This is a genomic window from Sphingosinicella sp. BN140058 (assembly GCF_004135585.1).
Lineage (GTDB): Bacteria > Pseudomonadota > Alphaproteobacteria > Sphingomonadales > Sphingomonadaceae > Allosphingosinicella.
In genome coordinates this window covers 2231945-2346349 of record NZ_CP035501.1, presented here as the reverse complement: position 1 = coordinate 2346349, position 114405 = coordinate 2231945, and the positions used below count along the sequence as shown (strand labels likewise).

103 protein-coding genes, 1 tRNA gene and 1 riboswitch (1 of these 105 running past the window's edge) are annotated in these 114405 nt (G+C 66.5%); of the genes, 59 read left to right on the top strand and 45 right to left on the bottom strand.

The window, feature by feature from the left end; translation table 11 throughout:
• Both ETR14_RS10555 and ETR14_RS10550 read right to left on the bottom strand, forming a co-directional pair.
• On the bottom strand, nucleotides 1–632 hold the 5' portion of the coding sequence (locus ETR14_RS10555) for a quinone oxidoreductase (protein ID WP_129384566.1). Its footprint begins 349 nt before the window's first position; the window shows 632 of its 981 coding nt (coding positions 1–632); the start codon lies at nucleotides 630–632; its stop codon lies off the left edge, out of view.
• The gene (locus tag ETR14_RS10550) at nucleotides 629–1321 is read right to left on the bottom strand and encodes a dienelactone hydrolase family protein (RefSeq protein WP_129384565.1); all 693 of its coding nucleotides are present in this window, start codon (nucleotides 1319–1321) and stop codon (nucleotides 629–631) included. Before ETR14_RS10550 ends, ETR14_RS10555 begins: the two co-directional genes overlap by 4 nt.
• A gap of 76 nt (nucleotides 1322–1397) precedes the next feature.
• On the opposite strand from ETR14_RS10550, the gene ETR14_RS10545 reads away from it, so the two are divergent.
• From ETR14_RS10545 to ETR14_RS10520, 6 genes are all read left to right on the top strand, one after another.
• A complete protein-coding gene (locus ETR14_RS10545) occupies nucleotides 1398–1634 on the top strand; it encodes a DUF6489 family protein (protein ID WP_129384564.1) in 237 nt (78 codons plus the stop codon).
• A gap of 25 nt (nucleotides 1635–1659) precedes the next feature.
• A complete protein-coding gene (gene mnmE / locus ETR14_RS10540; protein ID WP_243455855.1) occupies nucleotides 1660–2919 on the top strand; it encodes a tRNA uridine-5-carboxymethylaminomethyl(34) synthesis GTPase MnmE in 1260 nt (419 codons plus the stop codon).
• A 68-nt stretch (nucleotides 2920–2987) separates the two neighbouring features.
• Nucleotides 2988–4841, top strand: a complete 1854-nt coding sequence (gene mnmG / locus ETR14_RS10535; protein WP_129384562.1) for a tRNA uridine-5-carboxymethylaminomethyl(34) synthesis enzyme MnmG — start codon at nucleotides 2988–2990, stop codon at nucleotides 4839–4841.
• Nucleotides 4842–5474 carry a 16S rRNA (guanine(527)-N(7))-methyltransferase RsmG gene (rsmG, locus tag ETR14_RS10530; RefSeq protein ID WP_129384561.1) on the top strand — a complete coding sequence of 211 codons (633 nt, stop codon included), beginning with the start codon at nucleotides 4842–4844 and terminating at the stop codon, nucleotides 5472–5474. It begins immediately after the preceding gene.
• Nucleotides 5471–6253, top strand: coding sequence for a ParA family protein (locus tag ETR14_RS10525; protein WP_129384560.1), 783 nt, complete (start codon nucleotides 5471–5473; stop codon nucleotides 6251–6253). The genes rsmG and ETR14_RS10525 overlap by 4 nt, the downstream gene beginning before the upstream one ends.
• Entirely contained in the window at nucleotides 6250–7152 is a 903-nt protein-coding gene (locus ETR14_RS10520) for a ParB/RepB/Spo0J family partition protein (RefSeq protein WP_129384559.1), read from the top strand. The genes ETR14_RS10525 and ETR14_RS10520 overlap by 4 nt, the downstream gene beginning before the upstream one ends.
• Nucleotides 7153–7179: 27 nt before the next feature.
• Here ETR14_RS10520 and holA read toward each other — a convergent pair whose 3' ends face one another.
• From holA to ETR14_RS10500, 4 genes are read right to left on the bottom strand one after another with little or no spacing between them, the layout of a single operon-like run.
• On the bottom strand, nucleotides 7180–8202 hold the full coding sequence (holA, locus tag ETR14_RS10515) for a DNA polymerase III subunit delta (protein WP_129384558.1): 1023 nt from the start codon (nucleotides 8200–8202) through the stop codon (nucleotides 7180–7182).
• Nucleotides 8199–8702 (bottom strand): LPS assembly lipoprotein LptE, encoded by a 504-nt coding sequence (gene lptE, locus ETR14_RS10510; RefSeq protein ID WP_129384557.1) that lies wholly within the window; start codon nucleotides 8700–8702, stop codon nucleotides 8199–8201. Before lptE ends, holA begins: the two co-directional genes overlap by 4 nt.
• Nucleotides 8699–11251: a leucine--tRNA ligase gene (gene leuS / locus ETR14_RS10505; RefSeq protein WP_129384556.1), complete on the bottom strand. Its 2553-nt coding sequence runs from the start codon at nucleotides 11249–11251 to the stop codon at nucleotides 8699–8701. The genes lptE and leuS overlap by 4 nt, the downstream gene beginning before the upstream one ends.
• Before the next feature lie 12 nt (nucleotides 11252–11263).
• Entirely contained in the window at nucleotides 11264–11737 is a 474-nt protein-coding gene (locus ETR14_RS10500) for a DUF3576 domain-containing protein (RefSeq protein WP_129384555.1), read from the bottom strand.
• A gap of 239 nt (nucleotides 11738–11976) precedes the next feature.
• On the opposite strand from ETR14_RS10500, the gene ETR14_RS10495 reads away from it, so the two are divergent.
• A complete protein-coding gene (locus tag ETR14_RS10495) occupies nucleotides 11977–12690 on the top strand; it encodes a hypothetical protein (protein ID WP_243455854.1) in 714 nt (237 codons plus the stop codon).
• On the opposite strand, the gene ETR14_RS10490 is transcribed toward ETR14_RS10495, so the two are convergent.
• Nucleotides 12584–13192: a thiamine phosphate synthase gene (locus ETR14_RS10490; RefSeq protein ID WP_371416813.1), complete on the bottom strand. Its 609-nt coding sequence runs from the start codon at nucleotides 13190–13192 to the stop codon at nucleotides 12584–12586. The genes ETR14_RS10495 and ETR14_RS10490 overlap by 107 nt on opposite strands.
• A gap of 58 nt (nucleotides 13193–13250) precedes the next feature.
• Here ETR14_RS10490 and ETR14_RS10485 point away from each other — a divergent pair, with 58 nt between their 5' ends.
• Together ETR14_RS10485 and ETR14_RS10480 are read left to right on the top strand one after the other, a co-directional pair.
• Complete coding sequence (locus ETR14_RS10485) at nucleotides 13251–13916, top strand: YggS family pyridoxal phosphate-dependent enzyme (protein WP_243455853.1); 666 nt, start codon at nucleotides 13251–13253, stop codon at nucleotides 13914–13916.
• A complete protein-coding gene (locus ETR14_RS10480) occupies nucleotides 13913–14596 on the top strand; it encodes an HAD family phosphatase (protein ID WP_129384552.1) in 684 nt (227 codons plus the stop codon). Before ETR14_RS10485 ends, ETR14_RS10480 begins: the two co-directional genes overlap by 4 nt.
• 98 nt (nucleotides 14597–14694) lie before the next feature.
• On the opposite strand, the gene ribA is transcribed toward ETR14_RS10480, so the two are convergent.
• From ribA to ETR14_RS10460, 4 genes are all read right to left on the bottom strand, one after another.
• Nucleotides 14695–15738: a GTP cyclohydrolase II gene (gene ribA / locus ETR14_RS10475; RefSeq protein ID WP_129384551.1), complete on the bottom strand. Its 1044-nt coding sequence runs from the start codon at nucleotides 15736–15738 to the stop codon at nucleotides 14695–14697.
• Nucleotides 15735–16529 carry an exodeoxyribonuclease III gene (locus ETR14_RS10470; RefSeq protein ID WP_129384550.1) on the bottom strand — a complete coding sequence of 265 codons (795 nt, stop codon included), beginning with the start codon at nucleotides 16527–16529 and terminating at the stop codon, nucleotides 15735–15737. Before ETR14_RS10470 ends, ribA begins: the two co-directional genes overlap by 4 nt.
• Nucleotides 16530–16782: 253 nt before the next feature.
• Nucleotides 16783–17403, bottom strand: coding sequence for an outer membrane lipoprotein carrier protein LolA (locus ETR14_RS10465; RefSeq protein ID WP_371416782.1), 621 nt, complete (start codon nucleotides 17401–17403; stop codon nucleotides 16783–16785).
• Nucleotides 17404–17517: 114 nt separating this feature from the next.
• On the bottom strand, nucleotides 17518–19842 hold the full coding sequence (locus tag ETR14_RS10460) for a DNA translocase FtsK 4TM domain-containing protein (RefSeq protein ID WP_243455852.1): 2325 nt from the start codon (nucleotides 19840–19842) through the stop codon (nucleotides 17518–17520).
• A gap of 300 nt (nucleotides 19843–20142) precedes the next feature.
• Here ETR14_RS10460 and ETR14_RS10455 point away from each other — a divergent pair, with 300 nt between their 5' ends.
• Nucleotides 20143–21351, top strand: a complete 1209-nt coding sequence (locus ETR14_RS10455; RefSeq protein ID WP_206186019.1) for a UbiH/UbiF/VisC/COQ6 family ubiquinone biosynthesis hydroxylase — start codon at nucleotides 20143–20145, stop codon at nucleotides 21349–21351.
• A 40-nt stretch (nucleotides 21352–21391) separates the two neighbouring features.
• Here the strand turns inward: ETR14_RS10455 and ETR14_RS10450 are convergent, their stop codons facing one another.
• The 3 genes from ETR14_RS10450 to ETR14_RS10440 are packed head-to-tail and all read right to left on the bottom strand — an operon-like array spanning nucleotide 21392 to nucleotide 23087.
• Nucleotides 21392–21565: a Trm112 family protein gene (locus tag ETR14_RS10450; protein WP_129384548.1), complete on the bottom strand. Its 174-nt coding sequence runs from the start codon at nucleotides 21563–21565 to the stop codon at nucleotides 21392–21394.
• The gene (locus tag ETR14_RS10445; protein WP_129384547.1) at nucleotides 21562–22191 is read right to left on the bottom strand and encodes an LON peptidase substrate-binding domain-containing protein; all 630 of its coding nucleotides are present in this window, start codon (nucleotides 22189–22191) and stop codon (nucleotides 21562–21564) included. Before ETR14_RS10445 ends, ETR14_RS10450 begins: the two co-directional genes overlap by 4 nt.
• Nucleotides 22191–23087, bottom strand: a complete 897-nt coding sequence (locus ETR14_RS10440; protein ID WP_129391672.1) for a tetratricopeptide repeat protein — start codon at nucleotides 23085–23087, stop codon at nucleotides 22191–22193. The genes ETR14_RS10445 and ETR14_RS10440 overlap by 1 nt, the downstream gene beginning before the upstream one ends.
• 163 nt (nucleotides 23088–23250) lie before the next feature.
• Between ETR14_RS10440 and ETR14_RS10435 the strand changes: the two genes are divergently transcribed.
• Nucleotides 23251–23325 (top strand) — tRNA-Gly (locus ETR14_RS10435).
• An 82-nt stretch (nucleotides 23326–23407) separates the two neighbouring features.
• Here the strand turns inward: ETR14_RS10435 and ETR14_RS10430 are convergent.
• The 5 genes from ETR14_RS10430 to ETR14_RS10410 all read right to left on the bottom strand — a co-directional run bounded on the left by ETR14_RS10430 (nucleotide 23408) and on the right by ETR14_RS10410 (nucleotide 31301).
• Nucleotides 23408–25531, bottom strand: coding sequence for a TonB-dependent siderophore receptor (locus ETR14_RS10430; RefSeq protein ID WP_165356402.1), 2124 nt, complete (start codon nucleotides 25529–25531; stop codon nucleotides 23408–23410).
• Nucleotides 25532–25773: 242 nt separating this feature from the next.
• Entirely contained in the window at nucleotides 25774–26124 is a 351-nt protein-coding gene (locus ETR14_RS10425; protein WP_129384545.1) for a GFA family protein, read from the bottom strand.
• Nucleotides 26125–26339: 215 nt separating this feature from the next.
• Entirely contained in the window at nucleotides 26340–28718 is a 2379-nt protein-coding gene (gene pheT, locus ETR14_RS10420) for a phenylalanine--tRNA ligase subunit beta (RefSeq protein WP_129384544.1), read from the bottom strand.
• A complete protein-coding gene (pheS, locus tag ETR14_RS10415) occupies nucleotides 28715–29800 on the bottom strand; it encodes a phenylalanine--tRNA ligase subunit alpha (RefSeq protein ID WP_129384543.1) in 1086 nt (361 codons plus the stop codon). Before pheS ends, pheT begins: the two co-directional genes overlap by 4 nt.
• A 91-nt stretch (nucleotides 29801–29891) precedes the next feature.
• On the bottom strand, nucleotides 29892–31301 hold the full coding sequence (locus tag ETR14_RS10410; protein ID WP_129384542.1) for a short-chain fatty acyl-CoA regulator family protein: 1410 nt from the start codon (nucleotides 31299–31301) through the stop codon (nucleotides 29892–29894).
• A gap of 118 nt (nucleotides 31302–31419) precedes the next feature.
• Between ETR14_RS10410 and aceA the strand changes: the two genes are divergently transcribed.
• Together aceA and ETR14_RS10400 are read left to right on the top strand one after the other, a co-directional pair.
• Nucleotides 31420–32703, top strand: coding sequence for an isocitrate lyase (aceA, locus tag ETR14_RS10405; RefSeq protein WP_129384541.1), 1284 nt, complete (start codon nucleotides 31420–31422; stop codon nucleotides 32701–32703).
• 29 nt (nucleotides 32704–32732) lie between these two features.
• Entirely contained in the window at nucleotides 32733–32885 is a 153-nt protein-coding gene (locus ETR14_RS10400) for a hypothetical protein (RefSeq protein WP_206186018.1), read from the top strand.
• Between the two features lie 18 nt (nucleotides 32886–32903).
• Here ETR14_RS10400 and ETR14_RS10395 read toward each other — a convergent pair whose 3' ends face one another.
• Together ETR14_RS10395 and ETR14_RS10390 are read right to left on the bottom strand one after the other, a co-directional pair.
• Nucleotides 32904–33908, bottom strand: coding sequence for a histone deacetylase family protein (locus ETR14_RS10395; protein WP_129384539.1), 1005 nt, complete (start codon nucleotides 33906–33908; stop codon nucleotides 32904–32906).
• Complete coding sequence (locus tag ETR14_RS10390; RefSeq protein ID WP_129384538.1) at nucleotides 33908–35212, bottom strand: hypothetical protein; 1305 nt, start codon at nucleotides 35210–35212, stop codon at nucleotides 33908–33910. The genes ETR14_RS10395 and ETR14_RS10390 overlap by 1 nt, the downstream gene beginning before the upstream one ends.
• 134 nt (nucleotides 35213–35346) lie before the next feature.
• On the opposite strand from ETR14_RS10390, the gene ETR14_RS10385 reads away from it, so the two are divergent.
• Entirely contained in the window at nucleotides 35347–35808 is a 462-nt protein-coding gene (locus ETR14_RS10385) for a DUF2721 domain-containing protein (RefSeq protein ID WP_129384537.1), read from the top strand.
• On the opposite strand, the gene ETR14_RS10380 is transcribed toward ETR14_RS10385, so the two are convergent.
• From ETR14_RS10380 to ETR14_RS10370, 3 genes are all read right to left on the bottom strand, one after another.
• The gene (locus ETR14_RS10380) at nucleotides 35809–37137 is read right to left on the bottom strand and encodes a dicarboxylate/amino acid:cation symporter (protein ID WP_129384536.1); all 1329 of its coding nucleotides are present in this window, start codon (nucleotides 37135–37137) and stop codon (nucleotides 35809–35811) included.
• Nucleotides 37138–37147: 10 nt separating this feature from the next.
• Complete coding sequence (locus ETR14_RS10375) at nucleotides 37148–37543, bottom strand: META domain-containing protein (RefSeq protein ID WP_129384535.1); 396 nt, start codon at nucleotides 37541–37543, stop codon at nucleotides 37148–37150.
• 194 nt (nucleotides 37544–37737) lie between these two features.
• A complete protein-coding gene (locus ETR14_RS10370) occupies nucleotides 37738–37920 on the bottom strand; it encodes a PspC domain-containing protein (RefSeq protein WP_129384534.1) in 183 nt (60 codons plus the stop codon).
• Between the two features lie 704 nt (nucleotides 37921–38624).
• On the opposite strand from ETR14_RS10370, the gene ETR14_RS10365 reads away from it, so the two are divergent.
• Together ETR14_RS10365 and ETR14_RS10360 are read left to right on the top strand one after the other, a co-directional pair.
• A complete protein-coding gene (locus ETR14_RS10365) occupies nucleotides 38625–38951 on the top strand; it encodes a zf-TFIIB domain-containing protein (RefSeq protein WP_206186017.1) in 327 nt (108 codons plus the stop codon).
• Between the two features lie 11 nt (nucleotides 38952–38962).
• A complete protein-coding gene (locus ETR14_RS10360) occupies nucleotides 38963–39397 on the top strand; it encodes a DUF488 family protein (protein ID WP_129384533.1) in 435 nt (144 codons plus the stop codon).
• Between the two features lie 18 nt (nucleotides 39398–39415).
• Here the strand turns inward: ETR14_RS10360 and ETR14_RS10355 are convergent, their stop codons facing one another.
• From ETR14_RS10355 to ETR14_RS10335, 5 genes are all read right to left on the bottom strand, one after another.
• Nucleotides 39416–40183: a Crp/Fnr family transcriptional regulator gene (locus ETR14_RS10355; RefSeq protein ID WP_243455851.1), complete on the bottom strand. Its 768-nt coding sequence runs from the start codon at nucleotides 40181–40183 to the stop codon at nucleotides 39416–39418.
• Complete coding sequence (locus ETR14_RS10350; protein ID WP_129384532.1) at nucleotides 40143–40502, bottom strand: DUF962 domain-containing protein; 360 nt, start codon at nucleotides 40500–40502, stop codon at nucleotides 40143–40145. Before ETR14_RS10350 ends, ETR14_RS10355 begins: the two co-directional genes overlap by 41 nt.
• Nucleotides 40499–40924, bottom strand: coding sequence for a hypothetical protein (locus tag ETR14_RS10345; RefSeq protein WP_129384531.1), 426 nt, complete (start codon nucleotides 40922–40924; stop codon nucleotides 40499–40501). Before ETR14_RS10345 ends, ETR14_RS10350 begins: the two co-directional genes overlap by 4 nt.
• 105 nt (nucleotides 40925–41029) lie before the next feature.
• Nucleotides 41030–41887 (bottom strand): SDR family oxidoreductase, encoded by an 858-nt coding sequence (locus ETR14_RS10340; RefSeq protein ID WP_129384530.1) that lies wholly within the window; start codon nucleotides 41885–41887, stop codon nucleotides 41030–41032.
• Nucleotides 41888–41891: 4 nt separating this feature from the next.
• Nucleotides 41892–42107: a hypothetical protein gene (locus tag ETR14_RS10335; protein ID WP_129384529.1), complete on the bottom strand. Its 216-nt coding sequence runs from the start codon at nucleotides 42105–42107 to the stop codon at nucleotides 41892–41894.
• Nucleotides 42108–42239: 132 nt separating this feature from the next.
• Here ETR14_RS10335 and ETR14_RS10330 point away from each other — a divergent pair, with 132 nt between their 5' ends.
• Nucleotides 42240–42623 (top strand): DUF4345 domain-containing protein, encoded by a 384-nt coding sequence (locus tag ETR14_RS10330; protein WP_129384528.1) that lies wholly within the window; start codon nucleotides 42240–42242, stop codon nucleotides 42621–42623.
• Here the strand turns inward: ETR14_RS10330 and ETR14_RS10325 are convergent.
• The 6 genes from ETR14_RS10325 to ETR14_RS10300 all read right to left on the bottom strand — a co-directional run bounded on the left by ETR14_RS10325 (nucleotide 42620) and on the right by ETR14_RS10300 (nucleotide 50243).
• Nucleotides 42620–42844, bottom strand: a complete 225-nt coding sequence (locus tag ETR14_RS10325; protein WP_371416781.1) for a hypothetical protein — start codon at nucleotides 42842–42844, stop codon at nucleotides 42620–42622. The two genes, ETR14_RS10330 and ETR14_RS10325, sit on opposite strands and share 4 nt — an antisense overlap.
• Nucleotides 42845–42897: 53 nt before the next feature.
• Entirely contained in the window at nucleotides 42898–45576 is a 2679-nt protein-coding gene (acnA, locus tag ETR14_RS10320; RefSeq protein WP_129384526.1) for an aconitate hydratase AcnA, read from the bottom strand.
• Between the two features lie 145 nt (nucleotides 45577–45721).
• A complete protein-coding gene (locus tag ETR14_RS10315; protein ID WP_129384525.1) occupies nucleotides 45722–46891 on the bottom strand; it encodes an MFS transporter in 1170 nt (389 codons plus the stop codon).
• A gap of 261 nt (nucleotides 46892–47152) precedes the next feature.
• Nucleotides 47153–48298: a PLP-dependent aspartate aminotransferase family protein gene (locus tag ETR14_RS10310; protein ID WP_129384524.1), complete on the bottom strand. Its 1146-nt coding sequence runs from the start codon at nucleotides 48296–48298 to the stop codon at nucleotides 47153–47155.
• Between the two features lie 2 nt (nucleotides 48299–48300).
• Complete coding sequence (locus tag ETR14_RS10305) at nucleotides 48301–49359, bottom strand: alpha/beta fold hydrolase (RefSeq protein WP_129384523.1); 1059 nt, start codon at nucleotides 49357–49359, stop codon at nucleotides 48301–48303.
• Nucleotides 49360–49391: 32 nt separating this feature from the next.
• Nucleotides 49392–49506, bottom strand: a riboswitch (SAM-I-IV-variant riboswitch).
• A gap of 50 nt (nucleotides 49507–49556) precedes the next feature.
• The gene (locus tag ETR14_RS10300; protein ID WP_165356401.1) at nucleotides 49557–50243 is read right to left on the bottom strand and encodes a GntR family transcriptional regulator; all 687 of its coding nucleotides are present in this window, start codon (nucleotides 50241–50243) and stop codon (nucleotides 49557–49559) included.
• Between the two features lie 126 nt (nucleotides 50244–50369).
• Here ETR14_RS10300 and proB point away from each other — a divergent pair, with 126 nt between their 5' ends.
• From proB to ETR14_RS10205, 20 genes are all read left to right on the top strand, one after another.
• Entirely contained in the window at nucleotides 50370–51518 is a 1149-nt protein-coding gene (proB, locus tag ETR14_RS10295) for a glutamate 5-kinase (RefSeq protein WP_129384521.1), read from the top strand.
• Complete coding sequence (locus ETR14_RS10290; RefSeq protein WP_206186016.1) at nucleotides 51518–52744, top strand: glutamate-5-semialdehyde dehydrogenase; 1227 nt, start codon at nucleotides 51518–51520, stop codon at nucleotides 52742–52744. Before proB ends, ETR14_RS10290 begins: the two co-directional genes overlap by 1 nt.
• Before the next feature lie 131 nt (nucleotides 52745–52875).
• Nucleotides 52876–53004: a hypothetical protein gene (locus ETR14_RS29535; protein ID WP_256370201.1), complete on the top strand. Its 129-nt coding sequence runs from the start codon at nucleotides 52876–52878 to the stop codon at nucleotides 53002–53004.
• 90 nt (nucleotides 53005–53094) lie between these two features.
• Complete coding sequence (locus ETR14_RS10285) at nucleotides 53095–54837, top strand: homoserine dehydrogenase (protein ID WP_129384520.1); 1743 nt, start codon at nucleotides 53095–53097, stop codon at nucleotides 54835–54837.
• Between the two features lie 11 nt (nucleotides 54838–54848).
• Nucleotides 54849–55793 carry a homoserine kinase gene (locus tag ETR14_RS10280; protein WP_129384519.1) on the top strand — a complete coding sequence of 315 codons (945 nt, stop codon included), beginning with the start codon at nucleotides 54849–54851 and terminating at the stop codon, nucleotides 55791–55793.
• A 4-nt stretch (nucleotides 55794–55797) separates the two neighbouring features.
• Entirely contained in the window at nucleotides 55798–57102 is a 1305-nt protein-coding gene (thrC, locus tag ETR14_RS10275; protein ID WP_129384518.1) for a threonine synthase, read from the top strand.
• Between the two features lie 372 nt (nucleotides 57103–57474).
• Nucleotides 57475–58485 carry a ketol-acid reductoisomerase gene (ilvC, locus tag ETR14_RS10270; protein ID WP_129384517.1) on the top strand — a complete coding sequence of 337 codons (1011 nt, stop codon included), beginning with the start codon at nucleotides 57475–57477 and terminating at the stop codon, nucleotides 58483–58485.
• Nucleotides 58486–58487: 2 nt separating this feature from the next.
• Nucleotides 58488–60185 carry an acetolactate synthase 2 catalytic subunit gene (gene ilvG, locus ETR14_RS10265; RefSeq protein WP_129384516.1) on the top strand — a complete coding sequence of 566 codons (1698 nt, stop codon included), beginning with the start codon at nucleotides 58488–58490 and terminating at the stop codon, nucleotides 60183–60185.
• Entirely contained in the window at nucleotides 60182–60445 is a 264-nt protein-coding gene (locus tag ETR14_RS10260; RefSeq protein WP_129384515.1) for an ACT domain-containing protein, read from the top strand. The genes ilvG and ETR14_RS10260 overlap by 4 nt, the downstream gene beginning before the upstream one ends.
• Nucleotides 60442–62025, top strand: coding sequence for a 2-isopropylmalate synthase (locus ETR14_RS10255; protein WP_129384514.1), 1584 nt, complete (start codon nucleotides 60442–60444; stop codon nucleotides 62023–62025). Before ETR14_RS10260 ends, ETR14_RS10255 begins: the two co-directional genes overlap by 4 nt.
• A gap of 17 nt (nucleotides 62026–62042) precedes the next feature.
• Entirely contained in the window at nucleotides 62043–63143 is a 1101-nt protein-coding gene (leuB, locus tag ETR14_RS10250; RefSeq protein WP_129384513.1) for a 3-isopropylmalate dehydrogenase, read from the top strand.
• Nucleotides 63140–64570: a 3-isopropylmalate dehydratase large subunit gene (gene leuC, locus ETR14_RS10245; RefSeq protein WP_129384512.1), complete on the top strand. Its 1431-nt coding sequence runs from the start codon at nucleotides 63140–63142 to the stop codon at nucleotides 64568–64570. The genes leuB and leuC overlap by 4 nt, the downstream gene beginning before the upstream one ends.
• Nucleotides 64567–65130 carry a 3-isopropylmalate dehydratase small subunit gene (gene leuD / locus ETR14_RS10240; RefSeq protein ID WP_129384511.1) on the top strand — a complete coding sequence of 188 codons (564 nt, stop codon included), beginning with the start codon at nucleotides 64567–64569 and terminating at the stop codon, nucleotides 65128–65130. Before leuC ends, leuD begins: the two co-directional genes overlap by 4 nt.
• Nucleotides 65131–65133: 3 nt before the next feature.
• Nucleotides 65134–69750, top strand: a complete 4617-nt coding sequence (gene gltB / locus ETR14_RS10235; RefSeq protein WP_129391660.1) for a glutamate synthase large subunit — start codon at nucleotides 65134–65136, stop codon at nucleotides 69748–69750.
• A gap of 16 nt (nucleotides 69751–69766) precedes the next feature.
• On the top strand, nucleotides 69767–71218 hold the full coding sequence (locus ETR14_RS10230) for a glutamate synthase subunit beta (RefSeq protein WP_129384510.1): 1452 nt from the start codon (nucleotides 69767–69769) through the stop codon (nucleotides 71216–71218).
• 89 nt (nucleotides 71219–71307) lie between these two features.
• Entirely contained in the window at nucleotides 71308–73992 is a 2685-nt protein-coding gene (ppc, locus tag ETR14_RS10225) for a phosphoenolpyruvate carboxylase (protein ID WP_243455850.1), read from the top strand.
• Nucleotides 73993–74103: 111 nt separating this feature from the next.
• Entirely contained in the window at nucleotides 74104–75522 is a 1419-nt protein-coding gene (locus ETR14_RS10220) for a TolC family protein (protein ID WP_129384508.1), read from the top strand.
• 46 nt (nucleotides 75523–75568) lie between these two features.
• Nucleotides 75569–77242 (top strand): type I secretion system permease/ATPase, encoded by a 1674-nt coding sequence (locus ETR14_RS10215; RefSeq protein ID WP_243455912.1) that lies wholly within the window; start codon nucleotides 75569–75571, stop codon nucleotides 77240–77242.
• Nucleotides 77243–77244: 2 nt separating this feature from the next.
• The gene (locus ETR14_RS10210; RefSeq protein ID WP_243455849.1) at nucleotides 77245–78549 is read left to right on the top strand and encodes an HlyD family type I secretion periplasmic adaptor subunit; all 1305 of its coding nucleotides are present in this window, start codon (nucleotides 77245–77247) and stop codon (nucleotides 78547–78549) included.
• Between the two features lie 109 nt (nucleotides 78550–78658).
• Nucleotides 78659–79102 (top strand): Rrf2 family transcriptional regulator, encoded by a 444-nt coding sequence (locus ETR14_RS10205; RefSeq protein WP_129384506.1) that lies wholly within the window; start codon nucleotides 78659–78661, stop codon nucleotides 79100–79102.
• Nucleotides 79103–79146: 44 nt separating this feature from the next.
• Here the strand turns inward: ETR14_RS10205 and ETR14_RS10200 are convergent, their stop codons facing one another.
• Nucleotides 79147–80484: a PAS domain-containing sensor histidine kinase gene (locus ETR14_RS10200; protein WP_129384505.1), complete on the bottom strand. Its 1338-nt coding sequence runs from the start codon at nucleotides 80482–80484 to the stop codon at nucleotides 79147–79149.
• A gap of 21 nt (nucleotides 80485–80505) precedes the next feature.
• Nucleotides 80506–81876, bottom strand: coding sequence for a sigma-54 dependent transcriptional regulator (locus ETR14_RS10195; protein ID WP_243455848.1), 1371 nt, complete (start codon nucleotides 81874–81876; stop codon nucleotides 80506–80508).
• Nucleotides 81877–82115: 239 nt separating this feature from the next.
• Between ETR14_RS10195 and ETR14_RS10190 the strand changes: the two genes are divergently transcribed.
• The 18 genes from ETR14_RS10190 (at nucleotide 82116) to ETR14_RS10110 (ending at nucleotide 103211) form a co-directional block, all read left to right on the top strand.
• Complete coding sequence (locus ETR14_RS10190; protein WP_129384503.1) at nucleotides 82116–82295, top strand: hypothetical protein; 180 nt, start codon at nucleotides 82116–82118, stop codon at nucleotides 82293–82295.
• Between the two features lie 127 nt (nucleotides 82296–82422).
• Nucleotides 82423–83718 (top strand): efflux RND transporter periplasmic adaptor subunit, encoded by a 1296-nt coding sequence (locus ETR14_RS10185; RefSeq protein WP_243455911.1) that lies wholly within the window; start codon nucleotides 82423–82425, stop codon nucleotides 83716–83718.
• Nucleotides 83719–83735: 17 nt separating this feature from the next.
• Nucleotides 83736–84416: an ABC transporter ATP-binding protein gene (locus tag ETR14_RS10180; RefSeq protein ID WP_129384502.1), complete on the top strand. Its 681-nt coding sequence runs from the start codon at nucleotides 83736–83738 to the stop codon at nucleotides 84414–84416.
• Between the two features lie 155 nt (nucleotides 84417–84571).
• Complete coding sequence (locus ETR14_RS10175; RefSeq protein ID WP_129384501.1) at nucleotides 84572–87055, top strand: FtsX-like permease family protein; 2484 nt, start codon at nucleotides 84572–84574, stop codon at nucleotides 87053–87055.
• Nucleotides 87056–87064: 9 nt separating this feature from the next.
• Nucleotides 87065–89545, top strand: coding sequence for an ABC transporter permease (locus tag ETR14_RS10170; RefSeq protein ID WP_129384500.1), 2481 nt, complete (start codon nucleotides 87065–87067; stop codon nucleotides 89543–89545).
• 8 nt (nucleotides 89546–89553) lie between these two features.
• Nucleotides 89554–92061, top strand: a complete 2508-nt coding sequence (locus ETR14_RS10165; RefSeq protein ID WP_129384499.1) for an ABC transporter permease — start codon at nucleotides 89554–89556, stop codon at nucleotides 92059–92061.
• Nucleotides 92062–92072: 11 nt separating this feature from the next.
• Nucleotides 92073–94403 (top strand): ABC transporter permease, encoded by a 2331-nt coding sequence (locus ETR14_RS10160; protein ID WP_243455847.1) that lies wholly within the window; start codon nucleotides 92073–92075, stop codon nucleotides 94401–94403.
• 6 nt (nucleotides 94404–94409) lie between these two features.
• On the top strand, nucleotides 94410–94571 hold the full coding sequence (locus ETR14_RS29155) for a hypothetical protein (RefSeq protein WP_243455846.1): 162 nt from the start codon (nucleotides 94410–94412) through the stop codon (nucleotides 94569–94571).
• Between the two features lie 11 nt (nucleotides 94572–94582).
• On the top strand, nucleotides 94583–97090 hold the full coding sequence (locus ETR14_RS10155; RefSeq protein ID WP_129384498.1) for an ABC transporter permease: 2508 nt from the start codon (nucleotides 94583–94585) through the stop codon (nucleotides 97088–97090).
• Between the two features lie 56 nt (nucleotides 97091–97146).
• Complete coding sequence (locus ETR14_RS10150) at nucleotides 97147–98442, top strand: SDR family oxidoreductase (RefSeq protein ID WP_129384497.1); 1296 nt, start codon at nucleotides 97147–97149, stop codon at nucleotides 98440–98442.
• The gene (locus tag ETR14_RS10145; RefSeq protein WP_129384496.1) at nucleotides 98442–98915 is read left to right on the top strand and encodes a DUF2269 domain-containing protein; all 474 of its coding nucleotides are present in this window, start codon (nucleotides 98442–98444) and stop codon (nucleotides 98913–98915) included. The genes ETR14_RS10150 and ETR14_RS10145 overlap by 1 nt, the downstream gene beginning before the upstream one ends.
• Nucleotides 98912–99433 (top strand): hypothetical protein, encoded by a 522-nt coding sequence (locus tag ETR14_RS10140; protein ID WP_206186014.1) that lies wholly within the window; start codon nucleotides 98912–98914, stop codon nucleotides 99431–99433. The genes ETR14_RS10145 and ETR14_RS10140 overlap by 4 nt, the downstream gene beginning before the upstream one ends.
• A 9-nt stretch (nucleotides 99434–99442) precedes the next feature.
• Nucleotides 99443–100153 (top strand): SIMPL domain-containing protein, encoded by a 711-nt coding sequence (locus ETR14_RS10135; protein ID WP_129384495.1) that lies wholly within the window; start codon nucleotides 99443–99445, stop codon nucleotides 100151–100153.
• A 52-nt stretch (nucleotides 100154–100205) separates the two neighbouring features.
• Entirely contained in the window at nucleotides 100206–100400 is a 195-nt protein-coding gene (locus ETR14_RS10130) for a zinc-finger domain-containing protein (protein ID WP_129384494.1), read from the top strand.
• 8 nt (nucleotides 100401–100408) lie between these two features.
• Nucleotides 100409–101008 carry a hypothetical protein gene (locus ETR14_RS10125; protein ID WP_129384493.1) on the top strand — a complete coding sequence of 200 codons (600 nt, stop codon included), beginning with the start codon at nucleotides 100409–100411 and terminating at the stop codon, nucleotides 101006–101008.
• A gap of 31 nt (nucleotides 101009–101039) precedes the next feature.
• A complete protein-coding gene (gene tldD / locus ETR14_RS10120; protein WP_371416779.1) occupies nucleotides 101040–102464 on the top strand; it encodes a metalloprotease TldD in 1425 nt (474 codons plus the stop codon).
• Nucleotides 102464–102994, top strand: coding sequence for a DUF924 family protein (locus ETR14_RS10115; protein ID WP_129384491.1), 531 nt, complete (start codon nucleotides 102464–102466; stop codon nucleotides 102992–102994). Before tldD ends, ETR14_RS10115 begins: the two co-directional genes overlap by 1 nt.
• A 16-nt stretch (nucleotides 102995–103010) precedes the next feature.
• Nucleotides 103011–103211: a DUF2007 domain-containing protein gene (locus ETR14_RS10110; RefSeq protein ID WP_129384490.1), complete on the top strand. Its 201-nt coding sequence runs from the start codon at nucleotides 103011–103013 to the stop codon at nucleotides 103209–103211.
• 7 nt (nucleotides 103212–103218) lie between these two features.
• Here the strand turns inward: ETR14_RS10110 and ETR14_RS10105 are convergent, their stop codons facing one another.
• The 4 genes from ETR14_RS10105 to ETR14_RS10090 all read right to left on the bottom strand — a co-directional run bounded on the left by ETR14_RS10105 (nucleotide 103219) and on the right by ETR14_RS10090 (nucleotide 107836).
• Entirely contained in the window at nucleotides 103219–103617 is a 399-nt protein-coding gene (locus ETR14_RS10105; protein WP_129384489.1) for a TIGR01244 family sulfur transferase, read from the bottom strand.
• Entirely contained in the window at nucleotides 103614–105401 is a 1788-nt protein-coding gene (recQ, locus tag ETR14_RS10100) for a DNA helicase RecQ (protein WP_129384488.1), read from the bottom strand. Before recQ ends, ETR14_RS10105 begins: the two co-directional genes overlap by 4 nt.
• A gap of 54 nt (nucleotides 105402–105455) precedes the next feature.
• Nucleotides 105456–105950, bottom strand: a complete 495-nt coding sequence (locus ETR14_RS10095) for an FKBP-type peptidyl-prolyl cis-trans isomerase (RefSeq protein WP_243455845.1) — start codon at nucleotides 105948–105950, stop codon at nucleotides 105456–105458.
• Nucleotides 105951–106018: 68 nt separating this feature from the next.
• A complete protein-coding gene (locus ETR14_RS10090) occupies nucleotides 106019–107836 on the bottom strand; it encodes an ABC transporter ATP-binding protein/permease (protein WP_129384486.1) in 1818 nt (605 codons plus the stop codon).
• Nucleotides 107837–107939: 103 nt separating this feature from the next.
• Here ETR14_RS10090 and ETR14_RS10085 point away from each other — a divergent pair, with 103 nt between their 5' ends.
• The 4 genes from ETR14_RS10085 (at nucleotide 107940) to ETR14_RS10070 (ending at nucleotide 111619) form a co-directional block, all read left to right on the top strand.
• Nucleotides 107940–108221, top strand: coding sequence for a hypothetical protein (locus tag ETR14_RS10085; protein ID WP_129384485.1), 282 nt, complete (start codon nucleotides 107940–107942; stop codon nucleotides 108219–108221).
• Nucleotides 108222–108367: 146 nt separating this feature from the next.
• A complete protein-coding gene (gene hrpB / locus ETR14_RS10080) occupies nucleotides 108368–110845 on the top strand; it encodes an ATP-dependent helicase HrpB (RefSeq protein ID WP_243455844.1) in 2478 nt (825 codons plus the stop codon).
• A 76-nt stretch (nucleotides 110846–110921) separates the two neighbouring features.
• Nucleotides 110922–111200 (top strand): ETC complex I subunit, encoded by a 279-nt coding sequence (locus ETR14_RS10075; RefSeq protein WP_129384483.1) that lies wholly within the window; start codon nucleotides 110922–110924, stop codon nucleotides 111198–111200.
• Nucleotides 111201–111334: 134 nt separating this feature from the next.
• Nucleotides 111335–111619, top strand: a complete 285-nt coding sequence (locus ETR14_RS10070; RefSeq protein ID WP_129384482.1) for a hypothetical protein — start codon at nucleotides 111335–111337, stop codon at nucleotides 111617–111619.
• Nucleotides 111620–111688: 69 nt separating this feature from the next.
• Here the strand turns inward: ETR14_RS10070 and ETR14_RS10065 are convergent, their stop codons facing one another.
• From ETR14_RS10065 to ETR14_RS10050, 4 genes are all read right to left on the bottom strand, one after another.
• Nucleotides 111689–112225 carry an NUDIX hydrolase gene (locus ETR14_RS10065; RefSeq protein WP_129384481.1) on the bottom strand — a complete coding sequence of 179 codons (537 nt, stop codon included), beginning with the start codon at nucleotides 112223–112225 and terminating at the stop codon, nucleotides 111689–111691.
• Nucleotides 112222–112899 (bottom strand): TPM domain-containing protein, encoded by a 678-nt coding sequence (locus ETR14_RS10060; protein WP_129384480.1) that lies wholly within the window; start codon nucleotides 112897–112899, stop codon nucleotides 112222–112224. Before ETR14_RS10060 ends, ETR14_RS10065 begins: the two co-directional genes overlap by 4 nt.
• Complete coding sequence (locus ETR14_RS10055) at nucleotides 112896–113699, bottom strand: YgcG family protein (protein WP_129384479.1); 804 nt, start codon at nucleotides 113697–113699, stop codon at nucleotides 112896–112898. Before ETR14_RS10055 ends, ETR14_RS10060 begins: the two co-directional genes overlap by 4 nt.
• A 77-nt stretch (nucleotides 113700–113776) precedes the next feature.
• Nucleotides 113777–114370, bottom strand: a complete 594-nt coding sequence (locus tag ETR14_RS10050) for a LemA family protein (RefSeq protein ID WP_129384478.1) — start codon at nucleotides 114368–114370, stop codon at nucleotides 113777–113779.
• Between the last annotated feature and the right edge of the window lie 35 nt (nucleotides 114371–114405).

The following is a 114405-nucleotide window of genomic DNA, read 5'->3' as shown; positions in this document are numbered from 1 at the left end:
ACGCCTTTGCCTGCGGTCAGCGCGCGGACCTCGGCGGCAAGGTCCTCCATCGGGCAGCAGAAGACATGATCAGCGCCGAGCGCGCTGGCGACCGCGACTTTGCTCGTGTCGCCGACATGGGCGATCACCAGGGCACCGATCGCCTTGAGCCAGGGCAGCAGGATGGAGCCGACGCCGCCTGCGGCGGCATGGACCAACACCCAGTCGCCGCTGCGAACTTCCGCGCATCGCTCGATCAGATATTCGGCGGTGCAGCCCTTCAGCATCGTTGCGGCGGCGTCTTCGAAAGCGAGCGCCTCGGGCAGCGGCACCAGCCGGTCTGCGTCGACGACGCGGTGTGTCGCATAGGCACCGAGCGGACCCGTGAAGTAGCCGACCCGGTTCCCCTCGCGAAAGCCCGAGACGTCGTCTCCGACGGCTTCGATGACGCCCGAGGCTTCGTTGCCGATGCCCGACGGAAGGGGGAGAGGGTAGAGGCCGGATCGGTGGTAGGTGTCGATGAAATTGAGGCCGATGGCCTCGTGTCGGATGAGCACTTGGCCCGCTTCAGGTCGCGGGATCGCGATCCGTTCGGCTTCGAGTTTCTCCGGTCCCCCCGTCTCACGGAGCAGGAATGCAAAGGGATCGCTCACCCGATGTGCTCCTGGAAGAAGGTTGCCGTCCGGGCATCGGCTTGATGGGCAGCCTTCTCGCTGCGCCGATTGCCCATTTCGGCGGCGAAGCCATGATCCTCTCCGGGATAGTCGACCAGGGTGACGCGCGGATGATCGTCCAGGCCGGCATGCATCGCCTGCTGCTGATCGGGGGTAACGAAATGGTCGGCGCCCGCGACGTGGAGAAGGAGCGGGCGCGCGATCGCATGCTTCTCATGCAGGAGATCGGGGAGGCCGACGGCATAATAGCCGACGCTCGCATCGACATCGGTTCGCGCGGCGGTCATGTAAGCGAGCCGGCCACCAAGGCAGTAGCCGACGCAGCCGACCTTGCCCCCCTCCGGTAGCCGTGCGCGGGCTGCCCGGATGGTGGCTTCGATATCGCTAATGCCCTGATCCTGGTCGAAGCGCTTCATCAGCCCGAAGGCTTGCTGAAGTTGGTCCTCCTGATCAGGATCGAGTTCCACGCCCGGTTCGAGCCGCCAGAACAGATCGGGCGCAACCGCAAGATAGCCCTGCTCTGCCAGGCGATCGCATTTGCGCCGGATGCCTTGGTTGACTCCGAATATCTCCTGAATGACGACAATGGCCGCACGCGGGGTACCTTCGGGCGTGGCGAGATAGGCATCGAAGCTGCCGTCGCCCTCGAGCGTGTCGATCCGGATCATCGTCTCTTCTCCTTGTGCGGACGCCTGCTTCTATTCACATAGTCGGCATAAGCGGCAAGAACCGGGAGACGGAAAGATGAAAATCACGGTGGATGTTGATTGCACGCCAGAGGAAGCGCGTCGCTTCATGGGCCTGCCCGATCTCGCGCCGGTCCATGCCGCCTATGTGGAGCGGATGACCAAGGCGGTAAGTGAGGGCGTCACCCCCGACGCGGTGGGCGAGATGATGAAGAATTGGGGGCCGATGAGCGAAGCGGGTATGTCGATGTGGCGCTCGATGCTCGAGGGTATGAGCGGACGGCGTGACGGCTGAGCCTCTCGCGGACACGATCTTCGCGTTGTCGTCCGGCGCGCCGCCGGCAGCGATTGCAATCGTTCGGGTCAGCGGGCCGAGCGCCGACGCAGCGCTTTCGAAACTGAGCGGGCTGGTCCCCGCACCGCGGCAGGCGCGGCTCGCAACGCTTCGCCGCAATGGAGAAATACTCGACCGGGCGATCGTCATCCGGTTTCCCGGTCCGGCCAGCGTCACTGGTGAGGACCTGGTCGAGCTTCATCTGCATGGCGGACGCGCCATCGTCAGCGCGATCCTGGCCGCGCTGAGCGAGATCCCCGGCCTGCGCGAAGCTCAACCCGGCGAGTTCACGCGGCGGGCGTTCGAGAATGGACGGATCGATCTCGCCGAAGCGGAAGGGCTCGCCGACCTCCTGGCCGCCGAGACCCAATCCCAGCGCCGCGCGGCACAGGCGCTCGCCGGCGGGCTGCTGAGCCGTCAGGTGGAGGGATGGCAAAAGACCCTCCTGGGTCTTGCCGCGCAGCTGGAGGCCAGCCTCGATTTCTCGGACGAGGGTGACGTCGACAATTCTCTGCCGCTGGCTTGGACGGCCGATCTTGAGCGTTTGGTGCGCACGCTGGAGGCGAGTCTGGCGAGGCCTTCCGTAGAGCGGCTGCGGGACGGGGTGAGAGTGGTCATCGCTGGGCCGCCCAACGCCGGCAAGTCGAGCCTATTGAACTGGCTCGTAGGGCGACAGGCAGCGATCACGTCGGCGATTGCCGGAACGACCCGTGACCTCGTCGAGGCCCCGACTTCGATGGCGGGAACGCCGTTCGTCCTGATCGATACTGCCGGGCTTCGGGAAAGTAGTGACGAAGTCGAAACGATCGGGATCGCGCGGGCGAATGCCAGTATGCAGTCTGCTGACCTGATCTTGTGGTTGGGTTCCGCATGCGATTGTCCCGACCGGTCTCGCTCGATCGTCGTTCGATCGAAGATAGATCTAGGACCGTGGGCGGAGCCGGCTGGCGAAAATATCGGCGTTTCGGCCGAGACGGGGGAGGGAATTCCGGCGCTGATTGAGATGCTGATTGCCCGAGCCCGTGAACTGCTGCCGACGGACGGGGAGGTTGCGCTGAACGCGCGTCACCGCGCTGCACTTGTTCAAGTCAGGGATCAGTTGGGAGAGGCGCGGCATGTGGGTGACCCGTTGATTGTCGCTGAATGTCTTCGTGTCGCAAGACTGGCACTCGACTCCATCACGGGTCGCGCCGGGGTGGAGGACATGCTCGACGCACTGTTCGGGCGGTTCTGCATCGGGAAGTGAATGTTCCACGTGGAACGTGGCGCTTGTTCGGTCTTCGCGTTGCGGGTCGAATGCGCTAAGGCACGCGCGTGACCCAACAATATGATGTCATCGTTGTCGGCGGCGGCCATGCCGGCGTCGAAGCCGCCATGGCCGCCGCACGGATGGGCGCGCGTGTGGCCCTCGTAACGTTTACCCGCGCCGGGATCGGAGCGATGTCGTGCAACCCGGCGATCGGCGGGTTGGGCAAGGGGCATCTCGTGCGTGAAGTGGATGCCTTCGATGGCGTTATCGCTCGCGCTGCTGACATCGCCGGCGTCCATTATCGCATGCTCAATGCGAGCAAAGGCGCCGCGGTTCGTGGCCCCCGCGTCCAGGCAGACCGGCAGCTGTTCAGATCTGCAGTTCAGTTCTTTGTGGATGCGCAACCGGGCTTGCACGTCATTGAAGGGGAGACCGCTACCCTGCGTCTAGACGGGCGTTCCGTAACCGGTGTTGCGCTGGCCGGCGGCGCGACGCTCGCAGCGGGGGCAGTCGTTCTCGCCACCGGGACGTTCCTGGGCGGCAAGCTCCATTTCGGTATGACCAGCTGTGCTGGCGGGCGGGTAGGGGAACGTGCCGCCACGGCCTTGGCAGGTCAGCTCCGTGACCTTGACCTGCCGCTCGCACGATTGAAGACCGGCACGCCGCCACGGCTGGATGGGCGCACGATCGACTGGGCCGCGCTGGAGCGGCAGGAGAGCGACGGTGCCCATTGGACCATGTCACCGATGAGTGAAGGCCGACCGGCACCCCAGCTCTTTTGCGCGATTACGCGGACAACGGCGGCAACGCACGAGATCATCCGGGATGGGCTAGACCGATCGCCGCTATTTGCCGGTGAGATTGTCGGTGTTGGACCGCGTTACTGTCCTTCGATCGAGGACAAGGTTCATCGCTTCGCGGACCGTGACTCGCACCAGATATTTCTCGAGCCGGAAGGCCTTGGCGATGCACTGGTCTATCCCAACGGCATCTCCACGTCACTCCCGGAGGACATCCAGCTGGCGATGGTTCGATCGATGCCGGGCCTTGGGAAGGCCGTGATCGCCCAACCCGGCTATGCGGTCGAATATGACCATGTCGACCCGCGCATCCTCGATGCGGGTTTGGGCGTCCGCGGTCTGACCGGTCTTTATCTCGCCGGGCAGATCAATGGCACAACCGGCTATGAGGAAGCTGCTGCCCAGGGGCTGGTGGCAGGTCTTAATGCGGCCGCTTTCGCTGGTGGCAAAGGCCCGGTCCATTTCAGCCGGAGCAATTCCTATATTGGGGTGATGATCGACGATCTGGTGCTGCAGGGAGTCACCGAGCCCTACCGGATGCTCACCGCGCGCGCCGAATATCGACTGCGGTTGCGTGCCGACAACGCGGAGGCGCGGCTGACGGCGCAGGCGATCGATGTCGGAGCGGTCACGGCGGGCCGCCGCCAGCATTTCGCCAGCAGAACTGCCGAGCGGCTTCACGCCGAAGAGTATCTTACGCCGACCTTTAGCGGAACGGACCTGAACCGCGCCGGAATTCCCGTGCGGGACGACGGGGTCCGTCGCAGCCTCGGCGAATGGCTCCGCTTCCCTGTCGTGGATCTCCAGGGGTTGCTTCGGCTCCAACCCGAGCTTGGCTCTGTTCCCGCCGCCATCCTCGACGAGGCGATCGAGGATCATCGATACGCGCCCTATGTTGCTCGGCAAGATGCCGAGGTTGTTCGCCTTCGTGCCGATGAGGCTGTCCGCATACCGGCAGATCTTAACTATTCCGGGATAGCCGGGCTCTCGAATGAAATGGTCGAACGTCTCTCTCGTGCGTCCCCTGCAACGATCGGCGCCGCTAGCCGGATACGAGGGATCACGCCGGCCGCGCTCGCCGCAATCCTGGTCCACGCCCGGCGACGCAGGGCAGCCTGAATGACCGAGGATGACGCTCGTGCCGCGCTCGATGTTCCACGTGAAACACTTGAGCGACTAGACGCCTTCGTTGCTTATCTTACGGAGGAGAATAACCGCCAAAACCTCGTGTCTCGGCCGTCCCTCGACACGGTTTGGTCTCGCCACATTCTCGATTCCGCTCAGCTCCTCAGATTTGGGCCAACGTCCGAACCCGAATGGCTCGACCTCGGAACAGGCGCCGGATTCCCGGGCCTCATCGCGGCCGTGCTAAGTCCAGGCCGCTTCACTCTGGTGGAGGCGCGGCGGCTCCGGGTCGACTTTCTGTCACGCGGCGCTGAGTTGCTTGGGGTGAGCGACCGCACAACCATTCTCCTCGGGAAGGTCGAGGCGGTGCAGACGAGGGCGTACGACGTGATCAGCGCACGGGCCTTCGCGCCTCTGGAGAAGTTGCTCGCACTCGCGGAGCGGTTTTCCACAAAAGATACGCTTTGGCTGCTCCCGAAGGGACGAAACGCGAAGTCTGAACTCGACGCGATTCGCTCTTCATGGCAGGGTGATTTCCGTCTCGAGCCGAGCCTCACCGATCCCGACGCCCATATCATCGTCGCACGCGAGGTTCGCCGCAAGCCTGGGGGGAAACGTTCCCGATGATCCGCATAGCCGTAGCCAATCAAAAGGGTGGGGTCGGCAAGACCACGACGGCGATCAACATCGCGACTGCGCTGGCCGCCACCGGATGGCGCGTCCTGCTCGTCGACCTCGATCCGCAGGGCAATGCCTCGACGGGACTCGGAGTCGGTCATGCTCAGCGCGATCTGTCGAGCTATGATCTGCTTACCGCCGGATGCACTGTTGAGGAATCGGTCGTTCCTACCCGCGTTCCGAGACTCGACATCATCCCGGCTACCGTGGATTTATCCGGCGCCGAGATCGAGCTCGTCGAGCTGCCGGAGCGCACCCATCGCTTGGACAATGCGTTGGCGTCGACCCCGCAAGGGCGCTGGGACGTTTGCCTAATCGATTGCCCGCCGTCGCTCGGCCTGCTCACCATCAATGCTCTGGTCGCCGCCAATTCGATCCTGGTGCCGCTGCAGACCGAGTTCTTCGCTCTGGAGGGGCTGAGCCAGTTGCTCCAGACGATCGAACGCATCCGTGCGCGCTTCAATCCCGAGCTGTCGATCCTCGGTGTCGCACTCACCATGTTCGATCGCCGCAACAACCTGTCGGCCCAGGTCGCGGACGATGTTCGTGCCTGTCTTGGCAAGGTCGTGTTCGAAACCGTCATTCCCCGCAACGTCCGCCTCTCGGAGGCGCCAAGCCACGGCATTCCCGCATTGATCTACGACCATCGCTGTTCCGGATCTGAGGCTTACATCGCCCTCGCACGTGAACTGATCGCCCGCATTCCCAAGCCGGCCGTTGCGGCATGAGCGACGAGACGCCCGCACGCCGTCGACCGTCGGGGCTCGGTCGCGGACTGTCGTCCCTGCTCGGCGAAGTCGCCCAGGAGGCGCCGATCGCTGCTGGCGGGGCGAGCGCTGCGCGCGGCGGTGTGCAGATGATGCCGGTGTCCAGCATCGAGCCGCATCTCGATCAGCCTCGGCGCCATTTCGACGAGACCGCCCTAGCGGAACTCGCCGAGAGCATTCAGACCCGTGGCCTGATCCAGCCGATCGTCGTTCGCCCGCACGGGCATCGCTACCAGATCGTCGCCGGCGAGCGTCGCTGGCGCGCTGCCCAGAAAGCACGGCTACACGAAGTCCCGGTCATCGTCCGCGAGTTCAATGACGCGGAGACGCTCGAAGTCGCGCTGCTCGAGAACATCCAGCGGCAGGACCTCAACGCGATCGAAGAAGCCGACGGTTACAAACGGCTGATCGACGAATATGGCCACACGCAGGAAGAACTTGGCAAGATCGTCAACAAGTCGCGCAGCCACGTTGCCAACCTGTTGAGATTGCTGGAACTTCCGGAAACCGTTCGCACTATGGTTGTGGAAGGCGCACTCAGCATGGGTCATGCTCGTGCACTCGTCACAGCCCCCGATCCGGAGACGATCGCCCGCGACGTCGTCGACCGCGGACTGTCCGTTCGGGATACCGAAAAGCTGGCCCGCTTCGGCAAGCCGGGTCGGGAGCGTCAGCCGCGGCTCGATTATCAAACCGGATCCAGCGCCGACATCGATGCTCTCGAGCGTCAATTGGGCGACATGCTCGGCCTCAAGGTGCAGATCAAGCACGGTCCGACGGGCGGCACGGTCGCGCTCCATTACTCCACCCTCGATCAGCTCGACATGATCTGCCAGCGGCTGAGCGGCGAGAAGATCTAAGGCCCGTCGGCCGAGCGGCGTCTGCGATCAGCGCAGACGCGCCGCCTGGCGGCAGATCGCGAACAATTCCTCGTCGACCGCTGCCGCGCCGAGTCCCCCGGACGCCTTGGCCTGCCGTTCGGCTTCAACAAGGCGGCTGACGCTCTTCGCGAGAAGCTCCGAGCGCCAGCGGCCGACCTGCGTGGCGACCGAGCCCTTCTCCTTCCAGAACAGCGCCTTTCCGGCCGTCGCCATCACCGAATCGACGCTGCTGCCGGTCTCGACCGCAGCACGCAGCTTGGCGAGCAGACTCATCCGGCGCAGCACGGCCCGTATCAACGGAATGCCCTCGATGCCTTCGCTCGCCAGCCGCGCCAGCTCGGCACCGAGCTGATCCGGCTTCCCCCCGCTGACGCTGTCGACCAGGCGGCTGAGATCCCCTTCCTCGGCGCTGGCGCCGATCGCATCCAGAGCATCGTGATCGACGGGCTGAGGCTGCGCCGGATCGGCATCGACGAACAAGGCGAGCTTGTTCAGCTCCTGGGCCAGGACCGCACGATTGCCGTTGCACGCGTCGGCAAGCCGCCGAGCCAGATCGGGCCGCACGATCAGGCCATGCTCGCGTGCCATCTCGGCAACGAGGCGGTCGGCTTCCTGGCCCTCCGGCGCATAGCTTGCAAAGGCGAGCGCCGCCGGCTCCGCCAGAGCGAGCTTGAGCAATTTAGAGCTGGGCTTCAACGCGCCGGCGATCAGCACCACCGGATTGCCCGCGGCGGGTGCCTGCAGGAGCGCTTCGACCGCCGCCAGGCTCTCGTCTCCGGCAGGTTCGACGATGATGTAGCGGGCGCCGCCGAACAGGGAGATCGAGGCCGCTTCATCGGCTAGGCGCGCAGGATCCGCCTTGAGCTCGGCGCCGCTGAGCTCGATCCGCTCGGCATCGGCACCAGCCGCCGCCTTTACGTGCCGGACCAGTGCTCGGGATCCGGCATCGTCAGGGCCGTAGAGAAGGAAAAAGCGCCATTCGGCCGGGGCCTTGAGCGCGCGGTCGATCTGCCCCTTGGCGGCCTTCACCGCTCCGGGCCGCCGCGCGAGGCGAACTGGGCGAGCCGCGCCACGATCTGGTCTGCGACTTCGCTGGAGAGCCGTTCGAGCGCCGTCTGCTCGGCCGCGACGGTGGCATATTCGGAGCTGACCACGTCGATGCCCGCATCAGAGCCTGCAGTTGCGTCGAGCACGACAGTGCCTTTGTCGGCCTCGACCAGCCGGTAGCGGGCACGCAACGTCCGCCGCTCGCGCGTCTCGGCATCGTCGCGGCGCACACCGAAGCCGATGATCTGATCGTCCAGAGTGACTTCGAGCCGGTAGCGGTGTGCTTCGCCTTCTTTCGTGCCGAGGCGGTCTTCCAGCGCCGTCCGCACCAGCCAGCCGCCGCGGCCGCCGATCGGTGCGACGTCCACCGATTGCAGGGCCTGGGCCACCGGGCCGGTGCTCCCTCCTCCGTAGAGCGGCCGCAGGCCGCACCCCGAGACACCCAGCGCCAGCGCAACGAGCAAGGCGGCCCGGCCGCTCATGCGACGATGTTGACCAGACGGTCTGGCACGACGATGACCTTGCGGGGCGGCTTGCCGTCGAGCAGCCGCGCGATCTTTTCCGATCCCAGCGCCATTTCCTCGAGCATGTCCTTGGCCGCGCCCTTGGGTGCCGTCAGCGTGTCGCGCAGCTTGCCGTTGACCTGCACGGCGATCGTGACCTCGTCCTCAATCAGCAGCGCCGGATCCACGGCGGGCCATGCCGCATCGGCAATCAGCCCTTCGCGGCCAAGCCCGGTCCATGCCTGTTCGGCAAGGTGCGGTACCATCGGCGCAACCAGCAGCAGCAGGGTCTCGATCGCTTGCGCGCGGGCAGGGGAAGGGGCTGCCTTCTCGATCGCATTGGCGAGCTCGTAGATGTTGGCCACCGCCTTGTTGAAGGACAGCGATTCGACGTTGGCGGCAACTGCGGCGATGGTCTGGTGGAGCTTGCGTACCAGCGCCTTGTCAGCCGCCGACTCTTCGTTGTTGCCGAGCCAGGTCGATCCGCCTTGCTCGGCCAGTTCGGACGCAAGCCGCCAAAGCCGCTGAACGAACCGCCAGCTGCCCTCGATGCCCGCCTCGCTCCACGGCAGATCGCGCTCGGGCGGGCTGTCGGACAGCATGAACCAGCGCACTGCGTCCGCACCATATTGATCGAGGATCGGCTCCGGATCGACGGTGTTGCGCTTGGACTTGGACATCTTCTCGACCCGGCCGACGGTAACGGACTCGCCGCTCTCCTCGACGACCAGGCCGCCGTCACGTGACACCACCTCCCCGGGGCTGAGCCAGCGGCCGTCGGGCGCCTTGTAGGTCTCGTGCGTCACCATGCCCTGAGTGAACAGACCCTGGAACGGCTCGTCGACGTCGATGCGGCCTATCCGCTTCAGCGCACGGGTCCAAAAGCGTGCATAGAGCAAGTGCAGGATCGCATGCTCGACACCGCCGATATATTGATCGACCGGAAGCCAGCTCTCGGCCACCGCGCGGTCGAACGGCTGGTCTGCCGGCTGGCTGGCGAACCGGATGAAATACCAGCTCGAATCGACGAACGTGTCGAGAGTGTCGGTCTCGCGCCGTGCAGCCGCGCCGCACGTCGGGCAGTCGACCTTGGACCAGGTCGGATGTCGATCGAGCGGATTGCCGGGAATGTCGAAGCTGACATCTTCCGGCAGCACGACCGGCAGCTGGTTCATCGGCACCGGCACGGCGCCGCAGCGCTCGCAGTGGATGATCGGGATCGGCGTGCCCCAGTAACGCTGACGCGAAACGCCCCAGTCGCGCAGGCGCCACACCGTCGTGCCTTCGCCCCAGCCACCTTCCTCGGCGCGGGCGATCACTGCGCGAATGCCGTCCTGGGCGGTGAGCCCGTCGAGGAAGGCGCTGTTCACCAGCCGGCCGGGCCCGGTATAGGCTTCGTCGCCGATCGGCTCGTCAGCCTCTTCCGGCGTCGGCGCCACCACCCGGGTCACCGGCAGATCGTATTTGCGGGCGAAATCCAGATCGCGCTGGTCGTGCGCGGGACAGCCGAAGACGGCGCCGGTGCCATATTCCTTCAGCACGAAGTTGGCGACGTAGACGGGAAGCGTCCACTCCGGATCCAGCGGATGGTGGACCCGCAGGCCGGTGTCGAAGCCCTTCTTCTCCGCGGTCTCGAGTTCGGCGGCGGTGGTGCCGCCCTTCTTGCAATCCTCGATGAACGCGGCGAGATCCGCATTGCTCTGCGCCAACGCCGTCGCGATCGGATGATCGGCCGCGATCGCTGCGAAGCTGGCGCCGAAGATGGTGTCGGGCCGGGTCGTGAACACCTCGAACCCGTCTTCGCCGCCGGCGGGCGCCGTCAGCGTGAAGCGGAACCGCAGGCCCTGGCTCCTGCCGATCCAATTCTCCTGCATCAGCCGGACCTTCTCCGGCCAATGGTCGAGCGTGCCGAGGCCGTCGAGCAATTCCTCTGCGAAGTCGGTGATCTTGAGGAACCACTGGCTGAGCTTGCGGCGTTCCACCAGCGCGCCTGATCGCCAGCCGCGGCCGTCGATCACCTGTTCGTTGGCGAGCACGGTCATGTCGACCGGGTCCCAATTGACCTCGCTCTGCTTGCGGTAGACGAGACCTGCCTCGAACAGATCAAGGAACAGCGCCTGTTCCTGGCCGTAATAAGCCGGATCGCAGGTGGCGAGTTCCCGACTCCAGTCGAGCGCGAAGCCGATCCGCTTCAGCTGCGCCCGCATCGCCGCGATATTGTCCCAGGTCCACGCTCCCGGATGGACCTTCTTCTCCATCGCGGCATTCTCCGCGGGCATCCCGAACGCGTCCCATCCCATCGGATGAAGCACTTCGAAGCCGTTCATCCGACGGTAGCGCGCAAGCACGTCACCCATCGTGTAATTGCGCACATGACCCATGTGGATGCGCCCCGACGGATAGGGGAACATCTCGAGGATATAGGCCTTCGGCTTGTCGCTCGCGTCGGAGGCGTGGAAGGTTCCCCGCTCTTCCCAGACTTTCTGCCAATGGGCATCGGCCTCGAGCGGATTGAAACGCGCCGCCATGTAAGAACTCCTTTAGCCGGCGATCGCGTTCCGGCGCAGGTCGCGAGCCTTGGTGAGGATGACTTCCTCCAATTTCTGCACGGTGGCGGCGGTGACGGGTGCGTCGACCCACTGACCGTTGCGCAGCACCTGCCGCGAGGCGGCGACGCGCAGCGCGTCGGCGCGCAGATCGCGATCGAGAATGGTTGCGGTGACTTTGACCCGGTCGCCCTGCGTGTTCGGATTCTGATACCAATCGGTGACGATCACGCCGCTGTTCGCATCGGCCTGCACCAGCGGCGCGAACGAAAGCGTGTCGAGCGCAGCGCGCCACAGATAGGCATTCACCCCGATCGTGGTGACGTTCGACGCCGCGAGATCGGCCGCCCGCACCCGATCCGGTTCTCCCTTGCCAAGCGTCTTGTTGATGTCCTTCTGAATGAAATCGCAGGCGCTCAGCGAGAAGGCCAGCCCGATCGAAAGGGCGAGAGTGGCGGCGCGTACCATCAGGGCGGTTCCTTGGAAACTACAGGGGGTCAGGCGCCGTTATAGATAAGCGGACGCGGGCGGCAAGCGTCTTGGCCCGCGCGATTCAGGCGCTATGCAGGACAGCGGTGTCATGGAAGTGCAACCTCGATTGTGGACAACGTGCAACAGCCGATAGGATTCGTTTCGGACCGACTTCTGATTGCTGGTTTGAAGCGTTCCATCGCTCTACATCACATCGACAGGGAGAGTCGTAAGGCGTGTTGAAGATCGTTGGCATAAGTGCGGCAGGGACCGTGGCGCTGGCAGCGCTTGCGCTCGTGCTCACGCCTGCGCTCGCAGCACCCTCGAAATCCCCGCCGGCGGCGCGTTACCGTCTGACACCGTCCCGCACCGATGTGTTCACGCCGGCCGCCGCCGATCCGCGCTTGGCAGCCGAACTTGCACGTCGCGGTCTCAACGGCGGCAATTTCCGATTCACGCCGTCCAATTCGACGAGTGTCAGCAGCCGCAACATCCGGGTCGCTGTGCGTGCACGCGCCGCGACTCCGGCCCAGGCGATCCGCGCGGCGGAGAGCTCGTCAACACCGGTAACGGCGATCACGCCGAGCGCCTACAATCTCGGCGTGTCGGTCGGCTGGCGCAATTTCGCGCTGTCCGGAGACGTTGCAGAGGTCAAGGGCGGCACTCTTCCCGGCGGCCGCAAGAATGCCGAAGTCGGCGTCAGCTATTCGGGCAAGCGCTTCACCGGCCGAATCGAGGCCGGCGTCGACAAGTCCGATCCGACGACCCCGCGGATCATTCCCATCGAGAATGGCTATTCGCTTGGTGTCGGCGGCTCGTACCAGATCACCCGCAACATCGACGTCACCGGCGGCGTCCGGTACAAGTTCCAGCGCGATCGCCTGGAGCCGGTGAGCGATCAACGGCGTGACAGCCAGGCCGTCTACATCGGAACCGCCTTCCGCTTCTGATCGCGTCGCGGCATGGCCCCGCACCCGCACCCCACGCGTCGATCGCCGCCCAGCCAAAGGCGCCGAGCGCTTTCAGCCCGTCTGCAAGCCGCGGCGTGACGCCGCCGAGCGCGATGACCGGCACTCGACATTGACGCGCGAGCAGACCGAAGCGCACCCGGCCAAGGGCAGGTCGGCCGGGATGAGATCGGGTCGGGAATACCGGCGACAGGAAGACGAGGTCCGCACCGCCGCGTTCCGCCGCCCGGATCTGCTTCAGATCATGGGCGGGCGCGGTGCGCAGGCCGTGACCCCGCCGACCATGATTGCCGTCGCCGCGGAGCGGCAGCGGACCTGCCACGACCAGAATCAGGCGCCGACGACGTGCCACCCCCCGGACGGCCAGGAACAGGCGTCGCCGCGCCTCGACGGGCAGTCCATAATGGCGGAATATGACGCCGGCGCCGCGTGGCAGATGCTCGAGCGCGTCCCAGAGAGTCTCTCCTTGCCTCTCATCGGTCATCAGCCAGAGGCGTGGCAGAGGCTGGCGGCGGCGCATGGCGCTTCCTATAGCAGCCGCCATGATTGGTGCAGCAGAGGAACGACTGGGCGAGATCCGGTCGCGGATCGACAAGGCGGCGCGCCTGGCGCAGCGCAAGCCCGGCGAGGTGACCCTGATCGCGGTCTCCAAAACCCACGTACCCGAAGCGATCCGGCCGCTGCTCGTAGCCGGTCAGCGCGTTTTCGGCGAAAATCGCGTCCAGGAAGCGGAGGCGAAATGGCCGGCGCTGAAGGCCGAGTTTCCCGACGCCGTGCTGCACCTGATCGGGCAGCTGCAATCCAACAAGGCAGAGGAGGCGGTCGATCTTTTCGATGCCATTCACGGCGTCGACCGACCATCGCTCGTCACGGCGCTCAGCAAGGCGATGGAAAAAAGCGGCCGCCGGCCCGACTGTTTCCTCCAGGTCAACATCGGTGACGAGCCGCAGAAAGGTGGCTGCGCGGTCGCCGAGCTTCCGGCCCTGATCGAGGCGGCACGCACCGCCGATCTGCCCGTGGTCGGGCTGATGTGCATCCCGCCCGCCGATGTCGAACCCGCGCCCTATTTCGCGCTGCTGGCGGAGCTCGCCCGGCGCAACGCTCTCGCGGGCCTCAGCATGGGGATGTCGGGCGATTTCGAGACGGCGGTCACCATCGGCGCCACGCACGTCCGGGTCGGGACAGCCTTGTTCGGAGCGCGCGCGTGACCGTTCGCGGACTGATCTTCGACTTCGACGGCGTCCTTCTCGAAAGCGAATATGCCGGCAACCTCCAGATTGCCGACTATCTGACCCGGATCGGCCATCCGACCACACCCGAGCATTCGATGGCGCATTTCATGGGTCTCTCCGGACCCGCCTTCCTCGCGGCGATCGAGAATTGGATCGGGCGGCCGCTGCCCGACGACTTCCACGCCGCACGTGCCGAAGAGGATGCGCTCGTCCTTGCGCAAGGCCTCGAGGCGGTGGCCGGAGCGGTCGCGTTTATCGAGGCGCTACCGCCGACGCTGCCGAAAGCGATCGCCTCGTCCAGTTCGAGCCACTGGATCACCACCCATCTCGATCACCTCAAGCTTCGCCACCATTTTGGCGACAGGATCTTCAGCGGCGCCGAGCATGTCGCACGCGGCAAGCCTGCGCCCGATCTCTACCTGCTCGCTGCCGATAAAATTGGCGTGAACATCGAGGATTGCGCGATCATCGAGGACAGCCCGGTCGGCGTGACCGGCGCCGTCGTCTCGGGTGCGAAGGTCATCGGCCTTTGCGCGGGACGTCACTGCGGCGCCGATCACGCGCAGCGGCTGCGGGAGCTCGGTGTACGCCATATCGCAGCGAGCTTCGACGATGTCGCGGCGCTTCTGTTCGGAGACGTGTCGAAGCCGGGGTGAGCGGCGTCCGCACCGCCATGGGCGGATCCAGGATCGTCTGGGCAGGCGGCGACTTCGGCGACACCCCGTTCGCATCGGGCGCCGGCACGCGTCGCGGCTCAGAGCATGTGGCCGCTACGGGTCCGCTTGGTTTCGAGATAGGCCGCGTTGTGCGGATTGATGCCACGCTGCAGCGGCACCCGCTCGACCACCTTGATGCCCGCAGCTTCGAGTCCTGACGCCTTGCGTGGATTGTTGGTGAGCAGCCGCACCTCGGTCTGGCCGAGCGCGGCGAGCATCCGCGCGGCGACGGTGAATCGGCGCTCGTCGTCGCCGAAGCCGAGCCGAAGATTGGCGTCGACGGTGTCGAACCCCTGATCCTGCAAGGCATAAGCGCGCAGCTTGTTGATCAGGCCGATGCCGCGGCCTTCCTGGCGGAGGTAGAGCAGGATCCCCCATCCTGCGGCGGCGATCGCCTCCAGCGCACCGTCGAGTTGCGGACCGCAATCGCATTTCAGCGATCCAAGCACGTCGCCGGTGAGGCATTCGCTGTGCAGGCGAACCAGAGGCGGAACGCCGGTCGGCTGGCCGATCAGCAGCGCGATGTGCTCCGCGGGATCGCCGGCGGTCCGGAACGCGACGATCTCGCCTTTCTCGCTATGTTCGGTCGGCAGCCGCGCTCGGGACGCGATCGTCACCGTGGGATGCTCCACCGCCGCGAGGATATCCGCGCTGGAAAGCCGAACCGAATCGTCGCTGGCGGTGCCGCCGGCGAACAGCGCCGGCAGCAGGCCGGCGACGCGGGTGAGCTGTATCGCGGCCTCCGCCCCGGCCGGAGCAATACCGGCGCGAAACGGACCTTTCAGCGGATTGGAAAGATCCCGCGCCGGATCGGCGATCGCGATGGCTTCGGCAAGATCGATCCATGGCGCCCGCTGAATCAGTACGGGGCCGGTCGGAACGGCCTCGCGCTGGTTGGCGAGCTTGAGCGTCACGGCACGGGGGCCCGAGATCAGCAGATCGGCCGCTCGCGGCGTATCGAACCCTGAAAGCGCAGCGTCGTCAGCGGTCTCGACGCCGAGAAAGGCCGTGCCGTCGATCGTCACGGTCCAGCCGCGCCGAAGCGCGTCGATGCCGCGGGCGACGTCACGGCGTGCGGTCACAGGACGAACTCTGTCACCAGGGGCACGTGATCGGACGGCTTGATCCAGCTCCGACAGGGCTCGTGGACGTGGTGACCCGTCGCCTGCGCCGCGACGTCTTTGGTCGCCCACATGTGATCGAGTCGCCGACCGCGATCGTTCTTGGTGAAATCGGGTGAGCGATAGCTCCACCAGGTGTGCAGCCGTTTCGGCGCTGGATGGAAGTGGCGCCCGAGATCCACCCAGTCGTTGCTCGCCTGCAATCTGCTCAGCGCCTCGACCTCGATCGGCGTGTGGCTGACGACGTTGACCAACTGCTTGTGGCTCCAGACGTCGCACTCGAGCGGCGCCACGTTGAAGTCGCCGACCAGGATCGTCGGGCAGTCGCATTCTTCCGACCAGCGCGTCATTCGCTCGATGAAATCGAGCTTCTGCCCGAACTTGGAGTTCACCTCACGGTCCGGAACGTCACCACCGGCCGGAATGTAGACATTCTCGAGGCGAATGCCGCAATCCAGGCGGGCGCCGATGTGCCGAGCCTCGCCATTCGCCTGCCAATCGTGCTGCTGATCTTCATGCAGGGGAATGCGCGAAAGAATGGCGACGCCATGGTGCATTCGCTGGCCGCGGATCATCTGATGCGTGTAGCCGAGCTGATGAAAGGCATCGGCCGGAAAGTCGGCATCGATCACCTTTGTCTCCTGAAGGCAGAGAATGTCAGGAGATTCGGACCGAAGGAACTGCTCAACGATGCCGATCCGCGCGCGCACCGAATTGATGTTCCAGGAAGCGATTTTCAGAGATGAGGACATGCGGGGCATGTAGCGACGGGAAGACCGATCCGCCACCACACTCGACCCGCGCACGGTTCTTGAAATGGAAAGGCCCCCGCTCCGGGGGCGTGGAGCGGGGGCCAACCTAGCGGTTTACGCGAGGCGGATTGCACTTTCCGGCTGGGCAACAGGGGGAAAACCCGAACCGTTCTGTCGCAATCGCAGTCTGTTGTTTAGACCCGCCTACCTGTCGCTTGGATGAATGATTCCTCGGTTCTCAAACAAAACTGAATTATTTCGGCCGCTGGAACGTGAACGCGCTGTCGGCAACGGGAACGTTGAATCGCTGGTTGGTGAGCTTGACGGTGGTGCGATTGTTCTGCGCGTCGATCACGGTCCACCCCTGGAGCAGCAGGCCCGCCGGTGCCGACCGCACCCGGGCGAAGCCGAGCGTGACCGTGCCATATTGCGGCCGCTTCGGATCCTTCGCCTGGACCAGCAGGGTCTGCGAATCGCTGCGGACGACCTTCGCGATTCGCGCCAGATCGGGATTGGGATCGAGCAGGACACCGAGCGGAGAATTGCCGATCGGCCAACTGTCGGGCCTTTTGGTCTCATAGTCGATCATGTGAAGCCTCTTGCCGTCCGCCACGATCAGCATCGGCACGTCCGGCTGGTACTGAAAGCGGATCTTGCCGGGCCGTTTCAGCGTGAAGGTTCCGGTGAGCGTCTGGCCGCGCCGATCCGTCTGGCTGAAGCTCGCCGTCATCGTGTTGACGGCCTTGAGATGAGCGGTGACCGCCGCCAGCGGCGAGGTCGCCTGCGCCTGCACCGCCGCCTGCGGCACCATCACCGCCGCGGCGGCGACGGCCGGCGCCATGGCCAGCGCGAGCGCTTTCGAACGCAACATCATGTGTCTCCTGAGATCATCATTTGCGGGAGCGATAGGGTCGCCGCGTTGAATGCCCACTGAACCTGCCGGTTCCCGCAAGGGGAGCTGCGTCGGCCGCCTTCCTGACGTCACCGGTCAGATCGGGCGCCCCTCGGGGTCGACGAGAACCTCACGCCGGCCGACATGATCGGGCGTGCTGACGATCCCGTCTTTCTCCATCCGCTCGATCAGGCGGGCGGCATTGTTGTAGCCGATGCGGAGCTGGCGCTGAATGTACGAGGTCGACGCCTTCTGGCTTTCCGCCACCGTCTGTACGGCCTTGCGGTAGAGCTGGGTCTCCGCATCGTCGTCGCCGGTCGGCTGGCCTTCGAACATGTAGCCGCCGTCCTCGGGCTCTTCGGTCACCGCCTGGATGTAATCGGGTGTTCCCTGGCCGCGCCAATGATCGGCGATCGCGCGCACCTCCTCGTCGGACACGAACGGGCCGTGGACGCGGGCGATCTGCTTGCCGCCGGGCATGTAGAGCATGTCGCCCTTGCCGAGCAGCTGTTCCGCGCCCTGCTCGCCAAGAATGGTGCGGGAATCGATCTTCGAGGTCACCGCAAAGGAGATTCGGGTGGGCAGGTTGGCCTTGATCACGCCGGTGATGACGTCGACCGACGGCCGCTGGGTGGCCATGATCAGGTGGATGCCGGCGGCACGCGCCTTCTGGGCGAGGCGCTGGATCAGGAACTCGACCTCCTTGCCGGCGGTCATCATCAGGTCGGCGAGTTCGTCGACGACCACCACGATCTGGGGGAGGACCTCATATTCGAGCTCCTCCATCTCGTATTTCGGCTGCCCCGTCTCGGCATCGTATCCGGTCTGCACCCGGCGCCCGAGCGGCTGGCCCTTGCTCTTCGCTTCACGAACCTTGGCGTTGAAGCTGGAGAGCTGGCGGACGCCGACGGACGCCATCATCCGGTAGCGCTCTTCCATCTGTTCGACCGTCCACTTGAGCGCGCGGATCGCCTTGGCAGGCTCGGTGACGACCGGCGCCAGCAGATGGGGGATGTCGTCGTAGATGCTGAGTTCGAGCATCTTCGGATCGATCATGATCATTTTGCACTGCTCGGGCGTCAAACGGTAGAGCAGCGACAGGATCATGCAGTTGAGGCCGACCGACTTGCCGGAGCCGGTGGTGCCGGCAACGAGCAGGTGGGGCATCGGCGCGAGGTCGGCGACGACCGGGTCGCCCGCGATGTTCTTGCCGAGCACGATCGGCAGCTGCGCGACCTGATCCTCGAATGCCTGGCTGGCGATCAGCTCCGAAAGGGCGACGATTTCCCGCTTCACGTTGGGAAGCTCGATGCCGATCACCGTGCGGCCGGGAATGGTGGCGACGCGGGCCGAGAGCGCCGACATGTTTCGGGCGATATCGTCGGCGAGCTGGATCACCCGGCTCGCCTTGATTCCGCTGGCCGGCTCGAGTTCGTACATGGTGACGACGGGCCCGGGTCGAACCTCGACGATCTCGCCCTTCACCGAAAAGTCTTCGAGCACGGTCTCGAGCAGCCGTGCATTGCGCTCGAGCGCCGCCTTGTCGAGCGTGCCTGCGGAACTGGGCGGCGGCGGCGCGAGCAGCTCGAGTGGCGGCAGCTGGTAGGAATCGCCGAGCGCGAGCTGCGCCTGCCGTTCCTTGTTGGGCCGGCGCGTGTCGGGGGTCGGTGCTGCGGGCCGGTCCTTGATGACGGTTCGTGATTGCTCCGGCTGGTTGATCACCGGCGCGCGGGCGGGCCGCTCGGACGCGGCAGGAAGATCGTCGTCTTCATACTCCGCGTCGTCGTCGTGATCGGCATAATCTCCTTCATCGGCGCGCGCACCGCGCAGCCGGCCCAGCCGCCGCGATGCGATCCAGCTCAGCTCCTCCGATCGGGGGGCGAGACCCATCCAGAGCAGCACCAGCCCGGCGAGGCCGAACACGCCCATCAGAGCGATTCGGAACGGCTCGGTGACGCCGGAATCTCCGATCGCCGCCAGGCCGACACCGACCAGCTTGGCGATGGACAGGCCGAACGCTCCGCCCCAGCCGGCGGGAAGGCCGTTCACGGCCTCTCCCGACAGCAATGCCGCGCCGGTCCCGACCAGGGCGAGCCCAGCGAGGCTGAGCAGCAGGCCTTTGCCCCATCGACCCACGCCGCTGCCGCTCGCGATCCGCACGCCGAGGAGGAACGGCAACGGCAGGATCAGGACGACTGCGACGCCCCACAGGGTGAGCAGCAGATCTGCAGCCCACGCCCCTGGTGCGCCAAGCCAGTTCGAAACCGGACCGGCAGCCGCAGTGTTCAAGGCGGGATCGGTGGTGTGATAGGTCGCGAGGGCCAGCGCCGACAGCAAAGCCGCCGCGACGAGGGCGCCGCCTCCGGCAAGCGCGCCCGTTCGCCGGGCGCCGCGCCTGACGCCGTCCCGCCAATGTGCCATGCGCTCCTGACGAGCGCCCTGCGCTGCCCTTGTCGCCATTCCCGTGCCCCGTATGTTCCGTCTGCCGTTCATGCGCTTCGGGAGAGTCCCGGGTCAAGCGCCCGCCCATTTCGAGCTGCGCTTTGCACCCGACATGAGACCGTTTGCGCACATCTTAAGGATTTGTAGACGATTTAGACACTGTCACGTTGTCCGATCGTGACGAACGGTATCGATAGCCGGCGCGAATGATGGGCAATGGTCGGGGTCGGCATTGCAAAGCGCTTCCCCGTCCAACATCGAAGGGCTAGGGGCAGAGCCATGGATCGCGCGGACGTCATCATCCTCGGCGGCGGCCTCGTCGGCCTCACCACCGCCATCGCCCTTGATCGCCACGGTCTGTCGAGCATCGTCGTCGACCCGGCCGATCCGGAGCTCACTCTGGCGCCGGCTCATGACGGCCGCGCCACCGCGGTGTCGAGTGCCTCCTGGCGGATGCTGGAAGCCATCGGAGTCGGTGCCAGGCTTGAGGGCGAAGGCTGCCCGATCCGCTCGATTCGGGTCAGCGAAGGGCTGGAGCCGGGCGGTATCGTCTTCGATCCCGAGGAGGGCGACGATCCGCTCGGCATCATGTACGAGAATCGCCGGCTTCGTCAGGCGCTGCGCGAGACTGCGGCCGAGGCAGCCAACATCCAGTTGCTGATGCCGGCAGCGGCGGCGGATGTCGTTCGGGACGGCACCGGCGTGCGCGTCGCGCTGCAGGACGGCCGGATGATTGCCGCCCCGCTGCTGATCGCGGCCGAAGGGCGCAATTCGCCGACGCGCGACGCGGCGGGAATCGCGATGGCCCGGTGGAGCTACGATCACCATGCGATCGTGCTGACGATCCGCCACGAATATGTTCACGAAAGCACCGCCTACGAAATCTTCTATCCGAGCGGACCGTTCGCGATCCTGCCGATGCTGCCCGGGACACGCTCCGCGATCGTGTGGTCGGTCCCCGCGGCCGACGCGGCCGCGATCGTCGATCTGCCCGCGCGGGCGATCGCTGCCGAGATCGAGAAGAGGATGGGCGGTTTTCTCGGCCGGATTGAAATCGCCGGACCGCGGTGGAGCTATCCGCTCGGCTTCCATCATGCGGCCACCATTACCGGCCAGCGGCTCGCCCTCGTCGGCGACGCCGCGCATGGCATCCATCCGATCGCGGGTCAGGGCCTCAACCTCGGCTTTCGTGACGCCGCTGCGCTTGCTCAAGTGCTCGTCGAGGGTGCCCGGCTGGGGTTGGACCTCGGCGATGCGCAGTTGCTCACCCGCTATGAGAAGTGGCGAAGCCTAGACACATTCATGGTTGCGGCCGCGACCGACGGCCTGACCCGGATCTATGGCGTTCCCGGTCGTACGGCTTCGGCGATTCGCCGCTTCGGCATGGGCATCGTTCAGCGCATCGGGCCCTTGCGTGCGCAGCTCATGGCGGAGGCCCGCGGGGAGACGGGCGATCTACCGTTGCTGTTGCGCGGGCTCCAGATCTGAATTCAGGAGATCGCAGCACCAACCCGATGACGGCGCTGGATCACGAAGCTTCGTCCAAGTGCCGAGCCTCTTCGACGATCAGGACGGGCACGCCATCGCGGATCGGGTAAGCGAGGCTCGCGGCATCCGAAATCAAGAAATCCTTGTTTTCGTTCAGCCGCAACCGCCCGCGGGTGACCGGGCAGACCAGGCGGGCGATCAGATCCGGGCTCACTGCATCGTCTCCGGTCCGTCGGCGCCGCCGGGGATCATGCGCTGAAACTGCATGAACTGGACGAGCAATTCACAGCGATCCGAGATCGCCGGTGCTTCCAGCAGCGCTTGCTTCGAGCCGACGTCGAGCGGCGCGATCTGCGCGATCCCGTTGACCAGCATCTCGTCGTCGAGCCGCGAGACCGCCTCCCAATCGACGGCGTAGCCGAGCGCATCGGCGTACCGCCGGGCTTCCTGCTCGAGCTCGGCCCTTTGCGCGATGCCGAGCGGATCGTCCTCCTCATGGTCGGCGAAGGGACTTCGATCCGCCTCGACCTGTCGATAGAGCGTCTCCGCCCGTATCTCGCGCGTGACACGAAAGCGGGTCAGGCCCTCGAGGACGATGTTGAACCGTCCGTCGTCCAGCTCTTCCGCGGTTTCGATCCGGCCGAGACAGCCGGTCTCAAACAGAGCCGGAATGTCCTGCTGATCGCGAGGCTGGATCATGCCGATCAGGCGATCCCCTGCCAGGGCATCCCGGATCATCGCCCGATAGCGCGGCTCGAAGATGTGCAGCGGAAGCTGCGTACGGGGGAACAGCAAAGCGCCCGCCAGTGGGAAGATCGGGATTCGCAGCGGGTCGGCCATCAGGTGAACAGAATGGCCGAGAGCTTGCGGCGCTGATCGCCGGCCCAGGAATCCTCGAGCCCGACCACTTCGATGAACTGGAGCAGCCGCTTGCGCGCGGCGCCTTCGTTCCAATCGCGGTCCCTGCGGATGCTCTCCAGCAAGTGGTCCGCGGCGGCGTCGCGCTGGCCTGCCGCCATCAGCAATCCGGCAAGCTCGTAGCGTGCGTCGTGATCGTCGGCATTGGCGGCGATCCGCTGCTCGAGCGCACGTGTGTCCTCGCCGGCCGGAGCGATCTCGGACAGGGCGATCGCCGAACGGGCGCGGGCGATCGCCGGGTTGTTCGCGTCCTTCTCGGGCACGCCATCGAGCAAAGTGCGCGCTTCGTCGGCGCGTCCGGCGGCTGCCAGGGCACGGGCAAGGCCGGCAATCACGTCGACATTGTCGGGCGCCATTTCCAGGATCTGGCCGAAGATGCTGGCGGCCCGCTCACCGTCGCCGTCCGCGAGCACCTGCTCGCCCATCGCAATCAGCGGCTCGATTTCGGCCTCGAGTTGCTGGGCCTCGCCTTCGATCGGCAGCTGCTGCAGAATCTGGTCTAGGATTCGGGTGAGCTGGCCCTCCGTCCGCGCCGGCGTCAGATCGGCGACGAGCTGCCCCTGGAAGATCGCGTAAACGGTCGGGATCGACTGCACTCGGAATTGTGCCGCGACGAGGCGATTCTCGTCGACATTGACCTTGACCAGCTTGACGCCGCGATCGGCATATTCACCCGCAACCTTTTCGAGGATCGGGGTCAGCTGTTTGCACGGGCCGCACCATTCCGCCCAGAAATCGAGAATGATGAGGGCGCTCATCGACGGATCGATGACGTCGCGCTTGAAGGCGTCCAGCGCTTCCTTCTCCGCCGCGCTCATGCCCAATGTCGCCACGTTCGTCTCTCCAAGATCGTTGAGTTCCTGCCCTATGTGGGATTCCGCACCTGTCTGCCAACCCTTTCGCATTCGGGGTTGCGCACCCCGAAAGGCGGCGCTATCAGCCCCGCACCCCAGCCGTTCATCACGAGCGGTGCAGCGTCGAGCGGGCGTAGCTCAGGGGTAGAGCACAACCTTGCCAAGGTTGGGGTCGAGGGTTCGAATCCCTTCGCCCGCTCCAATTTCTTGCAGCATCCGAGACCTTCCCTTCGGGGGCATCCGCGCTTGCGCGCGGGCGAGGGTCGCCGCCCGCACGAATCAGGTCAAAAGCGTCGGACGATGCTTGCCGTCACCACCCGCCGCGTACCGAAGAAGCAATTTGTGTTGCTGTAGCAGCGAGCGACATAATCCTTGTCGAACAGGTTGCTCGCGGTCAGCGCGAATCGCCAGCTCGCGCGATCATAATGGAGCGAACCGTCGAACAGGGTCGCCGCCGGATTCACGAACACCGTCGGCGCGAATGCCGACGTGAGGTTGCCGGCGCTCTTCGCAAGATGCCGCATGCCGAAGCTCGCGCCGAGACCGGCCAGCGTGCCGTCCTGAAAGGTGTAATCGGCGAGAGCGGAGAGCTTGTGGTGCGGTGTCACCGGGAGCTGATCGCCGAGATCCGGACCATTGCTCTTCGTCACCTCCGAATCGGTGTAGGTGTAGGAGGCATTGAGGCTGAGGCGTTCGTTGAAGCGCGCGACGAGCTCGGCCTCGACTCCCTTCACCGTCACTTCACCGGTCTGCACCTGAAAGGCCTCCCCGCCGACGTTGGCAGCGTCCGGCGTGAGCACGTTCTGCTGGGCGAGATGATAGGCGGCAAGGGTCGCGAACAGCTTGGTGCCCTCGGGCGCATTGCGAGCGTCGAACTTGAGACCGGCTTCGATCTGCCGGCCGGTGGTCGGATCGAACGGGGTGCCGTTGCGAGTCGCCCCCGCCACCGGCTCGAACGAACGGGCGAAGGACAGATAGGGTGAGATGCCGTTGGCAGAGACGTATGAGAGGCCGGCGCGGTAGGTGAAGTCACCGAAGTTGCGGCGTGTGTCGGAGAGCTTTTCCCGATCGCGCACCCAATCGTGGCGTCCGGCGACGGTCAGGATCAGACCGCCGACCCGAAGCTGGTCTTGCGCGTAGAGGCCGATCTGCCTCTGCTGCTGATCGGAGAAGGGCAGCGGGGGCAGCGGCGGAATGGCAGTGCCATAATCGGGGGTGTAGACGTCGATCGGCGGGATGCCGAAGCCGAACGCGCTCGAGCCGAGATAATCGTAGTCGCGATAGTCTATTCCGACCACAAGATCATGCCGAACGGCACCGGTTCGCACGTCGGCGTTGAGCCGAGTGTCGACGGCGAAGGTGTCGACATTCTCTCGGAACGAGAAACTGTAGCGGGCGACGCTGCGATAGTCATCGGGAATGCCGTCGAAATCGTCATCGACGAAGCCGTTGCCGCCGACGCCCCGCTGATCCGAATAGAGATGGGTATATTTGAGGTTCTGGCGCAGCGAGAGGCTGTCGCTGAAATCGTGACGGACGTCGTAGCCGATGCCCCAATGCCGCCGAAGAAAGCGATTGTAGCCGGGCTCGCCCAGATTCGCCGTGCTCGAGATACGCCCGTTCGGGTTGGGCGACAGAGTCCCCGCGGCCGGCAGAAAGCCGCCGCCGTCGCCGGTGACCTCATCGCGCTGGAAATAAGAGAGCAAGGTCAGGCGCGTGTCGGGGCCTGGACGAAGCGTCAGCGCCGGCGCGACGAAGAGCCGCTCCGAATCGACTTTGCGGGTCTGCGTGCCGCGATCACGATACAACGCCGTCAGGCGGGCGCTCACCCTGTCGGCGAGGGGGCCGGTCACGTCGCCGTTGACCTGCCAGTGGTCGCGGTTGCCGAGCTGCGCCTCGATCTCGCCGCCGAATTCGTGTCGGGGGCGACGGCTGGTGACGTTGACGATCCCGCCAGGGGGCGCGAGCCCGTACAGAACGGAGGACGGCCCCTTCAGGATCTCGACCGACTCCGCACCATAGAGATCGAGGCCGGTGTTGGCGATTGAGCCGATCGACGCCTGCAGCCCGTCGACGAACTGCACGGGTTCGAAGCCCCGCATCGTCAGCCAGTCGACCCGCTCGTCGGGGCCGTAATTCTCGCCGGTGACGCCGGCGACGTAGCGCACCGTCTGAGCGAGGTTCGACCAGTCGAGCAGATCGATCTGATCGCGGCTGATCACCGTTACCGACTGCGGCGTCTCGATCAGCGGGATCTCGCCCTTGTTGGCCGCTTCGCTGCCCGCCGGCACATAATTGGGGGCAGTGACGATGATCGCTTCGTCGGCCGGCCCGGACGTTTGCGCTCCGGCTGGTGCGGCCAGGGCCGCGCAGGCGAGGAGCGGGACGGAGGAAAGGGAGGGGGGCATCAGACGTTCGATCCTTTGATCAATGACGGCGGGCAAAGGCCCGGACGAAGGCGCCGATCGGCAGGGCCAGCGCTGCCAGGCGGCAATGTCGCCAGCCGTCGCCGCACCATTCACGCTGCGCATAAATTGATAATCAGTCGCAATAGCAGGGTGAAGGGCGAGCGCAAGGACCGGATTGACGCAGGGGGCTGCTCCCGAAAGCGCAGAGCGGGTCCGGCCGGTTAGGCGGACGGGATCATGGGCTACCGACTGGCGCCGTCATAGGGGACGACTTCCAGCCGCTCGACATCGAGCCCATCGACGCAGCGCAGGTTGATCTCGATGATCGGCTCTCCGTAGGAGCCAAGTCCTTCGGCGAACGGCGCACAACCGCAGGTTTTGCAGAATTGATGGCGAACGGCGTGCGTCTTGAACGAATAGACCTGAATGTCGTCACGGCTGCAGTTCAGCGTGAAACGTGCCGGGATGGTGAAGTGGTGGAGATACCCCTTTCGCCGGCAAATTGAGCAATTACATGCCATCGCACGTGCAGGTGGACCCTCGGCAAGGCTGAAGGCGACTTTTCCGCAGTGACAGCTGCCCTGTATCGGCATGACTTTCCTCTCCCCCGTTTCCGAGGAACTTCCGCGAGAGAAGCCCAGCGGTCAACTGGGGATAATCCGGGGTGACGGCGCGCGTTTGTATCGATCCGGCGCCCAGTCCCATGATTGGACACGGATCCGTCTTCAGCGCCGGCGCGCAATGGAGCGATTGCGAGTGGAGACGAACGGGGGCGCTTCGTCGTGAAGCGCACCCCCGCCAATCCTGATCAATCTCTCAGCCGGGCACCGGCCTTGGCAGCGGCCGCAACGATGCGGTCCGAGATCGCCTTCAGTTCGTCGTCGGTGAAGCTCTTTTCGTTCGGCTGCAAGGTCACTTCGAAGGCGAGTGACTTCTCACCCTCCATAACGCCCTGGCCGGTGAAGAGGTCGAACAGGGCAACCGATGTAATCGCCTGTTTGTCCGCGCCGCGTATCGCGCGCAGCAGCGCTTCCGCTTGAACCGATTCGCCCACCAGGAAGGCGAAATCACGCTTCACCGCCTGCAGTGCCGGCGGGCGATACGCGTCGCGCATATGACCGGCGGCGCCGCGTTTCTGGGGAATGGCGTCGAGGAAGATTTCGGCCGCCACCACCGGCCCCTGCAGGTCGAACGCCTTGAGGGAGGCGGGGTGGAGTTCGCCGAACTCCGCCAGCACGTTCTTCGGGCCCAGGCTGAGGCGCGCCGAGCGGCCGGGATGGTAGACCGCCGAAGCTCCTGCCAGCGCCTGCAGATTGTCGACGGGAGCGCCGATCGCAGCGAGAATGGCGAGCGCCTCCGCTTTGGCGTCATAAGCGTCGAAGGCTTGGACCTTGCCGCCGCGCCAGTGGCGTGGTCCGCGATTGCCGGCGAGGACGAAGGCCAGCGTCGGGCGCTCGCCCTCGACCAGGTAGCGCCGTCCGATCTCGAACAAGCGGATGGTCTCGGCACCTCGTGCGGTGTTCCGGCGCGCCGCCGCGAGCAGACCGGGCAGCAGAGACGGACGCATGGCCTTCAGCTCTTCGCTGATCGGGTTGGCGAGCGTCCAGGCACTGCCGCCGAACGGCGCCGCTTCCTCTTCGGCGATGAAGCTCCATGTGACCGCCTCGTTGAGCCCGCGCGCGGCCGCGGTTCGCCGGGCTTTGCGCTCCAGCAGCTGTTCCGCCGTCGCCGTCGGACGGGCGACGCCGGCGGCTCGCGGCAGCGGCATGGAAGCGACTTTGTCGAGCCCCTCGATGCGGATCACTTCCTCGACGATGTCCGCGGCGCCGTCGACGTCACGGCGCCAGCTCGGAACCGCGATGCGCCAGGTCTCGCCGGCCTCGACCGTGAAGCCGAGGCGTGTCAGGATCTCCTGCTGGCGCCCCTCCGCGACATCGAGCCCGCCGAGCGTGCGAGCGCGTTCCGGCCGGTAGGCCACGATCTTCTGCGGGATCGGCGGCGTGCCGACGCGGACGACTTCTGAGGCTTCGCCGCCGACGAGCTCGATTGCCATTGCGGTCGCGAGCGCAAGGCCGGTGTCGAGGAAAGCCGGATCGACACCGCGCTCGAACCGCGAACGGGCATCCGAGGTCAAGGTAAGTTTCTGTCCGGTTCGGGCGATCGCCTCCGGATCGAAGAAGGCGCATTCGATCAGGATGTCGGTCGTCGTCTCCGTCACCCCGCTATGCTCCCCGCCCATGATGCCGCCGATGTCGTGCACACCGGCGTCGTCGGCGATCACGGTCATCGTCGGGTCGAGGCGGTAGCTCTTGCCGTTGAGCGCAAGCACTTCCTCGCCATCTCGGGCCTTGCGGGCAGCGATCGCGCCGGTCAGCGCGGCGAGATCGTAGACATGGAGTGGGCGGCCGTAGCTCAGCATGATGTAGTTCGTCATGTCGACGAGGGCGCTGATCGGACGTTGGCCGACCGCCTTCAGCCGCTGCTGCAGCCAGGTGGGGGAAGGGCGATTGCGCACGCCCCGAACGACGCGGCCGAAAAAGGCCGGGCAGCCTTCGGGATCGTCGATCCGGATCGCGATCGGGCAGGGGAAGCCGCCTTCGACAGGTGCGACCGCGATGGGCTTCAGCGTACCGAGGCCAGCGGCGGCGAGATCACGCGCGATGCCGTAGACGCCCATGCAATCCTGCCGGTTGGGCGTCACCGACACGTCGATCACGGGATCGTCGAGGCCGGCCCAGGCGGCATAATTGGCGCCCACCGGAGCGTCATCGGGAAGGGTTATGATGCCGTCATGCTCGTCACCAAGTTCGAGCTCCCGGACCGAGCACATCATGCCGCGGCTCTCGACGCCGCGCACCGGCTTGATCCCGAGCGTGAAGCCGCTTCCGGGGACGTAGGCTCCGGGCGGTCCGAGTACACCCTTCATTCCAGCGCGCGCATTGGGCGCGCCGCAGACGACCTGCAATGTGTCGCCGCTGCCGGCGTCGACGGTCAGCACCTGCAATTTGTCAGCCTGGGGATGGGGCGCGGCGGTAAGCACATGGGCGACCACGAACGGAGCAAGCTTCTCGGCCGGGTTGTCGACGCTCTCGACCTCCAGGCCGATCGCGGTCAGGGTCTCGACGATCGTCTCGACGGACGCCTCGGTCTCGAGATGGTCCTTCAGCCAGGAAAGGGTGAACTTCACGCGCCGACTCCTCCCGAGAGCGTCGGCACGTCGAGCGCCGAAAAGCCGTAATGTTTGAGCCAGCGCAGGTCGCCGTCGAAGAAGGCGCGCAAATCGTCCATTCCGTATTTCAGCATGGCAAGACGGTCGATGCCGCAGCCGAAGGCAAAGCCCTGCCATTCCTCCGGATCGAGGCCGCAGGCGGCGATCACTTTGGGATGCACCATCCCGGAGCCGAGCACCTCCATCCAGCCCTCGGAGCCGCCGATGACTCGTTTGCCCTTCTCCATCGAAAAGCCGACATCGACTTCGGCGCCGGGCTCGGTGAACGGAAAATAGCTGGGCCGCAGCCGCAGGACGATGTCCTCACGTTCGAAGAAGGCCTTGAGGAAGGTCTCGAGCGTCCACTTGAGGTGGCCCATATGGATGCCGCGATCGATCACCAGGCCTTCGACCTGGTGGAACATCGGCGTGTGGGTGGCGTCGCTGTCGGAGCGATAGGTCCGTCCCGGCGCGATGATGTAGATCGGCGGCTTCTGCTGCACCATCGTGCGGATCTGCACCGGCGAAGTGTGGGTGCGCAGCAGCATCTTGCGCTCGCCGCTCTCGCCGTCCGGGAAATAGAAGGTGTCGTGCATCGCCCGGGCGGGATGGCTCTCGGGAATGTTGAGCGCCGTGAAATTGTGCCAGTCGTCCTCGATTTCGGGACCGGTCGCGACTGAGAAGCCGAGGTCGGCGAAGATTTCGGCAAGTTCGTCCATCACCTGGCTGACCGGGTGCACGCTGCCCTGCAGCCGCGGCTCCGCCGGCAAGGTCATGTCCAGCATCTCGGTGGCGAGTTTCCGTTCCAGTGCCTCCGCCTCGAGCGCGGCCTTGCGATCGGCGAGCGCGGTCGTCACGCGCTCGCGCAGACCGTGGATGCGCGGCCCTTCGACCTGGCGCTGTTCCGGGGTCATCTGACCCATCGTCTTCAGCAACGCGGTGATCGTGCCTTGCTTGCCGAGCGCCGCAACGCGTTCGGCTTCGAGCGCCTGCAGATCGGGCGCGGTGCCGATGCGCGCCAGCAGGGCGCCTTCTTCAGTCTCTGGTGTATCGCTTGCCATGCCGCGCGCCGTAACCGAGTTCGCCCGCAGATTGAAGACGCCAGGCGTGGGGCCGCGGCGCAGCAACGGGGAAGGCTCGTGGCTACCCGCATCAGCCGAGGAAAGGATAAGGCGAGATCGTCTTCTGGAGCTCGTTGATCGCTAGCGTGCGGCCGGCCGGCGCCGCGGCGCGCTGTGGGCATCGCATGCGCGGGCAAATCGTACAGGCGGGACCGATCGGGGTGACCAGCGGTTTGGCCAGGTCCTGCCCGTCCGCATAGACGATCCGGGCCGCATGTTTGACGTCGCAGCCGAGACCGATCGCAAGTTGCGACGATTCCCGCGGATCGAGGCGGACGGCGCGGTCGATGGTGCGGGCCATGGTGAAGAAGCGCTGGCCGTCGGGCGTCTCGACGATCTGTGTCGCGACACGCCCGGGGGTCTGGAAGGCCGCGTGGAGGTTCCAGCGGGGGCAGGTGCCTCCGAAGCGCGAGAAGGGGAAGCTTTCCCCGGCGAAGCGCTTGGAGATATTCCCGGCGGCGTCGACCCGAAGCATGAAGAAGGGAATGCCGCGCGCGCCCGCGCGCGCCAACGTCGTCAGCCGATGGGAGACCTGCTCGACGCTTGCGCCGAATTCCGCGCAGAGGCGATCGACGTCATAGCGTTGCGCTTCGGCGGCTGCCGCGAACCGGCCGTAGGGCATCAGCATGGCCGCCGCGGCGTAATTGGCCAGCGCCATATGCAGCAGGCGCCGGGTCGGTGTGTCCGGTGCCCCGGCCATATCGACCATACGCTTCAAAATCGGGGCGAATTCGAACAAGGCGAGCTGATAGGCTGCACCGAAGCTTCGGCTTTCGGCTCGAAGCAGCGAGGACAGCATCAACCGCTTGCGATGGACGTCATAGGCCTGGCTGGCGAAGTCGAGCACTTCCGGAGGAACGACCCGCAACCCGATTCCGTACGCCTCCTGCAGCCGACGACGGACTGCTTCGAACAGCAAAGCGGGTTCGCTCAGCGCGCCCGCCAAGGTCTCGGCCGCTTCCTCCAGATAGGGGAAGTAATTGCGCTGCGCCTGAATATGGTCGCGGACCCAGGCTTCGGGCGTGACGAGGGATGTCTCGTCCTGTGCACCGCCGTCGGGATGCTGCCGCCGTTCGATCAGAGCGGCGTATAGCCGCGCGATCGCGTCCGCCACGGAGGGAGCATTGTCGGTGACTTCGAGCAATTCGTAGCGGGGAATGCCAAGGTCGGCGAACAGGGGATCGGAGAAGATTTCCGCCAGTTGATCGAGTCCGGTGCCGTCGGATCCCTCGGCCGCGAAGGTCTTGAGATCGACGTCGTACAGCTCGGCGAGCCGGAGCAGAACCTGGGCGGTAACCGGCCGCTGGTTCCGCTCCAGGTGGTTCAAGTAGCTAGGTGAGATGCCAAGCTCGGCGGCCATGGCGCTCTGGTTCAGACCGAGTTCGCGGCGCAGTCGTCTGAGACGACCGCCAAGAAAGAGCTTCCGTTCTGCACTCGGCATCTCAGAAGACTGTCAAAGATTTACAGCTGTCGCAAGACACAAGATGACACGCCGACCTCTTTCGAAGGGACATGCCTCGGTGCGTGCGCTTACCCAGGGTGCGCTTGGAGGTTAGATCATGTCCAATTTCGCTACGCTCGTTCACGCCCCACCTGGCCGCTTCGACGGCATCTCCCGGCCCTACGACGCTAACGATGTCGAGCGGCTGCGCGGGTCGCTTGCGGTCGAACACAGCCTAGCCCGGTATGGAGCCGACCGTCTGTGGTCGCTGCTCCGTGACCGGCCGTACGTCCATGCCCTTGGCGCGGTCACTGGCAACCAGGCGATGCAGATGGTTCGTGCCGGGCTCGAGGCCATCTACCTGTCGGGCTGGCAGGTCGCCGCGGACGCGAACACCGCCGGCGCCATGTACCCGGACCAGTCTCTCTACCCGGCCAATGCCGGACCGGAGCTCTGCCGCCGGATCAATCGCACGCTGCACCGCGCCGACCAGGTCGAGCATGCCGAGGGCGGCGCCCGGCGGAACTGGTTCGCGCCGATTGTCGCCGATGCGGAAGCCGGTTTCGGCGGACCGCTCAACTGCTTCGAGATCATGAAAGCCTATATCGAGGCCGGGGCCGCCGGAGTCCATTTCGAGGATCAGCTCGCCTCCGAGAAGAAATGCGGACATCTTGGCGGCAAGGTGCTGATCCCGACCCAGGCGCACATTCGCAACCTCGATGCTGCGCGCCTCGCCGCGGACGTGTGCGGCGTCCCGACAGTCCTGATTGCGCGCACCGATGCGGAGAGCGCCAGACTGATCACGTCAGATGTCGACGAACGCGATCACGAGTTCCTGACGGGCGAGCGGACGCCGGAAGGATTCTTCCGGCTACGGGAGGGAACGGGTGTCGATCACTGCATCAAGCGCGGGATCGCATTCGCCGAACATGCGGATCTCTTGTGGTGGGAAACAAGCCACCCGAACCTCGAGGAAGCGAAACGGTTCGCCGAGGCGGTGCAGGAAGCGCATCCCGGCAAGATGATGGCGTATAACTGCTCGCCCAGCTTCAATTGGGAGGCCAAGCTCGATGCCGAGACGATCGCCCGCTTCCAGCGCGAGCTGGGCGCGATGGGCTACAAATTCCAGTTCGTGACCCTGGCTGGCTTCCACAGCCTCAACCACGGCATGTTCACTCTTGCCAGCGCCTATCGCAGCCGCGGGATGGCGGCCTATTCCGCGCTTCAGCAAGCCGAATTTGCTTCGGAAGCGGAAGGCTACACCGCCACCCGTCATCAGCGCGAAGTCGGAACCGGCTATTTCGATCTGGTTGCCGAGACTGTCGCCGGCGGGTCTGCGTCGACCACCGCACTCGCCCAGTCGACCGAAGCCGAACAGTTCGCCGCCGCCGCCGCGGAATGACCCTCACCACACCCGAAAGGACTGACGTCATGACTGAACCGCAACGCCCCCGCGCCGTCTTCTCGAACGAGGATTTCCGGCTGATCCGCAGCGCGATCGAGCATTATCTGCCGATCGTCCGCGATCAGCCGGACTCGACGAAATTCGCCAATCTTTACCATCGGCTCGGGCGCCTGAGCTGAGTACGGCTTCCTCTGCGGTCAGAAGCCGCCGAGGAAGCTGGCGACATTGGCACCCAGCGCATCGACCGCATAGCCGCCTTCCATGATGATCAGGGTCGGCAGCCCGGCGGCCGCAATCCGGCGGGAAACCGCTGCGTAATCCTCCGTACGCAGTTCGAAGAAGCTGATCGGATCGCCCGCGAAGGTATCAGCGCCGAAAGAGCAGACGATCAGCTCCGCGCCGAAGCCGGCGATGGCTGCCAAGGCGCGATCGAGACCGGCCTCGAACGCGTCGATGCCGGTGCCGCGCGGCAGCGGCAGGTTCAAGGTCGTGCCCTCTCCTGCGCCGACGCCCACCTCGTCGGCATGGCCCCAATAGAAGGGATAGTCGGTGCGCGGGTCGGCATGGATCGAAGCGAAGAAGACGTCGCCCCGGTCGAGGAAGATGTCCTGAGTGCCGTTGCCATGATGATAGTCGACGTCGAGGATCGCCACGCGCTTCCGCCCGGCATCGATCGCTGCCTGGGCCGCCACCGCCGCCGCATTGAGATAGCAATAGCCGCCGGCATAATCCGCTCCGGCGTGGTGGCCGGGCGGCCGGCACAAAGCGAAGGCGGCAGGTTCGCCGCCGAGAACGGCATCCAGGCCCGACAGCGCGGATTGCGCCGACCAATAGGTTGCCTGCCAGGTTCCGGCAGCAATCGGAGTCGAGGCGTCGTAGCTATACTGCCCGAGCTTGGCATCGATCCGGCTGAGATGGAGCGGTCGACGGCCGACGATCGGCCACACATAGCCCGCGGCATCGCCGGGCCGTCCCGCGGCCCGCCACTCGTCGAAAGCCGTCTTCAGGAAGGCGACGTAGGCACGGCCGTGGACTCGCAGGATCGGCGCTTCGCCATGGTCGACCGGCTCCTCGGTCCGGCCGACTGCCGCGAGAATCGCATCCACGCGTCCGGGATGTTCGGCGAACGGAACGAAGGCGCCATTGTGCAGCTCCTTCTCGGGCGCGTGCGCCCGCTGACGGGGGGAATGGAAGATTCGCATCAATCGGCCACCAGATCACTCGGCAGGGTCGGCTCGGACAGGATACGCGCCATCGCCGCCCAGCGTTCCTCGGCGCCTGGCCCTGCCGCCTCGACATGGGCGCGCACCAAATCCTGCCCGAGTCCGTAATTGATCACGTAGGATCGATATTGCTCGGTGAAGGCGAGCGATTGCTCGGCGCGCGGACGGGAGACGAGCTGGTATTTCTGAATGAGGGCGATCGCGGCTTCGCGATCGATCCGGCCCTCCAGGAACTCGGCCGCGATCGTGAAGCGCGCGCCCGCGAGGTCGCGCATCGCCTCCAGCAGAGCGTGGTGATGGTCCGCCTCCGCCGCCGGCAGGCCGGCAAGCGGGTAGAGGCGGCTCGTCTCGAACGCGACCGCGTCCTTGCCTGGAAAGGCGAGGTCGATGCCGTAATTGGCGGATCCTTCGGCGAGCAGGGATTGGGGCGAATAAAGCGGGTAGATTGTATATTCGACCCAGCCACGCGCCCGCGCCAGCTCGCGCTCCAGCAGCATGTTGTAAACGTGATGGCCCGGATAACCCTCGTGGCACCCGAGATCGATCGCCCGGCTGATCCGGATGGGAAGATCGGTATTGACCTGGATCAGGCTGGTGGCGCCGCCCTGGTACCAATTGTAGCCACCCCAGCTCTTGCCGGTGACAAACTCCAGGGTGAACTTCTCCTCGGCGGGAACCTTGATGTGGGCCAGCGTTCGCCTGCGGCATTCGGCGATGGCGGCGCGGAACACGGGTTCGAGGCGGTCTTTCGGGATGACGAAACGATCCTGGAAGGCGTCGACCCGCTCGGCCAGTGTCCCGCTGCCGGGCACCAGCGCCTCGATTTTGCCAAGAATGGGATCGTAGGCGGCGAGCGGTTTGAGCGCGGGCCGCACCCCGAACAGCCCTTCGGCCTCGTCGGCGAAAGCGAGCTTCTCGCCCCGCAGCATCCGAAGCCGCGTTGCCGCGGCCTTGAGCTGCGCGACCAGGAAGGCGCGGCGGCGCTGCTCCATGCGTTCCAATCGGCCGTCGTCGATCGCCTCGGCGCGCCGGGAGAGGTCGTCGGCGGCGATGGCGAGCTCGGCTAGCGATCGCGGCGCCGATTTCGCCGCAGCCTGCCATTCGGCGGGGCCGTAATAGGCGTCGATATAGCCCGGCTCCCGCTCCCCAATCTCGAGCTGAAGCTGGACATAGTCCTTGGCGATCTCGTCGAGCCCGTCGCCGGAGGGGCTGCGGGTTACGCACCCCGCCAGCATCACGGCCGCGAGCAGCCATGTCGCGAGCGTGTTCGGCCAGCTCCTCATGATATCTTCATCCGCTCCGTGTCTCCCCCTGGCGGCGCCTCCGCCATCCTGACGAGGGATCGGCGCGGGGGCAAGCCGCACCGCAGCTTGGTCCGGCTTGATCTTCTCCTGCCGATCCGCTTCACTCCGAGCACATGGAATATACCGGCAACGTCTCGCAGATCGCGCACCTCATCCAGCTGGCGATCGCGCCGGTATTCCTGCTGGCCGGTGTCGGCGCGATCCTCAACGTCCTCGCGCAGCGTCTTGCCCGCGTGGTCGATCGCGCGCGCGCCCTGGAGGCAGACTTCAAGGGCTTCGACGAGGATCAACGGGTTCGCGCGTCCAACGAGCTCGTCCTGCTCGATCGGCGGATGCACGTGGTCAATCACGCGATCAGCGCCTGCACCGCCAGCGCGCTCTTCGTCTGCCTGGTCGTCGCCCTGCTGTTCGTCGCCGATCTGGCGGCGATCAAGTTCGGCACCGCCGTTGCCGTCTTGTTCATCCTGGCGATGCTGTTCCTGATCATCGGCCTGTGCCTTTTTCTGTGGGAGGTCCGGCTGGCGATGCGTTCGATCCGGATCCGCCGCGAGCACCTGCCGATCACGCAGCGTTGATCAGGTCTCGACGTCACTCCGGCCTTCGATCTGCAGGGCGTCGCTCTCCGACTCGGTCAGGTCGCCGCCCGCCCCTGCGAAGGCCGCGCGCAGGCGGGCGAGGTCGACCGCGCCTTCCCAGCGCGCGACCACGATCGTCGCCACCGCGTTGCCCACGAAATTGGTGAGCGCCCGGCATTCGCTCATGAAGCGGTCGACGCCGAGGATCAGCGCCATGCCCGCGACCGGCACCGAAGGAACCACCGACAGGGTTGCGGCGAGCACGATGAAGCCCGATCCGGTTACGCCGGCGGCACCCTTGGACGACAAGATCGCGACTGCCATCAGCAGCATCTGCTCTCCGAAGCTCAAATGGGTGTTGGTGGCCTGGGCGATGAACAAAGTTGCCAGCGACATGTAGATGTTGGTGCCATCGAGGTTGAACGAATAACCGGTCGGCACGACCAGGCCGACGATCGGCTTGGGGCAACCGGCCCGTTCCAGCTTCTCCATCAGCAGCGGCATCGCGCTTTCCGAGGAGGACGTGCCGAGCACCAGCAACAACTCGTCCTTGATGTAGCGTATCAGGCCGAACAGCGAGAATCCGGCGAAGCGGGCGACGAGCCCGAGCACCGCCACGACGAACAACAGGGACGTCAGATAGAAGGTCGCGATCAGCCCGGCCAGGTTGGCGAGGGTGCCGATCCCGTAGGTGCCGATCGTGAACGCCATCGCCCCGAACGCACCGATCGGCGCCGCGTACATGACGATGTGAACCATCCGAAACACGACCGCCGTGATCGTCTTCAAGGTCACGAGGAATCGCTCGCCGCGTTCCCCGATCATGGCAAGCGCGATCCCGAACAGGATCGCGACAAACAGCACCTGCAGGATCTCGCCCGAGGTGAAGGCGCTGACGACGGTGTCGGGAATGATATGGAGCACGAAGCCGGTGACGCTCTGCTCCCTGGCCTTGCCGACATAGGTGGCGACCGAATGCGGATCGAGCGTCGTCGGATCGATGTTCAGCCCGGCACCCGGCTGGGCGATGTTGCCGACGATCAGCCCGACCGCGAGCGCAAGCGTCGAAAAGGTCAGGAAATATGCCATCGCCTTGGCGCCGACCCGGCCGAACGCCTTGAGATCGGACATTCCGGCGATGCCGGTGACGACGGTGAGAAAGATCACCGGCGAGATGATCATCTTCACCAGCTTGATGAAGCCGTCGCCCAGCGGCTTCAGCGCCTGGCCGAAGGCGGGGAACAGCCAGCCGGTGAGGATACCGAGGGCGATCCCGATCAGGACCTGGAAGTAGAGCGTTCGGTAGAAAGGTTTGCCGGCTGCGGCCATGACGCCGCGATCAGCGCCGGAACCGAATGGCGCGACCGTCTGGTGCGATGATCGAGACGCTGCCGGATCCGTAGACGCTGTAGCTTTCGGCCGCATCGAGGATCGCGAAGTAGCGGCTTTCCTGCTCCATCACTGCGGGTTCGCAGGCCATGCGGGTGCTGGCAATCGGCCCGAAGCTGATGCGTTCACCGGAAGCGAGTTCGAAGCGCGTGCTGAAGCTGTTGCACCCGCCATGGCCGCTTGCCTGACCGTCCTTGTCGAGACGCAGGGTGAGCGGCTTTCCGCCGGTCACCGGGGCGCCGTTGACGTCGAGCGCGGTGAAATCACCCATCCCGATGCGCGGGATGCCGGTGCTTGCACAGGCCGAGAGGATGAAGAGGGCGAGAAGAGGAAGGGTGGCACGCATTGCGGTATCTTCTGCGAAACCGGTGCGTCCCGCAAGCCGCTTGGCGCCCGACGCTCAGCCGTTCGGCTGGGTCCGGTTCGCCGCGGCGCGGCGGGTGCCGGCAGCCGGATTGGCGAGGAAGAGTTGGAGGCGTTTCATCCAGGCGCGGTAGATCACGTCCATCGTCTGTCTCCTGGGGTGGGCGATCGCGGCGATCAAGCCTTGGGGGCGATCAGACCGGCGATCAGGTAGAGCGGGATGGTCACGCCGCTGACGACCAGGGTCGCGGCCACGGCGATCAGGCGGATGATGGTGACGTCGGTTCCGGTCAGCCGGGCGATGCCGGCGCAGACACCCATCATCTTGCCGTTGTTCGTGTCGAGGGTGAAGGTGGACATTGCAGTGATCCGTCGTTGAAGGATTGAAGGTGTGAAGGTCAGGCCAGCGGACCGGCGGAGCCGGCGGCGGAGATGAAGACCGAAGCGGTGAACAGCGCCGCGAGGGCGGAGACCGCGACACGCTGAAAGCTGGAGAAATCGAAGGTCATGGCAGTAGCTCCTTTGAAAGGGGTGGATCAGATCAGCTGGCCGACGGGGCCGGCAGCGGCGGAAATGAAGAGCGAGGCCGCGAAGAGCGCGCCGAATGCGGAGATTGCGACACGCTGCAGGTCGGAGAGAGCGAAGGTCATGTCAGTCGTCCTTTGAGAGAGTGGGGAAGGGAGCGGATCAGCCGACAAGCGGACCGGCGGCGGCCGAGATGAACAGCGAAGCGACGAAGAGGGCGCCGAAAGCCGAGACTGCGAAGCGCTGAAGATCGGAAAGCTCGAAGGTCATTGTCTGTCTCCTGTTGGGCACCGCCGGGGATCGTCGGTGCATGCAAACGTCATTGCAGACCGCGTGCCAAGTCGCAGAAACGGCGGAAAACAGCCAATTCCTGGATCGGGATCGCTCGACTGCCCGAACTGCAATCCCAACGAACGGTGAGAATCACCAAGCCTTGGTGTCCGATTCCGGCCGGTCGCGCCGGACCTGTCCGGATATGCAGCCGTTGCGATCGCCCGGCCTCGTACCTAGGTCGGGGTTCAGACGATAAGGAGAGCGATATGGTGACCCGATCCGGACCGATGGCCTGTCCCGTCGACGGCACGCCGCTGGTGATGAGCGAGCGGCAGAGTATCGAAATCGATTATTGTCCGAACTGCCGCGGCGTGTGGCTCGATCGCGGCGAGCTCGACAAGATCATCGAGCGGAGCGGCGCCGCCACACCGGCACCTCCCTCGGCCCCGCAACAGAGCTCTCCGCAATATCCGCCCCAGCAGCCGCCGTCGCAGGCTCCCTGGGGACAGCCGCATCAGGGCTACGGCCACGGATACGGCCATCAGAAACCCTATAAGCGCCGCAAGAGCTGGCTCGAAGAGATCTTCGATTGAAGGTGGGGGCGATGCGCCCGCTCTTCACCATCGGCTATGAAGGCAAGACCGTCGACGAATTTCTCGGCGAGCTTCAGGCTGCGAAGGTCGACCTTCTGATCGACGTCCGCGCCGTCGCGGCGTCGCGGCGGCCGGGCTTCTCGAAAACCGCGCTCTCCAACGCCTTGCGCGAACGCGGAATCGACTATCTCCATCTCCGGCCGCTCGGCACGCCCGCCGCAGGGCGCCAGGCGGCGCGCGCCGGGCGCACCGCCGAGATGCGGGCAATCTACGCCGATCAGCTCGAAACGCCGGAGGCTGAGATCGCCCTGGTGCAGGCGCTTGCTGCGGCAGAGGCACAGCGCGCCGCCTTGCTCTGCTTTGAGAAGGATGCGCCGGTCTGCCACCGGGCCATGCTCGCCGAGCGCATGATCGCGCGCGTTCCGTTCGAGGTCCTCAATCTCTGAACCGGTTTCCGGAGTCGGTTAGCGGGGGCGCCGGTCCAGATGGAGGTAGGTCGGGTCGAACTCGGCCAGATGCACCAGGCCATCCCAGTCGTGGATCACCACTTCCCCGGCGCGGAACGTCATCAGGCCGTCGTCGCGCAGCCGGCGGAGCATGCGATTGACGTGCACCGCGGTCAGCCCGCAGGCATCGGCGATGTCGGTCTGGGTGATCGGCAGCGGATAGCGATCCGGTCCGGCAAGGCCTGCGACCTTCATCCTGAGGAAGGTCTCGCAGATCAGGTGGGCGATCCGCGCCAGGGAGTTGCGGCGGCCGATCGAGAGAATGCGCTCGCGCTGAATGGCGGCGTCGAGCAGGGTCGAAAACCACAGCAAGCGGGCCAGATGCGGTTGCTGCTCGGTGATCGCGCGCAGCGCGTCGTGCGGCACCAGGGCGATGCGCACGTCGCTGAGCGCCCCGACATTGTGATCCAGCGTCTTCAGCAGGAAGCCGTGCAGGTCGACATAGTCTCCCGCAATGTGCAACTCCTGGATCTGGCGCTCGCCATCGGCAAGATCCTTGTACCGGCAGGCGAAACCGTCGAGCAGCAGAATGGAATGGGTCAGCGTCGTGCCCGCGCGGACGATCTGCCGGTGCGCCGCGATTTCGCGAGTTTCCGCGATCGACTCGACGAAGACCCGCTCTTCCTCCGGAGAGAGAACGTCGCGGGCCCGTAGCTTGGCGAGCGCCCGCTCGACCCCGGGATCCTTAACCGGCATCCGGTCGGCCCGGATGACGGTTCTGGCCAACGCCGGCGTCCTGCAATTCGCGCCCGATCCGGCCCGTCAGCCAGAGGAAGAACATCCGGAAGTCGGCGGCAAGCGACCACAAAGGATATTTGAACGTCGCCGGACGATTATGCTCGACGGCAGCGTGGCTCGCCCAGGCGAAGCCGTAGCCTGCGATCGGAAGCGCGATCATCAACCGCGCATCGCCGCTCGCGATCGCGCCCGCGGCCAGCAGAATGACGAGCGTCGTCCCGGCATAATGCAGCGCGCGGGTCGCCGGCCGCGAATGCTCGCGCAGGTAAAAGGGCCAGAATTCGGCGAAGCTGCGGTAGCGGTTCATGCCGGCGCTCCCATCCCCGCCGAGGGGCAACGGCGCAGCAGCAAAGCGGCGAGCAATCCTCCGATCAAGGGCGCGATCACCGAGGCGATCTTCAGGAACGGCGGATGGGTGACGTAGAGAATGTTGGCGACCCCGGCGATCAGGATCAGGATCGCGATCAGCCAGATCGTCCAGTTGCGACGGCTGATCACGCCTGCGACCCATCCTCCGACGAACGCCCCGGCCAGCCAGCCGCCGGCCACGAACAATTGCGCGCCGATCGACATCGCGCTGACGTACGCGCCAAGGCCTCTCGGGTCGTCGACCCGGATATCGCGCGGCAACGGGTAGATGAGGTGGTTGACCATCTCCACCGACCAGATCGCCACGAATGCGGCGATCAGTCCCAGGACCACGCCTCCGATAACACGCGCCATCGTCATCCCCTGTCCTTGTTCTGACGACCAGCATAACAATTATCGGCGCCGTCCAGAAGCGGCGCGAACGGACCGAGCAAATCCGCCCCGTCCGCTCCGTCCTGGGCTCCGTCAGCCGTTGACGATCGTTCCTCCATTGGGGTGGAGAACCTGCCCCGACATGTAGCTTGCATCCTCGCAGGCGAGGAACAGGAAGCTCGGCGCGACCTCGTTGGGCTGGCCCGGCCGGCCCATCGGCGTATCCTCCCCGAACGTCTCCAATTTGTCGGGACTGGCGCCCCCCGACGGGTTGAGCGGTGTCCAGATCGGTCCCGGCGCGACTGCGTTGACGCGGATCCCGTCCTCGATCAGATTCTCGGACAAGGATCGCGTGAATGCGGTGATTGCACCCTTGGTCGCGGAATAATCGAGCAGCTCCTTCGAGCCCTGATACATGGTGACGGAGGTGCAGTTGATGATCGCCGATCCGCGTTTCAGATGTGGTCGCGCCGCCTGGACCATGAAGAAATAGCCGAAGATGTTGGTCTGGAAAGTCCGCTTCAGCTGTTCCTCGGTGATGTCGCGTATGTCCTTGTCGGGATGCTGCTCGGCGGCATTGTTGACGAGGATGTCCAGCCGACCGAGCTTCTCCACCGCCTCGGCCACGGCGCGGTCGCAGAAATCCTTGTCGCCGACATCGCCGGCGATGGCGATCGCCCTGCGTCCTTCGCTCTCGACGATCCGCCTGGTCTCGGCCGCGTCGTCATGCTCGCACAGATAGAGGATGGCGACATCGGCGCCTTCACGGGCGAACAGAGCGGCGACGGCGCGGCCGATGCCGCTGTCGGCGCCGGTAATCAGAGCGACCTTGCCCGCGAGCCGGCCCGAGCCCGGATAGCGCGGCGCCCATTCGGGCTTGTCGTCCATCTCGCTTTCGTGGCCGGGCAGGCCGTCCTCGTGGATCATGTCGACGGTTTCGGTGCCGCTCATGCCCTTACTCCTTCGGCGCGACGCCGGCGCCTTCCTCTCCGAAGGCCTCGATCGTCGACTGGTCCTGACGATCCTTCGAAGGCGTCTTCTCGGCCGGGCTGCTGCCGTCCTTGCCGAGCGTGAAGCTCTCGCGGCTGCCGTCGCCCGGATCGTCGGACATCTGATTGTTCTGGTTGAGCGGCCGGTCGGTCGAATCGGGGTTGTGCTGGTTCTTGCTCATGATGCGCTCCTTGCAGGCTTTCACCCGTCAACCTTCGCTCATCGCGGCGGTTCCGGTCGTTTCGCTCCAGGATCGTGGATCCGCTGCGGCGGCGTGGCCGTTCCGCCGTCGATCCGGCATGAAAGGAAGACAATGAACGAGCGCCGCCTGCTGCAATGCGCCGTCGCGCTGGCCTGCCTGGTGCCCTTCGCCGCCGGCGGTGCAGGGGTGATCGCCAGCGTCGCCATGGTGAAGAGCGCCGGGGTGCCGTCGGTCGATCTCGACAGCCACTTCCGCTATCTGTCGGGGCTGCTGTTCGGCATCGGTCTCGGCTTCGCCGCCTGCATTCCCCGCATCGAGGCGAAAGGCACACTGTTCCGCGGCCTCACGCTCGTCGTCGTCTGCGGCGGGCTGGCGCGCTTGTTCGCGCTGGTGACGATGGGAAGTCCGAGTCCGGGTCACCTCTTCGGCCTGGCGATGGAGCTTGGGGTGGTTCCGGCTCTTGCGCTCTGGCAGGCGCGCGTCGCCGCCGCTTAGTCGGCAGCGGGCCTTGCCGACGGCGCCCGGCGCTTCCGGACGATGCGCGCCAGCGCGATCGCGCCGATCAGCATCCAAATGACGTTCAAGGTCGCCGACGGCAGCGCGCCGTGCCACCAGCCGTTGACGATGAAGCCGGCGGCGCCGACCACGTTCATCGCCTGGTACGAAGCGGATTGGCCGCTCATCCGCCCCATCGACAGGAGCAGATAAGCGGCCAATATGGTCAGCGCGCCGGCCCAGCCGGCGGCTTCGACGAGCAGCTCGATGCCGCTCAGGCGGCCTTCCCTCGCGCGAGCTGGCGGAGCACGTAGTGCAGGATGCCGCCATGCTTGAAATATTCGAGCTCGTTCAGGGTGTCGATCCGGCAGCGGGCGGTGAAGGTGAAGGAGGAGCCGTCCGCCTTGCTGACCACGACCTCGACCTCTTGGCGCGGCTTCAGGTCGCCGATGTTGGTGACGCTGAACATCTCGCTGCCGTCGAAGGTCGGCACCTCGCCGACGAATTGCAGCGGCAGTACACCCATGCCGACCAGGTTCGAGCGGTGGATGCGCTCATAGGTTTCGGCGATCACGGCGCGGACGCCGAGGAGGTTTGTGCCCTTCGCCGCCCAGTCGCGTGACGAGCCCGTGCCATATTCCTTGCCGGCGATGACGACCAGAGGCGTGCCCGCCTCCTTGTAGCGCATCGCCGCATCGTAGATCGCCATCACCTCGCCGGTCGGGATGTGCTTGGTGACGCCGCCTTCGATCCCCGGGGTCATCCGGTTCTTGATTCGGATGTTGGCGAAGGTGCCGCGCATCATCACTTCGTGATTGCCGCGACGGGCGCCATAGCTGTTGAAGTCGGCACGCGACACCTGGTGCTCGGTCAGATAGCGGCCGCCGGGGCTGTCCGCCTTGATCGCGCCTGCTGGCGAGATATGATCGGTGGTGATCGAATCGCCGAAGATGGCGAGCGGCCGCGCGCCGACGATGTCGCCCGGCGGCGTCGGAGTCATCGACATGCCTTCGAAATAAGGCGGGTTCTGGATGTAGGTCGAACCGGCCGACCAGGCATAGGTCTCACCGCCGGTGACCGGGATCGCGCTCCACCGCGCATCGCCCTTGTAGACGTCGGCATAGCGGCTGCGGAACATGTCGCCGGTGACGTAGCGGTCCATCAGGTCGCGAACTTCGGCGTTGCTCGGCCAGATGTCCTTCAGGAACACGTCGCTTCCGTCCTTGCCGGTGCCGATCGGCTGGTCGATCATGTCGGACGTCACCGTGCCCTTCAGGGCATAGGCGACGACCAGCGGCGGCGACGCCAGGAAGTTGGCGCGTACGTCGGGCGACACGCGGCCTTCGAAATTGCGGTTGCCCGAGAGCACCGAGGCGGCGACGAGATCATTCTCGTTGATCGCCTTGGAGATATGCTCGGGCAAGGGTCCCGAATTGCCGATGCAGGTGGTGCAGCCGTAACCCGTCAGGTTGAAGCCGATCGCATCGAGATCTTCCTGCAGGCCGGCGGCGACGAGATAGTCGGTGACCACCTGGGATCCGGGCGCCAGCGAACTCTTCACCCAAGGCTTGCGCTCCAGACCCTTCTCGCGCGCCTTGCGGGCGACCAGGCCGGCGGCGACCAGCACGGCGGGGTTCGAGGTGTTGGTGCAGCTGGTGATCGCGGCGATGACGACGTCGCCATGGCCGAGATCGTGGCCGCCGCTCGGGAAACGCTGGCCGAGCTCGGTCGAATCATGGCCGAACTCCTTGGTGAAGTTGGCGATGAACTCCTCGTCGACCTTGGACAGGACGACCTTGTCCTGCGGCCGTTTCGGACCGGCGAGGGAGGGCTCGACGCTGGCCATGTCGAGGCCGAGCGTGTCGGTGAAGACCGGCTCCACCGATGGATCGAGCCACAGGCCCTGGGCCTTGGAATAGGCTTCGACCAGGGCGATCGTCTCTTCCGAACGGCCGGTCAGGCGCATGTAGTCGAGCGTCTTGTGGTCGACCGGGAAGAAGCCGCAGGTCGCGCCATATTCCGGCGCCATGTTGGCGATGGTCGCGCGGTCGGCGACCGACAGCTCCGACACGCCGGGGCCGTAGAACTCGACGAAGCGGCCGACCACGCCCTTCTTACGGAGCATCTGGGTGACGGTGAGCACCAGATCGGTGGCGGTGATGCCTTCCTTGAGCGATCCGGAAAGGTGGAAGCCGACCACTTCCGGGATCAGCATCGACACCGGCTGCCCCAGCATCGCGGCCTCGGCCTCGATGCCGCCCACGCCCCAGCCGAGCACACCGAGGCCGTTGACCATCGTCGTGTGGCTGTCGGTGCCGACGAGCGTGTCTGGATAGGCGACTTCGGCGCCGCTCTGATCGGCGGACGTCCACACCGAGCGGGCGATATATTCCAGGTTCACCTGGTGGCAAATGCCGGTTCCCGGCGGCACCACCTTGAAGTTGTTGAACGCCGACGAGCCCCATTTCAGGAACTGGTAGCGCTCCATGTTGCGCTGATATTCCAGCGCGACGTTCTGCTCGAACGCCTTGGGCGTGCCGAATTCGTCGACCATCACCGAGTGATCGATGACGAGATGGACGGGCACGAGCGGGTTGATCAGCTCAGGGTTGCCGCCGAGCTTGGCGATGCCGTCGCGCATCGCGGCGAGGTCGACGACCGCCGGCACGCCGGTGAAATCCTGCATCAGCACGCGCGCCGGGCGATATTGGATCTCGCGAGTCGACGAGCGCTCCTTCTGCCAGTCGACCAGCGCCTGGACGTCGTCGCGGCTGACCGTCACGCCATCCTCGAAGCGCAGCAGGTTCTCGAGCAGCACCTTCATCGAGAAGGGCAGGCGCGAGACGTCGCCGAGCTGCGCCGCCGCCTTGCTCAGCGAGTAATAAGCGTAATCCTTGCCCCCGACGTTCAGGGTCGTGCGGGTCTGGAGAGTGTCGTGGCCGACAGCGGTCATAAGTGCCTCGTCGCAAAGTGGTACTTTGCGCCGGAGAGCAGGACGCGGCCCGGCGCGGTTGGCGCGGCCCTTAGCGCGTATGGGCCGATGGGGGAAGGTGCGGGATCGCCCGCCCGCGAACATGTCGTGGCGTTGGTCGTCGCGCTTATTTCTGTCCGCGCACCAGCATCAGCAGCGCCCCGCCAAGGGCGCACAGCAGGGCCGCCGCCGCCCACAGGATCGGGAAGGTCGAAGCGCCGTCGACCAGCAACAGGGCAAGCAACGGCCCGGCGACGTTCGGCAGAGTGTTGGTGAGATTGAAGATGCCGAGATCGCGGCCGCGATGTTCGGGGGACGGCAGGAGCTGCATGGTGAAGGCGGCGTGGAGCGCGATGAACACCGCATAGGTGGCCGCGAAGGTGCAGTAGCCGGCTGCCGCCTGCAGCCAATGATCGGCACTGGCCATCAACAGCAGGCCGGCGACCATGCCGGCGGCGGCGAAGGCGAGCAGCGGCTTGCGGCGACCGATGCGGTCGGAAAGTCGGCCGCAGCCGAGCGCGAGCGGGATCGCGGCGAAGGTTGCAGCCGCCATGATCCAGGCGATGGTACGGGCGCGGACCTGGGGGCCGCCTTCGCCGCGCAGAAGGTCGCTGGTGTAGAAGAAGAAATAGGTGACGACGGCGGTGCCGGCGACCTGCACGGCGAGCTTGCCCGCCCAGGCCAAAGCGAGGTCGAGGCGCTGAAAGCGGCCGCCATCGGCCTGCGGCGTCGGCGGCACCGGGTCCGCCCCTTCCCGCGCGAACAGCAGAAAGGGCAGGAAGAGAAGGCTCGTCGCCAGGCAGACGAGCGCGAACTGCGCCGCTTCGCCGCGTACGGCGTCGATGGTCACGCCGACGCCGACGAGGGTTGCCGCCGGCTGAGCGATGCCGAGCAGGCCCGCCATTACGCCCTTGCGATCGTCGGGCACCTCGTCGGCCATGATCGCCACCACCGGCGCGAACATGGCGTTAAGCGCAATCTGCAGGGCGACGACACCGCCGACCAGCGCCAGGCCGTTGCTGGCAAGGTGCACGACGGCATAGGCGCCGAGTAGCATCACGAGGCCGGCAAGCACCCACGGCCGGCGGGTCCGCCGCCGCCGATAGGTGTGGTCGCTGAGCGCGCCGAACAGGATGTTGGAGATGCTCGCCGCCAGTGCCCCCGCCAGGGTGATGCGGCTGAGCAGGGCGACACGATCGGCGGCGGACACCGCCTCGACCTTGACCGGCAGCAACAGACTGAAGAACGGGATGAAGGCGACGAACAGGCCGGTATAGGCCAGCGCGTAGAGCAGCATGAAAGCCGTCGGTGCCCTGCGGCCCGCTGCGGCCGGTTGCGATCCGGACTCCTTTATGGCGATGTGCTGTTGCCCCACACCTGGCAGCCTAGCCCCGCGATGCAGGCTGCGACAGGACAAAAAAGGAAGCCGGCAAAAGGCTTTGCCGGCTCCAGGACGCGAAGCTCATTGGGGAGGAGCCTCGTCGATCCACGATGTGACACAGATTGTGAGCGTTCACAATCATCATTTGAGAACGCTCACAACTGGATCGGACAGCGGTTAGAGCGCGGCGAGACCCCGTGCGAGATCGGCGATGAGATCGTCGGCATCCTCGAGGCCCACCGAAATGCGCAGCAGATCCGGGTGGATGCCGGCCTCCGCTTGCGCTTCCGGCGGCATGCCGCGGTGCGTCATCGTCGCGGGCTTGCAGATCAGGGTGGCGAAGCCGCCGAGCGAGGACGCAAGGGTGATCAGATCGAGCGCGGCGAGAAAGCGCGAGGCGTCGCCCTTCACCCGGACGCTGATCATGAAGCCCGGGCCGCTTTGCTGGCGCGCGGCAAGCGCCGCGCCCTCGTGGCTGTCCAGCCCTGGGAAGTTCACCGCCTGCACCTGCGGCTGTTCGGATAGCCACGACGCGATTCGGGTCGCGCTCTCTTCCTGTTGGCGGACGCGCAGCGGCAGCGTGCGCAGCCCGCGCAGGATCTGGGACGAGTCGAATGCCGAGCCGTTGAGGCCGGCGGCGTTGGACCACCATTGCATCTGCTCGATCAGCGCCGGGTCGCGCGCCAGCAGCGCGCCGCCGAACAGATCCGAGTGGCCGTTCAGCGCCTTGGTGGTCGAATGCATGACGAGGTCGCAGCCGAGCGCGAGCGGCTTCTGCCGCAGCGGCGTCAGTAGCGTGTTGTCGGCGGCCACCAGCGCGCCGGCCTGCTTGGCGGCGGCGGCGCGCGCCGCGATGTCGGTGATCCGCAGCAGCGGATTGCTCGGCGTTTCGATCCAGACGAGATCGGCGCCACCTTTCAGCGCGCGCTCGAACGCGGCCGCATCGAGCATGTCGACGAAGGTCGCACGAAGCTTGCCCTGGTCCTCCAGGCCCTTGATCAGCCGGTAGGTGCCGCCATAGCAATCGTGCGGCGCGAGGACATGAGCGCCGGCGGGCAACAGCAGGAAAGCGAGCAGGCAGGCCGATTGGCCGCTGCCGGTGATCACGCCGCCGGCGGCGCCCTCCAGCTCGGCGAGCGCTTCGACCAGAAGATCGCGATTGGGGCTGACCGTGCGGGAATAATCATAGCCGGGCTTGGTGTCGGCATCCTCCCACCGATAGGTGTCCGACGACCAGATCGGCGGCGCAACGCTGGCGAATGCGGGGTCGCGATCGGTGCGCGCGGCAGCGACGATGGTGGCGGGCTTGCGCTGTTGTGTCATCGTCAGGCGGCCAGGAAGGACGACGCGATCCGGCCGACACTCTCCGCGTCCTTGAGGAACATGTCGTGGCCGTAGAGGCAGGGCAGCAAGTGGAGTTCGACCGGTCCGGCCAGACGTTCGGCAAGGCTGCGGATCTGCGCCGGCGTGACGAGCTGGTCGGTCTCGGCACCGATCAGCAGAACGGGACAATCGATCTTGGCAGGATCGACGCAGTGGCGATCGATCGAGGCGGAAAGGCTGAGGAATCGTTCCGGCGACATCACCGCGAGGAAATCGCGGCCGCGGGCGCGCAGATAGGCGCCGGGCGCGGAGGCGGTCTGCGGACAACAGCCGCCGATGCCGCCGGCGAAGCGTTCGGCGAATTCGTCCGGGGTGCGGTAGGTGAGCATCGCCATCCCGCGCGCGATTGCCAGCGCCTCGTCGCCCTTGCCGCTCTCCAGCCCGAGCGCGACCACGCGGCGCTGCAGCTCGCGATTGGCGGTCGATGCCGGATGCGGCTCGCCACCCGCGGAAATTATCACCAGCTTCCCTACCCGCTCCGGAAAACGCTGTGCCAAGGCGAGGGCCACCATGCCGCCATAAGAGGCGCCGATGATCGTGTCGGCGCGCGTGCGGCCGAGCCGGTCCAGCGCGGCGACGACCACCTGCGCCTGCTCCTCGGTTGTCGGCGCGGCGCGGCCGGTCGCATCGCCGGCGAAATCGAGGCCGACGATATAATGGCGGGCAGGATCGACCGCGCGACCGTCGCCGACCAGGCCCGGCCACCAGCCCGGCGCACCGTCGGGGTTGCGGGCGACGAAGCGGTTGCCGGAGATCCCGCCGAGAACGACGATCGTCTGCCCTTCCGGGTTGCCGGTCGCCGTCGCACGAGTCCACCGGCCGAACGCCGCCAGTGTCGTTGGAAGGGGAACCTCAACATCCAGAAAGACCGGCTCGGAAGGCCTTGCGGTCGCCGCCTGCGCCACTTCGGTTGCCAGCGTCGTTGCGGGGCGCGCGCCGAAAGCAAGACCGAGGCGCGGCCTTGTGGTCTCGGTGGGGGCGCGTTCGAGAGTCAGATCCATCTTCCTTACCTTGCGCTCGGGAGATGTGGCTTGGAGACCCGCTTCGTTGCCGGCTCGGCCGCATCGTCCCCGAAAAACCTGGGACCGCCACCTTGCCCGGGAGGGCAGGTTGGCGTGGGCCGTCACGGCCCACTCTTGATGCACGGAGGCCCGAAGGCTTCCGATGGCCGCCTCTTACGGCCGAACAGGTTAACAGGTCAAGACGGCAGCGGTCCGGATTCCGGCAGGTTGTCGAGGCCGAGACTGCGCCGCGCCGGGCTGGAATGGCCGCGCATCAGCGTCTCGGCGACGTCCGGCTGCCCCGAATCGATGGCGTCGACGATGGCGTGGTGCTGGTGGTGGCCGGAGACGAGGATCGGGAAGATCTGCTCCAGCGGGACCCGGTTGAACGCCACCACCGCCGGCGCGACGAACGGCACCGCGTAAACCCGATGGATGAGGTCGATCAGCAGCGAATCCTGGGCGCCGGCATTGATCGTGTCGTGAAAGCGGCGGTTCATGATCCCGTAGGCGCTCTCGTCTTCCTTCACGACGTAGCCCTTGCGGAAGATGTCGTCGCCTTCCGCCAGGCAGTCGCGAAGCTCGCTGACGATCGGACCGCGGTCTGGGCGAGCGGCGAGTTCGCGCGCCGCATAGCCTTCGAGCAGGCAACGTATCTCGGTGGCCCGGAAGCTGTCCTCGACGCTGAAGCCCCGCACCGCCCAGCCGCGCTTTCCGGCCGGCTCGAGCAGCCCCTCCATTGCCAGCGCGGGCAGAGCGTTGCGCACCGGCGTGCGCGACACGCCCAGACGTTCGGCCAGCGCGGCTTCTGCGACCCGGGTTCCAGGTGCGATCGTGCCTTCCACGATCAGCTCACGAATTCGCTGCGCTACCGGACTTTCCACGCGCTCTCCCAAATCTGTTGCCATGTGCGGCTTTGTGACGCCCCTTGCTAGGAGGGAAGGTCGCCCGCCGCAACATGGGATACAATTTGCGTTGTGCCGCTCGAATGCGGTCGCATAATCGCGCGTATGAGCGCGCAGACCCTTTCCAAGCCCTTGGATGCCACCCGCCTGATTGCGGATGCGCGGCGAATCACGGTCAAGGTCGGATCGTCGCTGTTGATCGACTCGGGTAGGGAAGACGTGCGCCGCGCCTGGCTGCGCACCCTTGGTGCGGACCTCGCCGCTCTGCGAAACGGCGGCAAGCAGTTGGTCGTGGTCTCCTCCGGGGCCGTGGCGCTTGGCCGCGGCAAGCTTGGCCTCAAACGCTCTGCCCGGCTCGACATCAAGCAGGCCGCCGCCGCTGCGGGCCAGCCGCGGCTGATGGCCGCCTGGGACGAGGCCATGGGCGAAGCCGGGATCCCGACGGCGCAATTGCTGCTCACCGTCGAAGATACCGAGTCGCGGCGCCGCTGGCTGAATGCGCGCGCCACGATCGAAGTGCTGCTGGCCGAAGGCGCGCTGCCGGTGGTCAACGAGAATGACAGCGTCGCGACAGAGGAATTGCGGTACGGCGACAACGATCGGCTGTCAGCACGGGTCGCTCAGATGGTGCGCAGCGACGTGCTGATCCTGTTGTCCGACGTCGATGGCCTCTACACCGCCGATCCGAGCCGCGATCCGGCCGCCGAGCACCTGCCTCTGGTCGAGGAGATCGACGCCAGGATAGAGGGCTTCGCCGGCGGTGCCGGCAGTGCCGGAGTCGGCACCGGCGGCATGCGCACCAAGATCGCCGCCGCGCGGATCGCCCGCGGCGTCGGCTGTGCGACAATCATCGCCAAGGGTCAGGATCCGCACCCGCTCCGTGCGCTCGGCGACGGAGCCCGCGCCACCGTGATCGCAGCCTGTGGCTCTCCCGCCGGCGCCTACAAGCAGTGGATCGCCGGCACGCTCACTCCGGCCGGCGCTCTCGTCATCGATGCGGGCGCGGTGCGCGCCTTGCTCGGCGGCAAAAGCCTGCTCCCCGCGGGCGTCCGCCGGGTCGACGGCGAGTTCGAGCGCGGCGTCTGTCTGCGCGTGCTCGATCCCGACGGGCGGGAGGTCGCCCGCGGCCTCACCGCCTACACGTCGGCGGAGGCCGGTGCGGTGCAGGGCTACGTCAGCACGCTGATCGCCGATCGCCTGGGCTATGCGGGCCCCGACGAGATCATTCACCGCGACGATCTGGTGCTGATGTGATGCGGACCGAGATGGAGAATATGGGCCGCGAGGCGCGGAGCGCCGCGTCGGTGCTGCGCACCCTGTCGGCCGACGTCCGGTCGGCCGCGATCCGTGGGATGGCGCGCCGCGTCCGCACCCATGCGGCGGCCATCCTCGCTGCCAATGCGAAGGATGTTGCCGCAGCCAGCGGAATGGTCGACCGGCTGCGCCTCGACGAGGCGCGACTGGAAGGGATCGCCGTCGCGATCGAGGAAGTTGCCGCGCTCCCAGATCCGGTCGGCGCCGAGATCGCCCGATGGCAGCGGCCGAACGGCCTCGACATCGCCCGGGTGCGAACTCCGATCGGCGTGATCGGCATGATCTACGAAAGCCGGCCCAACGTCACCGCCGACGCCGCCGCAATCTGCCTTCGCTCCGGCAATGCGATCATCCTGCGGTCCGGTTCGGAAGCGTTGCGAAGCGCCCGCGCCATCCACCTCGCCCTTGCGGAGGGTCTCGCCGAATCGGGTTTGCCCGCAGGCGCAGTCCAGATCGTGCCGACCGCCGATCGTGCCGCGGTCGGGATGATGCTCGAAGGGCTGGCGGGCGCGATCGATCTGATCATTCCGCGCGGCGGCAAAGCCCTGGTCGAGCGGGTCAGCCGCGAGGCCCGGGTGCCGACGCTCGGCCATCTCGAGGGCATCTGTCACACCTATGTCCACCAGTCGGCGGACCCGGCCAAGGCCGCGGCGATCGTCGCCAATGCCAAGATGCGCCGAGTCTCGGTCTGCGGCTCCACGGAAACGCTGCTGATCGACCGGAGCGTCGCCGCGAGTCTGTTGCCCCAAATCGCGCAGGCGCTCGAGGGATGCGAATTGCGCGGCGATGCCGAAGCGCATGCCCTGGTTCCCATGACGGCCGCAAACGAGGCGGATTGGAGCACCGAATATCTGGCGCCGATCCTTTCGATCCGAGTCGTCGACGGACTTGACGCCGCGGTCGCGCACATCGCCCGCTACGGCACCGGACATACCGAGGCGATCGTCGCCGAGGATGCGGCCGCGGCCGAGCATTTTCTCGACACGGTCGACAGCGCGATCGTGATCTGGAACGCGTCGACCCAGTTTGCCGACGGCGGCGAGTTCGGCTTCGGCGCGGAGATCGGGATCGCGACCGGCAAGCTCCACGCCCGCGGCCCGGTCGGCCCCGAACAGCTAACGACGTTCAAATATTGCGTCCGCGGCACCGGCCAGACACGGCCGTGACCAGAGGTCTCGGCTCGTTTGTATCCCAAAGGGCCCGTGCAACGCCCCGATTAGGTGTGGGGTGTCGATTTCCTGTTGACCTTTGGTGTGGATCACGGCATTTTTGGGATCCCAAGTTTAGGAATCACCTCGTGCGCCTTCGTCACGCCATGCCGATCGATCGCTGCGCCTCGGGCGCCGACGCCGACATGCGCTCGGTCGTCGTCACGATGATGATTATTAGCACCATCACCACCCCGGCCCGGGGGGCGAGCGGCTGACGCGGTTTCACAACCAGGTTTCACCGACCCGCTCTCCCCTCAGGCGAGCGGGTCTTTTTTTGCCTACCATCACCAGAAAGCGAACTTCCCATGGCCAATGACGACAAAGCCGGCGCGACACGCCTCTGCGTCCTGAAATTCGGCAGCTCGGTGCTCGGCACCGAAGCCGATTATCCGGCGGTGGCGCTCGAGATTTACCGGCATGTGCGCGATGGCGAGAAGGTGGTGGCGGTGGTCTCGGCCCTCGCGGGGCAGACCGATTCGCTGCTCGAGCAGGCCGAGCGCGTCGGCGGCGCGGCACCGGATGGTCTGGTGGCGCGGCTGGCCCGCGTCGGCGAACTTCATTCCGCTGCGTTGATGGCGCTTGCGCTCAGCAAGGTCGGTGTCCGCGCCTGCACGATGGATCCGGACGAGATGGGCCTCGTGGCCGAAGGCGCTCCGCTCGATTCGAACCTCGTCGGCCTCGACTCGGCGGCGGTCTGGGCGAAGCTGGAGGCACACGAAGTCGTCGTCGTTCCCGGCTTTACCGCGCAGCATGCCGAGCATGGCGTGGTCACCCTTGGACGCGGCGGGACCGATCTCAGCGCCGTCTTTTTCGCTGCGCGTCTCGATGCCCACCGTGTGCGCCTGATCAAGGATGTCGATGGCGTCTATGCGGAAGATCCGGCCAAGAACCCGGGTGCCCAGCGTTTCTCCCAGATGAGCTATGCCGAAGCTGCCGAGGCGAGCTCGGGTTTGATTCAGCCGAAGGCGATCCGTGCCGCCGAATTGGAAGACGTGCTGATCGAGGTGGCCGCGCTCGGATCGGCCGAAGCGACCACGATCGCCCATCTTCCCGCGCTCAAATCCTGCCCGCCCAAGCCCGAGCGGCTGCGCGTCGCACTGCTCGGCTGCGGCGCGGTTGGCGCAGGCGTACTCGGCTACCTGCAGTCCCTGCCCGATCTGTTCGAAGTCAATCCGGTGCTGGTCCGCCGGCCCGCTAAATATGGCGAGCCGGGGCGCTACACCGCCCAGCTTTCCGAGGCGCTCGCCGGCAAGCCTGATCTCGTCGTGGAATTGCTCGGCGGCGCCGATCATCCGGCCGAGCTGATGCTGGCCGCGCTTCACGACGGTGCCCAGGTGGTGACCGCGAACAAGGCCGCGGTCGCCAAGCATTATGATTCGCTCCATGCCTGCGCCGAGGCGGGCGGCGGCGCGATCCGCTATTCGGCCGCGGTCGGCGGCGGCGCTCCGATCCTGGAGACCCTTGCGCGGCTCGACGGCGACGTCGTCGCGATCGAAGGAGTCATGAACGGCACCTGCAATTATCTGCTGAGCCGCCTCGCCGAAGGCTGGAGTTTCGACGACGCCGTTCGCCAGGCGCAGGAGCTTGGTTATGCCGAGGCCGATCCTGCCGCGGACGTCGACAGCCACGATGCCGCCGACAAGCTTTCCGTGCTGATCCGCGAAGCCTTCGGAGTTGCGCTGCTGCCGGATCGAATCGCCAAGCAGAGCCTGCGCGACGTCACTCCCGAAGCGGCCCAGGCTGCCCTCGCCCGCGGCGAAGTGCTGAAGCAGGTCGGTCGCTGCCGGCTGCTGGAGGATGGCCGCATCGAAGCCGAGGTCCGCGTCGTCGCATTGCCCGCAGCCCACCCGCTCGCCGGCGCGCGCAACGAGGAAAATCGCTTCCTCGTCACCGATGCACGCGGCAAGGTACACGAAGTGTACGGCAAGGGAGCCGGCAGATGGCCGACCGCGACGGCGGTGTTCGCAGACATGATGGACGCGCAGCGGGCGCTGCTCGGCCGCGTCTCCCCAGCGGCGCAATCGGCGCCGCTGAAGCTCCTCGCCTGAAAGGATTGAACATGCTTCAGGCTTCCGCCAGCGCACCAGCCAGCATCGGCAATGTCGGCGTCGGCTTCGATATCCTCGGCCAGGCGTTCGACGCCGCGCGCGATACCGTCACCGCGGTGCGCGAGGACGCACCCGGCGTCCGCCTCGGCGCCGTCTCCGGTCTGGTCTCCACTCTGCCCGACAACCCGGCCGACAACACAGCCCTCGCTGCGGCGCAGGCGGTGCTCGACGCGGTCGGCGCTCCGTTCGGGATGCGGCTCTCGATCGACAAGGGCGTGCCGCTCGCCGCGGGGATGGGCGGCTCCGCAGCGTCGGCGGTCGCCGGCGCCGCGGCCGCCAACGCCTTGCTCGGCCAGCCGTTCAGCGTCGAGGAATTGCTGCCTTATGCGCTGGAAGGGGAGCGTATCGCGTCCGATCCGCCGCATTGGGACAATGTCATGGCGAGCCTGCTCGGCGGGCTCGTTCTCGCCGCCAGCGAGCATCCGCCGCTGGTCCAGCGCCTGCCGGTGCCAAAGGGCATCGTCTCGGTCGTCCTCCATCCGTCCGTGAAGGTGGAAACCCGGATGGCGCGGGGCATTTTGCGCAAGGAGGTGCCGATGGCGACGGTCGTCGAGCATAGCCGCCGGGTCGCAGCGTTCGCCGCAGGCTGCGCGTCGGGCGATCTCGGCCTGATCCGCGCGGGTCTGGAAGATGTGCTGGTCGAGCCGCAGCGGCAGCACCTGCTGCCGGTGTTGCCCGCCGTGAAGCGCGCCGCGCTCGCGGCCGGAGCGCTCGGCTGTTCCTTCTCCGGCTCGGGCCCCTCGGTCTTCGCCTGGGCACTGGAAGGCGAAGCCGATGCCGTCGAGGACGCGATGAGCTGGACGTTCGTCGAGGCCGGCATTGCCGCCCGGGCCTATCGGGCCGCGGTCGCGTCGGAGGGCGCACGAGTCGAACGGATCAGCGAGGAAGTGGCGTAAAATCATGCAGTTCGTCAGTACACGGGGCAAGGCTGCGGCCGTCTCGCTCAGCCAGGCCATTCGCAACGGCGCCGCTCCGGACGGCGGCCTCTATCTGCCGGACGCGATCCCGGTGGCCGATCTGTCGACGCTCGATGCGGCGATGCCGTTGGCCGAGTTCGCAGGCCGGATGCTGGCACCTTTCTTCGACGAAGATCCGCTGGCGGCGGAGCTGCCGAAGATCTGCGCCGAGGCGTTCGACTTTGCGGTCCCGATCGTCACGCCGGATCCCCGGCGTCCGGACCTCCGGGCACTGGAACTCTTTCATGGCCCGACCGGCGCGTTCAAGGATTTCGGCGCGCGCTTTCTGATGGCCTGCTTCGATCGTATCGGCGATTCGGCGGATCCGCTGACCGTGCTCGCCGCGACGTCGGGCGATACCGGCGGTGCCGTCGGCTGCGCGGCGGAGGGCCGCTCCGCGGTGCGTGCCGTGATCCTCTACCCGAAGGGTCGGGTGTCGCCGTTCCAGGAATTGCAGCTCACCTGCTGGGACGATCCCGTCCAGGCGCTGGAAGTCGACGGTGACTTCGACGATTGTCAACGGGTGGTGAAAGCGGCCTTCGCAGACCGTCTCCTGTCGGATCGCCATCGTCTGACCTCGGCCAATTCGATCAATATCGGCCGCCTGCTGCCGCAAATGGCCTATGTCGGCCACGCAGCGCTACGGCTGTTCGCCGAGACCGGGGTGAAGCCGGGTTTCGTCATCCCCACCGGCAATCTCGGCCACGGTTTCGCCGCCCTTTATGCCCGCGCGCTCGGTCTGCCGATCGGGCCGATCATTCTCGTCACCAACGCCAATCGCACGCTGATCGATTGGCATCGCAGCGGCGACTATGCACCGCGACCGTCGATCACGACGCTGGCCAACGCCATGGATGTCGGGGCGCCCAGCAACTTCGAGCGTCTCGCGGCACTCTCGCCGGAGCAGGCCGAGGCGCGGGTGGACCTCGTCGACGACGAGACCATCCGGGCTCGGATGAAGTCGGAATATGAAGAGAGCGGCTATGTCTGGTGCCCGCACTCCGCGACGGCGGTCGAGGCGTGGGCGCGCCTTCCCGCCGCGGAGCAGGCGGAGCGGACATGGATCGCGGCGGCGACGGCCCATCCGTACAAGTTCGCCGAGGCGATCGAGCCCGTGATCGGTGCCGAGATTCCGCCGCCGCCGGCCTTGGCCGCCATTCTGGGCCGCCCGGCGCGAAAGCGGTCGGTGCCGGCGCAGCTAGGGGCGCTGGTGCTCGCTCTGGATGGGGAAGCGCAAGCCGCCGCTTGACGTCTTGTTTGGGATACAATCATTTTCTGCTTGGGGACGGGTCGGTGTCAGGAAAGAGCAGAATGACACATCAAAACACGAATCCGGGTTGATTTGGATCCCATAATGCAGCAAGGATGTGCTTAACGGGATCCCAAAGGGTCTTTCAGGGTGAAAAGGGCGAATCGTGCAGCCGTATCGCGTGCTGATCGAGAATGAGATGACGGAGGCGCTCGGCGCTGTCCGCTCGCCCCTTCTTACCCTCGTACTTATTACCGGACATCGGGGAGCGGCCGCAGGCTCTGAGTAAAAGGTCAGGACAGACCGGAAACCAGAACCCCCGCTCCCCGGCCGGAGCGGGGGTTTTCTTTTGCGCCACGAAGGAGAATCCAAGTGACAACCATCTATACCGAGACGGACGCAGACCGGTCCGCATTGACCGGCACCATCGCCGTCATCGGCTATGGCAGCCAGGGACGTAGCCACGCCCGCAACCTGCGCGACAGCGGCTTCGACGTGGTCGTCGGCGCCCGTGCCGGCGGCGGTGCCGAGCGCCGCGCGCGCAGCGACGGCTTCCGGGTCGTGTCGCCGGCGGAGGCCGCCAAGGAAGCCTCGCTGGTGGCGTTGCTGACTCCCGACATGGCGCACCGCGAAGTCTATGCGAAGGACATCGCGCCGAATCTGGCGCCCGGCGATGCCTTGCTCGTCGCCCATGGCTTCTCGGTTCACTACGGCGAGATCGTCCCGCGCCGCGACATCGACGTAGTTCTGGTGGCGCCCAAGGGCCCGGGCGATCTCGTCCGCCGCGAGTTCGAAATCGGCCGCGGCGTGCCGTGTCTGTTCGCCGTCCAGCAGGATTCGTCCGGCACTGCGCGCGCCAAGGCCCTGGCTTATGCGTCAGGCATCGGTGGCACGCTCGCCGGCGCGATTGAGACCACCTTCCCCGAAGAGACCGAAACCGATCTGTTCGGTGAGCAGGCCGTGCTCTGCGGCGGCGTCAGCGAGCTCGTCAATTCGGGTTTCGAAGTGCTGGTCGAGGCCGGCTACAAGCCCGAAGTCGCCTATTTCGAGTGCCTGCACGAGCTCAAGCTGATCGTCGATCTGCTCTACGAGGGCGGCATCGCCAAGATGCACCAGTTCATCTCCGAAACCGCCAAATACGGCGATTTCGTCTCTGGTCCGCGGGTGATCAACGCCGAGACTCGGGAGCGCATGCGTGAAGTTCTGAAGGACATCCGCACGGGCAAGTTCGCGTTCGACTGGATTGCCGAAAACGAGGCAGGCAAGCAGAATTACGATGCCATGCTTGCGGCCGATCTCGATCTGCCGATCGAGAAGACCGGTGCCCGCCTGCGCCAGCACATGGCGTGGCTGCAGACCAAGCCCGAGAGCGAGGCGGCCTGACCGTGAAGGCGCACGCCCGCACCCTCGCGCCCGAAGCGGCTGCCCGCCCGGTCACCGGTGCACGGCTCGTCGTCGAGGCGCTCGAGCGTGAGGGCGTGCGCACCGTCTTCGGCTATCCCGGCGGAGCGATCATGCCGCTCTACGACGCGCTGCCGGGATCGAACCTGCAGCACATTTTGGTTCGGCACGAACAGGGCGCGGCGCTCGCTGCCGACGCCTACGGCCGGGTGACCGGGGAGCCGGGCGTCTGTATCGCAACGTCGGGCCCCGGCGCCACCAACCTCGTCACCGGAATCGCCAATGCCTTCATGGACAGCGTGCCGATGGTCGCGATCACAGGACAGGTGGCGACATCGCTGATCGGCACGGACGCCTTTCAGGAAGTCGACATCTTCGGCATCACCCTGCCGATCGTGAAGCACAGCTTCATCATCCGGAGCACCGCCGAAATCCCGCAGGTCTTCGCCGAAGCGTTCGAGCTCGCGCGTAGCGGCCGGCCCGGGCCGGTTCTGATCGACTTGCCGAAGGACATGGGCGTGGGTGCGGCGGTGCCGAACCCGGTCGTCGTCGAACGGTTCGCGCACCCGGCTGCCGATCCTGCCGCGATCGCCAAAGCCAATGCGCTGATCGCCGAAGCGCGCGCGCCCATCCTCTATTTCGGTGGCGGCATCGCCATCGCCCGTGCCGAGCCGTCGCTGCGCGCCTTCGCGAAGCGGAGCGGCATCCCCGCCGTCGCCACCCTGAAGGGCCTTGGCGGAATCCCGACCGACGATCCCGACTTTCTCGGCATGCTCGGCATGCACGGCATGCGCGCCGCCAACATGGCGATCGACACGTGCGATCTGCTGATCTGCGTCGGCGCCCGGTTCGACGATCGGGCCACCGGCAAGCTCGACACCTTCGCGCCCAAGGCCAAGGTGATCCACATCGACGGTGATCCGTTCGAAATCGGCAAGCTGCGGCGCGCCGAGGTGGGTATCTCCGGCAATGTTTCGGACATCCTCGATGCCTTGACTGCGCGGCCCGCGCATGCCGACGCGTGGAGGGCACAATGCCGCGAGCAGAAGGCAATGTGGGCGATGTCCTACGATGCCCCCGGTAACGGCATCTACGCTCCGGCGATGCTCAAGCAGCTGTCCGAGGCCGCCGGCGACGATGCGATCTTCACCTGCGACGTCGGACAGCATCAGATGTGGGTTGCGCAGCATTGTCGCTTCTCCCGGCCTCAGGCGCATCTGACTTCCGCCGGGCTCGGCACGATGGGCTACGGCGTGCCCGCCGGCATCGGCGCGCTGCTCGCCGACCCTGATGCGACGGTGATCACGGTCAGCGGTGACGGCTCGATCATGATGAACATCCAGGAACTGGCGACGCTCCGGCGTTACCGCCTGCCGCTGAAGATCGTGCTGATCGACAATTCGCAGCTCGGCATGGTCCGGCAGTGGCAGGAATTGTTCTTCGAGGAGAATTTCTCGGAGATCGATCTCAGCGACAATCCGGATTTCGCCGATCTCGCCCACGCCTTCGGGATCGAGGCGTTCACCATCGATCATCGCTCCGAAGTGCCGGCGGCGATCACGCGGCTGCTCTCCACCCATGGCCCAATCCTTTGCCACGTCCGGATCGATCCGCGCGAAAACGTCTGGCCGCTGGTTCCGCCCAACAGCTCCAACGTCCAGATGATGGAGAAGCGCAAATGAGCCATCGGCTGGAAATCGACTTCGCGATGAACGAAGGGGCCGTGCTGCGCATGATCGGCCTGGTCGAGCGCCGCGGCTTCGAAGTGCGCGGCATTCGCATGACCGAAGCCGGCGACGGCCGCGGCGCACTCGCGCTCGATCTGAGGCCACGCGATGCCGGCCGCAACCTCGGCATCGTCGCCGGCCACCTCCAGCGGCTCTACGACGTCGAGGCCGTCTGCTGCTTCAGCCCCGAACCCACCCAAGGGACAGTGCAATGACCGACACCGTCCGTATCCTGGACACCACCCTGCGCGACGGCGAACAGGCGCCGGGCTTCTCGATGACGCCCGACGGCAAGCTGCGCATGGCGAGGGCGCTCGCAGCCTTGAACGTCGACGTGATCGAAGCCGGCTTCGCCGCCTCCGGCCAGCGCGATTCGGACGCGATTGCCGATATCGCCCGGCAGATCGACGGTCCGGTGATCGCCTCGCTGGCCCGCGCCACCCGTGGCGACATCCTCGCCGCCGGAAATGCGCTCGCCCCGGCGGCACGGCGGCGCATCCACGTCTTCATCGGCACCAGTCCGCTCCACCGCGAGTTCAAACTGCACATGAGCCGTGAGACGGTGCTGGAGAACATCCGCACCGCGATCGCGTACGCCCGCGAATTCACCGACGATGTCGAATTCTCGGCCGAAGATGCGATCCGCACCGAGCGCGATTATCTCGTCGAATGCCTTTCCGCCGCCGCTGCCGCGGGCGCCGGCGTCCTCAACGTTCCGGATACGGTCGGCTACACCACCCCTGACGAGATCTTCGACCTGTTCCGCTTTCTGTCGAGCCATGTCGATCGGGCCCCCGACGTGATTTTTTCCGCCCACAATCATGACGATCTCGGCATGGCGGTGGCGAACTCCCTCGCCGCCATCCGCGGCGGGGCACGCCAGGTCGAATGCGCCGTCAACGGCATCGGCGAGCGCGCCGGCAATTGCGCGCTTGAGGATCTCGTGATGGCCATTCGCACCCGCTCGGATGCGTTCGGCGTCCGCACCAACGTCGACAGCACCAAGATCATGGCGGCGAGCCGCACGCTCGCCCAGATCACCAACACCAAGCCGGCGCGCAACAAGTCGATCGTCGGCGCCAATGCCTTCGCGCACGAATCCGGGATCCACCAGCACGGCATCCTGCAGAATCGCGAAACCTACGAGATCATGAAGCCGGAGGATATCGGCCTTACCACCGAGGCGATCGTGCTGGGCAAGCATAGCGGCCGGCACGCGCTCGCCGCGCGCGCCCAGGCGCTCGGCTATGTGCTTCAGGGGGAAAAGCTCGAAACCGCTTTCGCCGCTTTCCGCGCGGTCGCGGACGAGGTCGGCATCGTCGACACCGCGCGCTTGCTGGCCTTGCTCTCGGAGCAGGAAAGCGGCCGGCCGCAGCGGCTGTGGAAGCTGAACAAGGTCGACATCCGCGCGCCCGTCGCGGCCAAAGGCCATCCGGTCGCCCGAGTCGAGCTCGAACATGGCGAGCGCGGCCGGGTCACCGACATCGCCTCTGCGCCCGGGGCGCTCGACGCCGCCTTCTCCGCGGTCAGCCAGATGATCCGCGTTCCGGCGCGAGTCCACGCGCTCGACATGCAATATATCGCCGCCGATCCGGGGCAGACCTGCCCCGACGAGCAATGCGCCAACGTGCTCGTCGAGATCCAGATCGAGGTTGAGGGCGAAATCTTCTCCGGCCGTGCGCGGGCGCGGGACATCCTCCCCTGCTGCGTTTCGGCCTATATCGATGCTGCGTCCAACGCCGAAGCGGTGCGGGCGGTGCGCGGCAGCTTCTCGGCCGGCGCCAAGGCCGCCTGATTCAAAGGACAAGAAGAGTGACCAGGATCGTCATATTGCCGGGAGACGGCATCGGACCGGAAGTGACCAGGGAGGCGATACACTGCCTCACCATGCTGTCGGACCATTTCGAGCTCGGCTTCCGCTTCGAGGAACATCCGTTCGGCGGCGCCGGCATCGATGCCCATGCCGATCCGCTCCCGGAATCGACCCTGCGCGCCTGCCGCAATTCCGACGCCGTCTTCCTCGGTGCCGTCGGCGGGCCGAAGTGGGACAAGGCCGAAAAGCGGCCCGAAGTGGGGCTGCTCGGCCTGCGCAGCGCACTCGGCCTGTTCGCCAATCTGCGGCCTTCCCGCGTGATCCCGGGGCTGGAGAGTTTCTCGCCGCTGAAGGCGAGCGTCGCCACCGGCGCGGACATTCTGGTCGTGCGCGAGCTGACCGGCGGCCTTTATTTCGGCGAGCGCACGCAGAGCGAGGATTTCGCCAGCGATCTGTGCACCTATTCCCGCGCCGAGGTCGAGCGGATCGCCCATGTCGCATTTCGCGAGGCACGCCGCCGCGGCAGCAAGGTGACGTCGGTCGACAAGGCCAATGTGCTCGCCACCTCGAAATTGTGGCGCCGGATCGTCGAGGAGGTCGCCGGTGACTATCCCGACGTCGCACTCGATCACATGTATGTCGATGCCGCCGCGATGGCGCTGGTGTCGGCCCCGGGCCGCTTCGACGTGATCCTCACCGAGAATCTGTTCGGCGACATATTGTCCGACCAGCTGTCGGTCATCGGCGGCTCGATCGGCCTGCTCGGCTCGGCCAGCCGCGGCGAGGACGGGCCGATGATGTTCGAGCCGATCCACGGCTCGGCGCCCGATATCGCCGGCCTCGACATCGCCAACCCGGCCGGGGCGATCGCCAGCGCGGCGATGCTGCTCGAACTCGGCCTCGGCTTGCCCGAACAGGCGGCGATGCTGAACAACGCGCTCGAACAGGCTTTGCTGGACGGTGCCCGCACCGCTGACCTCGGCGGAGACGTCAGTTGCTCCGCCTTCGGTGCCCGCGTGCGCGACAAGTTGCAGGAGCGGCTGGACCGGCACAACGCCATGACCGAGCATCTGGCGATCAACCGGGGCTGCTGCGCGTGAGCTCTCCCCGCACCCTCTACCAGAAGATCTGGGACGCGCACGTCGTCGAGCAGCGCCCCGACGGGACGGCGCTGATCTACATCGACCGGCATCTCGTCCATGAGGTGACCTCGCCGCAGGCTTTCGAGGGCCTGCGGGTCGCCGGCCGCCGCGTGCGCCGTCCGGATCTCACTCTGGCCGTGGCCGATCACAATCTCCCGACCACTGCGCGCGTCGATGCCGCCGGCCGGCGACTCCCGATCGCGGACCCGGCCAGTGCCGGCCAGCTGTCCGCGCTGGAGGCCAACGTCGCCGAATTCTCGGTGCCCTATATCGAGGCGACCGCCGCCGAGCAGGGCATCGTCCATGTCGTCGGGCCGGAGCAGGGCTTCACGCTGCCCGGCACCACCGTCGTCTGCGGCGACAGCCACACTGCGGCGCATGGGGCGATGGGCGCGCTCGCCTTCGGCATCGGCACCAGCGAGGTCGAGCATGTCCTCGCCACCCAGACTTTGCTGCTCAAGCCGTCCAAGACGATGGAGATTCGGGTCGAGGGCGAACTCGGCTTCGGCGTCTCGCCCAAGGATCTGATCCTGGCCATCATCGGCCGGCTCGGCGCCGCCGGCGGCACCGGCTATGTGCTCGAATATCGCGGCTCGACCCTCCGTGACATGAGCATCGAGGGGCGTCTCACCGTCGCCAACATGTCGATCGAGGCCGGTGCCCGCTCCGGCCTGTTCGCGCCGGACGACAAGACCTTTGCCTATCTGAAGGATCGTCCATTGGCGCCGAAAGGCGAGGCCTGGACGCGGGCGGTCGAGGCCTGGAAGGCGCTTGCCACCGACGAAGGCGCGCATTTCGACGCATCGTTGCGGCTGGATGCTGCCGATATCGCGCCGACCGTCACGTGGGGTACCAGTCCCGAAGACGTCGCCCCGATCACCGGCACGATTCCCGATCCCGAGAGCTTTGCGGATCCGGCCAAGCAGGCGGCAGCACGCGCCTCGCTCGAATATATGGGCCTGACCGCGGGGACCGCGTTGCAGGACGTCACCGTCGAGCACATTTTCATCGGCAGCTGCACCAACAGCCGCATCGAGGATCTCCGCCAGGCCGCCGATGTGGTCCGGGGCCGCAAGATCAGCAATCGGATCAAGCAGGCGCTGGTCGTTCCCGGTTCCGGTCTGGTCAAGCGCCAGGCCGAGGCGGAAGGCCTCGACCGCATCTTCACCGAGGCCGGCTTCGAATGGCGCGAGCCCGGCTGCTCGATGTGCCTCGCGATGAACCCGGACAAGGTTCCCCCGCGCGAGCGCTGCGCGTCTACCTCCAATCGCAACTTCGTCGGCCGTCAGGGGCCGGGCTCGCGCACCCATCTCGTCTCGCCAGCGATGGCGGCGGCGGCGGCCGTGACCGGCCGTCTCGCCGACGTGCGGGAGCTGGTGCGATGACTCCGTTCACTTGCGTCGAAGGACGGGCGATCCCACTCGGCCGCAAGAATGTCGACACCGACGTGATCATCGGCGCCGAGCATCTTAAAACGACTCAGCGATCCGGCCTGGGCAGGCACGCGTTCGGATCGATCCGCGCCGAAGATGGAAACGTGTTCGACGATCCCGCCTTTGCGGGCGCGCCGATCCTCATCGCCGGCGACAATTTCGGCTGCGGATCGAGCCGGGAGCACGCCGCCTGGGCGCTTGCCGATCTCGGCATCCGAGTGGTCGTAGCGCCTAGCTTTTCGGATATTTTTTCCGGCAACGCTTTTAAAAATGGGATCCTGACGGTAGTCCTTCCACAGGGGGCAGTGGACCGGCTTCTGAGCGTTGCCGAAGAGCTTCCTCTCACGGTCGACCTGGAGACGATGACGGTAACGTCGCCGCTCCAGGACCGCTTCAGTTTCGAATTGGATCCCTTCCGGCGCGAATGTTTGCTGGGAGGCTTGGATGAAATCGCCCTGACCATGGCCAGCGAAGCCGCGATCAGGGCCTATGAACTACGGACGGGCACTTAGATGGTGAAAGCGCCGGAAAAGCAGGGACTCTACGACCCCCGCAACGAGAAGGACGCCTGCGGCGTCGGCTTCATCGCCAACATCAAGGGCGAGAAGTCGAACGACATCATCCGCGACGGCCTGCAGATTCTGGCCAATCTCGATCATCGCGGCGCGGTCGGTGCCGATCCGCTGATCGGTGACGGCGCCGGCTGCCTGATCCAGCTTCCCGACGCTTTGTTCCGCCACTGGGCGGAGGGGCAGGGCATCACCCTGCCGCCCGAAGGCGATTATGCGGTGGCGATGTGCTTCCTGCCGCGCGATGCCGAAAGCCGCGAGGCCGCGGTCGCGCGGCTCGAACGTTATGTCGAGATCGAGGGCCAGACCCTGCTCGGCTGGCGCGACGTGCCGGTCGATCCCACCGGCATGAGCCCGACCATCGTCGCCGCCATGCCGGTGATCCGGCAGGCGATCGTCGGTCGCGGCGACCGGATCAAGGACCAGGATGCGTTCGAGCGCAAGTTGCTCACCATCCGCAAGCAGACGCAGAACCCGCTGTCGGAGCTCGCCGAGAAACGCGATCTGCCCGGCCTTGCCGAATTCTACATCCCGAGCTTCTCCAGCCGGACGATCATCTACAAGGGCCTGTTGCTCGCGACCCAGGTCGGTACCTTCTACAAGGACCTGCAGAATCCGCTCACCAGGTCGGCGCTGGCGCTCGTGCACCAGCGCTTCTCGACCAACACCTTCCCGTCGTGGAAGCTCGCCCACCCGTTCCGGTTCATCGCCCACAATGGCGAGATCAACACGGTGCGCGGCAACGTCAACTGGATGAACGCCCGCCGCCGCACGCTCGAATCGCCGCTGCTCGGGGCCGACCTCGACAAGATGTGGCCGCTGATCCCGCATGGCCAGTCGGACACGGCAAGCCTCGACAATGCGCTCGAGCTGCTCGTCGCCGGCGGTTATTCGCTGCCGCACGCGGTGATGCTGCTGATCCCGGAAGCCTGGGCCGGCAACGCCCAGATGGATGCGCAGCGCCGCGCCTTCTACGAATATTATGCCGCCCTGATGGAGCCGTGGGACGGCCCCGCCGCGATCGCCTTCACCGACGGCCGCCAGATCGGCGCCACCCTCGATCGCAACGGCCTGCGGCCCGCGCGCTTCACCGTCACCGACGACGACCGGATCATCATGGCGTCGGAGAGCGGCACCCTGCCGATCCCGGAAGAGCGGATCCTGCGCAAGTGGCGGCTCCAGCCCGGCCGCATGCTGCTGATCGATCTCGAACAGGGACGGATCGTCGAGGACGAAGAGATCAAGGCCGAACTCGCGCAGGCGCATCCTTATGGCGACTGGCTGCGTGAGACCCAGTTCCGGCTGGAAAGTCTGCCGGCAAGCGAGGATTCGCCGGAGCGCAGCCGCGCCGCCGACGAACTCGGCCGCGTCCAGAAGGCGTTCGGCTATTCGGAAGAGGATCTGAAACTCTTCCTCGCCCCGATGGGCCGCAATGCCGACGATCCGATCGGATCGATGGGCACCGACACGCCGATCGCGGTGCTTTCGCGCCGGCCCAAGCTGCTCTACGATTATTTCTCGCAGAATTTCGCACAGGTCACCAACCCGCCGATCGACCCGATCCGCGAAGCTATGGTGATGTCCCTGGTGTCGATGATCGGCCCGCGCCCCAATCTGCTCGGCCATCATGCCGGCAGCCACAAGCGTCTCGAAGTCGCCCAGCCCATCCTCACCAACGAGGATCTGGAGAAGATCCGGTCGATCCGCGACGTGCTCGACGGCGCCTTCCGGACCCGCACGCTCGACGCGAGCTGGCCCGAAGGGGGCGGCGGCAAGGCGCTCGAAGCCGCGCTCCAACGCCTGTGCTGGGAGGCGACCGAAGCGGTGCTCGCCGACATCAACGTGCTGATCATCTCCGATCGCAACGTCGGTGCGGATCGCGTGCCGATTCCTGCGGCGCTCGCCACCGGCGCCGTCCACCACCACCTCATCCGCCAGGGGCTGCGCATGCAGACCGGCCTCGTCGTCGAGACCGGCGAAGCACGTGAAGTGCATCATTTCTGCGTGCTCGCCGGCTATGGTGCCGAGGCGATCAACCCCTATCTCGCCTTCGAGACGCTCGACGCCCTGCGGGTCAAGGGTGAGGTGCCGCTGTCCGAGGAAGAGGTTCGCAAGAACTATATCAAGGCGGTCGGCAAGGGCATGCTCAAGGTGATGTCCAAGATGGGCATCTCCACCTACCAGAGCTATTGCGGTGCCCAGATCTTCGACGCGGTCGGCCTCGCAACGCCGCTCGTCGAGAAATATTTCACCGGCACCGCGACGATGATCGAGGGCGCCGGCATCGATCAGATCGCGGAAGAGGCAGCCCGCCGTCATCGCGAGGCCTTTGCCCGTTCGACGTCCGAAGCGCTGCCGATCGCCGGCAGCTACGCCTACCGCATCGGCGGCGAGGACCATGCCTGGACTCCGGAGAGCGTCGCCAACCTGCAGCATGCGGTGCGCGGCGACATTCCCGAGAAATACCGACTGTTCGCGGACGAGATCAACTCCCAGAACAAGCGCCTGCTGACCATCCGCGGCCTGCTGCAGCTGAAGCCGGCCGGACCGGCGGTGCCGCTCGAGGAGGTTGAATCGGCGACGTCGCTGGTCAAGCGCTTTGCGACCGGGGCGATGAGCTTCGGCTCGATCAGCCGCGAGGCGCACACCACCCTTGCGGTGGCGATGAACCGGATCGGCGCACGCTCAAACACCGGTGAGGGTGGCGAGGAGCGGGATCGCTTCAAGCCCATGGACAACGGCGACTCGATGCGCTCGCGGATCAAGCAGATCGCCTCGGGGCGGTTCGGCGTCACGACCGAATATCTGGTCAATGCCGACGATCTCCAGATCAAGGTCGCGCAGGGCGCCAAGCCCGGCGAGGGGGGCCAGCTTCCCGGCCATAAGGTCGACCGGCACATCGCCGCCGTGCGTCACTCCACGCCGGGTGTCGGCCTGATCTCGCCGCCGCCGCACCACGACATCTATTCGATCGAGGATCTCGCCCAGCTGATCCACGATCTCAAGAACGTGAACGAGCGCGCGCGCATCTCGGTCAAGCTGGTGTCCGAAGTCGGCGTCGGCACGGTCGCCGCGGGCGTCGCCAAGGCGATGGCCGACCATGTCACCATCTCCGGCTTCGAAGGCGGCACCGGCGCGTCGCCGCTGACCTCGCTGACCCATGCCGGTCTGCCCTGGGAGATCGGCCTTGCCGAGACTCAGCAGACGCTGGTGCTCAACGGCCTCCGCAGCCGCATCTCGGTCCAGGCGGACGGCGGCCTCCGCACGGGCAGAGACGTCGCCATCGCGGCGGTGCTGGGGGCCGACGAGTTCGGCTTCGCCACCGCGCCGCTGATTGCCGCCGGCTGCATCATGATGCGCAAATGCCATCTCAATACCTGCCCGGTCGGCGTCGCCACCCAGGATCCGCTGCTGCGCAAGCGCTTCACCGGCCAGCCCGAGCATGTGATCAACTATTTCTTCTTCGTCGCCGAAGAGCTGCGCGAGATCATGGCGTCTCTCGGTGTGCGCAAGCTCGAAGAGATGATCGGCCGCCCGGAGCTGCTCGACGCGCGGCCGGCGATTGCGCACTGGAAGGCCGAAGGGGTCGACTTGTCTTCCCTCCTGCACGTGCCGCATGTGGATGCGCAGGCGGCGCGCTGGAACTCGGAACAGCAACGGCACGGTCTCGACGGCGTGTTCGACCGCGAGCTGATCGAAGCGGCGGCGCCCGCGCTCGACAATGGTGCGCCGGTGCTGATCGATCGTCCGGTGCGTAACGTCCATCGCAGCGTCGGCACGATGCTGTCGGGCGAGCTGGCGCGGCGGCACGGCCATGAAGGGCTCGCGCCGGATACGATCGGCATCCGCCTGACCGGCACCTGCGGCCAGAGCTTCGGCGCGTTTCTCGCCCACGGCATCACGCTCGAGCTGACCGGCGACGGGAATGACTATGTCGGCAAGGGCCTCTCCGGCGGTCGCATCGTGATTCGCCAGCCCGCCGAAGCGAAGCGGGACGCGGCCGCCAACATCATCGTCGGCAACACCGTGCTGTACGGCGCCATCGCAGGGGAGGCCTATTTCAACGGCGTCGCCGGCGAGCGCTTCGCGGTTCGAAACTCGGGCGCCGTAGCGGTCGTCGAAGGCGCCGGCGATCACGCCTGCGAATATATGACCGGCGGCGTCGTCGTGGTGCTGGGGGCGGTCGGCCGCAACTTCGCGGCCGGCATGTCCGGCGGCATCGCCTACGTCTACGATCCGGACGGCAAGCTCGAAGCGCAGTGCAACCGCGCCGGCATCGAGCTCGAGCCGATCGCGGCCGCCGGCTCCTCCTACGGCGAGGGCATGCCGCGCCAGAAGGGCACGAGCGTGCACGACAACGGCATGGGCCATCCGCTGCGCTACGACGCGGAGCGGCTGCGCATCCTGCTCGAGCGGCACCACCTCGCCACCGGCAGCGCCCGGGCGCGGGCGTTGCTCGAGGACTGGGGCAATGCGCTCGCCCACTTCGTCAAGGTCGTGCCCTCCGAATATCGCCGGGCGCTGACCGACATGGAAATGGAAACGGCCGTCGCGGCCGAATAGAATCTGGAGCGAGAACATGGGTAACCCGACCGGCTTCCTCGAAGTCGACCGCCGCGACCGTGCCGCTGCGCCGCCCGCGGAGCGCCTCAAGACCTGGAACGAATTCGTCGAGGAGCCCGGCCGCGAGACGGTCGGTCGCCAGGCGTCGCGCTGCATGGAATGCGGAATCCCGTTCTGTCACGGCGGCTGTCCGGTCAACAACCTGATCCCGGACTGGAACGATCTCGTCTACAAGCAGGACTGGAAGGCGGCGATCGATCGCCTCCACCAGACCAACAATTTCCCGGAATTCACCGGCCGGATCTGCCCGGCGCCGTGCGAAGCCGCCTGCACCCTGAACCTCGTCGACGCGCCCGTGACGATCAAGTCGATCGAGCGCGAGATCGCCGACACCGCCTGGAACGAGGGTTGGGTGAAGCCGCAGCAGGCGCGCCGCGGCACCGGCAAGCGGATCGCCGTGGTCGGCTCCGGCCCCGCCGGCCTCGCCTGCGCCCAGCAGCTTGCCCGTGCCGGCCACGCCCCAACGGTGTTCGAAAAGAACGATCGGATCGGCGGCCTGCTCCGCTACGGCATCCCCGATTTCAAGCTCGAGAAGCACCATATCGACCGCCGCATGCAGCAGATGGAGATCGAAGGCGTGATCTTCCGCTGCGGCATGAACGTCGGCGTCGATGTCACCGTCGAGCGTCTGATGGACGATTATGACGTGCTCGTCCTCGCCGGCGGCGCCGAGCAGCCCCGCGATCTGCCGATCCCAGGTCGCGACCTCGACGGCGTGCACTTCGCGATGGATTTCCTCACCCAGCAGAACAAGCGCAACGCTGGCGATCCGGAATCGCGCGCCGCGGGCAATTCCACCATCTCTGCCGAGGGCAAGCATGTCCTCGTCATCGGTGGCGGCGACACCGGTTCCGACTGCATCGGCACCTCCAACCGCCAGGGCGCGGCGTCGGTCACCCAGTTCGAGATCATGCCGCAGCCCCCCTTGCGCGAGAACAAGGCGCTGACCTGGCCGAACTGGCCGCTCAAGCTCAGGACCTCGTCAAGCCAGGAAGAGGGCGCCGAGCGGGAATTCTCCGTGGTCACCACCGAGTTCGTCGGAGAGGACGGCCGCGTCACCGGAGTCCGCTGCGCCCGCTCGGAGATGGTGCCCGACACCGACGGGCGGATGATCATTCGTCCTGTCGCCGGCACCGAGTTCGACATCAAGGCGGATCTCGTCCTGCTCGCAATGGGCTTCACTGGTCCGCGGCAGCAGGGTGCGGTCGCCGATGCCGGCGTCGAACTCTCTCCCTCCGGAGCGGTCAAGGCGGCGTTCGGCGACTACCAGACATCCAGCCCGCGCATCTTCGCCTGCGGCGACATGCGCCGTGGGCAGTCCCTGGTGGTCTGGGCGATTCGCGAAGGGCGGGAATGCGCGAGCGCGGTCGACGCCTTTCTCGCCGCCGAGGTCCAGCGCGCCGCCTGACCGATATCGTGCGTCGGGGCATATCCCGGCGCACATGCCCACATCCGCCTGGCGGAGCGAGGACCGACCACGTGAATGATCAAGCGCCCGTGACCGAACCAGCCGCAACCCAGCGCAACGGCCGCGCGATCGGGCAGAATCCCGACATCCGCTTTCTCGGCAAGCTGCTCGGCGACGTCATCCGGGCTTATGGCGGCGATCAATTGTTCGCGCGGATCGAGCACATCCGCCAGACCTCGGTCGATCGCCATCGCGGCATCGATGCCGATGCGGATCTGGGGCTCGAAGGCCTCAGCCTCGACGAGACGCTCGCCTTCGTCCGCGGCTTCATGCTGTTCTCGATGCTCGCCAATCTTGCCGAGGACCGCCAGGGCATCGCCCGCGAGCCCGGCTCGAGCTTCGAGGAGGCGCTTGCCGAATTGCGCGAGAAGGGCATCGATGATGCCGCCGTCGCGGCGATGCTCGATCGGGCGTTGATCGTGCCGGTGCTGACCGCCCACCCCACCGAGGTGCGGCGCAAGAGCATGATCGACCACCGCAACCGCATCGCCGAGCTGATGGCGGAGCGCGACGCGGGCAATGCAGAGACCGAAGACGGCGATCTCGTCGAAGGCGCGATCCTCCGCCAGATCGCCTTGCTGTGGCAGACCCGGCCGCTTCGGCGCGAGAAATTGTACGTCGCCGACGAGGTCGAAACCGCGCTTGCCTATCTGCGCGACGTGTTCGTGCCGGTCCTTCCGACGCTCTACGGCCGATGGGAGCGGGTGCTCGGAAAGCGCCCGAAGAGCTTCCTCAAGCCGGGCAGCTGGATCGGCGGCGACCGCGACGGCAATCCGTTCGTCAACGCCGAATCGCTCCGCCTCGCGCTCGGACGCGCCTGCGAAGCCGTGCTCTCGCATTATCTGGCGGAGGTTCATGCGCTTGGCGCCGAGCTGTCGATCTCGACCGAGCTCGCCGACGTGACGCCCGACGTGGCGGAGCTTGCCAGCCTCTCCCACGACGCGTCGTCGACGCGCAGCGACGAGCCCTACCGGCGGGCGCTCACCGGCATCTATGCGCGTCTCGCCGCCACCTACCGTACGCTTACCGGCCGCGAGCCGGCGCGCCGCGCCAGCGTTGCCGCCGACCCCTATCCCACGCCGGCCGCACTTCGCGCCGATCTCGCCGCCATCGCCCACTCGCTCGGCCGCAGCGGCGCCGGGCTGTTCGCCGGCAGCGGCGCGCTCGGCCGCCTGATCCGCGCGGTCGAGACGTTCGGATTCCATCTCGCCACCCTCGATCTACGCCAGAATGCCGATGTCCACGAACGGGTCGTTGCGGAATTGCTGAGAGTCGCCGGAGTCGAGGAGGATTATCTTGCGCTGAGCGAAGCCGGGCGGGTGTCGCTCCTGCGCAGCGAGCTTTCCGGCGGCCGGCTGCTCACCAACCCTTACGCGACCTATTCGGACGAGACCCGGTCGGAGCTGGAGATCATCCGCGCCGCGGCCGAGGCCCACGCCAGATACGGCCCGGCCTGCATCACCGCCTACATCATCTCCAAGGCGGAGAGCGTTTCCGATCTGCTGGAGGTCAACATCCTCCTCAAGGAAGCCGGGCTCTGGCGGCCGGGAACGCCGCCGCAGGCGGACATCATGGCGGTGCCGCTGTTCGAGACGATCGGCGATCTCGAACAGGGGCCGACAATCATGACTGAATGGCTGTCGCTGCCCGAGGTCTCGGCGCCGACCGCGGCCCGCGGCCATCAGGAAGTGATGCTCGGCTATTCCGATTCGAACAAGGATGGCGGCTATCTGACCTCGGTGTGGTCGCTGCATCAGGCGAGCCGGGCGCTGGCCGAGGTGTTCGAGCGGCATGGCGCGGCGATGCAGCTCTTCCACGGCCGCGGCGGCGCCGTCGGCCGTGGCGGCGGCTCGAGCTTCTCCGCGATCCGCGCCCAGCCCAATGGCACCGTTCAGGGGCGGATCCGGATCACCGAGCAGGGCGAGGTGATCGCCGCCAAATACGGCACCCGTGACAGCGCCGCCGTCAATCTAGAGGCGATCGCCTCGGCGACGATGCTCGCCAGCCTCGAAAAAAGATCGGTGCGCCGCCGCGAGCGTTTCTACAGCGCAATGGCGCAGATTTCGGGAACCGCCTTCCGCGCCTATCGCGGCCTCGTCTACGACACCGAAGGGTTTCCGGAGTTCTTCCGGCAGATGACTCCGATCGCGGAGATTGCCGGGCTCAAGATCGGCTCCCGGCCCGCAAGCCGCACCACGTCCGGGCGGATCGAGGATCTGCGGGCGATCCCGTGGGTGTTCAGCTGGGCCCAGGCGCGCGTGATGCTGCCCGGCTGGTACGGGGCGGGGCAGGCGCTGAGCGAATTCGAAGATCTCGCCATGCTGCGGGAGATGGTGGAAGGCTGGCCGTTCTTCCGGACCACGCTCGACAATCTCGAGATGGTCCTCGCCAAGTCCGACATGAGCATCGCCGCACGCTATGCCGAGCTGGTCGAAGATCCGGCGATGCGGCGCGCCGTGTTCGGCCGTATCCGCGACGCCTGGCATCAGACCCACGATTGCCTGCTGGCGATTACCGGACAATCGCGCCTGCTCGAGAACAAGCCCGCTCTCGACGCATCGATCCGCCTGCGGCTGCCCTATATCGAGCCGCTGAACCTGCTCCAGATCGAATTGCTCAAGCGCCACCGCGGCGGTGAAAGCGATTCCCGAATTCGGGAAGGCATAGAACTCTCGATCAACGCGGTCGCAACGGCTCTGCGCAATTCGGGCTAGCGGCCGGCGCATTTCTGCACCTTCGGCAGCCAATGCGTTGAGACGAAGGAAGTTCTTCTAGTTTTGCCTTCCGAACGGCGCTAATGCCCGAGCCGGGGAGGGGTGCAGGACATGTCGTCTTTCGCTGCAAGAGCGTTCGTGCTTGCCGTGTCGCTTCACGGGGCGATGCCGGCGTTCGCCCAGGCGCCTTCGCCCCTGCCGAGCCTGCCCGAGCCGAGCAGCGATCCGCTGGCCATCGATCCGACCAAGGATCCGATCCTGCAACTCGCGCGCAGCCAGGCTTCCGAAGAGGGGTTTCGTGCCGTCGTCGGCGCCGCCGTCAAGCGCCACCCGGCGACCCAGGAGGGACGGGCCGCCGGCGCCGAGGCGCGCGCCGTACTTGCCGAGGCCCGCGAGCGGCGGCTGCCGTCGATCGATCTCAGCGTTTCCTCCTACCACATTCTGGATCGGGAGTTCTCGAACGATCCGAACAACATCGTCGAGCGCTCGCGGCCGGAGCAGCGGACCGATGCGCTGCTCAACGTCACCCAGACCATCTTCGATTTCGGCGCCAGTGAAGCGCGTGTTGCTTCCGCCGGCGCCCGACTTCGTGCCGCCGCGGCGGAAACCGAGGCGACTGCCGACCGCGTTGCGCTCAGCGCCGTCGGCGCCTGGTACGACGTCTTCGCGGCGCGGGCGCTCGTTACCGTCACTCAGGGCTTCGTCGCCAACCAGGAGGAATTGCGCGACGCCGTCGCCGAGCGGATCCGACAAGGGGTCTCTGCCCAGGGCGACACCGCCCGGGTCGAATCCTACCTCGCCTCATCCCAGACTCGGCTGGCGCGCTTCCGCCGGGTGCTCGCCGATGCCGAGGCGCGCTATACCGAGCTGATCGGCGCGCCGCCGCCGGAGTCGCTGGAGCGGGCGCCGGCGGCGCTGCTTCCCGCCTTCAGCAAGGACGCTGCGGCGCTCGCCGCGATGAGCGTTCCGGCGGCGCGCTCCGCGCAGGCGATCGCCGATTCGGCGCGCCAGGAAGCGATCGCGGCGAAGCGGGACCGCTACCCGCAGATCAGCGCCGGCGTCGATGCCGGCCGCTATGGCGTGTTCGAGACCGACAAGGATTACGACATTCGCGGCCGCCTGACCCTGCGCCAGCGTCTGTTCGGCGGCACGGAAGCGCGAGTGGCGCAGGCGGAGGCGCGGGTCACCCAGGCCGATGCGCGCGCCAGCCGCGTGCGCGAAGAAGCGGCGCGCGACGCGTCGATCGCCTGGTCCGACGTGCAGGCGCTGCAGGAGCAATTAAAGGCGCTGGAGGCCAGCTACGTCGCCAGCCGGCGCTCGCGCGACGTCCTGCTCGAACGCTTCCTCAATTCCCGCGGCGACATCTTCGATGTCATTCAGGCCGACAATTCCTATTTCGAGACGGCGACAGCCTTCATACAGTCGCTGAGCGAGCTCGACGCGGCACGCTATGTGCTGCTGTCCAGAACCGGCGGGCTGCTCGACGCGCTCGCCATCGATCCCGCGGCCGTGGGGGGGCAAAGTGAATAACGAACTGTCGATCAAGGCCTCCAAGCCGCGCTTCGCGCCCTGGCTGATGGAGCCGATGCGCCGCAACCGCAGCACCTACGTCAAGGTCGCGCTCGCCGCGGTGATGATCAACATCTTCGGTCTGATGACCGCTTTGTTCAGCATGACGGTGTACGACCGCGTGCTGCCCAACAATGCCATTTCGTCGCTGATCGGGCTGTCCATCGGCCTCGCCATCGTGGTCATCTTCGATTTCATCCTGAAGCTGCTGCGCGCCTATTTTGTCGACATGGCCGGCGCGTCGATCGACATGGATGTCGGCGAGACCCTGTTCGGCCGTCTGCTCGCGCTGCGGCTCGATCTCAAGAAGGGCTCCACCGGCGCGCTGACCGGGCTGATGCGCGAGCTCGAAGCGCTCCGCGACTTCTTCGCGTCGGCGACGATGACGGCGGTCGTCGATCTGCCCTTCATCCTGCTCACCCTGTTCGTCGTCTGGATCATCGGCGGATCGGTGGTGCTGGTGCCGCTGCTCGCCATTCCGCTCGTCGTCCTCGTGGGGCTGGTGACTCAGCCGGCGATGGACCGGCTCGCCGCCCGGTCGATGGGCGAGGGACTCGCCAAGCAATCGGTGCTGGTCGAGACCATCGGTGGGCTGGAGACGGTGAAGGCATCCGGCGCCGGCCCGCTCCTCACCAGCCGCTGGACCCGCGCCCAGCGTCAGCATTCGGACAGCTCGATGCGCTCGCGTCTGATCGCCAGCATTGGCATCACCACCGCCACTTCGGCCGGAACGGTCTCCTATGCCGGCGTGGTCATCGTCGGCGTCGAGAAGATCGCCTCGCTCGAGATGACCATGGGCGGCCTGATCGCCTGCTCGATCCTGGCCGGACGTGCGGTCGCGCCGCTCGCCCAGATCTCGCAGCTCCTGTCGCGCATCACCTCGACTCGGACCGCCTACCGCCAGCTCAACGAACTGATGGAGACGCCGCCGGAAGGCCCGGCCGGCGAGGCGCTCAAGCTGCGCGATCTCAAGGGTAAGATCGAATTCCGCAACGTCAGCTTCCGCTATCCGGGCTCCCCCGAAAAGGCGCTCGACGGGATCAGCTTCACCGTCGAGCCGGGGGAGCATGTCGCTCTGCTCGGCCGCGTCGGCTCGGGCAAATCGACGATCGCGCGCCTGATCCTCGGTCTCTATCCGCCCGAAGACGGCCTGGTGATGGTCGACGGCAGCGACATCCGACAGCTCGATCCGTTCGAGCTTCGCGCCAACATGGGCGCCGCGCTGCAGGAGAGCGTGCTGCTCACCGGCTCGGTGCGCGAGAATATCGTGCTTGGCCGCGCGCATGTCGACGACGAGGAAATGCTCCGCGCCTGCGAGCTATCCGGCACGCACAGCTTCATGGGACAGATCGCCAACGGCTACGATCTGCGCCTCGCCGATCGGGGTGAAGGTCTGTCCGGCGGTCAGCGCCAGTCGATCGCGATCGCCCGCGCCTTGGCCGGGCGCCCGCCGATCATGCTGTTCGATGAGCCGTCGAGCGCCATGGACGCGCAGACCGAGACCGCGCTCATCCAGCGGCTGAACGTGGAGCTCAAGGATCGCACCCTGGTGCTGATCACCCACCGGCCGCCGCTCCTCCAGCTCGTCAAGCGGATCATCCTCGTCGACAAGGGCAAGGTGGTGGCTGATGGCCCCCGCGACGAGGTGCTGAAGCAGATCACCCGACCGAAGGCGGCCTGACCATGAACGAGATGCGCCACCTCGAAGATTATGCCGACAAGCTCCGTCCCCGGACCGCGTCGAACATCCTGCTCTGGATGATCCTGGCCTTCTTCGTCGCGTTCGTGATCTGGGCGTCGCTGACCGAGCTCGATCGCACCGTTCGCGGCAGCGGCCGCGTCATCGCCTCGTCGCAGCTGCAAGTCGTCTCCAACCTCGAAGGCGGGGTGGTCGAGGCGATCCTCGTCCGCACCGGCCAGCAGGTCAAAGCCGGACAGGAACTCGTCCGCCTCGATCAGACGCAGACCGGCGCCGAGCTGGGCAGCGGCGAAGCCTCGGCCGATGCCCTGTCGGTCAAGATCGCCCGCCTGCAGGCGGAAGTTGCCGGCCGCGAGCCGTCCTATCCGGCGGCGCGCGGTGCGGTGATGCAGAATCAGATGATGATCGAGCGATCGCTCCACGCGTCGCGCATGGCCGAGCTCGCGAGCGTGGTGAACGCCGGCAACGCGCGTATTCAGCAGGCACAGCGCGCGGTCCAGGAGGCGGAGGCCTCCTATGAAGCTCGTGTCTCCGCGCGCGACGCCCGTGCCAACGAAGTCAAGATCCTGCGGCCGCTGGTCGAGCGCGGGATCGAGCCGCGCCTGTCGCTGATGCAGGCGGAGAGCGCCTTTGCGGTCGCGCAGAGCGAGGCCGCGGCGGCGGCCGCCAGCATCTCCCGGGCCCGCGCCTCGATCAGCGAGGCCACCGCCGCGCTCAACCAGCAGCGCCAGGATTGGCGCGCGCTCGCCGCCAACGAGCTGGCCACCGCGCAGGCGGAGCTTTCCGCGCGGCGCTCGACGCTGCCTGCTCTTCAGGCGCGGGTTGCCCGCACCACGGTCAAGGCGCCGCTTCCCGGACGCGTCAATCGCGTGCTGGTGACGACCGTCGGCGCTGCCGTCTCGCCGGGGGCGCCGCTTGTCGAAATCGTGCCGTCGGAAGAGAGCTTGCTGATCGAAACCCATGTCAGGCCGCAAGATATCGCCTTCGTTCGTCTAGGTCAGAATGCGAAGGTGGACATCACCGCCTACGATCCGTCCGTCTATGGATCTCTCAAGGGTCATGTCGTCGCGATCTCGCCCGATGCGGTGCTCAACGAGCGGACCGGTGAGACCTTCTACACCGTCCAGGTGCGCACCGAGGCCAATGCGCTCAAGGATCGCTACGGCAAGTCGCTGCCGATCGGTACCGGCATGGTCACCAACGCCGCGCTGCAGGGCGACAAGCGGACGGTGATGGAATATATTCTGACGCCGATCACCCGCCTGACCGAGACTGCATTCCGGGAATAAGGCCGGTCGTCAACGTCTTGAGCGACGGCAGAATTGCTCAGGCTCGACGGCGTGCGATTGGCAGTGCCTCAGTGGTTGCGATTTGGGCGCGCAAGGTTCATGAGGCGCCATGCTTTCTCAACGCACGCGCTATACAATCCGCGCGCTGCTCCACCTGGGCGATCGTTTTGGTGCCGGCCCGGTGCAGCTGAGCGAGATTGCCGACGCCCAGAATATCCCGCCGAAATTCCTGACGGTGATGCTGTCGCAGATGATTCGCGAAGGGCTCGTCGCCAGCCGGCGCGGCCGCGAAGGCGGCTATTGGCTGGCGCGGCCGCCGCAGGAGATCAGCTATGGCGAGATCGTCCGCCTGACTCGCGGCTCGCTGGGGCTGCTGCCCTGCGCCAGTCGTCTCGCTTACGAGCCGTGCAAGAATTGCGTGACCGAGGACAAATGCCGGCTCCACCGGGTCATGCTGATGGTCCGAGACGAGACCGCGCGCATTCTCGACGGGCTTACCCTTGCCGATGCGATTCCAGCCGAGCAGCTCGCGGACGATTCGGCGCTGGCCTGAAGGTTTGATTGGGCTAGGCTGAAGTGCCTGGCGCCCGAGGCGCTTCAGACGATGATTCGGAACAGCGCCCCGCCACTTTCGCTCGCGCCGAGACCGATCGACCCTCGATGGGCGAGGACGATTTGGCGGGCCAGGCTCAGCCCCACGCCGGTGCCTTTCGGCTTGGTGGTAAAGAATGGCAGGAATACGTCCTGGGCAACGCTCTCGGGGACGCCGGGGCCATTGTCCGAAACCTCGATCTGCACCCGGTTGCCCGGAATGAGTGCGAATGAAAGCGCGATCCGCGGTACTGCCGCATGGTCGCGCGCGGCCTCGGCGGCATTGCGCATCAGGTTGATCAGCACCTGGGCCATCAGATCCGGATCGACCTCGATGTTGAGCGTTTCGGGTGTGACGGAGAGGATCAATTGCACACCCTCCGCCATGTCGCCGGCCCGGAACAGGCTCTCGAGCTCGCGTGCCCACGGTGCGACCGCGAAAGTCTTCCGTCGAACGTCCGGCGTGCGGCTGATCTGGCGGTAGCTTTCGACGAAATGCATCACGCCGTCCGCCCGCCGGGCGAGCGTTTCGACCGCCGCCCGCGCATCCGACACGGTCGGATCGGAGCCGTCGTCCACCTCGGCCATGAGATCGGCAGCGGAGCGTGCAAGCGACGTCACCGGCGTCATCGAGTTCATGATCTCGTGGGTGAGCACCCGCACCAGATCGGACTGGGCGGCGATCTCGACCGCGTTGAGTTCGCCCTGGATCGGCTGCACGGCGACAACGCGTACGGTGCCGCCGAGGCGGTGCACGAGGGCGGCGCTGACCATGGCCGACTGCGGTACGGCATCGAGCATCAGCGGCACGAGCCGCGGGCGACCGATCATGTCCTCGGTCAGCGTCCTTGCGAACGTCTCGCCATAGATTCGGAAGTCGTCGAAGCGGATTCCCTGATGGCGCACGAACAGGCGCCGCGCCGCCTTGTTCGCAAGCTCGATCCGGCCGTCGCTGCTCACCGTCACCAACGGGGTCGGCGCGTCGTCGAGCACGGCCTCGTAGAAGCGGCTTGCGTCGGTCAGCCGATGGCGTTCGTCGCGGAGGCGCTGGATGCCCTGTTCGAGCGCCTCGCCGACCTCGCTGAAGCCGCTGCCGCCGCGCTGCGAGAAACTCTGCGAAAGATCGCCAAGCTTGACCGCCTCCAGATAGCGGGCGAGCTCGTGATTGGTGCGCTGAATGTAGCGCCACAGCGCCCAGGTCGCCCATCCGCACAGCGCCGCGGCGAGCAGGCGCGCCGCGCCGAGGCCCTCGGTCGCAAGCGCCGCGACGAAGGCGAAGCTGGTGACGAGCAGGATGAAAGCGCGCCACGCCAGGCCGGCGACGAAGGGGCCGCGGAACGTCATCCCGAACCTTTGATCGAGGCGCTAAAGGCCATGCTTGTCCATGCGCCGGTACAGCGAGGCGCGGGTGAGGCCCAGTTCCGCGGCCGCGAGCGAGATGTTGTAGGCATGCTTCTTCAAAGCCTGCTCGACGATCTGCTTCTCGGCCCGCTCCAGGTTGAGATCGCCGTTGCCGGCCGTAGCCGGGGGCGGCGGCGTCGTTGCGCGCGGCTGGCCGACCCGGGATAGCGAGAAATCGTCGACGGTGAAGCGATCGTCGGCGGCGAGGATCACCGCCCGCTCGGCGGCGTGACGGAGCGCGCGGACGTTGCCGGGCCAATCATAATCCTGCAGCGCTGCCATCACCCCCGGCGGCATCGTTCGCTCCGGCTTGCCGTATTTCTTCGTGTACAGGCCGACGAAATGCTCGATCAGCAGCGGCACGTCCTCGCGCCGCTCGCGCAGCGGCGGCAGCTCGATCTCGACCGTGTTGAGCCGGAACAGGAGATCCGGCCGAAACAGGCTCTCGTCGCCGAGCCGCTCGGGGGATAGGTTGGTGGCCGCGATCACGCGAACGTCGATCGGTACGGATCGATTGGCGCCGACCGGGACGATCTGCCTCTGCTCGAGCGCCGTCAGCATCTTGGGCTGGAGGTAGAGCGGCAGATTGCCGACCTCGTCGAGGAACAGGGTGCCGCCGTCGGCGGCCTGAAGGCGGCCGATGCGGTCGCCGCGCGCATCGGTGAACGCGCCCTTCACATGGCCGAACAATTCCGAATCGAACAGATTCTCGGCGACGGCGCCGAGATCGACGGAGACCATGACGTTGTCGGCGCGGCGCGATCGCCTGTGGAGCGCGCGCGCGACCAGCTCCTTGCCGGTGCCGTTCTCGCCGAGGATGAGGACGTTGGCTTCGGTCGGCCCTGCCCTCTCGATCAGCGAATAGACCCGGCGCATCGCCGCCGATGTGCCGAGCAGCGGCGTCTCTGCGCCCGATGCGGGCGCGGCGATGGCCACCGCACGCTTGCGCTCGCGCACCGCGGCCTGGCGTGAACTGCGCAGCGCCGCGGCGGTGCGTACCGTCGCCAGCAGGCGCTCGTTGGCCCAGGGCTTCGACACGAAGTCGGTGGCACCACGCTTCATCGCCTCGACCGCGATGTTGACCCCGCCATGGGCGGTGATCATCACCACCACATTCTGCGAGTCCTTCTTCAATATTTCGCCGAGCCAGTGAAATCCTTCCGCTGCGTTGGTCGCTCCGCGTCCGAAATTCGCATCGAGCAGGACGACGTCCGCCCCTTCCCCGTCCAGGGAGGGCATGGCTTCGTCCGGGCTTTGAAAGGTCGCGACTTCGTGGAACAGGTCGCGCAGGAGCAAGCGCGCGGACAGCAGGATGTCCGGATCGTCGTCGATCACGACGCACCGCGTAAATGGTTTCCCCTCCCGTCCCACCTGTTCACTCCTATCCACTCGGTGAAGCGGCACAAATCAATAATCGTGCCAGCCGAGTCCGCCCGCGGACAAAGCTGTACGATAACGAACAGGCTACCGAAGACCAGAGCGGAATAATCGGCGGAAAACTGCGAAAAGATCAGCTTGGCACGCCTCCTGCTGAGGAGAAGGCGGCAGCGATGCGGGCTGCCGGGAGAAAGCGGATGCGTAGGTTCGAACTGCTGGTCGGAAGCCTCCTGTGGATGGCGATGTCGTTCGCGATCGTCTTCGTGGCGCTCGAGCCGGTCGCCGTGCAGCATATGCAGGTGGCGCAGGATCTCTCGGCCCTCTGTGTCGACGGGGCGGCCAGCGCCACGATGCTCTGCGAAACGAGCATCCTGTGAGCGCGGACTGTTCGCTGCCGGACAATCAGGTGTCCGGATCCGGACGCGTTCGCAACGTTACCGGCCCGGGCTGCCGGTACGCCGCTTGCCCTGAGCATGGCGCGAGGTGACGATGAGTGTGGTGACGATGCAGACGATGGACAAACCGGCAGGAGCGCAGAGCGGCAGCGGCATGGATCGCGTCGTCGCGCGCCGCGGCCTTTCCCGCAACCTCAAGATTGCCATCGGCGCGGCCATCGTGGTCGTCGCCGCGATCGCCTTTTATCTCCTCGCGCCGGCGGCCAACAGCCAGACGGTCGCCGCCGATCGAATCACCGTCTCCAGTGTCGAGAAGGGGCGCTTCGACGACTTCCTGCCGCTCCGCGCCCGCGTGACGCCCCTGCTCACCGTCTATCTCGATGCGGTCGAAGGCGGACGTGTCGAGAAGGTCCTGGTCGAGGACGGCGCGATGGTCCAGCAGGGGCAGCTGCTGGCGGTACTCTCCAACTCCGACCTTCAGCTGAACCTGCTCGCACGCCAATCGGACGTGTCGCGCGAAGTGAACTCGATGCGCAGCCAGGAGCTCGCGCTCGCGCAGACCCAGATCCAGGACGAGCGCGCGGTAATCGAAGCGCAGCTGGCCGTGGACAAGGCGCGCCGACAGTACGAACTCCAGAAGCCGTTGATGGAGAAAGGCTTCGTTCCGGTCCGGATCTTCCAGGACAGCCGCGACGAATATCTCTCCAATCAGCGCCGCGCCGAGGCCCTGCGCCGGGGGCGTGAGATCAACCAGCGGCTGCAGGGAAGCCAGCTCGCCCAGTTGCGTGCGTCCAATGCGTCGCTGAGCGGCAGCCTGGATATCGCCCGGGCAACGCTGGATGCGCTGAACCTGCGGGCACCGGTCAGCGGTCAGCTCACCGCTTTCTCGATCCAGGTGGGACAATCGCTCAGCCGCGGCGAACGGCTCGGCCAGATCGACAGTGCCGGTCGCAACAAGATCGTTGCCAGCGTCGACGAATTCTATCTGGGACGGGTCGAGGCCGGGCAGACCGCGACCGTCGAAGTCGGCGGCAAGACCTTCCGCGCCAAGGTCGCCAAGATCTATCCGCAGGTTCGAAACGGCGCGTTCGAGGTCGATCTTCACTTCACCGCCGGCGAGCCGCCCGCGCTGCAGCGCGGCCAGACGCTCCAGGTCCGTCTGACCCTCGGGGACCCGACCCCGGCCCTGCTGATCCCCAACGGCGCCTTCTACAACGAAACCGGCGGCAGCTGGGTGTTCGTGGTCGCCCCCGACGGGGGCAGCGCCGTCAAACGCAACGTGCGGCTGGGGCGCCGCAATGCCGATCATATCGAAGTGCTCGAAGGGCTCGATCCCGGCGAGCGGGTGATCACCTCTCCCTATACCGGTTTTGCCGATCGCGATCGGCTGGACCTCGACAGCTGAACAAGGAGCCGAAGCTTATGCTGAGCATGCGCGAACTCTCGAGAGTCTACCGGACCGACACCATCGAGACGGCGGCCCTGTCGTCGATCAGTCTCGACATCGCCGATGGTGAATTCGTGGCGATCATGGGGCCGTCCGGCTGCGGCAAATCGACCCTGCTCAACATCATCGGCATGCTCGACAGCCCCTCGAGCGGCTCCTACGTGTTCAACGGGCAGGAGGTCGCCGGCCTCTCCGAAGGCAAGCTCGCCGACGTCCGCAAGCACAATATCGGCTTCATCTTCCAAAGCTTCAATCTCGTCGACGAACTGTCGGTGCGGGAGAATATCGAGCTCGCCCTGCTCTACCATGACGTCGCTTCCGCCGAGCGGCGGAGGCGGGTCGACGAGGTCATGGACAAGGTCGGCATCGCCCATCGTGCGAAGCACCGGCCGAGCCAGCTGTCGGGCGGACAGCAGCAGCGCGTAGCCGTTGCCCGTGCTCTCGTCGGCAGTCCCAAGCTGATCCTGGCCGACGAACCGACCGGCAACCTCGACACTCAGCATGGCGAAGAGGTGATGCGCATGCTGCAGCAACTGAACCGCGAAGGGTCGACGATCGTGATGGTCACGCACTCGCCCAGCCACGCCGATTATGCCGGCCGCGTCGTCAACATGCTCGATGGCCGCGTGCTGCTCGAGCAGCGTCGCGCCGCGTGAACGACGCCGGCCTTCTCACCCTCTTGACCGCGGTCGCCCTGAGTCCCCTGGGGGCCGCGGCCAAGACCGAGGCGCAGGCCAGCAGGGGCCACTCGGACGCGGTGATTGCCGGCGATATCCGTCGGCGGCCGGCGAACGCGCGATAGGGGCGGGCGATGTGGCGGAACCATCTGGTCATCGCACTGCGGGTCCTCACCGGCAGCCGCACCTATGCCGCGATCAACATCTTCGGCTTGGCGATCGGGCTCTCCGCCTGCCTGATGATCCTGCTCTACGTCCGCTACGAAACGACGTACGACGCCTGGCTGCCGGACGCGGAGCGGGTGTATCAGGTGCAGAGCATCTACACCGATGCCGCCACGGGCGAGGTGCGCAGGCAGCAGGGCTCGCACGGCGTCATCGCCGGGCCTCTCGCCAAGGATTTCCCGCAGATCGAAGCGATCACCCGGGCCGACGGCGAGACCCCGGTCTTCCTGCAAAATGGGGAAGCGACCTTCGCGCCGATGGTGCTCGCCGACGAGAGCTTCTTCCGCATTCTGCAGCTTCCCTTTCTGCACGGCGATCGCTCCACCGCACTGCGTGGAATGGACAGTCTGGTGCTCAGCCGGAGCGAGGCGATCCGTCGGTTCGGAACCGAAAATCCAGTTGGACGGACGGTCACTGCCGTGCGCCGCGGCGAGCAATATTCGCTTCGGGTGACCGGAATCTTCGCCGACATCCCCCGCAACAGCCATCTCGCGCTCGACATGGTCGGCCGGATGAGCGCCCGTGACGCGGCCGAATGCAGCTGGAGCTGCGTCAACGGCACCGTTTACCTGAAGCTTCGTCCCGGCGCAGATCCGGAAGAGATCCACCGCCAGATGCCGGCCTGGGAGAAGCGCAACATCCCGCCTGTCCCCGCCGGAAGCGGCCGCGTCAACGAAGGCGATGCCTATGATTGGCGGCTGGTGAAGGTCGGCGACGTCCATCTGAGCGGCGCCGAGGGCGAACCGGAGCGCCCCGGCAACGATCGCGCGACGATCGCCACCTTCGCGATCGTCGCGGCGATGATCCTCGCCATGGCGGTCGTGAATTTCGTCAATCTCGCGACCGCCCGTGCCGGCCAGCGCGCGCGGGAAGTCGCCCTGCGCAAGGTGCTGGGCGCGCGCCGTGGCCAGCTGATTGCCCAATTCCTCGCCGAATCGCTGCTGGTGACCTCCGTCGCTCTGCTGATCGCACTCGCCCTCGTCGAATTGCTGCTGCCATCCTTCTCACGCTTTCTTGGCGCGGATCTGTCACTCACATATCTCGGCTCCGACGGCATCGCGCTCCCGGCGCTTGGCCTGCTCGTTCTCGTCGGATGTGCCGGTGGCCTGTACCCCGCCTTCCACCTCTCGCGCTACCGGCCGGCGGCCGTCATTCGCGCCAATCGGTCGTCGGCGGAGCCGATGGGCACGGGACGCCTGCGAAACGCACTGGTGGTCATCCAGTTCGCAGTGTCGATCGGCCTCATCGTCTGCACCGGCATCGTTTATGCCCAGACCCGTTTCCTCCGTGAGAGCGATCCGGGTTATCGCCGCGACGGGCTGATCCAGATCGACAACATGCAGCGGGCGGCCGTGATCGGCCAGACGGACACGGTGATCCGCCGGATTGCCGCCGTGGAGGGAGTTCGCAGCGTCGCGGGCTCCGACATCATCGCGGCGAGCGACACCACCTTGATGCGGCCGATCACGATGCCGGGCCGGCCCAAACCGGTCATGCTCGGCTGGTACAGCGTCCATCCGGACTTCTTCCGCACGATGGGCGTCGATATCCTAGTGGGACGGACGCTGTCGCGCCAATTCGCGAACGACAATGGCTTCGTCCCGTTCGATACGGCGGAAGCGACCCTCGCCGGGGAGCGTGCACTGGCGGGCCGCGGCCTCAACGTCGTGGTCAACCGGCTCGCCGCCAGGCAGATGGGCTTTCCCGATCCGCAGGCCGCACTCGGCAAGCAGGTCGGCGCCGATCAGGGCGACCCCGGCGTGCTGCCGCTGACCATCGTCGGCGTGGTCGAAGACAGCCGCTTCCGCTCGCTCCGCCAGCCGCTGGAGCCGATGATCTTCTACGACGGCGGTGTCTATCGGTCGCTCGTGCTGCGCTATGAAGGGCGCGATGGTGCCCGGGTCGCCCGCGACGTGGCGGGCGTCTGGAAGCAGCTGGCGACGGATCTCCCCTTCGCCTTCGACTTCGCCGACGCCGCGTCTTCCGAGCTTTATCGCGCCGACGACGCACGCGGCCGCGCCTTTGGCGGCTTCGCCTTGCTGGCGGCGTCGATCGCCTGCCTCGGGCTGTTCGGGCTTGCCGCCTTCACGGCCGAGCGCAGGACCCGGGAGATCGGCATTCGCAAGGTGTTCGGCGCACGGGTTCCGGACATCGTGCGGCTGCTCGCCTGGCAATTCTCCAAGCCCGTCATGCTTGCCAATCTGATCGCCTGGCCGATCGCCTGGTGGGTCATGCGCGATTGGCTGAACGGCTTCGATGCCCGCGTGCCGCTCGGTCCCGGGCCTTTCCTCGCCGCGGCCGCGATCGCGCTCGCCGTCGCACTGGGCACCGTGTCCGGTCACGCGATCCGCGTCGCGCGGCTGAACCCCGTTCACGCTCTTCGCTACGAATAGGTCCGGATCATGTGGCGCCTCTCCTCCACCATCGCCTTCAGGACGCTGATCAAGAATCGCGCCTACACGTTCATCAACCTGTTCGGTCTCGCGCTGGGGCTCGCCGCCTGCCTGCTGATCCTGCTCTACGTTCGCTACGAAACGAGCTACGATAGCTGGCTTCCCGACAGCGAACGCATCTACCAGGTTCAGGCCAAGTGGCACGAGCCGGGGCAGCCCGTCACCGAGGCCCAGACCAGCCCGTTCCTGGTTCGGGAGACCCTGCCCGGGGGCTTCCCGCAGATCGAGGCGCTCACGGTGGTGCGGACCGGCCAGACCGTCACCATGCGTGACGGCGAGGCGATGTTCATCGATGCGGCAACCGTCGATCCGTCCTTCTTCGCGATCTTCGACCTGCCATTTGCGCACGGCGACGCCGCCGGTGCACTTCGCGACACCAACACCATCGCGCTCACCGAGACCGAGGCGGTCCGCCAGTTCGGCACGACCGACGTCGTCGGTCGCACGATGAGCCTGGGGGCTGGCCCCGGCAAGCAGGACTATCGGATCGGGGCCGTGCTGCGCGATCTGCCGAAGAATTCCAGCCTGCGCCTCGCCATCCTCTTCCGCAACGATCCGACGGGGCGCGATGCCGTGCCGCCGAGCGCCCGCACCTGGGGCAACATGAACCAGCTGCATTACGTCAAGCTGCGTGTGGGTGCCGATCCCGCCGCGATCAATGCCGCTCTGCCGGCGTGGGAGAAACGAGTCGTGGTGCCGCAGATGATCGGCGGCCGCGCCTCGTCCCAGGCCGACATCATGGATCTGTCACTGGCGCCGATCTCCGACGTCCACCTCGGCCGCGCCCAGGCCGGCGCGCTCACGCCGGGTGGGGACAAGAGCGCGTTGGTCACGTTCGGCATCGTCGCCGTGCTGACCCTCGGCATGGCTGTGATGAACTTCGTCAATCTGTCGACCGCACGCGCCACCCAGCGCGCGCGGGAAGTCGCACTGCGCAAGGTGCTCGGGGCAACGCGGCCGCAGATCGTCGTGCAGCTGGTCTTCGAATCGCTGGTCCTCGCGGGGCTGGCGATGTTGATCGCGCTTGCCTTCGTCGAGCTTCTCGCCCCCTGGTTGGGTGGCCGGATCGGGGCCGATCTCGATGTTACCTACTTTGGGGCCCGCGGCCTGCTGCTTCCGGCCCTGGCGCTGTTCCTTGCGGCAGGTCTGCTCGGCGGCCTCTATCCCGCTCTCTTCCTCAGCAGGTTCCGCCCGGCTCAGGTTCTCCGCGCGAACAAGTCCTCGGCCGAAACCCCGGGCAACGGACGTCTGCGCACGATCCTGGTCGTCGTCCAGTTCGCAATTGCGATCGGCCTCATCGTCTGCACGTCGGTCATTTATGCGCAGACCCGGCACGTCGCGACGGTGGACCCCGGTTATCGGCGAGAGGGTCTGATCCAGATCGATTCGGCATGGCGGTTCGCCGGCGACAGCAGCGAATATGAGGCGGCACGCCGTGAACTGCTGGCGGTTCCCGGAGTCACTGCCGCCGGCCGGACCGACCTCGGGCTTGCCGCGGTCAGGAAGAACATCCTTTCGGTTCGAACGCCCGACGCGGCGCAGGATGCATCGATCGGCTATTATTCGATCGATGCAGACTATCTGGAAACGATCGGCGTAAGGCTGCTCGCCGGTCGACAGCTGGGGGATCGCTACACCCGGGATCGGATCGCACGGGCCGCCGACGGAGCCCCCGCCGTCGCCGCGGGCGGCATCAACGTCGTGCTCAACCGCAACGCCGTCACCTTGCTCGGCCTCGGCACGCCGCAGGCTGCGGTCGGCAAGACGGTGAAGATCGGGATCGACACCGAGTATCTGTCCGATGCGACCATCGTCGGCGTGGTGGAAGACACCCGCATCCGCACCGCGCGCGACGCAATCGAGCCGATCGTCTATGGCTACGATCCCGATCGAACCAGTCTCGTCGTCGTCCGCTATGCGAGTGCCGATCCTGCCGCGGTCATGAGCGGGATCAACAGGGTGTGGCGCCGGTTCGAACCGGAAATACCGTTCCAGGCCGCTTTCTCCGAGAATCTGATCGCCGAGATCTACGCGGCCGATCGGGCGCGAGGCGCATTGTTCGCGGCCTTTGCGGTGGTCGCGGTATCGATCTCCTGCCTGGGCCTCTTCGGCCTCGCCGCGTTCACGGCCGAAAGGCGGACCAAGGAAATCGGCATTCGCAAGGTGCTCGGTGCCCGCATTCGCGACATCGTCCGTCTGCTCACCTGGCAATTCTCGAAGCCGGTGGTGCTCGCGAACCTGGCTGCCTGGCCGGTCGCCTGGTGGGCCATGCGCAACTGGCTCAACACCTTCGACGTGCGCGTGCCGCTCACGCCGGGGCCGTTCCTGCTCGCGGGTCTGCTCGCGCTTGCGATTGCGATCGGCACGGTCGCCGGTCACGCGATCCGGGTTGCCCGGCTCAATCCCATTCAAGCCCTGCGCTACGAATAGGATCGATCATGTGGCGCAACTATCTGACTGTCGGCGCAAGGGCTCTGGCCAAGAACCGGACCTACGCGTTCATCAACATCTTCGGCCTCGCGCTCGGGCTCGCCGCCTGCCTGCTGATCCTGCTCTATGTGCGCTACGAGACCAGCTACGACCGCTGGATCCCCGGCGCCGATACGATCTATCAGGTGCAGAGCTTTTCGCGGGATCCCGACACCGGCGACCGGTTCGACTTCAGGCAGTCGCAATATGTCGCCGGCACGACCCTGCAGAAGGATTTCCCGCAGATTGCGGGCCGTCTCCACCTGCTGGGAAACCGGGCCGCCGTGGTTCGGGGCGGTCAGGCCTTGTCGGTCGAAGACGCGGCCCGCGTCGACGGACCCTTCTTCGACGTCTTTCCCCTGCCGCTGATCGAGGGCGATCCGGCGACCGCTCTGGCGAGGCCGGGCAATGTCGTTCTGTCGGAACGCGAGGCGCTTCGCCTGTTCGGAACGGAGCCTGCTTTCGGGCGAACCCTGACGGTCGTCGATAACGGTCGGCCGGTCGACTACCGAGTGACGGGCATCCTCAAGACGCTGCCGAGGAACTCGCATCTGCGGCTCGACATGATCCTGCGGATCGATGTCGCCGCCTTCTTCGCAGATTATCCGGGCCAGCTCACCAGCTGGGGCGAGATTTCCGGGTTCAACTACGTGAAGCTGCGCCCCGGGGCCGATGTCGATGCCATCCGGGCGGGGCTCCCCGCCTGGGAGAAGCGCAATATCCCGGATCAGCCGTTCGGCGATCGTCGCGAAAATGACGGCGAGAACCAGGATTGGAGGCTGATACCGCTGCGCGACATCCATCTCGGCGAGGCGCAGCGGGGTGCCATGGAGCCCGCCAACGATCGCTCCACCATCCTCACCTTTGCCGTCGTGGCGTTGCTGATCCTGGGTATGGCCTGCATCAACTTCACCAATCTGGCGACCGCGCGTGCCGGTCAACGCGCGCGGGAAGTGGCTCTTCGCAAGGTCCTCGGGGCGAGCCGACGGCAGCTCGTCATCCAGTTTCTGAGCGAATCGATCCTGATCGCCGGGCTTGCGATGCTGGTTGCTCTCACCATGGTCGAGCTGGCGCTACCGATCCTTTCGACCTTCCTCGATGCCGATCTCGAAATGCATTATCTGGGCTCCGGCGGCGTGATGCTGCCGGTGCTCCTCCTGGTCATCGTGGTCGGTGCCGCGGGCGGCCTCTATCCGGCTTTCTACCTGTCTCGCTTCCAGCCCGCGCAAGTGCTCAAGGCGAACAAATCGGCGGCGGAAGCCGAAGGCTCGGGCCGGCTGCGCAACGTGCTGGTGGTGGCGCAATTCGCGGTATCGATCGGCCTCATCATCTGCACGGCCATCGTCTATTCCCAGGCTGTGCATGCGCGGCGCTCCGATCCCGGTTTCGAGCGCGACGGCCTGCTTCAGATCTCGGCCGGCTACCGGAACCTGGTTCCGGTGCTCGAGGCCATGACCCACGAGATTGGCCGGATCGACGGCGTGGTCTCGGCATCGCGGACCAGCATCGGCATCAACACCGGCAGTACGATGGGACGTGCAGTCCGCGTTCCCGGACGCAGCGAGACGGTCGGTGTCGGCAACTATGCGGTCGATCCCAACTTCTTCCAGACGATGGGTATCAAGCTGCTCGCCGGGCGGGCGCTCGATCCGAAGCGGCCGATGGACGAAAGTGGCATGCCCTATCCGGAACCGGATCCGGCCGCCGAGCGCGCCCTGGTCGCGCGCGGTGCCAATGTCGTGGTGAACGCGCTCGCGGCGCGGCGCCTAGGCTTTTCCGATCCCGCATCCGCTGTCGGCAAGCAGGTCCGGGTGACGCTGAGCTTGGATCCATCGATCGGGATGGTGCCCGTGACGATCGTCGGCGTCGTCGCCGACTCGCGGTTCCGTTCGATCCGGCAACCGCTCGAGCCGATGATGTACCGCCTTGGCAGCGACTATCTGCTCGCGATCGACGTTCGCTACCAGCACGGGCGGGGACGCGAGGTGCGCTCCGCCATCGAACAGGTGTGGCGGCGCTTCGCACCCGATCTGCCGTTCGAAGCACGCTATAGCGAAGACATCGTGTCGGGCCTCTATTTGGCGGAGCGGGCACGGGCGCAGACCTTCGCCGGCTTCGCAGCGCTCGCCGTGGTCGTGGCCTGTCTGGGCCTGTTCGGCCTCGCCGCCTTCACCGCCGAGCGCCGGCGAAAGGAGATCGGCATCCGCAAGGTGCTCGGTGCGCGCACCCGCGACATCGTCCGCCTGCTTGCCTGGCAGTTTTCGAAGCCGGTGATCGTCGCCAACCTGATCGCCTGGCCGGCGGCCTGGTGGGCCATGCGCGATTGGCTCAACCGGTTCGACGCCCGTATCGAACTCGGTGCCGGTCCTTTCCTGTTCGCGGGCGCGCTCGCCCTCGCCATCGCGATCGGCACGATTGCGTCGCATGCCTTTCGCGTGGCGCGCTCCAATCCGATCCACGCCCTCCGCTACGAGTAGGACACCGAACGATGTGGCGCAATTATCTCACCGTCGGCCTGCGATCCCTGATCAAGAATCGCACCTACACCTTCATCAATATCGTCGGTCTGGCGATCGGCATGGCCGCATGCCTGATGATCCTTCTCTTCGTGCGGTATGAGATGAGCTACGACAGCTGGCTCCCGAATGCCGGGAATGTCTATCAGTTCCAAAGCTGGAGCCGGGATCCCGACACGGGCGAGGAGTCGAAGGCCCAGATGAGCCCCTACGTTTCGGCGGAGGCGCTGAAGAAGGATTTTCCGCAGGTCGAGGCCAAGGTCTATGGGCTCGCCAATTCGCCGGTCTTTCTGAAGGATGGCCAGGCGCAGGCGCTCCAGGACTTCCTTTACGTAGACGGCGATTTTCTGGACGTCGTCCCGCTGCCGCTGGCGCGGGGCAGTGCCGATGCGCTGGCCCGGGTCGATTCCGCGATCCTGTCGGAATCGGAAGCGACCAAGCTGTTCGGCACGACCGATGTCGTTGGGCGCACCCTCAGCATCATCAGTCGCGGCGTGGCCAGAGACTTCCGCATCAATGCCGTGTTCAAGGATCTCCCGAAGAACTCGCACATGCGGATCAGCATCGTGGCGAGGCGCGATTTTCCGGCCTTTTTCGTCGATCAGCCCGATTTCCTCACCTGCTGGGGATGTCACAGCGGCTGGGTTTGGGTGAAGCTCAAAGACGGCAGCGATCCGAACGCGATCAACGCCGCATTGCCGGCCTGGGAAAAGCGCAACATCCCCGATCAGAATGCCGGCGACGCGCGGTTCAACGCGGGCGACACGCAGGATTGGCACCTCGTCGCCGCGCAGGACGTGCACCTCGGCGAAGCCGACGTCGGCCAGATGACTCCCACCAACGATCGGCGCTCGATCGTGACCTTCGCGATCATCGCGATGCTCATCCTCGGCATGGCGATCGTCAACTTCACCAATCTGGCGACCGCACGTGCCAGCCAACGGGCACGGGAGGTCGCGCTGCGCAAGGTGCTCGGCGCCAACCGGCGTCAACTGGTCGTCCAGTTCATCGGCGAGTCGGTACTCATTGCGGTGTTCGCGATGCTGATCGCGCTGACCCTTCTCGAAGTGTCGACGCCCAGCTTCGCCGCCTTCCTCGATGCCGACATCAAGGTGCACTATTTCGGATCGAACGGGATCCTCTTGCCCGTCGTGATGCTGGTGCTCGCGGTCGGGATCCTGGGGGGGCTCTATCCGGCGATGTTTCTGTCGCGGTTCCAGCCCGCGAGCGTCCTGAAGGCCAACAAGTCTTCGGCCGAGACGCCCGGCACGGGCCGCTTGCGCAGCGCATTGGTGGTGGGCCAGTTCGCCGTGTCGATCGGCCTCATCATCTGCACCGCCGTGATCTACGCACAGACCGTTTACGCCCGGACGGCCGATCCGGGCTACAAGCGCGATCACCTCATGCAGGTGGACGAACTCAGCCGCTATCAATTGCTCGACAAGGGCGAGACCATCGTCGAGCAGACGCGCCGCGTTCCGGGGGTGCGCGCCGTCGGCCGTACCACGATCGGGGTCGCCACCGACAACAACAACACGACGGGGGTGATGGTCCCGGGAAATCCGGAGCCGGTCTCGATCGGCACCTATCAGGTCGATCATGGCTTCTTCGATGCGATGGGACTCACCCTTGCAGCCGGACGCTGGTTCGACCTCAATCGGCCCGGCGACGATGCGACCGTGCCGTTCCCACCGCAGGACGACGCCCAGATCGCGCTCGCAAGACGCGGAATGACGATCGTCATCAACGAACTGGCCGCCAATCGCCTCGGCTTCCGTCGCCCGGCGGACGCGGTCGGCAAGACCCTTCGAGCCGCCATGATCGACAATAAGCTTGGTCTCGTTCCGGTGACGATCGTCGGCGTGGTCAAGAATTCCCGCTTTCGCTCGATCAAGCTGCCGATCGATGCCTTGATGTTCTCTCAAGTGAAGCTTGGCCACACCCACATGATGGTGCGCTTCGATGGAGATCCGCGTGCAGTCCGGGCCGGGGTCGAGCGGGTCTGGAAGGGCATCACCAACGACGTGCCGTTCAACGCCGAGTTCAGCGACGATATCGTCCAGGAACTCTACAAGGCCGAGGATGCGCGCGCGAAGACCTTTGCCGGCTTTGCGGTGCTCGCCGTCATCGTCGCCTGCCTGGGCCTGTTCGGGCTCGCCGCATTCACGGCGGAGAGACGAACGCGCGAAATCGGCGTGCGCAAGGTGCTCGGCGCCAGGACCCGGGACATCGTGAAGCTGCTCGCCTGGCAATTCTCGAAGCCGGTGATCGTCGCGAATCTGATTGCGTGGCCGATCGCCTGATGGCTCATGCGGGACTGGCTGAACGGCTTCGACACCAGAATCCCGCTCGGGCCATTGCCGTTCCTCCTTGCCGGCGGGCTGGCGCTGGCGATCGCCCTCGGCACGATCGCCGGCCACGCTTTTCGCGTCGCCCGATCCAATCCCATCCACGCCCTCCGCTACGAGTAGGAGACCTCACGATGTGGCGAAACTATCTGACCGTAGGCTTTCGGGCTCTTGCCAAGAACAAGACCTACGCCTTCATCAACATCGTCGGTCTGGCGATCGGCCTGGCGGCCTGTCTGATGATCCTGCTCTTCGTGCGCTACGAGACGAGTTACGACGGCTGGATGGAGGAGGCGGACCGCGCCTACCAGTTCCAGGATTTCTACAAGGCGACGGACAATGGCGGGGAAGAAATGGCCCTGCAGATGTCGAGCTACGTCTCCGGCAAGACGCTGGTGAAGGATTTCCCGCAGATCGAGAAGGCCGTCTACGTCGCGTCGGCCGGCGCGACGATCCTGCAGAACGGCATTCCGAGCGTCGCCGACCGCTTCAACTTCGTCGACGGCAATCTGTTCGACATCCTTCAGGTGCCGTTCGCACGGGGAGACCGCGCCCAGGCGCTGAGCCAGCCCAATTCGCTCGTCCTCACCGAAACGGAAGCGGAGAAGCGCTTCCCGAACCAGAATCCGATGGGACGTACGCTCACCCTGGTCTCGCAGGGCAGGAACATCGACTACGTCGTCACCGGCGTGATGCGGGATCTGCCCAAGAACAGCCACGTCGATCTCGGGGTGGTCGCCCGTTTCGCCCCCGAAAGCTTCTTCGCCGAGCAACAATCCTTTCTCACCAGCTGGGGCAATCAGGGCGGATGGTGGTACGTGAAGCTCCGTCCCGGTGCCTCCGCGGAGGAGATCAATCGCCAGCTTCCCGCCTGGGAGAAACGCAATATCCCGGATGATACCGGCGGCGGGGAGAAGACGAACCCGGGCAACACCCAGGATTGGCGGCTGACCAACGTTCGTGACGTGCATCTCGGCAAGGCGCAGCAGGCGTCCATGACTCCGGGCAACGACATGCGCACGATCGGGACCTTCGGTGTGGTGGCCTTGCTCATCCTCGGCATGGCCGTCGTCAACTTCACCAATTTGGCGACCGCCCGCGCGTCCCAGCGCGCGCGCGAAGTTGCCTTGCGCAAGGTGCTCGGCGCCAGCCGGCGCCAGCTCATCGTTCAGTTCCTCGGCGAATCGATGCTGGTGACGACGATTGCGATGGTGCTGGCGCTCGCTCTGGTCGAACTGTTGCTGCGGCCGTTCAACGCCTTCCTCGATGCCGACATCGCCCTCACGTATTGGGGTGCCGACGGCGTTCTGCTTCCGGTCCTGCTGCTTCTGCTCGCCGTCGGCGCAATCGGCGGCCTGTACCCCGCTTTCTACCTCTCCCGGTTTCAACCGGCCCGCGTGCTCAAGGCGAACAAGTCCGCGGCGGAGGCCGGCGGTACCGGGCAGCTTCGAAACGTTCTGGTCGTCGCCCAGTTCGCCGTCTCGATCGGGCTCATCATCTGCACGGCCGTGATCTATGCGCAGACCCTCTACGCGCGGACGGCCGACGCTGGGTACAAACGCGATGGCCTGCTGCAATTGCAGGGCGTCGGTGCGCGCGAGGTGCAGCCGGTGGCGGAGACTCTGAAGCACGAGATCGGCCGCATCGAAGGCGTCGAATCGGCGTCGCTGACCGGCATCGGCGTCGCACCGGGCAACAATTCGGTGAGCTCCGTCTATCTACCCGGCCAGTCGAAGGGCATCGATCTCGGCGTCTACACGATCGACCACGATTTCTTCCCGACCATGGGAATGAAGATGCTCGCCGGCCGCAACTTCTCGGAACGGATCGCGATGGACGATTCGACGACGCCGTTCCCGGTCGACGCGTCCGCCGAGCAGGCGCTCGCACGGCGCGGAACGAACATCGTCGTGAGCGAGTCCGCAGCCCGCCGGCTCGGCTTCCGCGACCCGCAGCAGGCGATCGGTAAGCCGATATCGGTGGGTCTCACCCTGCCGGAATATGGGCTTTCCACCGCCACCATCGTCGGCGTCGTCCAGGATGCGCGGTTTCGCTCGATCCGTGATCCGCTGCAGCCGATCATGTTCCTCTATGCACATAACGGCTTCAACGCGATGGTCGTGCGCTACAACGATCCGGAGCCGAAGCGCGTGAGCGCGCGGGTCGAGGGCGTGTGGAAGCGCATGCTGCCGACGGTGCCGTATCGCGCGGAATTCGCCGACGATCGGGTGAAGCGCTTGTACGAGCAAGACGAGGCGCGTGGACGATTGTTCGGGGCCTTTGCGATCCTGGCGGTGGTGATCGGTTGCCTCGGTCTGTTCGGCCTCGCTGCCTTCACAGCCGAGCGGCGCACCAAGGAGATCGGCATCCGCAAGGTGCTTGGTGCGCGCACCCGCGACATCGTCCGCCTGCTCGCCTGGCAGTTCTCCAAGCCGGTGATCATCGCCAATCTGATCGCCTGGCCGATCGCCTGGTGGGTGATGCGCGACTGGCTCAACGGTTTCGACGCCCGGATCGGCCTCGGGCCGACTCCGTTCCTGCTCGCAGGTCTACTGGCCCTGGTGATCGCGCTCGGCACCATCGCCAGTCACGCCTTCAAGGTTGCGCGGGCGAACCCGATTCAGGCGCTTCGCTACGAGTGACCCTGGGGAGGAACGGTGCTCCTTTCCTCCCGTTGAGCGGGGGAAAGGAGCTGCCTTTGCGTATTCTGTTGATCGGTGCGACGGGGTTGATCGGTGCGGCGGTCGCCGCGCGCTTGCAGCGGGACGGGCACGAGCTGATCGGCGTTCGCCGCAGCACCGGCAGCGCCGCCGCCGGGCGCGTGCCGGTCGATCGCTGGGTCTCGCTCGACCTGCGCGATGCGGTGACGCCGGCCGCGTGGCACCGGCACCTCCAGGGCATCGACGCCGTCGTCAATTGCGCCGGCGTGCTCCAGGACAATGCGCGCGATTCCACCGCGAAGGTCCATTACGATGCGCCCGCCGCGCTGTGGCGAGCCTGCGAGGATGCCGGAGTGCGCCGGGTCATTCATTTTTCGGCCCTGGGTGTCGATCGCGGTGCGCTCACCGATTTCTCGCGTACCAAGATGGACGGCGACAGCGCGCTCGAAGCCTCGGCGCTGGACTGGGTGATCCTTCGCCCGTCGGTGGTGGTCGGGCCGGCGGCTTATGGGGGCTCCGCCTTGTTCCGCGGCCTCGCCGCGCTTCCGATCCTGCCGAGAACGCCGGATGCGGGGCCGCTCGACATCGTTCAGCTCGCCGATGTGGCGGAGAGCGTCGCCCGTCTGGTTCGGCCCGATGCGCCGGCGCGGATCGCGCTCGAGCTTGCCGGGCCCGAGCGGCTGGAGTTCGACGCGGTCGTCGCCGCCTATCGGCGCTGGCTCGGCTGGAAGCCGGCCCGCCTGATCGCTGCGCCCGGCTGGCTGATGGGCCTTGCCTATCGCGGCGGCGATGCGCTGTCCTGGCTAGGCTGGCGGCCCGCCGTGCGCACGACGGGCCGGCGCGAGATCGTTCGCGGCGCAATCGGCGACTCGAGCGGCTGGCGAACGGCGACGGGGATCAATCCGCAGGGATTGACCGACGCGCTCGCCGCCAACCCGGCCTCGGTGCAAGAACGCTGGTTCGCAAAGCTCTACTTCCTCAAGGCTCTGGCGATCGGCACCTTCGCTCTGTTCTGGCTGCTCACCGGCGTGATCTCGCTGACCGGCGGCTACGAACTCGCCAAGGGCTACATGCTCCGGGCAGGCGCCGGGCCGCTCTCCGCGCCAAGCGTGATCGCCGGCGGTCTCGCGGACATTTCGGTCTTCTGCCTGATGGTCTACCGGCCGACCACCCGCCTTGCCCTCTATGCCGCGATCGTGCTCTCGATCTTCTACATCATCGCGGGCACCATCCTGCTTCCTGGCCTGTGGCGCGATCCGCTCGGGCCGATGATGAAGATCTGGCCGATCCTCGCGTTCAACTTCCTCTGCCTCGCAATCCTGGATGAGCGCTGATGGACTATTTTCTGCTGAAATGGCTGCACGTGCTCGGTTCCACGGTGCTGCTCGGCACCGGCGCCGGAATCGCCTTCTTCATGCTGATGGCGCACCGCACCGGCGATGTGCGGGTCATCGCCGGCGTGGCACGGATCGTCGTCATCGCCGACTATGTCTTCACGACCACCGCCGTGATTGCTCAGCCGATCACCGGCGTACTGCTGGCGAAGACCACCGGCTATGCACTCACCGAAGGCTGGATCGTCGTCTCGATCCTGCTTTACCTCCTCACCGGCGCCTTCTGGCTGCCGGTCGTCTGGATGCAGAGCCGAATGCGCAATCTGGCCGAGGACTCGGTGCGCACCGGGGCGGCGCTTCCGGCGCAATATCACCGATTGTTTCGTTGGTGGTTCGCATTCGGCTTTCCGGCCTTTACAGCGGTGCTGGCCATCTTCTGGCTGATGATCACGCGACCGGAGATCCATCTTTGAAGGACGAAAAGCTGAAGCTCGGCACCCGGCTGCTGATCGGCGGCATCGCCGGCTTCGTCGGCACGATGGCGATGACCTCGGCGATGCGGCGCCTTCATCGCCATCTGCCGGAAAAGGAGCGTTATCCGCTGCCGCCGCGCGAGATCGTCGATTCGGTAGCGGAGACGGCGGAGGTTGCGGTCGAGGACGAAACCGCGAAGGACATCGCGACCGCAGCCCACTTCGCCTACGGCGCGATGATGGGCGCGATGCTCGCCGCGATGAACCCGAACCCGTCCAAGCGCACCGGTGCGCTTGCCGGAACGGCGGTCTGGCTCGCCAGCTACATGGGCTGGATCCCGGCGCTCAATGTGCTCGAGCCGGCCACCAGGCATCCCAAGCGGCGCAACTTCTTGATGATCGGGGTCCATCTCGCCTGGGGTGCGGCGACCGCGTCGGCGATGCGGGAGCTGGTCGCGGCGCGCGAGTCGATGCTCGCCGCGGGACGCGACAAGGATGCCGAATCCTCGATCGACTAGGAGAGACGGATGCCTCGATCCCTTGGTGTTTTGCTCGGTCTGCTCGCAGTGTCGGCATGCTCCGATCATCCCCCGGATCCGCGCGGCGTCGCCCGCAACGAAGTGCTGGTCCAGATCGTCGCCAGTGGACGTGCCGATACCCGCCCGGATCAGGCGCGCTTCACCGCGGGAGTGGAGACGATCGCCGCGACGTCCCGCGAAGCGAGCCGCCGCAACAGCGAGGTGATCAATCGCGTTCTCGCGGCAGTGGAGCGTTTGGGGGTCGGCAAGGACGACGTCCAGACGCGCAACGTCAGCCTCTCTCGGATCGACTATGGTCCGGACCGGGGTCGTTTTCAGGCCAGCAACAGCTTCGACATCCGGGTGCGGGATATCGGAAAGGCCGGAGAGGCTATCGCCGCGACGACCGATGCCGGCGCCAACGTGGTGAGCGGCCCCGATTTGACGGTGTCCGATCGCGAGGCGGCGGGCCGTTCCGCCTGCGCTCAGGCCTACAAGGCCGCCCGTGCCCGCGCGCAAACTTATGCCGAGGCGGCCGGACTGAAGGTTTCGCGAGTGCTCGCGATCCGCGACACGGGCGAGGCCGGAACGCCCCAGCCTTACGCGGGTGACATGGCGATGGAGGCGCAGGCGGCTGCGCCAGCTGCACCCATTGTCCGAGCGGGCACGAACCAGAGCGAGATCTTGATCCGCGTCGATTTCGCGCTCGCCCCGAAATAGACGCGACTTCAGGCGATTGCCCGCCGCGCGGGGCGTTGCTAAGGGCGACGCCATGCAGACCGATCGCTTCACGCCGGAAATCAGTATCGTTACGACGCCACGCGTCGCGTGCGACGGAGCGAGCGAGACCCACCCGGCGCTCGGCCACCCGCGAGTCTATCTGCAGATTGACGAGAAGGGCTATGTCGACTGCGGTTATTGCGACAAGCGTTTCGTGCTGAAGGGCGGCCCGGCCGACCAGGCCTGATCGTCGATTTGCCGTGGAACCCGACCGTCGTCATGGTGGCGGCGATGTTCCGCCGCCTCGCCAAAGTCCCGCGCCTGTTCGCGCTTCTCGCCGGTGCCTTGATGCTCGCCGCGGCCGCGCCGCCGCTGACGTTCGTGCCGGTGGAGTCGCATTACGCTACGGCCGCCGCGGAATATGAGGCGATCTGGCGTGCCGATGGTGCGCGCATCGTCGCGGCGCTCGAAGGCACGAGCGGTCTCGTGTTCCCGGAGCAGCCGATCGAGGTGATGGTGTCCGATGGTCGGCCGTTCGCTTATTACAACAGCAACCGCATTCGCCTCCGCGCCGGTTATTCCCCTGCCTACAAGAAGGCGACGCTGATGCACGAGCTCGGCCATCGCCTGAGTTTTCAGCTGCTGGGCCTCGACGGCATCGACGACCATCGCCTGCTCTATCTCTTCCTCCACGACGCCTGGGCGCAGGTCTACGGCCCTGAATTCGCGGATCGTATGTCTGCGATCGAGCGCCGCTTGCCGGGATCGTACGACGCGGATTGGGGATGGGCGCTGAGTCTCAGCCGGGAAGAGCGTCAGGCCGAGCTCAAGGCACGGCGCGACAAACGCCCTTAGACTTTGGCCGCAGGGCTCCTATATCCCGATCATGACAACAGCCGATCCGCGCCGCTTCCTCTATCGGGATGCGCTCACCCCCGACTCAGCCCTCCGCCTCACCGCCGATGCGCTGACCCGCTGTGACGACGGCGAACTTTATCTCCAATATACCGCGTCGGAGAGTTTCGGCTTCGACGACGGACGGCTGAAGACCGCCGACTTCAACACCCACGCCGGTTTTGGCCTGCGGGGCGTGTCGGGCGAGACGACTGCCTTCGCGCACGCCAACGAGCTATCGGAAGCCGCGATTCGCCGTGCCGCCGAGACGATGGCCGTGCTCGATCCGGCCAACGGCGCGCGTCCCGCGGCGCCCCGGCGGACTAATGCGACGCTCTACACGGACTCGGATCCGCTGAGCCTGATCCCGTTCGCCCGGAAGGTTGCGCTCTGCCAGCAGATCGACTCCGCCGCCCGTGCCCGTGATCCGCGCATCGCCCAAGTTTCCGTGTCCCTGTCCGGCTCATGGTCGGTGGTCGAGATCGTCCGTGCCGACGGCTTCGTCGCGCACGACGTGCGCCCGCTGGTCCGGCTCAACGTCCAGATCGTCGTCGAGCAGAACGGTCGGCGCGAGACCGGCTATCACGGCATCGGCGGCCGCTATCTTTATGACAGCCTGTTCGAAGAGGCGACCTGGAACCGGGTGATCGACGTCGCTCTTGCCCAGGCGCTGGTCAACCTCGAGTCGGTCGATGCGCCGGCGGGCGAGATGACCGTCGTGCTCGGCCCCGGCTGGCCCGGCGTGCTGCTCCACGAGGCGATCGGTCACGGCCTCGAGGGTGACTTCAACCGCAAGGGCACCTCGGCTTTCTCCGGCCGGATCGGCGACCGCGTCGCTGCCCCCGGAGTCACCGTGGTCGACGACGGCTCGATCGCCAATCGCCGCGGCTCGCTGTCGATCGACGACGAAGGTACGCCGACCCAGTGCACGACCCTCATTGAGGACGGCATCCTCAAGGGCTATATCCAGGACCGGCTCAACGCCCGTCTGATGGGTGTCGCGCCCACCGGCAATGGCCGCCGCGAAAGCTTCGCCCACGCGCCGATGCCTCGGATGACCAACACATTCATGCTCGGGGGCAAGGAGGATCCGGGCGAGATCCTCGCCCGTGCGAAGAACGGCATCTATGCCAAGAGCTTCGGCGGTGGCCAGGTCGACATCACCTCGGGCAAGTTCGTCTTCTCCTGCACCGAAGCCTACAGGATCGAGAATGGCCGGATCGGCGCGCCGATCAAGGGCGCGACCCTGATCGGCGATGGCCCGACCGTGCTCACCAAGGTCGCGGCAATCGGCAACGACATGGCGCTCGACGAGGGCATCGGCATCTGCGGCAAGGGCGGCCAGTCGGTGCCGGCCGGCGTCGGCCAGCCGACCCTCCTGGTCGCGGGGCTCACCGTCGGCGGCACCGCCGCCTGATGGGCTGGGCGGAGGAGGTCCGCAGCTACTGGTTCGCGTTGCGGCCGGAGCAATGGTGGCGCGATACCAGCCTGGACGGCGAGATTGCCGGGAGGTTCGGCACGCTGTGGGAAGAGAAAAGGCAGTTGCCCGCCAGCGCCTTCCTCGGCTCGGCGGACGATGCGCTCGCCGCCGTGCTGCTGTTCGATCAATTCCCGCGCAACATGTTCCGCGGCCACGCCGACCAATTCTCGACCGATCTGCTGGCGCTGCAAATTGCCCGCGGAGCAATCGACCGCGGCTATGACGACCGCATGAGCGAAGACGCGCGAATCTTCCTCTACCTTCCGTTCGAACATTCGGAGGATCTGGAGGATCAGCAGCGCTCGGTGCTGCTGTTCACGGCGCTGGGCAAGGAGGAGCAGCTTCGGTTCGCCAAGCTCCACTTTGATATCATCGAACACTTCGGCCGCTTCCCCCACCGCAACGCCATCCTTGGCCGCACGCCGCGGCCGGAAGAGGTCGCCGCCGGCGAGGTCGTCCCCTGGTGAGGCGCCGCGCGGCCTGATGCTGGTCGAGGCGGCGCGATTCTCGAACAGTTTCGAAGCCGGTCTCGCGCGTTCCGTGCTCGATGCCGCCGGCATCGAGGCGGTGCTGTTCGACACCGAGATGAGCTGGGAAGCCTTTGGTGGCCTGATCCCGATCCGTCTGATGGTCCTCGACGAGGATCTCGAACACGCCCGGAGTGTGCTGGCGGAGGGCCTCTGAGCCGCTCTTAAGCCAGATACCCGCGGATCGGCGTCAGATCGTAGCCGGCCGCTGCGCCCTTGGCGAGCAGGGCGTCGGCATCGTCGCCCATGCGTGCGCGGGCTAGGGCCCACAGATAGATGGAACGAGTCCCCGATTTGCAGAAGGCGAGCGTCGGACCCTCCGCGGCTGAGAGGGCGTCCTGCATCTCCTGCACCTGCGCGTCCGAAAATCCGCCGGCGATCGGGATATGGTGATAGGCGATGCCCGCCGCCGCCGCGGCGGCTTCGATCTCGGCCGAGGACGGCTGGCCCGGCTCTTCGCGGTCGGGTCGATTGTTGATCACCATGGCGACCCCGAGATCCCCCAGCCGCTCCGGATAGAGCTGGCCGCTCACCATCATCGATTCGTCGATCTGCCTTATCATGCGGAAACGCCTTCATGCTGCCGGATGACCTCGACGAAGGCGTCGCCATAGCGTTCGAGCTTGGCGGCGCCGACGCCGGAGACTTGCGAGAGGCCGTGTAGCGTGTTCGGCCGCAGCCCCGCCATTTCGCGGAGCGTGCTGTCGTGGAAGATGACGTAGGGCGGCACGCCCGCTTCCATGGCGAGCTCGCGCCGCCGGGCGCGCAGCGCGTCGAACAGCGGGTCGTGCGCATGATCGACCGCATCGCCGCCGCCGCGGCGCCGCCGCGCCTTCTTCGGCGGCAGCACGATCCGCACTTCCTCTTCGCCTTTCAGTACCGGCCGCGCGCCGGGACCGAAGGAGAGGCCCCCGAAATCGTCGGCGCGCAGTGCATCGCGCGCCATCAACGCACGGGCAAGCGGCTTCATCAGCGCCAGCTCGTCCTCGTCGGCGATGCCGAATACCGACAGGCGGTTGTGGCCGAAGCTCAGCACCTTCTCGGTCTCGCGCCCGGCGAGCACGTCGGTGAGATGCTGGATCCCGAACCGCATCTCGGTTCGGAATGCGGCGGATAGCAATTTGCGCGCCGGCTCGGTGGCGTCGACCGTGGTCGGCGGCGTCAGGCAATTGTCGCAATTCCCGCACCGCGCCGGCGGATGCTCGCCGAAATGCTGCAGCAGGATCGCGCGCCGGCACTCGGCCGCTTCGACCAGAGCGGCGAGCGAATTCAGCCGCTGACGCTCGCCGCCGCGGCGATCATCGGGCACTTCGGTCTCGATTCTGCGCCGGGCGCGCAGGAAGTCCTCGGCGCCCCAGAACATCCAGGCCTCGGCGGGATCGCCGTCGCGGCCTGCACGGCCGGTTTCCTGATAATAAGCCTCGATCGACTTCGGGATTCCGGCATGGGCGACGAAGCGCACGTCCGGCTTGTCGATGCCCATGCCGAAGGCGATCGTCGCCACCATCACCATGTCCTCGCTGGCGACGAACGCCGCCTGGTTGCGGGCGCGCACCTGCGGATCGAGGCCGGCATGGTAAGGCAGCACGCGCCGGCGGCCGCCCTGCGCCAGCTGCTCGGCGAGCTTCTCGGCTTTGTCGCGGCTAGAGACGTAGACGATGCCGGCCCCTTCCTGCTCGGCGAGCAAAGCCTTGAGCTGGCTGGTGACGCCATCGCGCGGACGGACATGGTAGCGGATGTTGGGGCGATCGAAGCCGGCGACGATCAGCCCGTCTTCGGGGATGCCGAGCTGAACGAGGATGTCGGCACGGGTCTGGCGGTCGGCGGTGGCGGTCAGCGCCAGCCGTGGAACATCGCCCAGGCTGTCGAGCAGCGGCCGCAGCAGCCGGTAATCGGGCCGGAAATCATGGCCCCATTCGGACACGCAATGCGCCTCGTCGACGGCAACCAGCGAGAGCTTGGCCCGGCCGACCAGTTCGTGGAAGTGGCCGCTGCTCGCCCGCTCCGGTGCGACGTAGAGCAGGTCGAGCTCGCCACCCTTGAAGCGCCGCAGCGTGTCCTGCCGCGCTTCGTCGCCGTCGGCCGAGGTGAGAGAGGCGGCGTGGATGCCGAAGCTCTCGGCCGACCGGATCTGATCGTGCATCAGCGCGATCAGCGGCGAGATGACGATTGCGGTTCCCTCCCGCGCGAGCGCCGGCACCTGGTAGCATAGCGATTTGCCGGCGCCGGTGGGCATCACGGCAAGGCTGTGCCGGCCCGCCATCACCCGCCCGATCACGTCCTCCTGAACGCCCCGGAACGCGCCGAAGCCAAAGACATCGTGGAGGATTTCGCCGGGTTGCCGCATGTCCGGGGGGTAGCGCGAACGGGGCGTGGCGTCACCCCGCTTCCGCCGCCTTTGTTACCCTTCCGCGCCCGGAATCGCGATCAGTTCGATCGTGAACAGCAAGGTGGCGCCGCCCGGGATCGGCCCCTTGCCCTCCGGGCCGTAGGCAAGGCTTTGCGGCAGCGCGAATTCGAACGTGTCGCCCACCGCCATCAGCGGCACGCCGAGCTGCCAGCCCTTGATCAGCCGGGGCAGCGGGAAGGTCGCCGGTTCGCCGCGCGCGATCGAGCTGTCGAACTCGCTGCCGTCGATCAGCCGACCCGCATAATGAATGGTGACGACGTCGGTGGGCGCCGGGTGCGGCGCGCCAGGCTGCCCCGATTTGACCTTGCGGTAGCGCATGCCGCCGGGGCCGTTCAGCCAGCCATCGGCGGGTTTCAGTCCGGCCAGATAGAGCATCTGAGCGTTGTGCCAGGCGGTATCGTGCTGCGGCGCGGGCTGTTCCTCCATGCCCTGCGCAAGCGCCGCCGTGGCCGCGATCGCGGCGCCGCCAAGCGCCAACCACGTCATTCTCATGCTCGAACCCCCTCTTGTGTCGATGCCGCCGCTTGTAGCGCCGCGATTGCGCCGGAAAATCCCTATTCGGCGGCTTCCGCTTCGGCGTCTTCGCGCTCCGTCTGCTGCCGGGTCCACATCTCGGCATAGAGCCCGTTCCGCCGCAGCAGTTCGGCGTGGGTGCCGCGTTCGGCGACCCGGCCCTCGTTGAGCACCACGATCTGATCGGCGTCGATCACCGTCGACAGCCGGTGGGCGATAACGATCGAAGTCCGGCGCGCCGCGACCGAGCGAAGTGTCTCCTGGATGGCGGCCTCGGTGCGGCTGTCGAGCGCACTGGTCGCCTCGTCAAAGATCAGGATCGGCGGGTTCTTGAGCAGGGTGCGGGCGATCGCCACCCTCTGCTTCTCGCCGCCGGAGAGTTTGAGGCCGCGCTCGCCGACCTGCGCCTCATAGCCCTGCGGCAGGCTGGCGATGAAATCGTGGATCGCCGCGCCCTTGGCCGCCCCTTCGATCTCGGCCTGATCGGCACCGTCGCGCCCGTAGCCGATATTGTAGCCGATCGTGTCGTTGAACAGCACGCTGTCCTGCGGCACGATGCCGAGCGCCTGGCGCAGGCTCGCCTGGGTGACCTGGCGGATATCCTGACCATCGATCAGGATCCGCCCGGAGGTCGGCTCGTAGAAGCGGAACAGCAGACGCGACAGGGTCGATTTGCCGGCGCCGGAGGGACCGACCACGGCCACCATCGTTCCGGGTTTCACCTCGAGATCAATGCCCTTCAGGATCTCGCGATCGGCATCGTAACCGAAATGCACGTTCTCGAAGCGGACGCTGCCGGCGCCAACCTGGAGCGCGGGGGCGCCGTCGACGTCGCGCACTTCCTCCGGCGTGTCGACGATCCCGAACATCGCCTCCATGTCGATCAGCCCCTGCCGGATCGTGCGATAGACCCACCCGAGCATGTCGAGCGGCCGGAAGAGCTGGGCAAGGAAAGTGTTGACGAACACCACGTCGCCAGTGGTGAAGCTGCCGCGGCTCCAGCCCCAGACGGTGTAGGCCATCGCACCGGCCATCATCAGATTGGTGATCAGCGACTGGCCGATGTTGAGCCAGGCGAGCGAGGTCTCGTTCTTCACCGCCGCGCCGGCAAAGGCGCGCATCGCGTCGCCGTAGCGCCGCGCCTCGCGTTCCTCGGCGCCGAAATATTTGACCGTCTCGTAATTGAGCAGCGAATCGACCGCGCGTGCGATCGCCTGATTGTCGACCTCGTTCATCTGGCGCTGCAGCTTGCTGCGCCATTCGGTCACCACGCGCGTGAAGGTGATGTAGGCGACCACCATCACCAGGGTCGCGACGACCAGCCCCGGCCCGAACTTCACTCCGAAGATGATGCAGATGGCGATCAGTTCGATGATCGTCGGGGCTATGTTGAACAGCAGGAAATAGAGCATCATGTCGATGCTCTTGGTGCCGCGCTCGACGATCTTGGTGAGTGCGCCGGTGCGCCGCTCCAGGTGGAAGCGCAGCGACAGGCGGTGGACGTGGCGGAACACCGTCTCGGCGAGGCGCCGCGCCGCATCCTGGCCGACCCGCTCGAAGATCGCGTTGCGCAGATTGTCGAACAGCACGCCGGCGAAGCGGGCGCCGGCATAAGCGACGACCAGAGCGATGGCGAGGCCGGCGCCGGCCTGGACAGGGCCCGACATCCGGTCGATCGCCGCCTTGTAGGCGAACGGCATCACCAGGGTCGCACCCTTGGCGACGAGCACCAGCAGCACGGCGATGACCACGCGAGTCTTGAGCGCGGGTTCGCCGGCCGGCCACAGATAAGGCAGGAAGCGTCGAAGTGCCGACCAGCCGGCCTTCGGAGACGTGTCTGGGTTTTCGAGTGGACGCATGCAGGCCCTAAGTAGGAAGTGCAGCTGTCTCAACCAAGGACAGGCCTGCGGAACGCACGTGTAACGTTTGGAACGCGCTTATCCGCCGATGGTTTTATCGACCATGGGACCGGCTTACTTCATCATCGCGATCCTCGGCTGCGGCGAAAGCGACACCGCCTGCCAGCAGGTGCGGACGCTCGACACGCATTACGAGAGTCAGGCCGCGTGCAGCCAGGCGACCGATGCGGTGCTGCCGGGCCAAACCGATGTCGATTACCCGGTCGTCGTCGCCCAATGCGTCGCCGGTGGTGCGCCCCCCGAGCCGGTCAAGGCTGCCGAGGTCAAGCTGCCCGAAGGCGGCACCGTCGAAGCCCGGACCAGCCCGCTGCAGGGCCGCCGCTAGATCCTCCCCGCACGCGGGGAGGGGAACCGCGCGAAGCGCGGTGGAGGGGGTTGCGAGACCCGCGCGGCGCCCCGGAAGTTGCTCGCATTTCCGCCCTCCTCACGAATCCTCTTTCCCTCTCGCGCGGCTTCTGGCTGAGGAAGGGCGTGACCCTCCCGATCCACGCCGTCCTGCCCGATCTTCTCGCCGCGCTGCGCGGCGGGGCGAACGCGGTGCTCGTCGCCCCACCGGGCGCGGGCAAGACTACGGCGGTGGCGCCGGTTCTGCTCCGGGAGCCCTGGTGTGCGGGCGAAGTGCTGGTGCTGTCGCCCCGCCGCCTCGCTGCGCGCGCGGCGGCGGAGCGGATGGCGGAGCTTGCCGGGGAACGGGTCGGCGAGACGATCGGCTATGCGACCCGCCTCGATACCAGGCGATCCACACGGACGCGGGTCACCGTACTGACCGAGGGCATCTTTCGGAACCGCATCCAGTCCGACCCGGAGCTGATCGGCATTTCCGCCGTCCTGTTCGACGAAGTCCATGAGCGCAGTCTCGACAGCGACTTCGGCTTAGCCCTCGCCCTGGATGCCCAGGCGGCATTGCGGCCGGATTTGCGCATCGTCGCGATGTCGGCAACCCTGGACGGTGAGCGCTTCGCAGGGTTGATGGCGGCGGACGGCGCGGCCGCGCCGGTCATCCACAGCGAAGGCCGCAGCCATCCCCTCTCGCACATCTATCTCGGCCGGGCGGCCGAGCGGCGGATCGAGGACGAGATGGCGCCGGCGATCCGGCGCGCGCTCGCCGAAGCCGAGGGCAGCCTGCTCGCCTTCCTGCCCGGCGTCGGCGAGATCGAGCGCACCGCGGAGCGGCTCGAGGACCAGCTCCCGGCCGACACCGATCTTCACCGCCTGCACGGCAGCCTCGAGCCGGCGGCGCAGCGTGCCGCCATCGCCGCGGCGCCGCCCGGTCGCCGCAAGATCGTGCTCGCGACCTCCATTGCCGAGACCAGCCTGACGCTGGACGGCGTGCGGATCGTCGTCGACAGCGGCCTTGCGCGCCGGCCGCGCTACGATCGGGCGGCCGGCATTACCCGCCTGGTCACCGAACGTGCCAGTCAGACCGCGGTCGCCCAGCGCGCCGGCCGTGCGGGCCGCCAGGCGCCGGGCATCGTCTATCGCCTGTGGGAGGAAGCGGCGACCGCCGGCCTGCCGCGCTTCGATCCGCCCGAAATCCTGGAAGCCGATCTCTCGTCGCTGCTGCTCGATTGCGGACTGTGGGGTGTGCGCGATCCGCGCGAACTGCGCTGGCTCGACGCGCCGCCCGCCGCCGCGGTCGACGAAGCGCGCCGGCGGCTGACTTCGCTCGGCGCGATCGACTCCGAGGGGCGCCCGACCGCGCACGGCAAGGCGATCGCCGCTCTGCCGCTGCCGCCGCGCCTCGCCCATATGCTGATCGAGGCCGATGCGCGGGGATGGAGCCGCACGGCGGCGGAGATTGCGGTCCTCCTGTCCGAGCGCGGCCTGGGCGGCAACGATGCCGATCTGGAGCTGCGCCTGCGTCGCTGGCGGGGCGAACGCGGCAAACGCGCAGAGGCCGCGCGCGGCCTCGCCCGACGCTGGCAACAGCTCGTCGGCGGACGCGGGGAGGGGGGCGGCGAGGTCGTCGGCGCCTGCATCGCGCTTGCCTATCCCGATCGCCTCGCCAGGCGCCGCTCGGCCTCGGGCGAGGAATGGATCTCGGTCGGTGGCCGGGGTTTCCGGCTCGATCCGCATTCGCCGCTTGCCAGGGAGAGCTGGCTCGCCGTCGCCGAAGTCAGCGGCAGCGCCGCCGGCGCCCGCATCCTCTCCGCCGCGGCGATCGCCGAGGATGCGGTGATGGCCTTGTTCGGGGACCGCATCGAAAGCGGCGCCGAGATCCGCTTCGATCCCGCCACCGGTACCGTTCAGGCGCGGCACGGGCGCCGCCTCGGCGCGGTCACCCTCAGCCAGGGCCAGAATGCCAAGGCCTTGCCCGAGGAGGTCGCGGCCGCGCTCGTCGACGCGGTGCGCAGCCACGGCCTCGGTCTGCTGCCGTGGAGCGACGGCGCCCGCTCGCTCCGCAAGCGTGCGGTGTTCGCCCGGCGATACGCGCCCGAGCTCGCCGATCTCTCTGACGAGGTGCTGCTCGCGACGCTCGACGACTGGCTGCCGCTGCTCGTCGCCGGCAGGCGGCGGCTCTCCGACATCGATCCGTCCGCGCTGTCGGGGACGCTCGATGCGCTGCTCGGCTGGGAGGGCCGCAAGATCGTCGACCGCCTCGCCCCGCACGATTTCGAGACTCCGGCGGGAAGCCGCCACGCCATCGACTATGAGGCGGAGGCGGGGCCGACCGTCACCACCCGAGTCCAGGCGCTCTACGGACTGTCCGAGCACCCTGCCATCGGCGGCGGCCGGGTGCCGCTGGTGCTGTCGCTGACCTCGCCGGCGGGGCGGCCGATCCAGACCACCCGCGATCTGCCCGGTTTCTGGGCCGGCAGCTGGTCGGCGGTGGCCAAGGAGATGCGCGGCCGCTACCCGCGCCATCCCTGGCCTGACGACCCCGCAGCCGCCGACCCGACGCTGCGCACCAAGAAGGCCAGTGCGAGGATCGGCGGCAAGGGATCCTGAGTGCGCGCGGGAACGCGAAAAGGTTGATTTGCGTCTCGCTGTTGGGCAACGCGCGCACACGAAGGAGTGATTGAGAATGGCGGCGCGAATCTTCCAGCGGTCCAAGAATGCGATGCAGTCCGGGAAGGCGACCGCCGGCGAATGGATCCTGCAGTTCGAATCGCATCGCCCGCACACGCCCGATCCGACCACCGGCTGGAGCGGCGGCGGCGATACCCAGTCGCAGGTCACGCTCACCTTCCCGACGCTTGATGCGGCCAAGGCCTATGCCGAGCGCAACGCCATCCCCTATCATCTCGTCCCGGCGAGCGAGCGCAAGCTCAAGCTCCAGAGCTACGCCGACAATTTCAAATAAGAATAGAGGCCGCGAGGCCGCCCGAGACCTGTTCCCGCCAGGCGCCAGTGCCGGCGCGCACAAGCTTGGAACAGGCACGGATCGTCCGTGTTGACCTCCCGTGCGCTCGCCTGTTGAGCGTGATCGGAGGTGCCATGAAAAGGCTCGTTGTGATCGCCCTGCTCGGTATCGCCGCTTCGACCGCGGCCGCTCAGGACGGCGCCATGGATATGACCGGCATGGGGATCTACTCTCAGGAAGACGCGGTCATGGAAGCCGCCAGGGAACCGGATGCCGGTTCGGTCCGGACCGCAAGCAGCCGCAAGGCGCGCGCCAACTGCGCCCGCATTCCAGAGCTCAGGCGCCATTTCGGCGCCAAGGATCCTCGCATCCAGAAGGCGACCGCCTTGTGTCGGAAGCTCGGCCACCCAACCGGCTGATCCCGGGCTTGCAAGGCGTGTCCTACAGAGATCGAAGGCGGCGGGAGCACGGACTCTCCCGCTATCGCCTCAGCCGAGTGACGGAAGCAGGGTCGGCCCGAGCAGCAGCAGCAATTTGACGTCCACCTCATAGCCTTCGGCGCGCTTGGCTTCGAGGAAGGCGGGGATATCGGCCAGCGGCACGTGATGGACGATGATGTCCTCGCCCTCCACCCCGCCGCCTTCGCCGACCTTGGTCAGGCCCTCGGCCCGCACCAGGGTGAAATATTCCGCCGACATGCCTGGTGAGGCATAGAATTTGCCGAGCGAGACGACTCGCTCCGGACGATAACCCGTTTCCTCCTCGAGCTCGCGCGCGGCGGCGCTTTCCAGTGCCTCGCCTTCCTGCTCGTCGCCGACCAGGCCCGCCGGCAGCTCGATGCAGGGGCCGCCGACCGGCACCCGATGCTGTTCGACCAGGATCACCTGGCCTTCGTGGATCGCCAGGATCACCGCTGCGGTGACGTCGCGGGTGCGGGAAACATATTCCCACTTGCCCTGCTTCTTCGCCGCTATGAATCGCCCCTGCCAGACGATCTCGCCTTCACCCTTGGTTCTGTCGCTCACAATTCGATCAGCCTGTCCGGTAGTTCATTGGGATTGTCGTGAAGCGGCGGCAGATGCTTGGCGAGCACGATGCCGATCTGCTCGACCGCAGCCGTCATGCCGGTGCCGGGACGACCGGCTTTCACCTCGTCGACGAGCGCCGCCATCGCGTCGCCCCACACACCGGGTTCGACCTGGCTGTGGATGGCCTGATCGGCGATCAGCTCGGCCCGGTGTTCGAGGAGCGAGAGGTAGAGGAGCACGCCGGTGCGGCCCTTGGTGCGCTGCTCGGCGGCGACGCGGAACAGTTCGAGCGCGCGACGGCGCACCCGGCGGTTCTTGGTGCTCGACGGGGTCAGCGCCATGCGCAGCGGCATCCAGGCAAGGCCGAAGCGGACGATCAGGAAGATCGTCGCCAGCAGCACGAACAGGATCAGCATCAGCATCGGCCGAGCGAGTTCGGCATTCCAGCCGAGCACCAAAGCAAGGCCGCGGTCGACGAGGGCCTGCGGCAGAAAGGCGAGCAGGGCGGGCACCAGCAGCATCGCCAGCACGGCATAATGAAGTCCGACGTCGTGATAGGCGTCCGAACGCGGCGCGATGATCGTGACGATCTCGCCGTCGCTCTCGCGCTCCGCGCTGGCGACTGCGGCCGAAACCGCTTCATGCTCCGCTTCGGTCAGTCTCAGCATCACCAATCCCCCGACGCGCCGCCGCCGCCGAACGATCCGCCGCCGCCCGAAAAGCCGCCGCCACCGCCCCAGCTCGAACCGCCGCCGCCCCACGAGGAGCCACCGCCGCCCCAGCCCCCGCCGCCGAGACCCGGGCCCCAGACGAAGACACCGCCGCCACGGCGATGACGCCGCCCGCGCTTGCCGCCGCGAAACATCGGCAGGATCACGAACAGCAGGATGAAGCCCCAGAAGAGCATGGTCAGGATCGAGCCGCCGCCGCTTCCGCCGGATGCGGTGCTGCTCTGCTGCTGCTGCTGCGCTTCGATCGCGGCTCGCTCCGCCTGTTCCGGAGGCGCCTGCATCTGCGCGATAAGGGCGTCAGCGCCCGCGGTGATCCCGCCCGGGTAATCGCCTTGCTGGAAGTGGGGCCGGATGACGTTGCGAATCACGCGCCCGGAAAAGGCATCGGTCAGGATCGGCTCAAGGCCGTCGCCGACTTCGATCCTGATCTTCCGTTCGGCAACCGCGACCAGCAGCAGAGCACCGTTGTCGGCCTCCTTGTCACCCAGCTTCCACGTTTCGCCGAGTTTGAAGCCGACATCTTCGATCGGATAACCTTGCAGATCCGGCATCGTGACGACGACCAATTGACGTGACGTCGTCCGCTGCAGCGCCTCCAGCTTGGCGCTGAGGGCCTGCTCCTCGGCGGGGTCCAGCAGCCCCGCCTGATCCACCACGCGGCCGGTAAGTGCCGGCACTGTCTGCGCGAGCGCCGGCGCTGCGATCAACAGGGCAAAGGCGAAGGTGAGTATGCGGGCCATCGTTGCTGATAACCCGCTCGAAACCGTCCAGGTCCGCCGTTCGGTGCTTCTTGACCTGCGTTCAGTCACCCTCCCGATCAGCTCGCATTGCCGCCGAAATCGACCTTCGGAGCCTGCTGTGCGCTGGCTGCGGCTTCGAACGGCGCCATCGGCTTCGCACCATAGAAGACCTTCGCGCCGATCACGTCCGGGAAGGTGCGGATGCGGGTGTTATAGGCCTGCACCGCCTCGTTATACTGTTCCCGACGGCGGCCGATCCGGTTCTCGGTGCCTTCGAGCTGGTCCTGGAGGCCGAGGAAATTCTGATTCGTCTTGAGCTCGGGATAGGCTTCCTGAAGCCGCTGAAGCGAGATCGTCAGGCGCGACTGGGCTTCCGCAAGACGGGCCATGGCCTGGGGATCGGTGAGCTGCTCGCCGGTGACCTGGATCTGGTTCGCACTCGCACGGGCCTCGGTGACCTCGCGCAGCACGTCGCGCTCCTGGGAGGCGGCTGCCTTCACCGTCGCAACCAGATTGGGGACCAGATCCGATCGCCGTTGCAGCTCGGTCTGCACGTCTGCCCAGCGGGCCTTGGCTTCTTCCTCGGCGGTGGGAACCGAATTGACGCCGCAGCTCGCCAGCGAAACCCCGGCGACCGGCAGCAGGAAGGCACTCATCAGAGACTTCTTCATCTCGGCAATCCCCTTTTCATTGGACGGGGAGGTAG

What these genes read in the sequence shown, in the direction of transcription:
- tldD (WP_371416779.1), top strand. Translation starts at nt 101,040, where the DNA reads ATGACAACAGCCGATCCGCGCCGCTTCCTCTATCGGGATGCGCTCACC.
- ETR14_RS10185 (WP_243455911.1), top strand. Translation starts at nt 82,423, where the DNA reads ATGCAGACGATGGACAAACCGGCAGGAGCGCAGAGCGGCAGCGGCATG.
- ETR14_RS29155 (WP_243455846.1), top strand. Translation starts at nt 94,410, where the DNA reads ATGCGGGACTGGCTGAACGGCTTCGACACCAGAATCCCGCTCGGGCCA.
- ETR14_RS10200 (WP_129384505.1), bottom strand. Translation starts at nt 80,484, where the DNA reads ATGACGTTCCGCGGCCCCTTCGTCGCCGGCCTGGCGTGGCGCGCTTTC.
- ETR14_RS10445 (WP_129384547.1), bottom strand. Translation starts at nt 22,191, where the DNA reads ATGGCCGACCCGCTGCGAATCCCGATCTTCCCACTGGCGGGCGCTTTG.
- ETR14_RS10110 (WP_129384490.1), top strand. Translation starts at nt 103,011, where the DNA reads ATGCTGGTCGAGGCGGCGCGATTCTCGAACAGTTTCGAAGCCGGTCTC.
- ETR14_RS10380 (WP_129384536.1), bottom strand. Translation starts at nt 37,137, where the DNA reads ATGGCCGCAGCCGGCAAACCTTTCTACCGAACGCTCTACTTCCAGGTC.
- ETR14_RS10375 (WP_129384535.1), bottom strand. Translation starts at nt 37,543, where the DNA reads ATGCGTGCCACCCTTCCTCTTCTCGCCCTCTTCATCCTCTCGGCCTGT.
- ETR14_RS10440 (WP_129391672.1), bottom strand. Translation starts at nt 23,087, where the DNA reads ATGAGCGCGGCGGAGAAGGAAGCGCTGGACGCCTTCAAGCGCGACGTC.
- ETR14_RS10370 (WP_129384534.1), bottom strand. Translation starts at nt 37,920, where the DNA reads ATGTCCACCTTCACCCTCGACACGAACAACGGCAAGATGATGGGTGTC.
- thrC (WP_129384518.1), top strand. Translation starts at nt 55,798, where the DNA reads ATGCAGTTCGTCAGTACACGGGGCAAGGCTGCGGCCGTCTCGCTCAGC.
- proB (WP_129384521.1), top strand. Translation starts at nt 50,370, where the DNA reads ATGAGCGCGCAGACCCTTTCCAAGCCCTTGGATGCCACCCGCCTGATT.
- ETR14_RS10465 (WP_371416782.1), bottom strand. Translation starts at nt 17,403, where the DNA reads ATGATGTTGCGTTCGAAAGCGCTCGCGCTGGCCATGGCGCCGGCCGTC.
- ETR14_RS10550 (WP_129384565.1), bottom strand. Translation starts at nt 1,321, where the DNA reads ATGATCCGGATCGACACGCTCGAGGGCGACGGCAGCTTCGATGCCTAT.
- ETR14_RS10360 (WP_129384533.1), top strand. Translation starts at nt 38,963, where the DNA reads ATGCGCCCGCTCTTCACCATCGGCTATGAAGGCAAGACCGTCGACGAA.
- leuS (WP_129384556.1), bottom strand. Translation starts at nt 11,251, where the DNA reads ATGGCGGCGCGTTTCAATCCGCTCGAGGCCGATGCCCATTGGCAGAAA.
- ETR14_RS10520 (WP_129384559.1), top strand. Translation starts at nt 6,250, where the DNA reads ATGAGCGACGAGACGCCCGCACGCCGTCGACCGTCGGGGCTCGGTCGC.
- ETR14_RS10305 (WP_129384523.1), bottom strand. Translation starts at nt 49,359, where the DNA reads ATGGATCTGACTCTCGAACGCGCCCCCACCGAGACCACAAGGCCGCGC.
- ETR14_RS10310 (WP_129384524.1), bottom strand. Translation starts at nt 48,298, where the DNA reads ATGACACAACAGCGCAAGCCCGCCACCATCGTCGCTGCCGCGCGCACC.
- ETR14_RS10075 (WP_129384483.1), top strand. Translation starts at nt 110,922, where the DNA reads ATGGCGGCGCGAATCTTCCAGCGGTCCAAGAATGCGATGCAGTCCGGG.
- ETR14_RS10485 (WP_243455853.1), top strand. Translation starts at nt 13,251, where the DNA reads ATGATTGGTGCAGCAGAGGAACGACTGGGCGAGATCCGGTCGCGGATC.
- ETR14_RS10155 (WP_129384498.1), top strand. Translation starts at nt 94,583, where the DNA reads ATGTGGCGAAACTATCTGACCGTAGGCTTTCGGGCTCTTGCCAAGAAC.
- ETR14_RS10260 (WP_129384515.1), top strand. Translation starts at nt 60,182, where the DNA reads ATGAGCCATCGGCTGGAAATCGACTTCGCGATGAACGAAGGGGCCGTG.
- ETR14_RS10175 (WP_129384501.1), top strand. Translation starts at nt 84,572, where the DNA reads ATGTGGCGGAACCATCTGGTCATCGCACTGCGGGTCCTCACCGGCAGC.
- ETR14_RS10115 (WP_129384491.1), top strand. Translation starts at nt 102,464, where the DNA reads ATGGGCTGGGCGGAGGAGGTCCGCAGCTACTGGTTCGCGTTGCGGCCG.
- ETR14_RS10255 (WP_129384514.1), top strand. Translation starts at nt 60,442, where the DNA reads ATGACCGACACCGTCCGTATCCTGGACACCACCCTGCGCGACGGCGAA.
- ETR14_RS10410 (WP_129384542.1), bottom strand. Translation starts at nt 31,301, where the DNA reads ATGCCGAGTGCAGAACGGAAGCTCTTTCTTGGCGGTCGTCTCAGACGA.
- ETR14_RS10340 (WP_129384530.1), bottom strand. Translation starts at nt 41,887, where the DNA reads ATGAGCGGCACCGAAACCGTCGACATGATCCACGAGGACGGCCTGCCC.
- ETR14_RS10180 (WP_129384502.1), top strand. Translation starts at nt 83,736, where the DNA reads ATGCTGAGCATGCGCGAACTCTCGAGAGTCTACCGGACCGACACCATC.
- aceA (WP_129384541.1), top strand. Translation starts at nt 31,420, where the DNA reads ATGTCCAATTTCGCTACGCTCGTTCACGCCCCACCTGGCCGCTTCGAC.
- ETR14_RS10190 (WP_129384503.1), top strand. Translation starts at nt 82,116, where the DNA reads ATGCGTAGGTTCGAACTGCTGGTCGGAAGCCTCCTGTGGATGGCGATG.
- ETR14_RS10170 (WP_129384500.1), top strand. Translation starts at nt 87,065, where the DNA reads ATGTGGCGCCTCTCCTCCACCATCGCCTTCAGGACGCTGATCAAGAAT.
- ETR14_RS10335 (WP_129384529.1), bottom strand. Translation starts at nt 42,107, where the DNA reads ATGAGCAAGAACCAGCACAACCCCGATTCGACCGACCGGCCGCTCAAC.
- lptE (WP_129384557.1), bottom strand. Translation starts at nt 8,702, where the DNA reads ATGAGCGGCCGGGCCGCCTTGCTCGTTGCGCTGGCGCTGGGTGTCTCG.
- ETR14_RS10130 (WP_129384494.1), top strand. Translation starts at nt 100,206, where the DNA reads ATGCAGACCGATCGCTTCACGCCGGAAATCAGTATCGTTACGACGCCA.
- ETR14_RS10285 (WP_129384520.1), top strand. Translation starts at nt 53,095, where the DNA reads ATGGCCAATGACGACAAAGCCGGCGCGACACGCCTCTGCGTCCTGAAA.
- ETR14_RS10500 (WP_129384555.1), bottom strand. Translation starts at nt 11,737, where the DNA reads ATGGTACGCGCCGCCACTCTCGCCCTTTCGATCGGGCTGGCCTTCTCG.
- ETR14_RS10345 (WP_129384531.1), bottom strand. Translation starts at nt 40,924, where the DNA reads ATGACGATGGCGCGTGTTATCGGAGGCGTGGTCCTGGGACTGATCGCC.
- ETR14_RS10365 (WP_206186017.1), top strand. Translation starts at nt 38,625, where the DNA reads ATGGTGACCCGATCCGGACCGATGGCCTGTCCCGTCGACGGCACGCCG.
- ETR14_RS10215 (WP_243455912.1), top strand. Translation starts at nt 75,569, where the DNA reads ATGGAGCCGATGCGCCGCAACCGCAGCACCTACGTCAAGGTCGCGCTC.
- recQ (WP_129384488.1), bottom strand. Translation starts at nt 105,401, where the DNA reads ATGCGGCAACCCGGCGAAATCCTCCACGATGTCTTTGGCTTCGGCGCG.
- pheS (WP_129384543.1), bottom strand. Translation starts at nt 29,800, where the DNA reads ATGGCAAGCGATACACCAGAGACTGAAGAAGGCGCCCTGCTGGCGCGC.
- ETR14_RS10165 (WP_129384499.1), top strand. Translation starts at nt 89,554, where the DNA reads ATGTGGCGCAACTATCTGACTGTCGGCGCAAGGGCTCTGGCCAAGAAC.
- ETR14_RS10390 (WP_129384538.1), bottom strand. Translation starts at nt 35,212, where the DNA reads ATGAGGAGCTGGCCGAACACGCTCGCGACATGGCTGCTCGCGGCCGTG.
- ETR14_RS10055 (WP_129384479.1), bottom strand. Translation starts at nt 113,699, where the DNA reads ATGGCCCGCATACTCACCTTCGCCTTTGCCCTGTTGATCGCAGCGCCG.
- ETR14_RS10090 (WP_129384486.1), bottom strand. Translation starts at nt 107,836, where the DNA reads ATGCGTCCACTCGAAAACCCAGACACGTCTCCGAAGGCCGGCTGGTCG.
- ETR14_RS10400 (WP_206186018.1), top strand. Translation starts at nt 32,733, where the DNA reads ATGACTGAACCGCAACGCCCCCGCGCCGTCTTCTCGAACGAGGATTTC.
- ETR14_RS10395 (WP_129384539.1), bottom strand. Translation starts at nt 33,908, where the DNA reads ATGCGAATCTTCCATTCCCCCCGTCAGCGGGCGCACGCGCCCGAGAAG.
- ETR14_RS10145 (WP_129384496.1), top strand. Translation starts at nt 98,442, where the DNA reads ATGGACTATTTTCTGCTGAAATGGCTGCACGTGCTCGGTTCCACGGTG.
- ETR14_RS10085 (WP_129384485.1), top strand. Translation starts at nt 107,940, where the DNA reads ATGGGACCGGCTTACTTCATCATCGCGATCCTCGGCTGCGGCGAAAGC.
- ETR14_RS10210 (WP_243455849.1), top strand. Translation starts at nt 77,245, where the DNA reads ATGAACGAGATGCGCCACCTCGAAGATTATGCCGACAAGCTCCGTCCC.
- ETR14_RS10290 (WP_206186016.1), top strand. Translation starts at nt 51,518, where the DNA reads ATGCGGACCGAGATGGAGAATATGGGCCGCGAGGCGCGGAGCGCCGCG.
- ETR14_RS10350 (WP_129384532.1), bottom strand. Translation starts at nt 40,502, where the DNA reads ATGAACCGCTACCGCAGCTTCGCCGAATTCTGGCCCTTTTACCTGCGC.
- ETR14_RS10425 (WP_129384545.1), bottom strand. Translation starts at nt 26,124, where the DNA reads ATGCCGATACAGGGCAGCTGTCACTGCGGAAAAGTCGCCTTCAGCCTT.
- ETR14_RS10315 (WP_129384525.1), bottom strand. Translation starts at nt 46,891, where the DNA reads ATGCTGCTCTACGCGCTGGCCTATACCGGCCTGTTCGTCGCCTTCATC.
- ETR14_RS10050 (WP_129384478.1), bottom strand. Translation starts at nt 114,370, where the DNA reads ATGAAGAAGTCTCTGATGAGTGCCTTCCTGCTGCCGGTCGCCGGGGTT.
- ETR14_RS10070 (WP_129384482.1), top strand. Translation starts at nt 111,335, where the DNA reads ATGAAAAGGCTCGTTGTGATCGCCCTGCTCGGTATCGCCGCTTCGACC.
- ETR14_RS10205 (WP_129384506.1), top strand. Translation starts at nt 78,659, where the DNA reads ATGCTTTCTCAACGCACGCGCTATACAATCCGCGCGCTGCTCCACCTG.
- ETR14_RS10230 (WP_129384510.1), top strand. Translation starts at nt 69,767, where the DNA reads ATGGGTAACCCGACCGGCTTCCTCGAAGTCGACCGCCGCGACCGTGCC.
- ETR14_RS10525 (WP_129384560.1), top strand. Translation starts at nt 5,471, where the DNA reads ATGATCCGCATAGCCGTAGCCAATCAAAAGGGTGGGGTCGGCAAGACC.
- ETR14_RS10135 (WP_129384495.1), top strand. Translation starts at nt 99,443, where the DNA reads ATGCCTCGATCCCTTGGTGTTTTGCTCGGTCTGCTCGCAGTGTCGGCA.
- ETR14_RS10430 (WP_165356402.1), bottom strand. Translation starts at nt 25,531, where the DNA reads ATGCCCCCCTCCCTTTCCTCCGTCCCGCTCCTCGCCTGCGCGGCCCTG.
- ETR14_RS10470 (WP_129384550.1), bottom strand. Translation starts at nt 16,529, where the DNA reads ATGTCCTCATCTCTGAAAATCGCTTCCTGGAACATCAATTCGGTGCGC.
- ETR14_RS10385 (WP_129384537.1), top strand. Translation starts at nt 35,347, where the DNA reads ATGGAATATACCGGCAACGTCTCGCAGATCGCGCACCTCATCCAGCTG.
- ETR14_RS10460 (WP_243455852.1), bottom strand. Translation starts at nt 19,842, where the DNA reads ATGGCACATTGGCGGGACGGCGTCAGGCGCGGCGCCCGGCGAACGGGC.
- ETR14_RS10160 (WP_243455847.1), top strand. Translation starts at nt 92,073, where the DNA reads ATGTGGCGCAATTATCTCACCGTCGGCCTGCGATCCCTGATCAAGAAT.
- ETR14_RS10490 (WP_371416813.1), bottom strand. Translation starts at nt 13,192, where the DNA reads ATGACCGATGAGAGGCAAGGAGAGACTCTCTGGGACGCGCTCGAGCAT.
- ETR14_RS10545 (WP_129384564.1), top strand. Translation starts at nt 1,398, where the DNA reads ATGAAAATCACGGTGGATGTTGATTGCACGCCAGAGGAAGCGCGTCGC.
- leuD (WP_129384511.1), top strand. Translation starts at nt 64,567, where the DNA reads ATGACTCCGTTCACTTGCGTCGAAGGACGGGCGATCCCACTCGGCCGC.
- ETR14_RS10095 (WP_243455845.1), bottom strand. Translation starts at nt 105,950, where the DNA reads ATGACGTGGTTGGCGCTTGGCGGCGCCGCGATCGCGGCCACGGCGGCG.
- ETR14_RS10280 (WP_129384519.1), top strand. Translation starts at nt 54,849, where the DNA reads ATGCTTCAGGCTTCCGCCAGCGCACCAGCCAGCATCGGCAATGTCGGC.
- acnA (WP_129384526.1), bottom strand. Translation starts at nt 45,576, where the DNA reads ATGACCGCTGTCGGCCACGACACTCTCCAGACCCGCACGACCCTGAAC.
- ETR14_RS10455 (WP_206186019.1), top strand. Translation starts at nt 20,143, where the DNA reads ATGGATCGCGCGGACGTCATCATCCTCGGCGGCGGCCTCGTCGGCCTC.
- rsmG (WP_129384561.1), top strand. Translation starts at nt 4,842, where the DNA reads ATGACCGAGGATGACGCTCGTGCCGCGCTCGATGTTCCACGTGAAACA.
- ETR14_RS10330 (WP_129384528.1), top strand. Translation starts at nt 42,240, where the DNA reads ATGAACGAGCGCCGCCTGCTGCAATGCGCCGTCGCGCTGGCCTGCCTG.
- ETR14_RS10105 (WP_129384489.1), bottom strand. Translation starts at nt 103,617, where the DNA reads ATGATAAGGCAGATCGACGAATCGATGATGGTGAGCGGCCAGCTCTAT.
- ETR14_RS10220 (WP_129384508.1), top strand. Translation starts at nt 74,104, where the DNA reads ATGTCGTCTTTCGCTGCAAGAGCGTTCGTGCTTGCCGTGTCGCTTCAC.